110 protein-coding genes and 3 pseudogenes (1 of these 113 running past the window's edge) are annotated in these 113993 nt (G+C 61.9%); 69 read left to right on the top strand and 44 right to left on the bottom strand.

Annotation, left to right across the window (positions count from 1 at the left end; genetic code table 11):
* The 4 genes from fliI to H9642_RS05775 form a co-directional block, all read left to right on the top strand.
* A protein-coding gene (gene fliI, locus H9642_RS05790; RefSeq protein ID WP_251835480.1) for a flagellar protein export ATPase FliI crosses the window boundary here: on the top strand, positions 1-103 show its final stretch. 1229 nt of this gene lie to the left of the window's left edge; the window shows 103 of its 1332 coding nt (coding positions 1230-1332); its start codon lies beyond the left edge, outside the window; its stop codon occupies positions 101-103.
* Positions 100-525: a flagellar FliJ family protein gene (locus tag H9642_RS05785; protein WP_251835479.1), complete on the top strand. Its 426-nt coding sequence runs from the start codon at positions 100-102 to the stop codon at positions 523-525. The genes fliI and H9642_RS05785 overlap by 4 nt, the downstream gene beginning before the upstream one ends.
* A 156-nt stretch (positions 526-681) precedes the next feature.
* Positions 682-963 (top strand): flagellar biosynthesis anti-sigma factor FlgM, encoded by a 282-nt coding sequence (gene flgM, locus H9642_RS05780; protein ID WP_251835478.1) that lies wholly within the window; start codon positions 682-684, stop codon positions 961-963.
* Positions 960-1403, top strand: a complete 444-nt coding sequence (locus H9642_RS05775; protein WP_251835477.1) for a flagella synthesis protein FlgN — start codon at positions 960-962, stop codon at positions 1401-1403. The genes flgM and H9642_RS05775 overlap by 4 nt, the downstream gene beginning before the upstream one ends.
* Positions 1404-1656: 253 nt before the next feature.
* Here the strand turns inward: H9642_RS05775 and H9642_RS05770 are convergent, their stop codons facing one another.
* From H9642_RS05770 to H9642_RS05760, 3 genes are all read right to left on the bottom strand, one after another.
* Positions 1657-2430, bottom strand: coding sequence for a TSCPD domain-containing protein (locus H9642_RS05770; protein ID WP_251835476.1), 774 nt, complete (start codon positions 2428-2430; stop codon positions 1657-1659).
* Positions 2431-2484: 54 nt separating this feature from the next.
* On the bottom strand, positions 2485-4635 hold the full coding sequence (locus H9642_RS05765) for an adenosylcobalamin-dependent ribonucleoside-diphosphate reductase (RefSeq protein WP_251835475.1): 2151 nt from the start codon (positions 4633-4635) through the stop codon (positions 2485-2487).
* A 170-nt stretch (positions 4636-4805) separates the two neighbouring features.
* Positions 4806-5759 carry a zinc ABC transporter substrate-binding protein gene (locus H9642_RS05760; protein ID WP_251835815.1) on the bottom strand — a complete coding sequence of 318 codons (954 nt, stop codon included), beginning with the start codon at positions 5757-5759 and terminating at the stop codon, positions 4806-4808.
* Between the two features lie 70 nt (positions 5760-5829).
* Between H9642_RS05760 and zur the strand changes: the two genes are divergently transcribed.
* From zur to H9642_RS05720, 8 genes are all read left to right on the top strand, one after another.
* Positions 5830-6330 carry a zinc uptake transcriptional repressor Zur gene (zur, locus tag H9642_RS05755; protein WP_251835474.1) on the top strand — a complete coding sequence of 167 codons (501 nt, stop codon included), beginning with the start codon at positions 5830-5832 and terminating at the stop codon, positions 6328-6330.
* Entirely contained in the window at positions 6327-7106 is a 780-nt protein-coding gene (gene znuC, locus H9642_RS05750; RefSeq protein WP_251835473.1) for a zinc ABC transporter ATP-binding protein ZnuC, read from the top strand. The genes zur and znuC overlap by 4 nt, the downstream gene beginning before the upstream one ends.
* 5 nt (positions 7107-7111) lie before the next feature.
* Complete coding sequence (gene znuB, locus H9642_RS05745) at positions 7112-7894, top strand: zinc ABC transporter permease subunit ZnuB (protein WP_251835472.1); 783 nt, start codon at positions 7112-7114, stop codon at positions 7892-7894.
* 167 nt (positions 7895-8061) lie between these two features.
* Entirely contained in the window at positions 8062-8721 is a 660-nt protein-coding gene (locus H9642_RS05740; protein ID WP_251835471.1) for a YbbN family protein, read from the top strand.
* Between the two features lie 228 nt (positions 8722-8949).
* Complete coding sequence (locus H9642_RS05735) at positions 8950-9957, top strand: methionine ABC transporter ATP-binding protein (RefSeq protein ID WP_251835470.1); 1008 nt, start codon at positions 8950-8952, stop codon at positions 9955-9957.
* Positions 9957-10622, top strand: a complete 666-nt coding sequence (locus tag H9642_RS05730) for a methionine ABC transporter permease (protein ID WP_251835469.1) — start codon at positions 9957-9959, stop codon at positions 10620-10622. Before H9642_RS05735 ends, H9642_RS05730 begins: the two co-directional genes overlap by 1 nt.
* Positions 10623-10680: 58 nt before the next feature.
* A complete protein-coding gene (locus H9642_RS05725) occupies positions 10681-11454 on the top strand; it encodes a MetQ/NlpA family ABC transporter substrate-binding protein (protein ID WP_251835468.1) in 774 nt (257 codons plus the stop codon).
* A gap of 129 nt (positions 11455-11583) precedes the next feature.
* Positions 11584-12009 carry a VOC family protein gene (locus tag H9642_RS05720; protein WP_251835467.1) on the top strand — a complete coding sequence of 142 codons (426 nt, stop codon included), beginning with the start codon at positions 11584-11586 and terminating at the stop codon, positions 12007-12009.
* 23 nt (positions 12010-12032) lie between these two features.
* Here H9642_RS05720 and H9642_RS05715 read toward each other — a convergent pair whose 3' ends face one another.
* The 4 genes from H9642_RS05715 to coxB (H9642_RS05700) are packed head-to-tail and all read right to left on the bottom strand — an operon-like array spanning position 12033 to position 16607.
* Positions 12033-12851 (bottom strand): cytochrome c oxidase assembly protein, encoded by an 819-nt coding sequence (locus H9642_RS05715; RefSeq protein ID WP_251835466.1) that lies wholly within the window; start codon positions 12849-12851, stop codon positions 12033-12035.
* Positions 12842-13180 (bottom strand): hypothetical protein, encoded by a 339-nt coding sequence (locus H9642_RS05710; protein WP_251835465.1) that lies wholly within the window; start codon positions 13178-13180, stop codon positions 12842-12844. The genes H9642_RS05715 and H9642_RS05710 overlap by 10 nt, the downstream gene beginning before the upstream one ends.
* Positions 13177-15711: a cytochrome c oxidase subunit I gene (gene ctaD / locus H9642_RS05705; RefSeq protein ID WP_251835464.1), complete on the bottom strand. Its 2535-nt coding sequence runs from the start codon at positions 15709-15711 to the stop codon at positions 13177-13179. Before ctaD (H9642_RS05705) ends, H9642_RS05710 begins: the two co-directional genes overlap by 4 nt.
* Positions 15708-16607 (bottom strand): cytochrome c oxidase subunit II, encoded by a 900-nt coding sequence (coxB, locus tag H9642_RS05700; RefSeq protein ID WP_251835814.1) that lies wholly within the window; start codon positions 16605-16607, stop codon positions 15708-15710. The genes ctaD (H9642_RS05705) and coxB (H9642_RS05700) overlap by 4 nt, the downstream gene beginning before the upstream one ends.
* A gap of 123 nt (positions 16608-16730) precedes the next feature.
* Here coxB (H9642_RS05700) and H9642_RS05695 point away from each other — a divergent pair, with 123 nt between their 5' ends.
* Entirely contained in the window at positions 16731-17192 is a 462-nt protein-coding gene (locus H9642_RS05695; protein WP_251835463.1) for a DUF2231 domain-containing protein, read from the top strand.
* Between the two features lie 32 nt (positions 17193-17224).
* Here H9642_RS05695 and H9642_RS05690 read toward each other — a convergent pair whose 3' ends face one another.
* The 6 genes and pseudogenes from H9642_RS05690 to H9642_RS05665 form a co-directional block, all read right to left on the bottom strand.
* Positions 17225-17638 (bottom strand): CopD family protein, encoded by a 414-nt coding sequence (locus H9642_RS05690; RefSeq protein WP_251835462.1) that lies wholly within the window; start codon positions 17636-17638, stop codon positions 17225-17227.
* Positions 17639-17847: 209 nt separating this feature from the next.
* Entirely contained in the window at positions 17848-18483 is a 636-nt protein-coding gene (locus H9642_RS05685) for an SCO family protein (protein WP_251835461.1), read from the bottom strand.
* Entirely contained in the window at positions 18480-19379 is a 900-nt protein-coding gene (gene cyoE, locus H9642_RS05680; protein WP_251835460.1) for a heme o synthase, read from the bottom strand. The genes H9642_RS05685 and cyoE overlap by 4 nt, the downstream gene beginning before the upstream one ends.
* Before the next feature lie 230 nt (positions 19380-19609).
* Positions 19610-20587 (bottom strand): annotated as a pseudogene (locus tag H9642_RS05675) (COX15/CtaA family protein); the annotation flags it as partial.
* Between the two features lie 11 nt (positions 20588-20598).
* Positions 20599-21177 (bottom strand): PA_0111/PP_0108 family redox-active disulfide protein, encoded by a 579-nt coding sequence (locus H9642_RS05670; RefSeq protein WP_251835458.1) that lies wholly within the window; start codon positions 21175-21177, stop codon positions 20599-20601.
* Complete coding sequence (locus H9642_RS05665; protein WP_251835457.1) at positions 21152-21928, bottom strand: SURF1 family protein; 777 nt, start codon at positions 21926-21928, stop codon at positions 21152-21154. The genes H9642_RS05670 and H9642_RS05665 overlap by 26 nt, the downstream gene beginning before the upstream one ends.
* Before the next feature lie 22 nt (positions 21929-21950).
* On the opposite strand from H9642_RS05665, the gene H9642_RS05660 reads away from it, so the two are divergent.
* A complete protein-coding gene (locus tag H9642_RS05660) occupies positions 21951-22154 on the top strand; it encodes a twin transmembrane helix small protein (RefSeq protein WP_251835456.1) in 204 nt (67 codons plus the stop codon).
* Positions 22155-22192: 38 nt separating this feature from the next.
* Here H9642_RS05660 and H9642_RS05655 read toward each other — a convergent pair whose 3' ends face one another.
* The 5 genes from H9642_RS05655 to H9642_RS05635 all read right to left on the bottom strand — a co-directional run bounded on the left by H9642_RS05655 (position 22193) and on the right by H9642_RS05635 (position 27384).
* Positions 22193-23080, bottom strand: a complete 888-nt coding sequence (locus H9642_RS05655; protein ID WP_251835455.1) for a cytochrome c oxidase subunit 3 — start codon at positions 23078-23080, stop codon at positions 22193-22195.
* A 13-nt stretch (positions 23081-23093) separates the two neighbouring features.
* Entirely contained in the window at positions 23094-23642 is a 549-nt protein-coding gene (locus H9642_RS05650) for a cytochrome c oxidase assembly protein (protein WP_251835454.1), read from the bottom strand.
* A gap of 18 nt (positions 23643-23660) precedes the next feature.
* A complete protein-coding gene (gene ctaD, locus H9642_RS05645) occupies positions 23661-25250 on the bottom strand; it encodes a cytochrome c oxidase subunit I (protein ID WP_251835453.1) in 1590 nt (529 codons plus the stop codon).
* A 4-nt stretch (positions 25251-25254) separates the two neighbouring features.
* Complete coding sequence (gene coxB / locus H9642_RS05640; protein ID WP_251835452.1) at positions 25255-26379, bottom strand: cytochrome c oxidase subunit II; 1125 nt, start codon at positions 26377-26379, stop codon at positions 25255-25257.
* Positions 26380-26658: 279 nt separating this feature from the next.
* Entirely contained in the window at positions 26659-27384 is a 726-nt protein-coding gene (locus H9642_RS05635) for a carbonic anhydrase (protein ID WP_251835451.1), read from the bottom strand.
* Between the two features lie 191 nt (positions 27385-27575).
* Between H9642_RS05635 and H9642_RS05630 the strand changes: the two genes are divergently transcribed.
* Entirely contained in the window at positions 27576-28223 is a 648-nt protein-coding gene (locus tag H9642_RS05630; protein ID WP_251835450.1) for a hypothetical protein, read from the top strand.
* Between the two features lie 18 nt (positions 28224-28241).
* Here H9642_RS05630 and H9642_RS05625 read toward each other — a convergent pair whose 3' ends face one another.
* Positions 28242-29303, bottom strand: a complete 1062-nt coding sequence (locus tag H9642_RS05625) for a PA0069 family radical SAM protein (protein WP_251835449.1) — start codon at positions 29301-29303, stop codon at positions 28242-28244.
* Positions 29304-29531: 228 nt separating this feature from the next.
* Between H9642_RS05625 and H9642_RS05620 the strand changes: the two genes are divergently transcribed.
* On the top strand, positions 29532-29852 hold the full coding sequence (locus H9642_RS05620) for an ElaB/YgaM/YqjD family protein (protein ID WP_251835448.1): 321 nt from the start codon (positions 29532-29534) through the stop codon (positions 29850-29852).
* Between the two features lie 55 nt (positions 29853-29907).
* Here H9642_RS05620 and aroE read toward each other — a convergent pair whose 3' ends face one another.
* Entirely contained in the window at positions 29908-30723 is an 816-nt protein-coding gene (gene aroE, locus H9642_RS05615) for a shikimate dehydrogenase (RefSeq protein WP_251835447.1), read from the bottom strand.
* A gap of 58 nt (positions 30724-30781) precedes the next feature.
* Positions 30782-31696 carry an oxygen-dependent coproporphyrinogen oxidase gene (gene hemF / locus H9642_RS05610; protein WP_251835446.1) on the bottom strand — a complete coding sequence of 305 codons (915 nt, stop codon included), beginning with the start codon at positions 31694-31696 and terminating at the stop codon, positions 30782-30784.
* 147 nt (positions 31697-31843) lie between these two features.
* Here hemF and H9642_RS05605 point away from each other — a divergent pair, with 147 nt between their 5' ends.
* Positions 31844-32821, top strand: a complete 978-nt coding sequence (locus H9642_RS05605; RefSeq protein WP_251835445.1) for an NADPH:quinone reductase — start codon at positions 31844-31846, stop codon at positions 32819-32821.
* 54 nt (positions 32822-32875) lie between these two features.
* Here H9642_RS05605 and tsaC read toward each other — a convergent pair whose 3' ends face one another.
* From tsaC to H9642_RS05590, 3 genes are all read right to left on the bottom strand, one after another.
* Positions 32876-33433 (bottom strand): L-threonylcarbamoyladenylate synthase type 1 TsaC, encoded by a 558-nt coding sequence (gene tsaC / locus H9642_RS05600; RefSeq protein ID WP_251835444.1) that lies wholly within the window; start codon positions 33431-33433, stop codon positions 32876-32878.
* 90 nt (positions 33434-33523) lie between these two features.
* Positions 33524-34636 carry a DNA-processing protein DprA gene (dprA, locus tag H9642_RS05595; RefSeq protein ID WP_251835443.1) on the bottom strand — a complete coding sequence of 371 codons (1113 nt, stop codon included), beginning with the start codon at positions 34634-34636 and terminating at the stop codon, positions 33524-33526.
* A 135-nt stretch (positions 34637-34771) separates the two neighbouring features.
* Entirely contained in the window at positions 34772-35797 is a 1026-nt protein-coding gene (locus H9642_RS05590; protein ID WP_251835442.1) for a LysM peptidoglycan-binding domain-containing protein, read from the bottom strand.
* Between the two features lie 152 nt (positions 35798-35949).
* On the opposite strand from H9642_RS05590, the gene def reads away from it, so the two are divergent.
* The 5 genes from def to H9642_RS05565 all read left to right on the top strand — a co-directional run bounded on the left by def (position 35950) and on the right by H9642_RS05565 (position 40644).
* On the top strand, positions 35950-36456 hold the full coding sequence (gene def / locus H9642_RS05585; protein ID WP_251835441.1) for a peptide deformylase: 507 nt from the start codon (positions 35950-35952) through the stop codon (positions 36454-36456).
* A gap of 58 nt (positions 36457-36514) precedes the next feature.
* Positions 36515-37459, top strand: a complete 945-nt coding sequence (gene fmt / locus H9642_RS05580; RefSeq protein ID WP_251835440.1) for a methionyl-tRNA formyltransferase — start codon at positions 36515-36517, stop codon at positions 37457-37459.
* Positions 37456-38760: a 16S rRNA (cytosine(967)-C(5))-methyltransferase RsmB gene (gene rsmB / locus H9642_RS05575; protein WP_251835439.1), complete on the top strand. Its 1305-nt coding sequence runs from the start codon at positions 37456-37458 to the stop codon at positions 38758-38760. The genes fmt and rsmB overlap by 4 nt, the downstream gene beginning before the upstream one ends.
* Positions 38761-38796: 36 nt before the next feature.
* Positions 38797-40170, top strand: coding sequence for a Trk system potassium transporter TrkA (gene trkA, locus H9642_RS05570; protein WP_251835438.1), 1374 nt, complete (start codon positions 38797-38799; stop codon positions 40168-40170).
* A 156-nt stretch (positions 40171-40326) separates the two neighbouring features.
* A complete protein-coding gene (locus H9642_RS05565; protein WP_251835437.1) occupies positions 40327-40644 on the top strand; it encodes a tetratricopeptide repeat protein in 318 nt (105 codons plus the stop codon).
* Positions 40645-40760: 116 nt separating this feature from the next.
* Here the strand turns inward: H9642_RS05565 and H9642_RS05560 are convergent, their stop codons facing one another.
* The 4 genes from H9642_RS05560 to H9642_RS05545 form a co-directional block, all read right to left on the bottom strand.
* Positions 40761-41411, bottom strand: a complete 651-nt coding sequence (locus tag H9642_RS05560) for a 7-cyano-7-deazaguanine/7-aminomethyl-7-deazaguanine transporter (protein ID WP_251835436.1) — start codon at positions 41409-41411, stop codon at positions 40761-40763.
* Between the two features lie 164 nt (positions 41412-41575).
* Positions 41576-41845 carry a PilZ domain-containing protein gene (locus H9642_RS05555; protein WP_433962673.1) on the bottom strand — a complete coding sequence of 90 codons (270 nt, stop codon included), beginning with the start codon at positions 41843-41845 and terminating at the stop codon, positions 41576-41578.
* A complete protein-coding gene (locus tag H9642_RS05550; RefSeq protein ID WP_251835435.1) occupies positions 41836-42723 on the bottom strand; it encodes a lysophospholipid acyltransferase in 888 nt (295 codons plus the stop codon). Before H9642_RS05550 ends, H9642_RS05555 begins: the two co-directional genes overlap by 10 nt.
* Before the next feature lie 98 nt (positions 42724-42821).
* Entirely contained in the window at positions 42822-43406 is a 585-nt protein-coding gene (locus H9642_RS05545) for a DNA-3-methyladenine glycosylase I (RefSeq protein WP_251835434.1), read from the bottom strand.
* 135 nt (positions 43407-43541) lie between these two features.
* Between H9642_RS05545 and glyQ the strand changes: the two genes are divergently transcribed.
* The 6 genes from glyQ to gstA all read left to right on the top strand — a co-directional run bounded on the left by glyQ (position 43542) and on the right by gstA (position 50115).
* Complete coding sequence (gene glyQ, locus H9642_RS05540; RefSeq protein WP_251835433.1) at positions 43542-44489, top strand: glycine--tRNA ligase subunit alpha; 948 nt, start codon at positions 43542-43544, stop codon at positions 44487-44489.
* Complete coding sequence (gene glyS, locus H9642_RS05535) at positions 44486-46537, top strand: glycine--tRNA ligase subunit beta (protein ID WP_251835432.1); 2052 nt, start codon at positions 44486-44488, stop codon at positions 46535-46537. The genes glyQ and glyS overlap by 4 nt, the downstream gene beginning before the upstream one ends.
* Before the next feature lie 76 nt (positions 46538-46613).
* Positions 46614-47156: a D-glycero-beta-D-manno-heptose 1,7-bisphosphate 7-phosphatase gene (gene gmhB / locus H9642_RS05530; RefSeq protein WP_251835431.1), complete on the top strand. Its 543-nt coding sequence runs from the start codon at positions 46614-46616 to the stop codon at positions 47154-47156.
* Positions 47153-47902 carry a lysophospholipid acyltransferase family protein gene (locus H9642_RS05525; protein ID WP_251835430.1) on the top strand — a complete coding sequence of 250 codons (750 nt, stop codon included), beginning with the start codon at positions 47153-47155 and terminating at the stop codon, positions 47900-47902. The genes gmhB and H9642_RS05525 overlap by 4 nt, the downstream gene beginning before the upstream one ends.
* A 49-nt stretch (positions 47903-47951) precedes the next feature.
* On the top strand, positions 47952-49322 hold the full coding sequence (locus H9642_RS05520; RefSeq protein ID WP_251835429.1) for a diguanylate cyclase: 1371 nt from the start codon (positions 47952-47954) through the stop codon (positions 49320-49322).
* A 187-nt stretch (positions 49323-49509) separates the two neighbouring features.
* A complete protein-coding gene (gstA, locus tag H9642_RS05515) occupies positions 49510-50115 on the top strand; it encodes a glutathione transferase GstA (protein WP_251835428.1) in 606 nt (201 codons plus the stop codon).
* Between the two features lie 784 nt (positions 50116-50899).
* Here the strand turns inward: gstA and gyrB are convergent.
* Genes gyrB through dnaA form a run of 4 tightly spaced genes read right to left on the bottom strand, consistent with a single transcriptional unit; the run spans position 50900 to position 57048 of the window.
* Positions 50900-53320 carry a DNA topoisomerase (ATP-hydrolyzing) subunit B gene (gyrB, locus tag H9642_RS05510; RefSeq protein ID WP_251835427.1) on the bottom strand — a complete coding sequence of 807 codons (2421 nt, stop codon included), beginning with the start codon at positions 53318-53320 and terminating at the stop codon, positions 50900-50902.
* The gene (gene recF, locus H9642_RS05505) at positions 53317-54420 is read right to left on the bottom strand and encodes a DNA replication/repair protein RecF (RefSeq protein WP_251835426.1); all 1104 of its coding nucleotides are present in this window, start codon (positions 54418-54420) and stop codon (positions 53317-53319) included. Before recF ends, gyrB begins: the two co-directional genes overlap by 4 nt.
* Positions 54421-54429: 9 nt before the next feature.
* Entirely contained in the window at positions 54430-55533 is a 1104-nt protein-coding gene (gene dnaN / locus H9642_RS05500) for a DNA polymerase III subunit beta (protein ID WP_251835425.1), read from the bottom strand.
* A gap of 24 nt (positions 55534-55557) precedes the next feature.
* Positions 55558-57048 carry a chromosomal replication initiator protein DnaA gene (gene dnaA, locus H9642_RS05495; RefSeq protein WP_251835424.1) on the bottom strand — a complete coding sequence of 497 codons (1491 nt, stop codon included), beginning with the start codon at positions 57046-57048 and terminating at the stop codon, positions 55558-55560.
* Between the two features lie 511 nt (positions 57049-57559).
* Between dnaA and rpmH the strand changes: the two genes are divergently transcribed.
* The 30 genes and pseudogenes from rpmH (at position 57560) to H9642_RS05345 (ending at position 89264) form a co-directional block, all read left to right on the top strand.
* Complete coding sequence (gene rpmH / locus H9642_RS05490; RefSeq protein ID WP_251835423.1) at positions 57560-57694, top strand: 50S ribosomal protein L34; 135 nt, start codon at positions 57560-57562, stop codon at positions 57692-57694.
* 16 nt (positions 57695-57710) lie between these two features.
* Complete coding sequence (gene rnpA, locus H9642_RS05485) at positions 57711-58106, top strand: ribonuclease P protein component (protein WP_251835422.1); 396 nt, start codon at positions 57711-57713, stop codon at positions 58104-58106.
* Positions 58099-58344, top strand: coding sequence for a membrane protein insertion efficiency factor YidD (gene yidD / locus H9642_RS05480; RefSeq protein ID WP_251835421.1), 246 nt, complete (start codon positions 58099-58101; stop codon positions 58342-58344). Before rnpA ends, yidD begins: the two co-directional genes overlap by 8 nt.
* Before the next feature lie 2 nt (positions 58345-58346).
* Positions 58347-60023 carry a membrane protein insertase YidC gene (gene yidC, locus H9642_RS05475; RefSeq protein WP_251835420.1) on the top strand — a complete coding sequence of 559 codons (1677 nt, stop codon included), beginning with the start codon at positions 58347-58349 and terminating at the stop codon, positions 60021-60023.
* A gap of 75 nt (positions 60024-60098) precedes the next feature.
* On the top strand, positions 60099-61466 hold the full coding sequence (gene mnmE / locus H9642_RS05470; RefSeq protein WP_251835419.1) for a tRNA uridine-5-carboxymethylaminomethyl(34) synthesis GTPase MnmE: 1368 nt from the start codon (positions 60099-60101) through the stop codon (positions 61464-61466).
* Positions 61467-62013: 547 nt separating this feature from the next.
* The gene (gene mnmG, locus H9642_RS05465; protein WP_251835418.1) at positions 62014-63906 is read left to right on the top strand and encodes a tRNA uridine-5-carboxymethylaminomethyl(34) synthesis enzyme MnmG; all 1893 of its coding nucleotides are present in this window, start codon (positions 62014-62016) and stop codon (positions 63904-63906) included.
* Positions 63906-64553, top strand: a complete 648-nt coding sequence (rsmG, locus tag H9642_RS05460; protein WP_251835417.1) for a 16S rRNA (guanine(527)-N(7))-methyltransferase RsmG — start codon at positions 63906-63908, stop codon at positions 64551-64553. Before mnmG ends, rsmG begins: the two co-directional genes overlap by 1 nt.
* Before the next feature lie 17 nt (positions 64554-64570).
* Positions 64571-65350, top strand: a complete 780-nt coding sequence (locus tag H9642_RS05455; protein WP_251835416.1) for a ParA family protein — start codon at positions 64571-64573, stop codon at positions 65348-65350.
* Between the two features lie 9 nt (positions 65351-65359).
* Positions 65360-66229, top strand: coding sequence for a ParB/RepB/Spo0J family partition protein (locus H9642_RS05450; RefSeq protein WP_251835415.1), 870 nt, complete (start codon positions 65360-65362; stop codon positions 66227-66229).
* Positions 66230-66347: 118 nt separating this feature from the next.
* Positions 66348-66746: a F0F1 ATP synthase subunit I gene (locus H9642_RS05445; RefSeq protein ID WP_251835414.1), complete on the top strand. Its 399-nt coding sequence runs from the start codon at positions 66348-66350 to the stop codon at positions 66744-66746.
* A gap of 15 nt (positions 66747-66761) precedes the next feature.
* Positions 66762-67616 carry a F0F1 ATP synthase subunit A gene (gene atpB, locus H9642_RS05440; protein ID WP_251835413.1) on the top strand — a complete coding sequence of 285 codons (855 nt, stop codon included), beginning with the start codon at positions 66762-66764 and terminating at the stop codon, positions 67614-67616.
* Positions 67617-67672: 56 nt separating this feature from the next.
* The gene (gene atpE, locus H9642_RS05435) at positions 67673-67900 is read left to right on the top strand and encodes a F0F1 ATP synthase subunit C (protein WP_037024880.1); all 228 of its coding nucleotides are present in this window, start codon (positions 67673-67675) and stop codon (positions 67898-67900) included.
* 93 nt (positions 67901-67993) lie between these two features.
* Positions 67994-68464: a F0F1 ATP synthase subunit B gene (locus H9642_RS05430; RefSeq protein ID WP_251835412.1), complete on the top strand. Its 471-nt coding sequence runs from the start codon at positions 67994-67996 to the stop codon at positions 68462-68464.
* A gap of 12 nt (positions 68465-68476) precedes the next feature.
* Positions 68477-69013 (top strand): F0F1 ATP synthase subunit delta, encoded by a 537-nt coding sequence (locus H9642_RS05425; RefSeq protein WP_251835411.1) that lies wholly within the window; start codon positions 68477-68479, stop codon positions 69011-69013.
* A 15-nt stretch (positions 69014-69028) separates the two neighbouring features.
* Positions 69029-70573 carry a F0F1 ATP synthase subunit alpha gene (gene atpA / locus H9642_RS05420; RefSeq protein ID WP_251835410.1) on the top strand — a complete coding sequence of 515 codons (1545 nt, stop codon included), beginning with the start codon at positions 69029-69031 and terminating at the stop codon, positions 70571-70573.
* A gap of 50 nt (positions 70574-70623) precedes the next feature.
* Complete coding sequence (gene atpG / locus H9642_RS05415; RefSeq protein WP_251835409.1) at positions 70624-71490, top strand: F0F1 ATP synthase subunit gamma; 867 nt, start codon at positions 70624-70626, stop codon at positions 71488-71490.
* A 30-nt stretch (positions 71491-71520) separates the two neighbouring features.
* Positions 71521-72897, top strand: coding sequence for a F0F1 ATP synthase subunit beta (atpD, locus tag H9642_RS05410; RefSeq protein WP_251835408.1), 1377 nt, complete (start codon positions 71521-71523; stop codon positions 72895-72897).
* 74 nt (positions 72898-72971) lie between these two features.
* A complete protein-coding gene (locus H9642_RS05405; RefSeq protein WP_251835407.1) occupies positions 72972-73400 on the top strand; it encodes a F0F1 ATP synthase subunit epsilon in 429 nt (142 codons plus the stop codon).
* 143 nt (positions 73401-73543) lie between these two features.
* Complete coding sequence (gene glmU / locus H9642_RS05400; RefSeq protein ID WP_251835406.1) at positions 73544-74914, top strand: bifunctional UDP-N-acetylglucosamine diphosphorylase/glucosamine-1-phosphate N-acetyltransferase GlmU; 1371 nt, start codon at positions 73544-73546, stop codon at positions 74912-74914.
* A gap of 168 nt (positions 74915-75082) precedes the next feature.
* A complete protein-coding gene (locus H9642_RS05395) occupies positions 75083-75865 on the top strand; it encodes a DeoR/GlpR family DNA-binding transcription regulator (RefSeq protein ID WP_251835405.1) in 783 nt (260 codons plus the stop codon).
* Between the two features lie 11 nt (positions 75866-75876).
* Positions 75877-77712, top strand: a complete 1836-nt coding sequence (gene glmS / locus H9642_RS05390; RefSeq protein ID WP_251835404.1) for a glutamine--fructose-6-phosphate transaminase (isomerizing) — start codon at positions 75877-75879, stop codon at positions 77710-77712.
* A 191-nt stretch (positions 77713-77903) separates the two neighbouring features.
* Positions 77904-78899, top strand: a complete 996-nt coding sequence (gene ubiU / locus H9642_RS05385; RefSeq protein ID WP_251835403.1) for a ubiquinone anaerobic biosynthesis protein UbiU — start codon at positions 77904-77906, stop codon at positions 78897-78899.
* A gap of 13 nt (positions 78900-78912) precedes the next feature.
* Positions 78913-79803 (top strand): U32 family peptidase, encoded by an 891-nt coding sequence (locus H9642_RS05380; RefSeq protein ID WP_251835402.1) that lies wholly within the window; start codon positions 78913-78915, stop codon positions 79801-79803.
* Entirely contained in the window at positions 79797-80300 is a 504-nt protein-coding gene (ubiT, locus tag H9642_RS05375) for a ubiquinone anaerobic biosynthesis accessory factor UbiT (protein ID WP_251835401.1), read from the top strand. The genes H9642_RS05380 and ubiT overlap by 7 nt, the downstream gene beginning before the upstream one ends.
* A 314-nt stretch (positions 80301-80614) precedes the next feature.
* Positions 80615-82819: pseudogene (locus H9642_RS05370) on the top strand (ribonucleoside triphosphate reductase).
* Positions 82812-83507, top strand: coding sequence for an anaerobic ribonucleoside-triphosphate reductase activating protein (locus H9642_RS05365; protein ID WP_251835400.1), 696 nt, complete (start codon positions 82812-82814; stop codon positions 83505-83507). The pseudogene H9642_RS05370 and the gene H9642_RS05365 overlap by 8 nt, the downstream one beginning before the upstream one ends.
* Positions 83508-83576: 69 nt before the next feature.
* Complete coding sequence (gene cfaB, locus H9642_RS05360; RefSeq protein ID WP_251835399.1) at positions 83577-84761, top strand: C17 cyclopropane fatty acid synthase CfaB; 1185 nt, start codon at positions 83577-83579, stop codon at positions 84759-84761.
* Between the two features lie 223 nt (positions 84762-84984).
* Positions 84985-86814 carry an ATP-binding protein gene (locus H9642_RS05355; RefSeq protein WP_433962672.1) on the top strand — a complete coding sequence of 610 codons (1830 nt, stop codon included), beginning with the start codon at positions 84985-84987 and terminating at the stop codon, positions 86812-86814.
* Positions 86783-88135: a sigma-54-dependent transcriptional regulator gene (locus H9642_RS05350; protein WP_251835397.1), complete on the top strand. Its 1353-nt coding sequence runs from the start codon at positions 86783-86785 to the stop codon at positions 88133-88135. The genes H9642_RS05355 and H9642_RS05350 overlap by 32 nt, the downstream gene beginning before the upstream one ends.
* Before the next feature lie 169 nt (positions 88136-88304).
* Positions 88305-89264: a TAXI family TRAP transporter solute-binding subunit gene (locus H9642_RS05345; RefSeq protein ID WP_251835396.1), complete on the top strand. Its 960-nt coding sequence runs from the start codon at positions 88305-88307 to the stop codon at positions 89262-89264.
* Here H9642_RS05345 and H9642_RS05340 read toward each other — a convergent pair.
* Complete coding sequence (locus H9642_RS05340; protein WP_251835395.1) at positions 89254-89559, bottom strand: hypothetical protein; 306 nt, start codon at positions 89557-89559, stop codon at positions 89254-89256. The genes H9642_RS05345 and H9642_RS05340 overlap by 11 nt on opposite strands.
* 190 nt (positions 89560-89749) lie before the next feature.
* Between H9642_RS05340 and H9642_RS05335 the strand changes: the two genes are divergently transcribed.
* From H9642_RS05335 to H9642_RS05310, 6 genes are all read left to right on the top strand, one after another.
* The gene (locus H9642_RS05335; RefSeq protein WP_251835394.1) at positions 89750-90706 is read left to right on the top strand and encodes a TAXI family TRAP transporter solute-binding subunit; all 957 of its coding nucleotides are present in this window, start codon (positions 89750-89752) and stop codon (positions 90704-90706) included.
* 77 nt (positions 90707-90783) lie between these two features.
* A complete protein-coding gene (locus H9642_RS05330) occupies positions 90784-92808 on the top strand; it encodes a TRAP transporter permease (protein ID WP_251835393.1) in 2025 nt (674 codons plus the stop codon).
* Positions 92805-93194, top strand: a complete 390-nt coding sequence (locus H9642_RS05325; RefSeq protein ID WP_251835392.1) for a DUF1850 domain-containing protein — start codon at positions 92805-92807, stop codon at positions 93192-93194. Before H9642_RS05330 ends, H9642_RS05325 begins: the two co-directional genes overlap by 4 nt.
* A 48-nt stretch (positions 93195-93242) precedes the next feature.
* Positions 93243-93779, top strand: a complete 537-nt coding sequence (locus H9642_RS05320) for a DUF3617 domain-containing protein (RefSeq protein WP_251835391.1) — start codon at positions 93243-93245, stop codon at positions 93777-93779.
* Positions 93780-93848: 69 nt separating this feature from the next.
* Positions 93849-94814 (top strand): CobW family GTP-binding protein, encoded by a 966-nt coding sequence (locus H9642_RS05315; RefSeq protein WP_251835390.1) that lies wholly within the window; start codon positions 93849-93851, stop codon positions 94812-94814.
* Positions 94815-94866: 52 nt separating this feature from the next.
* A complete protein-coding gene (locus tag H9642_RS05310) occupies positions 94867-95742 on the top strand; it encodes an alpha/beta fold hydrolase (RefSeq protein WP_251835389.1) in 876 nt (291 codons plus the stop codon).
* A gap of 144 nt (positions 95743-95886) precedes the next feature.
* Here the strand turns inward: H9642_RS05310 and H9642_RS05305 are convergent, their stop codons facing one another.
* Positions 95887-96303, bottom strand: coding sequence for a DUF3301 domain-containing protein (locus tag H9642_RS05305; RefSeq protein WP_251835388.1), 417 nt, complete (start codon positions 96301-96303; stop codon positions 95887-95889).
* A gap of 155 nt (positions 96304-96458) precedes the next feature.
* Between H9642_RS05305 and pdxY the strand changes: the two genes are divergently transcribed.
* Entirely contained in the window at positions 96459-97325 is an 867-nt protein-coding gene (pdxY, locus tag H9642_RS05300) for a pyridoxal kinase PdxY (RefSeq protein WP_251835387.1), read from the top strand.
* A gap of 82 nt (positions 97326-97407) precedes the next feature.
* The gene (locus H9642_RS05295) at positions 97408-98193 is read left to right on the top strand and encodes an N-acetylmuramoyl-L-alanine amidase (protein WP_251835386.1); all 786 of its coding nucleotides are present in this window, start codon (positions 97408-97410) and stop codon (positions 98191-98193) included.
* 17 nt (positions 98194-98210) lie between these two features.
* Here H9642_RS05295 and H9642_RS05290 read toward each other — a convergent pair whose 3' ends face one another.
* Together H9642_RS05290 and algB are read right to left on the bottom strand one after the other, a co-directional pair.
* Positions 98211-99992 (bottom strand): ATP-binding protein, encoded by a 1782-nt coding sequence (locus H9642_RS05290; RefSeq protein ID WP_251835385.1) that lies wholly within the window; start codon positions 99990-99992, stop codon positions 98211-98213.
* 5 nt (positions 99993-99997) lie between these two features.
* A complete protein-coding gene (gene algB, locus H9642_RS05285) occupies positions 99998-101344 on the bottom strand; it encodes a sigma-54-dependent response regulator transcription factor AlgB (RefSeq protein ID WP_251835384.1) in 1347 nt (448 codons plus the stop codon).
* A gap of 345 nt (positions 101345-101689) precedes the next feature.
* Between algB and H9642_RS05280 the strand changes: the two genes are divergently transcribed.
* The 3 genes from H9642_RS05280 to H9642_RS05270 all read left to right on the top strand — a co-directional run bounded on the left by H9642_RS05280 (position 101690) and on the right by H9642_RS05270 (position 104114).
* Positions 101690-101956 carry a hypothetical protein gene (locus H9642_RS05280; protein WP_251835383.1) on the top strand — a complete coding sequence of 89 codons (267 nt, stop codon included), beginning with the start codon at positions 101690-101692 and terminating at the stop codon, positions 101954-101956.
* Positions 101957-102159: 203 nt separating this feature from the next.
* Positions 102160-102327: a DUF1328 domain-containing protein gene (locus H9642_RS05275; RefSeq protein WP_251835382.1), complete on the top strand. Its 168-nt coding sequence runs from the start codon at positions 102160-102162 to the stop codon at positions 102325-102327.
* A 557-nt stretch (positions 102328-102884) separates the two neighbouring features.
* Complete coding sequence (locus H9642_RS05270; RefSeq protein ID WP_251835381.1) at positions 102885-104114, top strand: nucleoside recognition domain-containing protein; 1230 nt, start codon at positions 102885-102887, stop codon at positions 104112-104114.
* Between the two features lie 51 nt (positions 104115-104165).
* On the opposite strand, the gene H9642_RS05265 is transcribed toward H9642_RS05270, so the two are convergent.
* The 8 genes and pseudogenes from H9642_RS05265 to H9642_RS05235 form a co-directional block, all read right to left on the bottom strand.
* On the bottom strand, positions 104166-105341 hold the full coding sequence (locus tag H9642_RS05265; RefSeq protein ID WP_433962680.1) for a methyl-accepting chemotaxis protein: 1176 nt from the start codon (positions 105339-105341) through the stop codon (positions 104166-104168).
* Between the two features lie 81 nt (positions 105342-105422).
* Positions 105423-105752: pseudogene (locus H9642_RS18420) on the bottom strand (PAS domain-containing protein); the annotation flags it as partial.
* Positions 105753-105880: 128 nt separating this feature from the next.
* A complete protein-coding gene (locus H9642_RS05260) occupies positions 105881-108145 on the bottom strand; it encodes a putative bifunctional diguanylate cyclase/phosphodiesterase (RefSeq protein WP_251835379.1) in 2265 nt (754 codons plus the stop codon).
* A gap of 266 nt (positions 108146-108411) precedes the next feature.
* Positions 108412-110151, bottom strand: coding sequence for a Na/Pi cotransporter family protein (locus tag H9642_RS05255; RefSeq protein WP_433962671.1), 1740 nt, complete (start codon positions 110149-110151; stop codon positions 108412-108414).
* 196 nt (positions 110152-110347) lie between these two features.
* Entirely contained in the window at positions 110348-111241 is an 894-nt protein-coding gene (locus H9642_RS05250; RefSeq protein ID WP_286010243.1) for an AEC family transporter, read from the bottom strand.
* Positions 111242-111363: 122 nt separating this feature from the next.
* The gene (locus H9642_RS05245) at positions 111364-113310 is read right to left on the bottom strand and encodes a DUF7844 domain-containing protein (protein ID WP_251835377.1); all 1947 of its coding nucleotides are present in this window, start codon (positions 113308-113310) and stop codon (positions 111364-111366) included.
* Between the two features lie 118 nt (positions 113311-113428).
* Positions 113429-113746 carry a DUF2388 domain-containing protein gene (locus H9642_RS05240; RefSeq protein WP_251835376.1) on the bottom strand — a complete coding sequence of 106 codons (318 nt, stop codon included), beginning with the start codon at positions 113744-113746 and terminating at the stop codon, positions 113429-113431.
* A gap of 160 nt (positions 113747-113906) precedes the next feature.
* A partial coding sequence (locus H9642_RS05235; protein ID WP_251835812.1) for a hypothetical protein occupies positions 113907-113993 on the bottom strand: 87 nt, incomplete at its 5' end.

The following is a 113993-nucleotide window of genomic DNA, read 5'->3' as shown; positions in this document are numbered from 1 at the left end:
GGCGCCGAACATCGAACGCTTTCTGCGTCAGGAAACCAGCCAGGAAGCCGACCTGGCCAGCAGCGTCGCGTCCTTGCAGCAGCTTCTGGGGAATCGCGGATGAAAGACTACCTCTCAACCCTGTCCAAGCTCTCGTCCCTGCGCCGCACACGGGTGAACGAACTGCTTGGCCGCGTGCAGTACCAGCGCAACCTGTGCCAGCGCTACCGCAATAACATCACCGGCCTGGGCAAGCTGTGCGAGTACCAGGTGCACGGCAACACCGCGCTGCAGCGTGACAATCAGCAGCAGTACAAAAGCACCCTCTACAAGATGCTCGACCTGCAACGTCGCGAACTGGAGGTTGCCGAGCAAAACCTTGCCCGCCTGCAGGGCGATCTAATGAAGGCCATGCGCAACGAGAAGGTGCTGGAGCAGTTCATCGACGGCAAGGTCGACGAATGGCAGCTGACCCTGACGCGCCAGGAGCAGAAAATTCAGGACGGCCTGGCGGCACAAGCCTGGTGGCGCAACGCCGGAATTTGACGCGCCAGCGCCAAGCGATCGTCATTCAGGCATCATCCCGGGGGCGATAAAACAGCCGTTCGACGGCTTTGTGACGTTTTGGGCAACATGGGGTTTAAGTTTTACCCTATACCTGTCGCCTTTATGGCGTAAGGCCCCCCGAGTTTGGAAACCATCATGGAAATCAGCCGCTCCCTCAAGCCCGCCGCAATCACCGGCATCGACGGCACCAGCGCTCAGCGCACGCAAGCTCCGTCGGCCGGCAAACGTGAGCGACACATCGCCGGCGCGCCACAACTGAGCCTGGAATCCCTGCAAGACAACCTGCGCGCGCTGCCCGAAGTTGACTTGGACAAGGTCGAGCAAATCAAGCAAGCCCTGCAGCGCGGCGAGATCTCCCTCGACCCCGAGGCGCTGGCAGCGAGCATGCGCGCTTATCACAACGGCAAAGATCAGTGAGTCAGAAAGATAAATTGCTGGCTGTGGTCGCGGCTGACATCGCCGCCGACCTGAAGACGTATGGCCAGCTGCAGAGCTTGCTGGATGAGCTTCACGAGCGCCTGCTGGAGCGCGATACCCTGGCCATCGAGCAGCTGAATCAGCGCATCGAGCCCTGCCTGAACGCCTTGGCTGAGTGCAGTGCACGCCGGGGCAAAGTATTGCGCGCCTTCGGCCTGACTGCCGACCCGGAAGGGATGCAGCGCCTGCTCGATGCCTATCCCGCCACTCAGGGTGAAACAGTACGCAGCCAATGGCAGCAACTGGGCCAGGCGGTACGCGATTGCCGCCAGCGCAACGAGCGCAACGGCCGCTTGCTGGCCATGCACAACGACATTCTCAACCAGCTGCTCAGCGGCACCGGCGACGGCACTGCGCTGTACGGCCAGCAGGACTACTAGGCACGCCTCAAACGTTTCTCCCAGACATTGCACCCTGTGTTGTAGGGGCGATTCATTCGCCTGGCACCGAGACTTCTGGCGCCTACAGGGTTGCTACGTACTACGCGGCTGAATGCCTTGAATCTGTCGCATCCGCTGCGTGGTCTAGAGGGCGTGTGTCAGGCGAATGAATTCGCCCCTTCCAGATGCGCACCGTGACTCGCTATGCAGGCACCGGCAGGCGTACTGCCGGCGCGCATACCTCACGCGTTTGCTAGCCGCACTTCGAATGCCCGCAGTTCAGGCAGGTGGCACAGCCGTCCATCTGCACCACCGCCTGGGTGTTGCACGTGCCGCACAACTGCGCGCCGGCCGGGAAGCCGTCGCCCGGTTCCAGCTTATTGGCGCCCTGGCTGGCTTCGTAGGCGGCGCGTTTTTCCGCCAGGTATAGGCGCTGGCTTTCGTCTAGCGCCTGGCCTTCGAGCATGCCGATGCTGATCAGGTGACGCTCCACCACACCGCCGATCTCGGCGACGATCGACGGCATGTACACGCCGCCCTTCTTCAGATAGCCGCCACGCGGGTCGAATACGGCCTTGAGCTCCTCAACCATGAAGGTGCAGTCACCACCCTTGCGGAACACCGCGGACATGATCCGGGTGAGTGCGACGATCCACTGGAAGTGATCCATGTTCTTCGAGTTGATGAAGATCTCGAACGGACGGCGCTGCTCGTAAGGCGTGCCGGCGTTGAGCACAATGTCGTTGACCGTTACGTACAGGGCATGCTCGAACAGCGGCGATTTGATTTTGTAAGTCACACCGATCAGCGTTTCCGGACGCTGCAGGGTTTCGTCCATTTCCACCACCTTGGGTGCGGCTGCCAGTGCGGGTGCAGGCGCGGCTGCAAGTACGGCTGCAGGCGCGGCCGCGACAGTGGCGACAGGCGCCACTGGGGCTGCCGGGGTGACAGGCGCTGGCGCGGGACGCTCCAGAGCCTCGTCGATGACCTTAAAGCCTTTGATGCGTTGTTCAATCTTGACAGTCATTGCAGGTGTTCTCCGGCCGGGTCGCTGACGGCGACCCGGCATCAATTCGGTGTCTTAGTACTTGCCGTAGTAGCCTTCTTTGAGGGCATCGAACAGGTTGGCGGCCGTGTTCACCTCCCCGTCGTATTCCACCTCTTCATTGCCGCGCAGTTCGACCACGCTGCCGTCTTCCAGCTCGAAGCGGTACAGGGTGTTCTGCAGATCGGCTTCCTTGACCAGCACGCCCTGGAACGCCGCCGGGTTGAAACGGAAGGTGGTGCAGCCCTTGAGCCCCTGACGCCAGGCGTAGCGGTAGATATCCTTGAACGCTTCGAAGGGGTAATCCGTCGGCACGTTGGCCGTCTTGGAGATCGACGAGTCGACCCACTTCTGCGCCGCAGCCTGGATATCCACGTGCTGAGTTGGGGTGATGTCATCGGCGCTGACGAAATAAGCCGGCAACTGTTTGGCCGGATCCTGGCTGTCCGGCTTGGCCTGGGCATTGACCAACGCGCGGTAGGCGAGCAGCTCGTAGCTGAACACCTCGACCTTTTCCTTGGCCTTGCGCCCGGGGCGAATCACGTTGCGCGAGTAATGATGGGCAAAGCTCGGCTCGATACCGTTGGAGGCGTTGTTGGCCAGGCTCAGGCTGATGGTGCCGGTGGGCGCGATGGAGCTGTGGTGAGTAAAGCGCGCGCCCTGTTCGGCCAGCGCCTCGATCAGCTCCGGCGCGTATTCGGCCAGGCGCTGCATGTAGCGCGAGTATTTGGCGTGCAGCACCCGACCGGGCACCTTGTCGCCGATTTTGTAGCCATCCTCGGCCATTTCCGGACGCTTGCGCAGCATCTCAGCGGTGACGTCGAACTCCTCGGCCAGCAAAGGTGCCGGACCCTTTTCACGGGATAGCTCCAGCGCCTCTTCCCAGCCAACCAGCGCCATTTCACGCGCCACTTCCTCAGTGAACACGCAGGCTTCGGGGCTACCGTAGCGCATCTTCAACAGCGTCAGGGTCGAGCCCAGGCCCAAAAAGCCCATGCCATGACGGCGCTTGTGGGTGATCTCGTGACGCTGCTGTTCCAGCGGCAGGCCGTTGATTTCCACCACGTTGTCCAGCATACGGGTGAAGATACGCACCACCTTGCGGTACTTATCCCAGTCGAAGCGGGCGTCGGCGCCGAACGGGTTCTGCACGAAACCGGTCAGGTTGATCGAGCCGAGCAGGCAGGAGCCGTAGGGCGGCAGGGGCTGCTCGCCACACGGATTGGTCGCGCGAATCGCCTCGCACCACCAGTTGTTGTTCAGTTGGTTGACCCGATCGATCAGGATGAAGCCCGGTTCGGCGAAGTCATAGGTGGACACCATGATCATGTCCCACAGATGGCGGGCGCGCAGGGTGCCGTAGATCCGGCAAGCCACCAGGCCGTCTTCGCGCACGATGTACTCGTCGTGCACCGGCCATTCGCGCCAGATCACCTGGGCCGGATCATTCAGATCCAGGTCGGCCTGTTCCTTCTGGTGGACCGGGAAGACCAGCGGCCAATCGCCGTCGTTTTCCACCGCCTGCATGAATTCGTCGGTGATCAGCAGGCTCAGGTTGAACTGGCGCAGCCGGCCGTCTTCACGCTTGGCACGGATGAATTCGCGCACGTCGGGATGACCGACGTCGAAGGTGCCCATCTGCGCGCCGCGCCGACCGCCCGCGGAGCTGACGGTAAAGCACATCTTGTCGAAGATATCCATGAACGACAGCGGCCCGCTGGTGTGCGCGCCGGCGCCGGACACGAACGAGCCGCGCGGACGCAGGGTGCTGAATTCATAACCGATGCCGCAACCGGCCTTGAGGGTCAGCCCGGCTTCGTGGACCTTGCCGAGAATATCGTCCATCGAGTCGCGAATGGTCGCCGAAACCGTGCAGTTGATGGTCGAGGTTGCCGGCTTGTACTCCAGCGCGCCGGCATTGGAAATGATCCGACCGGCGGGAATCGCGCCGTTGCGCAGGGCCCAGAGGAACTGCTCGTTCCAGTGTTCGCGCTGCGACTCGGGCTCGACTTCCGCCAAGGCGCGGGCGACCCGTTGCCAGGTGGCGTCAACGTCGGCGTCGATCGGCGTGCCGTCTTTGTCAGTCAGGCGGTACTTCTGCGCCCAGATGTCCTCGGAAGCCGGTTGCAAGGCAAGGCCCGTGGTCTGTTTGGTGTCTGCCGCGATCGGCCCGTCCGTCTTCGCCATGCTGCACATCCTCGTAACGAAGGGTGTAAAAAAAGGGCGCGATTGTACGCCAAATAAACCCGTTGGCGAATCTGGAAAGCCCCGACAAATCCCGTATGTTGTAGTGAAACTGGCAGAAAACCACAATTGCTAGTTAGCTAGAGCGCCGAATGCTTCACGCACAGCATCAATTAAAGGGTTTCCAGACAGCTGGCCAACTGCTCGCCAAGGTTACCTAGCAACCGTTCATAACCGTTGGCGTCCGGCTTCAGACCGTCACCCATGGCGTCCAGTTCGGCCAGGCGCACCGGCAGGCCGGCGGTCAAGGTTTCGGCCAGGCGCGGACGCTGCGGCGGCTCGTTGAACAAGCAGGCAGCACCGGCCTGCTGCAGACGCTCACGCATCGCCGCCACATGCCGGGCCCCCGGCTGGACCTCACCGAGGCTGAAGACACCGAGATGGCGCAGGCCGTAGGCGGACTCAAAATAATCATAGGCCTCGTGGAAGACGAAGTACGGCTTGCCGGCCAACGGTGCCAGGCGTGTAAGCAGGCGCTGGTCGAGCACATCGAGACGCTTCTGGAAGGCCCGCAGATTGGCCTGATAGTGTGCCGCGTTGGCAGGATCGACACTGGCCAGATCGCTCGCCATGCGTGCGGCGATCAGCCGCGCATTGGCCGGCAGCAGCCACAGGTGGGCATCCAGACTGCCGGGCCGATGGTCATGATCATGCTCGTGGTGCGGATCAGCAGAAGGGTGATGATCGCCATGATGCTCATCGTGACCGGCATGCGCGGCGTGCTCTTCCAGGGTCTCGCCGAAATGGCGCAACTGCAGGCCAGGCAAGGTCTGCACGGCCAGGCTCGGTGCACGACGGTTGTCGACCACGCGCGTCAGGAAGGTTTCCAGGTCCGGGCCGACCCAGTAAAACAACTGCGCCGTGTCAATGCGCCGCAGGTCGGAGGGGCGCAGCGCATAATGGTGCGCCGAGGCTCCAGCAGGCAGTAGCACGTCAGGCGTGCCGACGCCGTCCTGCACCGCTGCGGCAATCAGCTGCAGGGGTTTGATGCTGGTCAGCAACACCGATTCGGCACGCACGACTAGGGAGCACAGGCACAACAGCAGGCAAACGGACAGACGTAGCAGCACGACAGTAACACCAGAAGCAGGAAACGTAATAGAATAACGTCCTTCTTATTAAACGCACCATTTTTTTATGCTCAGACCACTCATTACCAAGACCCCCTTGGTCTGTCTGCCCCATGATCATTCGCACTGCGTCCGCAATGCCTTGGCGGAGGCCGAAGCCCTGTGCGCCCGTCAGGGGGTGCGCCTCACGCCGTTGCGTAAACGGGTGCTGGAGCTGGTCTGGCAGAGTCACCAGCCGCTTGGCGCCTATGACATTCTCGCCACGCTGAGCGAGGAAGACGGCCGCCGCGCCGCACCGCCGACTGTCTATCGAGCCTTGGATTTCCTGCTGGAAAACGGCCTGGTACACCGCATCGCGTCGCTTAACGCCTTCGTTGGCTGCAATCAGCCGGAGCTGGCTCACCAGGGCCAGTTTCTGATCTGCCGCGCCTGCAAGACCGCCATCGAGTTGGAGCAACAAACCATCAGCGACGTCATCGTCAGCGTCGCCGACAGCATCGGTTTCAGTGTCGAGGCGCAGACCGTGGAAGTGGTCGGCTTGTGCGCCGCCTGTCGGGAGGCCGCGTGAGCCACGACTTATTGCGTCTGAGCGGCGTCGGCGTGCGCTTTGCGGGCCAGGACGCCCTTGACGATGTGAGCTTGCGCGTGCGCGCCGGTGAGATCGTCACCCTGATTGGCCCCAACGGCGCCGGCAAGACTACCCTGGTGCGCGTGGTGCTCGGGCTGCTCAAGCCGGACCGCGGCGAAGTGTGGCGCACGCCGCGCCTGCGCATCGGCTACATGCCGCAGAAACTGCAGGTGGACGCCACATTGCCGCTCTCGGTGCTGCGGTTTCTGCGCCTGGTGCCGGGTGTGGACCGCGCCAAGGCGCAGGCGGCGCTGGCTGAGGTGGGCGCCAGCCAGGTCATCGACCATCCCCTGCAGAAGATCTCCGGCGGCGAGCTGCAGCGCGTGCTGCTGGCCCGCGCCCTGCTGCGCAAACCCGAACTGCTGGTGCTCGATGAGCCGGTGCAAGGCGTCGACGTTGCCGGCCAGGCCGAACTGTACCGGCTGATTGGCAAGCTGCGCGCGCGCCACGGCTGCGGCGTGCTGATGGTGTCCCACGATCTGCACCTGGTGATGAGCGCCACCGATCAGGTGGTGTGCCTGAACCGCCACGTGTGCTGCTCCGGGCATCCCGAGCAGGTCAGCGGCGACCCGGCCTTTGTCGAGCTGTTCGGCCAGAACGCCCGCAGCCTGGCGGTCTATCACCACCAGCACGACCACACCCATGACCTGAGTGGCGGCGTGGTGATCGGCAAACCCTACCAACCCCACGTCCACGGTCCGGACTGCAAGCATTGATCCCCATGCCCGATTTTCTTGTCAACGCATTGCTCGCCGGCCTGGCCCTGGCCCTGGTGGCCGGCCCGCTGGGTTCCTTCGTGGTCTGGCGGCGCATGGCCTATTTTGGCGACACCCTGTCCCACGGCGCGCTGCTCGGCGTGGCCCTGGGCCTGATCCTCAATATCAGCCCGGCGCTGGCGGTAACCGTCGGCTGCGTGCTGCTCGCCATCCTGCTGCTGGGCCTGCAACAGCGCCAGCCGCTGGCCTCGGACACGCTGCTCGGCATCCTTGCCCACAGCACGCTGTCGCTGGGGCTGGTGGCGATCAGTTTCATGGAGGTGCGCATCGACCTGATGGCCTACCTGTTCGGCGATCTGCTGGCGGTCGGCCCCACGGACCTGGCGTGGATTCTCGGCGGCAGTGCGCTGGTGCTGCTGTTGCTGATCCCGTTGTGGCGACCGCTGCTGGCGATCACCGTGCATGAAGAGCTGGCCCGTGTGGAGGGCCTGCCGGTAGCGGCGATCCGCCTCGCGCTGATGCTGCTGATCGCCGTGGTAATTGCCGTGGCGATGAAGATCGTCGGCGTGCTGTTGATCACATCGCTGTTGATCATTCCTGCCGCCGCCGCCCAACGGCACGCGTACACCCCCGAGCAGATGGCCTTGGGGGCCAGCGTGCTGGGCCTGCTGGCGGTGTGTGCCGGATTGGCGCTGTCCTGGTACCAGGACACGCCGGCCGGACCGTCCATCGTGGTCAGCGCCGCGGCGCTATTTCTGCTTAGCTTTGCTCTGCCCAAGCGCGCGTAACGGCGACGCAAGGGCTGCGGCGTGACACGGCATGTTGAGCGGTTGTCAGAGGTGTTCGTGTTGAGAATGTGTCACCCGTTGGACACAGAGGCGGCAAGGCCTGTTTTGGCCGCCCTGTCGTGCACCGGTTAGAATCGCTTCAGCTCGCTTTATTCGAGGCTTATCCCATGCGTTTATCCGCTTCCCGCTGCCTGATCACCCTGGCCATTGTCCTGCTTGTCGGCTGCCAGAGCGCGCCTGAGTACGACAGCCAAACCGTGCTGTTCCAGCAATACCTCTCAAACAACCAGCTGAGCCTGGCCGACCAGCAATTGGCCGAGGCCGGCGCTCAGGGGGTCAGTGCCGACAAGCTCGCGCCCTATGAGCGCCAGCTGGCGGATGCCTACCTGCGCCAAGGCCAGGAAGCCCTGCAGGCCGGCGACCTGAACACCGCCACCACGGCGCTGAGCCGGGCGCGCAGCCTGTTGCCCGAGGCTCCGGCGCTGACGGCCGGCTTGGGCGAAGCCTTGAGTGCCGACGGCCAGGCCGCCGTTGACGAGGCGTTGCAAGGGCGCAGCGTAGCCCTGCCGCTGCTGGATCGCGGCGATTACGCCGGCCTGCGCGCGCAGTTCGACGAGCTGGCCGCCGACGTGCTGGCCTGTGCGTGCACGGTAATCCTCGAGGCGCGGGGTTCCTGGCAGTCCAACAAGGCCGTCGACCTGCTGGGCGAAAGCCTGGAAAAGCACACCCCCGGCGTTGAGGTGGACGTGCAGGTCAGCCACAGCCCCTCGCGGGTGCCACGCCTGGTGCTCATTGCCGATCCTGATGCGGCGGCCAGCGTCGAGTAAGTGATGATGACCGCATGCGTCGCCTGGCCACGGCGCAGCGGAACGGCGTGCAGGTTTCCTTTTAAATACGTGATTTGGTTTTTGCCCAGCTCAGAACATCATCGGGTTTATCGCTAATTAGAAGCGTCTATAGCCAAGAGAACTAAAGATCACGAAGCAAACCGGCTAAACTGCGCCTCTTTTGCGCGGCGTTACGCTCATCATTCTGTACCCACAAGGTTCGCTTTCGTGATCGAGTTTCACCAAGTTCATAAAACCTACCGCGTCGAGGGCCGCGATATACCGGCCCTGCAACCCATCGACCTACGCGTCGAAGCGGGCCAGGTGTACGGCCTGATCGGCCATTCCGGCGCGGGTAAAAGTACCCTGTTGCGCCTGATCAACCGCCTGGAGGAACCCTCAGGTGGACGCATTCTGGTGCATGGCGTCGACGTCACCGCCCTGGAAGCCGATGGCTTGCGCCGTTTTCGTCGCCAGGTCGGCATGATCTTCCAGCATTTCAATCTGCTGGCCTCCAAGACCGTCGCCGACAACGTCGCCCTGCCGCTGCGCCTGGCCGGCGAGCTACCAGCGGCGGAAATCGACCGCAAGGTTGCCGCGCTGCTGCAGCGGGTCGGCCTGGAAGACCACGCCCGCAAGTACCCCGCGCAACTCTCCGGCGGCCAGAAGCAGCGTGTCGGCATCGCCCGCGCACTGGCCACCGACCCGAAGATTCTGCTGTGCGACGAGGCCACCAGCGCCCTCGATCCGCAAACCACCGCCCAGGTGCTGCAGCTGCTGAGCGAAATCAATCGCGAGCTGGGCCTGACCATCGTGCTGATCACCCATGAAATGGACGTGATTCGCCGTGTCTGTGACTGCGTGGCGGTCATGGATGGCGGGCAGATCGTCGAGCAGGGCGTGGTGGCCGATGTGTTCCTGCACCCACAACACCCCACGACCCGCCGCTTTGTGCTGGAAGACGAGCAGGTTGACGAAGGCGAGCAGCATGATGACTTCACTCATGTGCCCGGCCGCATTCTGCGCCTGACCTTCCAGGGCGAGGCCACCTATGCCCCCTTGCTGGGCCGCGTGGCGCGCGAAACGGGCGTGGATTACAGCATCCTGTCCGGGCGGATCGACCGCATCAAAGACACCCCCTATGGCCAGCTGACCCTGTCGTTGATCGGCGGGGATATCGAAGCGGCCCAGGCGCGCCTGCAGGCGGCCGACGTACACGTAGAGGTGCTGCGCTGATGGACGCGTTCTTCGTCAACATCGACTGGTACGAGATCTGGCTGGCCACCTGGGACACCCTGTTGATGCTGGGTGGCTCGCTGCTGTTCACCGTGCTGCTCGGCTTGCCGCTGGGCGTGCTGCTGTTCCTCTGCGGCCCGCGCCAACTGTTCGACAACCGTCCGCTGTACGCGCTGCTGTCGTTTGTGGTGAACGTGCTGCGCTCGCTGCCGTTCATCATTCTGCTGATCGTGATGATCCCGATCACCGTAGTGCTTACCGGCACCTCACTGGGCGTCGCCGGCGCCATTCCGCCGCTGGTGGTGGGCACCACGCCGTTTTTCGCGCGACTGGTGGAAACCGCACTGCGCGAGGTGGACCGCGGCATCATCGAGGCCACACAAGCGATGGGCGCGACCACCCGGCAGATCATCCTCAACGCCTTACTGCCTGAAGCGCGTCCGGGGATCATCGCCGCCACCACCGTCACCGCGATTACGTTGGTGTCCTACACGGCAATGGCCGGCGTGGTCGGTGCCGGCGGCTTGGGCGACCTGGCCATCCGTTTTGGCTACCAGCGCTTCCAGACCGATGTCATGGTGGTCACCGTGGTGCTGTTGCTGGTGCTGGTGCAGATCCTGCAAACCGTCGGCGACAAGCTGGTGGTGCATTTTTCCCGCAAGTGAACACCCTGCGGCGACCTCACCTGCGGAGCCGCTTCTCATCCCGCAAAGGAGTTGAACGATGAAAAAACTGCTAGTTGCCTTCGCCGCCTTCACGGCGTTTTCCACCCAGGCCGCCGAGACGCTGAACGTGGCGGCCACCGCCGTGCCCCACGCGGAAATTCTCGAATTCGTCAAACCGACCCTGGCCAAAGAGGGCGTGACCCTTAACGTCAAGGTGTTCACCGACTACGTGCAACCCAACGTGCAGGTCGCCGAGAAGCGTCTGGACGCCAACTTCTTCCAGCATCAGCCGTACCTGGACGAGTTCAACAAGACCCGCAAGACCACCTTGGTCAGCGTGGCCGGGGTGCACGTCGAGCCCTTCGGCGCCTACTCGCAGAAGGTCAATGACCTCGACGACCTGCCCAACGGCGCCAATGTGGTGATCCCCAACGATGCCACCAACGGCGGTCGCGCCCTGCTGCTGCTGCAGACCGCGGGCCTGATCACCCTCAAGCCGGAGGCAGGCATCACCGCCACGCCGCGCGACATCGCCGAAAACCCGAAGAAGCTGAAGATTCGCGAACTGGAAGCCGCCACCCTGCCGCGCGTGCTCGGCCAGGTCGACCTGGCGCTGATCAATACCAACTACGCACTGGAAGCTGGCCTGAACCCCGCCGAGGACGCCCTGATTATCGAGGGCAGCGAATCGCCCTACGTAAACATCCTGGTCAGCCGCGAAGACAACAAGGACAGCCCGGCCATGCAGAAACTGGCCAAGGCCCTGCACAGCGACGCGGTGAAGCAATTCATCGAAGAAAAGTACCAAGGCGCTGTGGTACCGGCATTCTGACGCCGCTTTGCCTCGCGCCCAACGAAGCCCGCCTTGTGCGGGCTTCGTTGTTTTTTTTGCCCGAGATAAAACGTGGGGCACGGGAATTGCCTACTCTGCTTGAAGCCAACGCAACGGAGGAAACCCCGCATGTCCCTGTCGCCCTTTCATCTGGCCATTCCTGTTCACGACCTGGCCGCAGCCCGGCATTTCTACGCTGAGGTGTTCGGCTGCACCGAAGGTCGCAGTAGCGCGCAGTGGGTGGATTTCGACTTCTTTGGCCATCAGTTGGTGATCCACCAGGCACCGAAAATGCCCCATCAGGAAGCCGCTCATACCAATGCGGTGGATGGCCACGACGTGCCAGTGCCGCATTTCGGCGTGGTGCTGGGGTGGGAAGAATGGGAACGCCTGGCCGAACGCCTCAGGGCGCACGAGGTGCGCTTTGTCATCGAACCCCACGTGCGCTTTCAGGGCCAAGTGGGCGAACAGGCCACGTTGTTTCTCCTCGACCCCTGCGGCAATGCGTTGGAGTTCAAAGCGTTCAAGGATATCGGTCAGCTGTTTGCCCACTGACCCGAATCCATAAGTCCGGCCCATCAGCGTCCTTGCCACCGTGTCTCACCCTGCGATTGCCTGGCCCGCGCAAGCCAGCGCCAGGCAATCCAGCCCGCCCCCATCAGATAGACCAGCCCACCGGGCACCCACATCAACAAGCCGGCCAGCTGCTGGTCGGCCAAATCCCCCGTGTCGCCGTACAGCGGGACACTGGCGAAGGTCAGCAAGGCACCCAGGAGGCCGGTGTGCATGAGGGTCAGCAGAATCGCCAACAGCGCCACGGGTGTCTTACGTGGCGGTATGCGCAGCACCGACCACCAGAACAGCCAGCCGCTGAACAGGAAGCAACCATGCTCGACGGCATGCCACCAGAGGTTGTCCAGCGCCAGCTGATAGAGCCGGGGCGTGTGCCAGATCCAGATCACCGCGCCGTGCACCAAGGCCAGGGCGGTGGGATGGCGACCGGCGCGCAGGATCCAGGTCCACAACGATTGGCCCAGCCGTCCGGTGAGGGCGCGCCACTGCGGCAGGGGCCGCGCCAGCGCCCAGAGCGGGGCGATAACCACGATAAACAGCATGTGCTGGGTCATGTGCCAGCTGGTACTGGTTTCCGCCCACTCATCCAGCGGACCGAAGATAGCCAGCACGGCGAGCAGCATGGCCAGGTGCATGCACAGCGCCTCACCGCGATGCGGCGCCACCCGGCGCACACCCAAGCCATAAAGCAACCAGGCGCTGCCCAGCAGTAGAGCGGTCAGCAGCAAAGGCAGGCGTTCAAACAAATGCGCATCGAATAATCCATGGGCGCGGACCGGGGATGCCAGCACCAGTAGCAGCCATGCAGCGTGCTTCACAGGCATGGCGGCAGGCTCAGCAGGGGCAGGCCGATGAACGCGGTGGCCAGCGCCGCCACCAGGTGCACCCCAGCGGACAAGCGCGCCACAAAACGCTGCGCCGCCGTGGCAGCGGCTAGGCGCCAGAAACGCCAGGCCAGGAGCAACAGCAGCGCCAGCGTCAGCGCGGTGAACAAGCCCAGTGCCGCATTCAGCCAGGTGGTCGCCCCCGCCTGAGGCGACGGCGGGGCCAGTTCACAGCCCAATCCCTGGGCGCCATACACGGCGACAAACCACAGACTCCAGATCACCAGGCCGAGCGGGATCTGCGCGGGGCTGAAGGCCGAGCGATTCATCCGCCCGTGCTCCAGCCGAGGGGAAACAACATCACGGCCAGGTAGCTGCTCCACACCACCGCCAGGTTGTACGTCCACAGTGGGCCAACCACCAGCGGCTCGTACGGCGACGCCGCGTTCACGTAGCCATAGGCGACGCGCCAAGCCTGCAGGCCGGTCAGCAGCGCCGCCAGCACGCAATGCATCAGGCTATACAACAGAATTACCAGCACCAGCGCATCGTGGGCCGTGGTGCGTGGCTGCAGGTCAGCGCTGAGCAGCGCACCGAGCACCAGAGCCGACTGCACCAGCGCCAGCCCACACAACACTGCCAGTTGGCCTTGCAGGCGACGATCATCGCCGCGACGCAGGCGCTTGAGCACGCGCCGCAGCCACAGCGTGCCGACACTCAGCAGCAGTGCGCTGCCCAGAAGCCAGCCGCCGCCTTGCCCCGCGCGCTCCGGCACCAACCAAGCCGGCGCCACGGTCCATAGGTAAAACCAGCCAAACAGCAAGGACAGGTACAGCGCGGCGTTGGCCAGCAGGGTCACGCCCATCCCCCACAACCCCGGCCCGTCGCAGGTGCGCCAATGCAGCGGCGGATCGCCGGGCTGCGTTTGCGTGTCCGGCGAAGCGGCGGGATGCGCGCCATTCATCCACGACCAGCGCAGCAGCACCAGCAGGGTGGCCAGGCTGATGCCCAGCGCCAGCCAATAGCTCTTGAGCAGCAGGCTCAGGCACAACCCGGCGAGCAGCAGCGCGGTGTTGAACGGCAGCCACGTATTACCTGGCAGGTGCGTAACCTCGCGTATCGTGCCGGTCAATGGATCGACACCGTAAGTCTCGCGCCGGCCATGGTCGATGACCGTCAGCCCATGCTCGCCACGGGCAATGCTGTCCGGCAGCTGCGGGTCGTCCCACAGCGGGTGGCGGCTGTGAACATCCGGCAGGCTGACGAAGTTGTACGGGCTGGGCGGCAGGCCGGTCGCCCACTCCAGGGTATCGGCGCGCCAGGGATTCTTCGGCGCGGCCAGGCCGAAGCGGTAATGCAGGAGGAGATCCAGCAAGATGGTCGCCACGCCCATGGCCATGACGAAGCTGCCGATCGACGACACCAGATTGGGCAGATCCCAGCCCAGGCCGCTGTCATAGGTGTACACCCGACGCGGCATGCCCATCAGCCCGGTCCAGTGCATGACCAGGAAGGTCAGGTTGAAGCCGATGAACACCAGCCAAAAGCCCCAGCGGCCGAGGCGCTCCGACGGCATGCGTCCGGAGAAATGCGGCAACCAGTAATACAGCCCGGCCATCAGCGGGAAGAACATGCCACCCACCAGCACGTAATGCATGTGCGCGACCACGAAATGGGTGTCATGCACCTGCCAGTTAAAAGGCACCAGGGCGAGCATCACCCCGGTCAGCCCGCCGGCCACGAAGACGATCAGAAACCCTACCAGCCAGAGCATCGGCACCCGGTACAACGGCTTGCCCAGCCACAACGTGGCAATCCAGGCGAACACCTGCACGCCGGTGGGGATCGCCACCAGCATGCTGGCCGCGGAGAAGAACGCCAGGGCCAGCTGTGGAATACCGACGGTGAACATGTGGTGCACCCACAACCCGAAGCTCAGGAAGCCGATCGTCAGCACACCGAGCACCACCCAGCGGTAGCCCACCAGCGGCCGCTGGCAGAACACTGGCAGCAAGGTGGAAACAATGCCGGCGCCGGGCAGGAAGATGATGTACACCTCGGGATGGCCGAACAGCCAGAACAGGTGCTGCCACAGCAACGGATCGCCGCCGCGCGCCACGTCAAAGAACGGCAGACCGGCGGCGCGCTCCAGCTCCAGCAGGATGCTGCCCAGGATCAGCGGCGGAAAGCCGAACACGATCATCAGCGCCATGACCAGGATGTACCAGGCGTAGATCGGCATCTGGTGCAGGGCCATGCCATTGGCGCGGGTGCGCAGGATCGACACCACCAGTTCGACGCCGGCGCTGACTGCGGAAATCTCCACGAAAGTGATGCCCAGCAGCCAGAAGTCCGAATTCATGCCCGGCGTATACACCGCGCTGGACAGCGGCGTGTACATGAACCAGCCGGCCTTGGGTGCCAGATCGAGGAACAGGCTGACGCACAGGATGATGCCGCCGAACAGGTAGCAGAAATACCCGAGCGCCGAGAGGCGAGGGAAGGCCAGGTCGCGGGCACCGAGCATTTTGGGAATCAAATAGACCGCCAGGCCTTCCATCATCGGCACGGCGAACAGGAACATCATCACCGTGCCGTGCATGGTGAATACCTGGTTGTAGACGTCCGGCTCCATCAGCACGTAGCCAGGCACGGCCAACTGAGCACGGATCAGCATGGCCAGCAGCCCGCCGAACAGAAAGAACACCGCGCCGGTAACCAGAAAGCGCAGCCCGATGGTGGTGTGGTTGACGACCGTCAGCGCCCGCCAACCGCGCGGACTGCCCCACACGGCATTGAACTGATCGTGCAACTGCGCCGGATCGGTGGCCGGCGCGCCGGTTTCGCGGCTCGGGTTCATGGCGCGAGGCTCTCCAGCCAGATGGCAATGGCATCCAGATCGGCATCGTCCACCACGTCATGGGACGGCATGGCATTGCCGGGTTTCAGCGTCTGGTGTTCGCGCAACCAGCGGCGTAACCCCTCGGCATCGTTGGCAATCACACCCGCGCCAAGCGTAGGCCGCGACGCGAGGTCGCTCAGGTCCGGGGCGCGCTGCCCCTGGGAAATGCCCGCCACGCGGTGACACAAGCCGCAGCGACTGGCAAACACCTCGCCGGCGGAGCCTGGCGCAGGTGCTGCAATCTCGCGCTCGGCTCGCGCTGCGATCCAGGCAGTAAAGGCGTCAGGCGCCTGAGCCTCGACATGCAGAATCATGTGCGCATGCTGGGTGCCGCAAAATTCCGTGCATTGCCCACGAAACACGCCGGCCTCATCCGCCTGCAGGCGCAGCACGTGGCGACGGCCGGGCATCATGTCCAGCTTGCCACCCAGCTTTGGCACCCAGAACGCATGGATCACATCGGCGCTACCCACCTCAATGTCCAAGGGACGGCCCACGGGTACGATCAGCTGATTGGCGGTGACCACGCCGCTGTCCGGGTAGCGCACTTCCCACCACCATTGATGGCCGGTCACCTCGATGCGCAGCGGTTGCTCGCCACCGATAACCGGCAGCGGCGGCAGCAGGCCGCGCCCGGCGGAGAGTCCATATACCAGCAACAGCACGACGCTGACTGTCGGCAGTAGCAAACCGCCGCCGATCAGCCAGCGCCGTTGCACGCGCCGCTCCCGCTCGGGACTGACGGTACGTGGCGCACGCAGCATGGCGTACAGCCACAAGGCGCTGACCAGCACCAACACCAGCAGTGCAAAACCACACATGACCCACCACACCAGCGCCACTTCGCGGGCCATGGGACCGGCCGGATCGAGGATCGACTGCACGCCCTGACAACCCGTCAGGCTGGGAACTGCCAGCGCCAGTGTGGTCCATTGCTGAACACGGCCAGCCGGACGTGCCAACCAGGGGAAACAGCGGTGCCCAACGTACGCGAGCCGATTACCAGTAATGCCGCCATCGGCCAGCACCCGCTGCATCCGATGCTGATTCACTTTCCGGTGGCCGCCTTGCTCGGCTTGGTGCCGGTGGACTTGGCGTTTTTGTGGACCGACGATGTGTTCTGGTGGCGCGCCGGCGTCTGGCTGGCGGGAGTCGGCGCGTTCGGCGGCTGGGTAGCCAGCCTGGCCGGATTGATCGATCTGCTCACCGTGGCGGAAATTCGCCGCAAGATCACCGCCTGGTGCCACGCCATCCTCGCCGTGATGATGCTGTCGCTGGCCTCGCTGAACTGGCTGCTGCGCTACGAGACCCTGGTGAGCGAGGCCGTGGCGCTGTGGGCTCTGTACCTGTCCGTGCTGACGGCCGGGCTGATTGGCCTGGCCGCCTTTCTCGGCGGGCGGCTGGTCTATGAACATGCGGTGGGCGTGCAGACCGAATAGCCCGCGCTCAATAGCCTGAGCGGTCCTCCGGCTCACAGGGGCTTGGCCAGGACCAGCCACAACGTCAGGCCGATCAATACCGTTGCCAGACTGCCCAACGCCGCGCACTCCGCCGCCACACGACGCTGCGGCTCGCGCTCGATGCGCAGCACCAACACGCCGCACAAGGCATGACAGAGCACCATGGCGGCGACCACGCTGAGCTTGAGAATCAGCCAGCCTGCCAGGGTGCCATCGCGTAGAAACAGGACCGTGCCTGAGCCAATGGCCAGCAGCGCCGCTGGCGTAGCAAAGAGCGTGAACACCCAGCGTGTCAGGTGGGCGTGATCACGATAGAACAGCGCATCGCTATGGCGGGTTCCGGCGGCAATCAGGGCCGGCAAGTAGAGCAGGGCGCCGCACCAGCACAGCAAGGCGGCAAGGTGCAGCAGTTTGAGCAAGGGCATCCTGGCTTCCCCACGAGGCCGTTTGGCGAACCGTTGTGGGGATTGTGACCGTGCCCGGGCTAGCCGGTTCGCTGCCCGTTCAGGAAGCGGGGGTGGGAGCGGGTTACAGAACCGCTGGCATGAGCACCGGTTTGTAGGATGGATCGCGCTTCATCAATCCCCCGGGTGGCGATCCACCGGGTGGCGGTCCACCCTACACAGGCCGGTTTTTATCCTTCGCCTGCCAGCAGCGTCGGCAACTGGGCGGCCAGCTTGGCATTGTTCAGTGGTCCGCGAATAAAACCGCGCTGGCGACCGTCCGGGCCGATAAGGGCCAAGTTACCGCTGTGATCCACGGTGTAATTCGGTTTGCTCTCGTCGCCGGGAATGAAAGGGATGCCCACGCTGTTGGACAATTTCTGGATATCCGCCAGCTCGCCGGTCAGACCACGAAATTCGGCATCAAAAAAGCCCAGGTACTCCTTGAGCTGCTGCGGCGTGTCACGGGCGGGGTCGACACTGACCAGCACCACCCGCAGGTTGCGCCGGATTTCCTCGGGCAACATACCCTTGAGCTGGCGCAACTCGGCCAGCGTTGTCGGGCAGATGTCCGGGCAAAAGGTGTAGCCGAAGAACAGCACGGTCCAAGCGCCTTGCAGCTGATCGACGGGCTGGACTGCGCCGTTCTGGTCGATTAATCGCACATCCGGCATCGGCCGGCCTTGTGGCAGCAAAACGATGCCGGCATCCAGCAACTGGGCGGGATTGACCTGGTCTTGGCGATTCAGCGCCTTGGAGACAGTCAGGCCGATCACCACGGCGATCAGCGCAACGAGGATAAAAACGGTGGTGTGGATTCGGGTCATACATTCAACTTCAGGTAGTGATCGAGCAAAAGCGCGATAAACAACAAAAACAGGTAGGCGATCGAGTACTTGAATGTATTGATCGCCGCGTGAGGTCGGCTGTCACGGTACAACGCCCAGGCCCAAAACAGGAAACGACCGCCGAGCAGCAGCGCGCTGACCAGGTACAACGGGCCGCTCATGTGAATGACAAACGGCAGCAGGCTGACTGCCAGCAGGATCAGCGTGTAGAGCAGGATATGCACTTTGGTGTACTGCTCGCCATGGGTTACCGGCAGCATGGGAATATCCGCCTTGGCGTACTCGGCCTTGCGGTGGATCGCCAGCGCCCAGAAGTGCGGCGGTGTCCAAGCGAAGATGATCAGCACCAGCAGCAGCGCCTCAGCGCTTATATGGCCGCTGACCGCCACCCAGCCAAGCAGCGGCGGCGCCGCACCGGCCAGCCCGCCGATGACGATGTTCTGTGGCGTGGCGCGCTTGAGAAAACCGGTGTAGAGCACCGCGTAACCAAGCAACGAAGCCAGCGTCAGCCAAGCGGTCAGCGGATTGGTGAAGACCAGTAGTAGCGCCTGGCCGAGCAGGGCGAGCAGCAGGGCAAAACCCAGCGCGGCACCCGGCGACACCCGGCCCGCGGTCACCGGCCGCTTGTGGGTGCGCGCCATCAGCGCATCGATACGCCGGTCGACGACATGATTGACCGCCGCCGCCGCACCGGCGCACAAGGCAATACCTAGGTTGCCGAACACCAGCACTGTCCAGGGCACTCCCGCCCGAGTAGCCAGAAACATGCCGACCAGCGAGGTAATCAGCATCAGCACCACAACCTTGGGCTTGGTCAGTTCCAGATAGTCACGCCACGTAGCGTTGAGGTGGGTTTGGCTCAAGACAGGGGTCATGACGATGCTCCTTTTGCTCAGGCTCAAGAGTTATCAGGCCGTTTAAAACCTACCTGCGTTGGCAATACGTCGTTAAAAACAGTCTCGGAATGCTCATTTAGAACACCTAAACTGCGCTTCTTCGGCTGTTTTCGCCTCGTCCTGCCTGCCTCGCCTACATTTTTCAACGGCCTGATATCCACAAGGGGTTTTCCCCAGGCGTCCAGCGGCCCAGTGCAGCGCTCGGCCAGCGGACTGCGTAGCCGTTCATTGATCAGCACCAGCACCAGCAAAAGCGCCGCGCCGCCGCCGTTATGCGCCACGGCCACCGCCAGCGGCAGGTGCAGCAATACGTTGGCCACGCCCAGGCCGAGCTGTATACCCAGCGCCAGCACCAGCAAGGCAGCCAACCTGCCGCGCCTATGACGCCACAACTGCCAAGCCAGCAGCAGCAACACCAGACTCAGGACCAGCGCGCCTAGACGGTGGCTCATGTGGATGGCTGTGCGGGCATCGCCGTACAGCAGGCCACCCAGGTAATTGGGGCCAATATGCTGGGTGAGGTTTAAACCGTTGGCAAAATCCATGTCGGGCCACCACACGCCCTGGCAGGTGGGAAAATCCGGGCAGGCCACCGCCGCATAGTTGGAGCTGACCCAACCACCCAGCGTGATCTGGCCGATAGCCAACAGCAAGGCCACTCCAGCCAGCCGGCGCAGGCGCCTCGGGATGGGTGACACCGCCGCCCCGTATCCGGACAGGCGAACGCTGAGCAGAAACAGGAGCGCCAAGGTGGCAAAGCCACCCAGCAGGTGCGCGGTGACCACTTGCGGCCAGAGTTGCAGGGTGACCGTCCACATGCCGAACAGAGCCTGGGTGATCACCACACCCAGCAACAGCAGCGGCAAGCCGAGCGGCTGTCCCACCTCGTTGCGCCGACGCAGGGCCTGGATGGCCAGCCCAAGAATCACCAATCCCAGGGCACCGGCGAAGTAGCGGTGGACCATTTCATTCCAGCCCTTGTGCACCTCCAGCGGCGCCTCGGGAAACCGCGCGGCGGCCAGCGCCTGGGCCTGCTCGCTCATCGGCACCCCGAGAAACCCGTAGCAGCCCGGCCAGTCGGGACAACCGAGGCCGGCATGGGTCAGGCGGGTGTAGGCGCCAAGCAGGACCACAACCCCTGCCAACGCAAAGGCGAACAGGCTTAGCCAATAACCGGGCTTGCGCATCCTGGGCTCCTTTAGCCGATCCGCGACAGTTTGAGCAGCAGGCGCAAGTCTTGAAGAATCGCCTTGCCTGGCGTGCTGCTGTCGTAACGCAGAACCAGGTTGCCGAGCGGGTCGACAATCCACAGTTGCGCCTCGTGTGTCGGAGTGACGCTGCGTGCGTAGCGCTGCAGATCCAAGCTATGAATCCCCAGTTGCGGGTATTCGCGTCGCAGCTGCGCTTCGTAATCGGCATCCAACGGCCCAGCGGTGGCCAGAGCATGGCTGGCGCGACTGGCCTCGCGGCCCAGGCCGATGTTCAGTTGGCGGGCCAGATAGACAAGTTGGCGACATTCGCCGCGGCAGCCATCGGGTGCGGTGACCAGCAGTTGCCACCCCACATCCGCCACACCCTCAATGCCCAGATCGGCGCGGCTCTGGCCATTGCCGATAAGCACACCGTGGTAGGTGCGCTCCTGCGGCACCCAGAAACGCCACTGATACATGGCCGTGGCCAGCACCATTGGCCCGATCACCATCACCAGCATCAGGACCAATGGCAGTCGCCCGCGACGTGCCGGTGGGGTTTCACTCATGTCGATGGCTGGCTGCATCGCGTACCTCTCGTGCCTGGTGGATTCCAAAGTAGATGAATAGGGCGCACAGGGCCGCCGCCAGAGCGAACCATTGCACCGCATAGCCCAGGTGTTTTTCAGGGCTCATGCTGACAATCGGCCAGTCGACCGCCAACGCGGCGGGCCCTGGTTCGAGGCGTAACTCAACAGACAGGCCGTCACGCCCCAGTTCTTGCCAGAAGGCGTCAAGCTCCACCCGATTGGTCAAGCGCGGCCAGGACGTTCCACGCTCGCCAGCCAGGACCAGTGGCTGACCCGGCGATACATAGACCCAGGCCAGCACGTCCAGCGCCCCGGAGGGGGTGACAAAACGTGGCGGTATGCGGCGATCCGGCCAAGGCAGCCAACCGCGATTGATCAGCACCCAGCGGCCGCTGGGCTGGTCGAGAAACGGTTGCAGTAGTTCGACACCTACTTGGCCTTGGTGCACACGGCTGTCGAGCAACAGGCTATGCGCGGCCTCGAAATGACCGTGCAAACGTATGCGCTGAAAGGCCGGCGGACTGGTCAGATCCAGCGCATCGAGCCGGATCGGTGGGGCCTGGCGGCGGGCCTCCTGACCGGCCAGCAGGACGCGCTTTTCTTCCGCCCGCACCAGTTGCCAGCAGCCCAGACCGACCAAGAGCGGGAGCATGCACAATACACACAGGCTTGGCAGCCAGCCGGGCTTGAAATGCTGTGTCAGCCGCCAGCCAGACGCACCGAGTGACTGGCTATACTGCAACTTCATACGTCTCCCCCGGAGTCCCGCAATGCTCAAGGCGGCGATCCTCCTGTTATTGCTGGCCATTCTGATCAGCCTGTTCAGCGCCCTGTTTTTCATGGTCAAGGACCAGGGCCACGGGCGTCGGATGATGTATGCGTTGTATGTCCGGGTCGGCCTGGCCGCACTCACCGTGTCGCTGATTGCCTGGGGGTTTTACTCTGGGCACTTACAGCCCCATGTCACCTGGTAAACCGCGGGCTTCAGGCGGGTGCTGGCCACGACGTCATGTCAGAGCACGTAGACAAAAATGAACAATGCAATCCACACCACGTCGACAAAGTGCCAATACCAGGTTGCTGCCTCGAAGCCGAAATGCTGCTCGGGTGTGAAGTGCCCGCGTAGCACCCGTACCAGCATGACAATCAGGATGATGGTGCCCAGGGTGACGTGGGCACCGTGAAAACCGGTGAGCATGAAGAAGGTAGCGCCATAGATGCCCGAGCCCAGGGTCAGCCCCAGCTCCTGATAGGCATGCACATATTCCTCGGCCTGCAGGATCAGGAAGGCAATACCGAGCAGCACGGTCAATGCGAGCCAGGCTTTCAGCAAGGTTCGGTTGTTGTTTTTCAACGCATGATGGGCAAAGGTCAGAGTGAAGCTGGAACTGACCAGCAGGATGGTGTTGACCAAGGGCAGCGACCAGGCGCTGATGACTTCGGTGGGCGGCGGGAACAGTTTGGAGTCGGGATTGGCCAGCAGGGGCCAGGAAAAGGTGAAGTCCGGCCAGAGCATGTTGCTCACGCCCTTGTCGCCAGCGCCGCCGAGCCAGGGGCCGGCCCAGTAGCGCACATAGAACAGCGCGCCGAAGAACGCGAGGAAGAACATCACCTCGGAAAAAATGAACCAGGTCATGCCCCAGCGGAATGAACGATCCATTTGCGCGCTATACAGCCCGCCCCGGCTTTCCCTGATGACATTGCCAAACCAGCCGAACAGCATGTAGGCCAGAAACAGCGTGCCGATGAAGAAGATCAGCGGACCGTTGGAACTCTCCCGCTGCGCGGACAAATCGTTGAACCAACTGCCCAGGCCATACACAGTCACCAACATGCCGAGACTGGCAATGATCGGCCATTTGCTTTGCGAAGGAACGAAATACGGCTCGTGAGTTGCCATCTCTTTATTCTCCTTAACCGTCATGGCGGGCCGCGACTGGTTGGCGAGCAGTGATATCGAACAGCGTGTAGCCGAGTGTCAGGTGATACACATCGCGGGGCAGGTCGCGATCGACGATGAAGCGCACAGGCATCTCGATACGCTCGCCGGGCTGCAACACTTGCTGGGTGAAGCAGAAACATTCGGTCTTGTGGAAATACGCCGCCGCTCGGGAAGGCGCTACGCTGGGCACCGCCTGGGCAGTCATCGGCTGGTCCGTGGTGTTGTGGGCGATAAAGAGAATTTCCTGGCTGGCGCCGGGATGGACGCGGATCTCTTCGGTCAGCGGCTGGAACTCCCAGGTCATGCCTGCAGCATTGGTGGCGAGGAACTGCACGCGCACCTCGCGTGACTCGTCAATGGACTGCGAGCCCTGGTAGGCGCCGGCGGTTTTGCCATTGATGCCAAAGGCCTTGCACATCACGTCATAGATGGGCACCAGAGCGAAACCGAAGGCGAACATCGCCACCGCCAGCAGCAGTAGACGGGTGACCAGACGGGGCGTACTGATGGCTCGGCTCATGATGTGACTCCCAGCGTGTCATTTCACTTCCGGTGGTGTCTGGAAGGTGTGGTAAGGCGCCGGCGACGGCACCGTCCACTCCAGCCCTTCGGCGCCATCCCAGGGTTTTGCCGCGGCGGGCTTGCCGCCGCGAATGCACTTGATGACGATGAACAGGAACAGCAACTGGGTGACGCCGAACATAAAGGCGCCCACCGACGACACCATATTGAAATTGGCGAACATCATGTTGTAGTCCGGAATCCGCCTGGGCATGCCGGCCAGGCCCACGAAATGCATCGGGAAGAACGCCAGGTTCATGCCGACGAAGCTCATCCAGAAATGCAGCTTCGCCAAGGTCTCGTCGTACATGTGCCCTGTCCATTTGGGCAGCCAGTAGTACGCCGAAGCGAAGATGCCGAAGATCGCGCCCGGCACCAGCACATAATGGAAGTGGGCCACCACGAAATAGGTATCGTGGTATTGGAAGTCCGCTGGCGCGATGGCCAGCATCAGCCCCGAGAAGCCACCGATGGTGAACAGGATGACGAAGGCCACCGCGAACAGCATGGGCGCCTCGAAGGTCAGCGACCCTTGCCACATGGTGCTCGCCCAATTGAATACCTTGACGCCGGTGGGCACGGCGATCAGCAGGGTGGCATACATGAAGAACAGCTCACCGGTCAGCGGAATGCCGACGGTAAACATGTGATGCGCCCAGACCAGGAACGACAGGAAGGCGATGGCGCCAGTGGCGTAGACCATGGAGGTGTAGCCGAACAGTGGCTTGCGGGAGAAAGCTGGGATGATTGAGCTGACCGCGCCGAAGGCCGGCAAGATCATGATGTACACCTCGGGGTGACCGAAAAACCAGAACACGTGCTGGAACAGCACCGGGTCGCCGCCGCCGGCTGCACTGAAGAAGCTGGTACTGAAGTGGATATCCATCAGCATCATGGTTACCACGCCCGCCAGCACCGGCATCACGCCGATCAGCAGGAAGGCCGTGATCAGCCAGGTCCATACGAAGAGGGGCATTTTCATCAACGTCATGCCCGGCGCGCGCAGGTTGAGCACGGTGGCGATCACGTTGATGGCGCCCATGATGGAGCTGAAGCCCATCAGGTGGATGGCGAAGATAAAGAAGGTCACGCTTTCCGGTGCATAGGTGGTGGACAGTGGTGCGTAGAAGGTCCAGCCGAAGTTCGGCCCACCACCTTCCATGAACAGCGTGCTGACCAGCAGCGTAAAGGCCGCCGGCAGCAACCAGAAACTGAAGTTGTTCATGCGCGGCAAAGCCATGTCCGGCGCGCCGATCATCAAGGGAATCATCCAGTTGGCCAGGCCGACGAAGGCCGGCATCACCGCGCCGAAGACCATTACCAGGCCGTGCATGGTGGTCATCTGATTGAAGAACTCCGGCTGCACGATCTGCAAGCCGGGTTGGAACAGTTCGGCGCGGATCACCATGGCAAAGGTGCCGCCGAGCAGGAAGGCGCCGAAGCTGAACCAGAGGTACATCGTGCCGATGTCCTTGTGATTGGTGGTCAGCAACCAGCGCATCAAGCCCTTGGCTGGGCCGTGGTGGAGGTCATGTCCGGCATGACCATGGTCGATCACTGCACTCATGTCCTTACTCCTGGGCCTGTTTGAGGGCGAGCACGTCCTGCGGCGTCAGCATGTCGCCGACGCTGTTACCCAGGGCGTTGCGTTCGTAGGTCACCACGGCGGCGATATCCACTTCCGACAGCTGCCTGCCGAAGGCCGCCATGGCCGTGCCGGGCTTGCCGTTGAAAACGATATTGAGGTGGGCTTCCATCGGGCCGGTGGTGATCGGCGAACCCTTGAGCGCCGGGAACATGGGCGGCAGACCTTCACCACCCGCCTGGTGGCAGGCCGAGCAATAGGTCTGATACACCGTGCCACCTCGCTCCACCAGCTCCTCACGCGTCCATTCCTTGCTGGTCAGCTCCTTGAGCTGGGCTGCTTCAGCCTTGCGCTCGCCCATCCACGTGGCGTAATCCTCAGGGCTTTTCGCTTCCACCACCACGGGCATGAAGCCATGGTCCTTGCCGCACAGTTCGGTGCACTGGCCGCGGTAGAAACCCGGCTCTTCGATGCGCGTCCAGGATTCGTTGACGAAGCCGGGAATGGCATCTTTTTTCACAGCCAGTGCCGGCACCCACCAGGAGTGGATCACATCGGCCGAGGTGATCAAAAAACGCACCTTGGCACCCACCGGCACCACCAGCGGATTGTCCACTTCCAGCAGATAGTGCTCGCCTTTAGGGGCCTGGTTGTTGATCTGCTCGCGCGGCGTGGTCATGTTGCTGAAATATTCAACATCCTGACCCAGGTACTTGTAGTGCCATTTCCATTGATAACCCGTGACCTGGATATCCACATCCGATTCGCTGGGGTCATAGATATGGATCAGCGTACGGGTGGCCGGCACCGCCATGGCGATAAGGATCAGCAGCGGAATCACTGTCCAGAGCACTTCGATTCGAGTGTTTTCATGGAAATTGGCCGGTTTCTGGCCCGTGGAGCGACGGTGAATGATCATCGACCAGATCATCACGGCGAAGACCAATACACCGATAACCACACAGATCCAGAAAATGGTCATGTGCAGATCGAATACCGAGCGGCTGACGTCGGTAACACCGGGTGACATGTTGACGTCCCATGCAGCCTGCGCCTGGCTGAATAGCGACCACAGCAGCAGACCCATCCCGAGTCGTGGATGTCGCAACATTGCGGGTTCCCCTATCGTTCTTGTTATCCCGCCGAAACACCGGGCTGCCAGGGAACGGCAATCGAGACTGCACGCTTCAACTGCCGAAACCGGCACGCGAGGCGCTGTCGGTTCCTATCAGGTAACGTCGTTCGTGTCGAAGTATAGACAGCGACCCGCACCTGGCAATTACGCCGGTGAAATGGCCGGAAACGCTGTGGGAGCGCCCAAGGACAGGGCGCCCAACGCGGCGGAGAACCCGCAAAAAAGAATCAGACCGCAGCGCGCGCCGCGAAAACGTCAGCTGCGGAAATAACGCTGACGCGGCGTGGCCATGGGGACGATGTCGCCATCCAGAGGCAGGAAGCGGCCCTGTTCGGAGTCATAGGCAATGATTTTGCTGCTTTCGATGTCGTACACCCAACCGTGGATGAACAGCTGCCCGCTGGCCAGCCGTGCCGCCACGGAAGGATGGGTGCGCAAGTGGTCGAGCTGGGCGACAACGTTTTCCTCGGTGAGGATTTCCAGGACATCGTGATGGCCGCAGCCGCAATTTTCCTCGACCACACGCAGGGCCACTTCCGAATGGCGCAGCCACGCCTGTACCGTGGGCATGCTGGCCAGCGCAACCGGGTCGAGCACCGCCTTCATCGCCCCGCAATCGGAATGGCCGCAGATAATGATGTGCTGAACGTGTAGCGCCAGCACCGCGTATTCGATGGCGGTGGATACGCCCCCCATCATCTGCCCGTACGCGGGAACTACGTTACCGACGTTGCGGCAGACGAACAGGTCGCCGGGAGAGCTTTGTGTAATCAGCTCTGGAACGATGCGTGAATCAGCGCACGTAATGAACATGGCCCGTGGGTTTTGGGCAGTAGCCAGACTTTTGAACAGTTCCTCTTGGGCAGGAAACACTTCATTACGAAAGCGTTTGAATCCATCGACGATACTGTGCAATGCCTCATCCGCACTCTCGCTGGCCGTCCGCACGTGAATGGGAATGGCCTTGTGCTTATACGGCATCGTGCTGCCTCCAGTGGTTTAGTCGAAAACGTTCAATGCATGACGACAGCAAGTAGCTCACTCAAGTCACATGGTTTTTTGGAAGAGCAATTTATGCCGGCTCGCCAACACCGGCAATCCCTTACCCGACCGAAACCACAGGAAAGTCGCATCGGCTAAGGTAAATAGTGCAATGCTCATCAGGAGTAGTCATGGACCTGTCCCCCATCCGCGAAACCATACGTGAAGCTCTGCAGGAGGAACACCGCAGCGGCTTGCTTGCAAATCTGCTTAGCACGCGTCTGGCAAGCTTGCACCCGGCCATACAGCTGCCGGATGGAAATACGCCCGATACGCTGCTGCACTTTATCAGCGCCTATATCGAACAAGTTCCCGAATTGATCGAGGCGGCCGCCGCGGTCGCCCGGGAAACCGGTTTGGAAGCCCACATCGAACCGCTGCTGCGGGTTGCCGTGCAATTCTTCAAGGCCCCCCTGCACGCTGAGGCCGGCCTTGCCGCCTTACTCGATGACGCCTATCTGGCCCAGCGCCTGATCGAGGAAGTCAACGATCGTTACCTCGCCCAATTGGGCCGTCCGCTGATCCCTTTGGACAACACCACGGCCAATCTTCTCGCCCACCAATTGATTGGCGAGCCGTTCGCAAACGCCCTGGATCAGGCTGTATTTGACAGCGTCGATGGCCTGCTTGATCCCTCACGTCTGAGCGCTGCCGAGCAGGTCGCCTGCCGTGATCACCTGGGGGACCAACAGTTGCAGGATGCTTGGCACCACTGGCCCTGCCTGAGTCGACAATTGGGTGTTGGCCTGCAGCTCGGCAGCGGAACGAGCGCCGGCTGATCGGAAGTCAGTTGCAGCTTAAAACAACGACATCTGGTCGCTGGGTGGCGCAAACCGGCTGCAATCCAGCCCAGGCGATGCGTCGCGTCCGTTTAGTCCAAGGCGCTTGCAGGCAATGCGGAAGCGGTGCGCCAGCAGCTCGGCAAAAGGTCCCTCGCCGCGCATGCGTACGCCAAAGCGGCTGTCATACGCGTGACCGCCGCGACATTGGCGAATCAGGCTCATCACATGTTCCGCTCGCTCGGGGAAATGCGTGGCCAGCCATTCCTCGAACAGCTCGGCAATCTCCAGCGGTAGGCGCAACAGGACATAGCCTGCGGTTTGCGCGCCGGCATCGCGCGCGGCCTGCAAGAGGCGCTCAAGCTCGGCATCGTTGATCATCGGAATCATCGGCGCGCACATCACATTGACGGGCACACCCTCGGCGCTCAACACCCGCAGACAACGCAGGCGCGCCGAGGGTGAGGCCGCCCGCGGCTCCATGATGCGCTTCAATTCGTCGTCCAGAGTGGTCAGGCTGATGGACACACTGACCAGGCGCTGTTCGGCCAACTCCGTAAGCAGGTCCAGGTCGCGCAGAATCAGCGAGCTTTTGGTAATGATATGCACCGGATGTCGATAACGAAGCAGGATTTCCAGTGCCCGGCGCGTCAGCCGCTGTTGGCGCTCGATCGGCTGGTAGGCGTCTGTGTTGACACCCAGGGCGATAGGCTGGGGTACATAGCCCGGCTTGCTCAGCTGTTCCTCAAGCACGTCCCCCAGGTTGCTCTTGGCGATCAGCCGGGTTTCGAAATCGATACCCGGCGAGAGGTCCCAATAGGCATGGCTGGGGCGCGCGAAACAGTAAATACAACCATGCTCGCAGCCGCGATAAGGATTCACCGAGCGGTCGAAGCCCACGTCGGGCGAGCGATTGCGGGTGACCACCGTCTTGGCGGTTTCACTGCGCACTTCAGTGGCGCGACTGTCCGGCACCTCTTGCATCCAGCCGTCATCAAAGGCCTCGGTACGTGTCGGCGCAAAGCGATTGACCGGGTTGCTGGCAGTGCCGCGACCCCGTGGCGGTGAGGAGAAGGTCATACAAACCCCATACACTGTTTTTTTATACAGTATATGGGTGATAACGCTCTTTGCGCCCATGCCGTTCGGCAGATCGATGCGGAAACGTCCTGCCGGGCGGTGAGCGCCCCCTGCAAGGCGCTGCATTGAGCCGAACGGCGCGGGTCAGAATAGTCCGGGAACCCCATCGCACCTCCCGGCGCGCCGAGAGTCCAACTCCCTGCACATTCAGCACTGGGAGGTTTTGTCATGGCCCGTTTCGGTTCACATGCGGCGCAAAGCCGCGAAGATGTTCTTGAGGAGATTCAGCGCCTGCAACAAGCCCTGGATGATCTTCGACACGACAGCCTGCACGGCACCCGCAAAGGTTTCGATACCTTACGTCGCCGTGCCGAATCCATGTGGCATGACCATCACCTGAACGAGCGCTACGGTGACCTGAGCAAAAATACGCGCGAAGCCAGTCGCCTGGCCCGCGAATGCGTCCGCGAGCATCCCGTCAGCAGCGCTGCGCTGGTGCTAGGTGTGTGTGTGGTGATCGGGTGCCTCTGGATGTACCGACGATCCTGAGATAACAACCGCAGGCTGCGCGGTGCGCAGCCTCCCGGAATCAGTAGCGCCGACGTCAGGCGCTCAGCTGGCGGCGCAGCTCGGCCATCACCGGTGCCGTTTCAGGGCGCACCCCACGCCAGACGAAGAACGCCTCGGCAGCCTGTTCGACCAGCATGCCGAGCCCATCGCGGGTCAGCGCGCCCTGTTCGGCCGCCCAGCGGTTGAACGTCGTCGGCATGGCGCCATACATCATGTCGTAACACAGCGTATGGCCAGAGCGAATCAAGGTCGCGCCAATCGGCGGGACGTCGCCGGCCAGGCTCGCCGAGGTACCGTTGATTATCAGATCCAGCGGCTCACCCTGCCAATCGAAGCCACAAGCGCTGACCGGGCCCAAATCGGCAAAGGCGTCGGCCAGTAGCGCGGCCTTGGCCGGGGTGCGGTTGGCAATCAGCAGCTGCGCCGGCTGTTCGGCCAGAAAAGGCTCGAGAATGCCCCGCACCGCACCACCGGCACCGAGAATCAGGATGCGTTTTCCGCGCAGCGAGAAGCCCTGGCTGTTCAGGTCCCGGACCAGCCCGGCGCCGTCGGTGTTGTCGCCCAACAACCCGCCGTCCGCAGTTTTTTTCAGGGTATTCACGGCCCCGGCACGTCGTGCCCGCTCGCTGAGGGTATCGGCGAGGCGATAGGCCTCTTCCTTGAACGGCACGGTGACATTGGCGCCGTGCCCTTGGCGAAAAAACGCACGAGCAAAACCGGCAAAATCATCCAGCGGCGCCGCCAGCGCCTCGTAACGCAGCTGCTCGCCCGTCTGTTCAGCAAACAGACGGTGGATCAGCGGCGACTTGCTGTGGCCAATGGGATTGCCGAATACGCCGTAGTGGTCCATGTAATTCCTCGGTTTTGGGGCGTGTCGGTGACGACCGGAGGTCGCTGACCCGGTTCACTCAGGCGTCCGCGAGCCAGTCGCGATCCTGTAGGAAATATTCCGTCAGACGCGCTTCTTCGCTGCCCGGCTCGGGCTTCCAGTCATAGCCCCAGCGCACCTGCGGCGGCAGGGACATCAGGATCGACTCGGTACGCCCGCCCGATTGCAGGCCGAACAGGGTGCCACGGTCCCAGACCAGGTTGAATTCCACATAGCGGCCGCGACGGAACGCCTGAAACTCACGCTGAGCCTCGGTAAACGGGGTGTTCTTGCGGCGCTCTACGATCGGCAGGTAAGCCGCCAGGTAGGCATCGCCGATGGCCCGCATGAAGGCGAAGCTGGTGTCGAAGTCCCATTCGTTGAAATCATCGAAGAACAGGCCACCAATGCCTCGCGGCTCACTGCGGTGCTTGATATAGAAGTAGCGATCACACCAGGCCTTGAAGCGCGGATAGACATCGGCGCCGAAGGGCGCGCAGGCATCGCGAGCCACTTGGTGCCAGTGCACGCAGTCTTCTTCATGGGCGTAGTAAGGCGTCAGGTCGAAGCCACCGCCAAACCACCAGACGGGCTCGGCGCCTTCTTTCTCGGCGCTGAACAGGCGCACGTTGGCGTGGGAGGTCGGCACGTGGGGGTTTTCCGGGTGGATGACCAGCGACACGCCCATGGCCTGGAATCCGCGCCCGGCCAGTTCCGGTCGATGAGCGCTGGCCGAAGGCGGCAGGTTATCGCCGTACACATGGGAGAAATTCACCCCACCTTTCTCGATCAGGGCACCCTCGCCAATCACCCGCGTGCGGCCACCGCCGCCGCCCGGGCGCTCCCAGGCATCTTCAACGAAACGGGCACGGCCGTCTTCGGCTTCCAGCGCGGCGCAGATGCGGTCTTGCAGATCAAGCAGATAGGCTTTGATGGCCTCGGTTTGGTCACTCATGAAAAATTACCTTGTAGCGCGTCCCGCCGAGGTCGGTGGGCGGAAAAGTGCTAAGCATACACCGGGCCCGGAGCCGCCGCAGTTGACGCCGCGTCGCCGGAGCGCTTGGATAGGCATCGTTCCCTCACTCATCTCACGGAGAGATTCATGGCCAAGCGCATCCAGTTCAGCACTCACGGTGGTCCCGAGGTGCTTGAGTATCGCGACTACACACCGGCCGAACCGGGCCCGCTTGAGGTACGCGTGCGTAACCACGCCATCGGCCTGAATTTTATCGACACCTATTTTCGCAGCGGGTTGTATGCACCGGCCTCGCTGCCGTCGAGCCTGGGCACCGAGGGCGCAGGCGAAGTCGAGGCAATAGGCCGCGACGTGACCGGTTTGCAGATCGGTGACCGCGTCGCCTATGCCACTGGCCCGCTGGGCGCATACGGCGAACTGCATGTGCTGCCCGCCGACAAACTGGTCAAGCTCCCCGACAATATTTCCTACGAACAAGCCGCCGCGGTGATGCTCAAGGGATTGACCGTGCAGTACCTGCTGCGCCAGACCCATGTCGTGCAGCCGGGCGAAACCCTTCTGTTTCACGCGGCCGCCGGTGGCGTGGGCTCGCTGGCCTGCCAGTGGGCCAAGGCCTTGGGCGCCAAGCTGATCGGTGTGGTGGGCTCGGCGGAAAAAGCCGAACGGGCCAAGGCGATGGGCGCCTGGGCGACCATCGACCGCAGCCACGAGGATATTCGCGCACGCGTGCTGGAGCTGACCAACGGCGCGAAATGCCCGGTGGTGTATGACTCGGTGGGCAAGGCCACCTGGGAAATTTCCCTGGACTGCGTGGCGCCGCGCGGCCTGCTGGTCAGCTTCGGCAATGCCTCAGGCGCGGTCACCGACGTGAACCTCGGCATCCTGGCGCAAAAAGGCTCGCTGTATGTCACCCGGCCGATCCTTGCCGGCTACGCCACGACGGCACAACGCCTGCAGGCCATGGCCGATGAGCTGTTCGCCATGATCTCCAGCGGCCAGGTGCAAGTGGACATCAGCCAGCGCTATGCGCTCAAGGACGCGGCTCAGGCGCAGACCGCGCTAGCCGCTGGCGAGACGGTGGGTTCGACGATTCTGTTGCCCTGAGCACAGCTGGCCCGTCGGCAGGATGGTGTTCCATCCACCGACGGGGCCCGGTGGTCAGGAAGGCCGGATTACTTTGCCCGTGGCCAAGTCGCGGATCAGGCTGGGGTTACGCCGTCCACCCAGACTCCCGCCCAGTACGCCGTCCAGGCGTCCGTGAAAATACTGCTCAACCCGCAAGCGTGAACGGGCCGAAGGGCGACCGGCCGGGTTGGCCGACGTTGACACCAGCGGACCGGTCAACGCACACAGCTCGGCAATCAACGGATGATCACTGACCCGCAACGCCACGCTGTCATGCTCGCCGGTGATCCACTCGCCAAGCCGGTTCTGGTGCGGCACCAGCCAGGTATTCGGTCCCGGCCAGCTGCTGGACAGGGGCTTTAGCCAGTCCGCTGGCAGGTCATGCAACAAAAAATCGAACTGCGCGACGCTGCCCGCCACCAGGATCAGGCCTTTGCGCATCGGGCGTGACTTCAAGCCCAGCAGACGCAACACCGCCGCCTCGCTCCACGGATCGCAGCCCAGCCCCCAGACCGCTTCGGTCGGATAGGCGATCACTCCGCCAGCTCGCACCACGCCTGCCATGTGCCGCACCCGCCAACTGCTGTTCATTGCAACCTTCACGTGTTTTGAGCCGCGCGCAGTGTACTGCAGGCGCAGGCTTTTCCGCGATGCGACATACCCCAGCGGTCAATCCTGTGTTTAACCCGCCCGACCGCTCCAGACTCCCGCTGCGCAAGCAACCCGGCCGCTTATTTCAAGGTCGGTGAGCGCCGCCAACACCTGCGGCAACGGCCAGCCGCTGGCATCGGCCAGGGCTTCGCTGCTGTACGGTGCGGCCAGTAACAGCTCCAGCAACGGATGCTCGGCGTTGGAGGCTCCCGTCGCGCTAGGTATAACGGGCGCTTCCGGCAATGGCGCCATGTTCTGCCAGCCGCGCAATTCCTGCAGAATATCCTCGACGCTTTCCACCAAGGTCGCGCCCTCGCGGATCAGTTGATGGCAACCGCGTGCGCCGGGATGATGGATGGAGCCGGGAATCGCATACACCTCGCGGCCCTGTTCGGCGGCCAGCCGGGCGGTGATCAGCGAGCCACTGGACGGACTGGCCTCGATGACCAGCACACCCAGCGACAAGCCGCTGATCAATCTGTTGCGCCGTGGGAAATTACCCGCCTGCGGTGGCGTATCCAGAGGAAACTCGGACACCAGCGCACTGCCCTCATCAACAATGCGCGCCGCCAACTGACGGTGCGTGGCGGGATACACACGTTGCAGGCCGGTGCCCAGCACCGCCACGGTGCGTCCGCCCACATCCAGGGCGGCCCGGTGGGCGGCGCCATCGATTCCCAGGGCCAGGCCGCTGGTAATCACCAAGCCACCGCCGGCCAGGCTGCGGGCAAACGCTTCGGCGGTATCCAGCCCGGGCCGCGAAGCGCGACGGCTGCCGACCACAGCGACCTGTGGTTGCTCCAGCAGTCCGACATTCCCGGCCACGAACAGCAACGGCGGCGCATCGTGCAGCTCGGCCAGTAGGGCGGGATAGCGGGGGTCGTCCCACATCAACAGGTGCTGGCCAGGTTGCTCCAACCAGGCTTGCGCGGCGCGTGCCCGCTCGCGGACCTCCGGGCTGCGCCGCGCATCGGCACACACCGCCGGCAATCCCAGCGACCGCCAGGCACTGGCCGGCGCACTGTACGCAGCACCGGCACTGGCGAACGCCTGCAACAAGCGCCGAAACCGGCGTGGACCCAGCTCGGGCAAGGCATGCAGACGCAAACGGGCTTCGAGTTCGGCGGGCGAGGGCAGCGACATGGCGATCGTCCTTGATCGTAAAGGGACGAGTCAGCATAGCCCGTGCGCACCCAACGGCCTTTTCCGCTTGAACATCATAAAAAATGCCGCTCCCGTACGGGCGAGCGGCATTCAGGTACAGCCGTCAGGCGAATGTCAGGGGTTGCGCACCTTGTCCATCACCGCCAACTGGCGCGTGGCAACCAGTACCAGGCCGTAGCTGAGCTTTTCGTAAGTGCGGAACACCATCAACAGGCCGGCGCGTTCGTCGGGAATTTTCACCCGCTCACCGGTGATGCGGTCGCGCACGGTTTCCCCGGTCTTGTACACCGCCAGCACGTTGCCTTCCACCAGGCCATCGCGCGCGCCCTTGTTGAGGGTCACCACATCGAACTGGCCGATCTGCGTCACGCCGCGCGGTACATCAAGAATAAGGCCGCGAATCTCGTTGGCCGGCTCACTGGGCATAAAGCTCGAATTGAGGGTGCGATGCTCGGTAGAGAACAGACGGTCGCCGAGACGAATCTCCTGAGTCGAACGGCTAAGCATTAAGGTGGTGATATCGCCTTCCTCGGCAATTCGCTCGCCGGTGCCGATGTCATCGGCGTTGATACCGAGGAACTCCTTGGTTTCCGGGTCAACGTACACCCGACCCTGGCGGAAGATGCCATAGACCGGCTCATCGTTGGGGAACGTGCCGCGTGCATAGACCCGGTCGTCCTTGCCGCTGATCACCCGCTCGGCATTACCAGCCACAACGTACGGTGTGGTCTCGAAGTCCTCGGCGCTGTCAACGATGCGGTTGGACAGCAGGAAGCTGTTGATCGCCCCCAGCGGGATCGCCGGAATCGCCTCGGCCATTGGCGTACTGCGCACGGTGGGCGACAGCTTGATGGTGCCGCGACTGGCGCCACGGTCCAGCATAAGGCGCGGCTGGCCGTCGATATAGACCAGACTCAGCACATCCCCCGGATAGATCAGGTGGGGGTTTTCCACCTGTGGGTTGACGTGCCAGATCTGCGGCCACTTCCAGGGTTTACTGAGAAACTTGGCGGAGATGTCCCACAGGGTGTCGCCCTTGACCACGGTATAACGCTCTGGATGATTCTCCTTGAGCGGTACGCCTGCGTAGGCCAAGCCGCCCGCAGTCAACAGCAACAGGGCGAGTAGTGATTTCCTCATGCGGCGAATCCCTTTATCATGTGTCTTCGCGCAAAAGCCCCTTCAGCACCCGGCAATCCCTTGAAAGCCGTGGGTTGAAGGCGTTTTGCAATGCTGGCTGGCATCTTAGCAGCGGCCTTTTTCTCAATTGCATACGTGCTTCACAAACGCTTATGGCCATTCTCAACATCCTCGAGTTTCCCGATCCGCGCCTGCGCACCATCGCCAAGCCGGTGGACGTGGTCGACGACGGCATTCGCCAGCTGGTCGACGATATGTTCGAGACCATGTACGACGCACCGGGCATCGGCCTGGCGGCGACCCAGGTGAATGTGCACAAGCGCGTGGTGGTGATGGACCTGTCCGAGGACAAGTCCGAACCGCGCGTATTCATCAACCCCGAGTTCGAAACCCTGACCGACGAGATGGATCAGTACCAGGAAGGTTGTTTGTCGGTACCCGGTTTCTACGAAAACGTCGACCGTCCGCAAAAGGTCAGGATCAAAGCCCTGGACCGTGACGGCCAGCCGTATGAGCTGATCGCCGAAGGACTGCTCGCCGTGTGCATCCAGCACGAGTGCGATCACCTCAACGGCAAGCTGTTTGTCGATTACCTGTCGCAGCTCAAGCGCGACCGGATCAAGAAGAAGCTGGAAAAACAGCACCGCCAGCAGGCTTGATCCACGCCTTCAAAGGCTTGCCACGGCAAGCCTTTTTCTTTTCAGCCGCTTTTTATCAGTGAGTCACGCCATGCGCATCGTCTTCGCCGGTACTCCGGAATTCGCCGCCCAGCATTTGCAGGCCCTGCTGAATACCGATCATCAGATCGTTGCGGTCTACACCCAGCCGGATCGCCCGGCCGGTCGCGGACAAAAACTGATGCCCAGCCCGGTCAAGCAACTTGCCGAGGCTCACGGCATTGCGGTCTATCAGCCACAGACCCTGCGCGACTCCGCCGCCCAGACGGAATTGGCGGCACTCAACGCTGACCTGATGGTGGTGGTCGCTTACGGCCTGATCCTGCCCCAGGCGGTGCTGGACCTGCCGCGCCTGGGCTGCATCAACAGCCACGCGTCATTGTTGCCGCGCTGGCGTGGCGCGGCGCCGATCCAGCGCGCCGTGGAAGCCGGCGATGCCGAGAGCGGCGTGACCGTGATGCAGATGGAAGCCGGCCTGGACACCGGGCCGATGCTACTCAAGGTCAGCACGCCGATTACCGCCGAAGACACCGGCGGCAGCCTGCATGACCGCCTGGCCGAGCTCGGCGCGCAGGCCATCGTGCGCGCCGTGGACGGCCTGCAGGCTGGCACCTTGCGCGGCGATATACAGGACGATGCCCTGGCCTGCTACGCCCACAAACTGAACAAGGACGAAGCCCGCCTCGACTGGCAGCGCCCGGCGGTGGAACTGGAGCGACAGATTCGCGCGCTGCATCCCTGGCCGATCTGCCACAGCACCCTCGGTGAGGTGACGCTTAAGGTGCACGGCGCACGCGTGGGCGAAGGGCAGGGCGCGCCCGGCGAAATTCTCGCCGCCAGCAAAGAAGGCCTGACCGTCGCCTGCGGGCAAGGCGCGCTGTTGCTTACTCGCCTGCAGCTGCCGGGTGGCAAGCCGTTGACCTTCAGTGATCTCTACAACAGCCGCCGCGAGCAGTTCGCCGTCGGCCAGGTGCTGGGCCAATGAACCCGCGCCTGGCCGCCGCCCGCGCCCTGGCCGCCGTGCTCAACGGCAAAGCTTCACTGGGCAGCAGCCTGCCGCCGTTGCTCGACAAGGTGGACGCCCGCGACCGCGCCCTGACCCAAGATCTCGCGTTTGGTACCGCTCGCTGGCAACCGCGCCTGGCCTTGCTGGCGGAAAAACTGCTGCAAAAGCCCTTCAAGGCGGCCGACCGCGACGTCGAAGCCCTGTTGCTGGTCGGCCTGTATCAGCTGTTCTACACGCGCATTCCGCCCCACGCGGCGATCGGCGAGACGGTCGGCTGCGTTGACCAGCTGAGAAAATCCTCACTCAAGGGGTTGCTCAACGCCGTGCTGCGCCGTGCCCAGCGCGAAGGCGAGGCGCTGTTCGCCGAACTGGAGCGCGACCCGGTGAGCCGCACCGCCCACCCGCGCTGGCTGCAAAGGCGCCTGAAGGCGGACTGGCCGGAACAGTGGGAAGCCATTTGCGCGGCCAACAATGCCCACCCGCCCTTGCTGCTACGCGTCAATCGCCGCCATGGCAGCCGCGACGCCTACTTGGCCGACCTGCAGGCCGCCGGCTTTCCCGGTGAAGCCTGCGCATTCAGCCGCGATGGCATTCGCTTACTGCAGCCCTGCGATGTCACCCTCTTGCCGGGTTTTGCCGAAGGGCGAGTCAGCGTGCAGGACGAAGCCGCCCAACTGGCCGCCGACCTGCTGGAGCTGGCCCCGGGGCAGCGCGTACTGGATGCCTGCGCCGCGCCAGGTGGCAAGACCTGCCACCTGCTGGAAGCCGAAGCCGGTCTGATGGAAGTGGTGGCGCTGGATCTGGAGCCGCAACGTCTGCTGCGCGTGCGGGAAAATCTAGAGCGCCTGAAACTGCAGGCCACGCTCATTGCCGCCGACGGTCGCGATACCGCCGCCTGGTGGGATGGCCGACCGTTCCAGCGCATTTTGCTGGATGCCCCTTGCTCGGCCACCGGCGTGATCCGCCGCCACCCGGATATCAAACTCACCCGCCAAGCCGACGACATCAGCGCCCTGGCGCAGCTGCAAGGCGAACTGCTCGATGCGCTGTGGCCGACCCTGGAGGTGGGCGGCGTGCTGCTGTATGCCACCTGCTCGGTGCTGCCGGAAGAAAACAGCGCTAACATCGCGGCCTTTCTGGCCCGTACGCCCGGAGCGCGCGAGCTGGCCATCGGCGGCCCGTTCGGCCTGAAGCAGCCTCACGGTCGCCAGCTGCTGCCACAGGAAGGCGGCCATGACGGGTTTTATTACGCCAAACTGATCAAGATCGCTGCGTGCTAGCGCAACGCCTGTGGGCAGACACGAGGGAGTGAACGGGTGAAGATCATCATTCTGGGTGCCGGTCAGGTGGGTGGTACGTTGGCCGAGCATTTAGCCAGCGAGGCCAACGACATCACCGTTGTCGACACGGATGGCGACCGTTTGCGCGACCTGGGCGACCGCCTGGATATTCGTACGATTCAGGGCCGCGGCTCGTTTCCCACCGTGTTGCGCCAGGCTGGCGCCGACGATGCCGACATGCTGGTCGCCGTCACCAACAGCGACGAAACCAACATGATCGCCTGCCAGGTGGCCTACAGCCTGTTCCATACCCCGACCAAAATCGCCCGGGTGCGCGAAGCCGCCTACCTGACCCGCGGCGGGCTGTTCAGCAATGAGGGGATTCCGGTCGATGTACTGATCAGCCCCGAACAGGTGGTGACCAACTATATCAAGCGCCTGATCGAGCACCCCGGCGCCTTGCAGGTGATCGATTTCGCCGAAGGCAAGGCTCAACTGGTAGCGATTCGCGCCTATTACGGCGGTCCGCTGGTGGGTCATCAGCTCAAGCAGATTCGCCAGCACATGCCCAACGTGGATACCCGAGTGGCGGCCATCTTCCGCCGCAACCGGGCCATCCTGCCCCGCGGCGATACGGTCATCGAAGCGGATGACGAGGTGTTTTTCATTGCCGCCAAGGCCAATATCCGCGCGGTGATGAGCGAGCTACGCCGCCTGGAGCACAGCTACAAGAAAGTGGTGATTGCCGGCGGCGGGCATATCGGTGAGCGCCTGGCCGAAGCGATCGAAAGCCGCTACCAGGTAAAGATCATCGAGATGAACCCGGCGCGCTGCCGTTACCTGTCCGAGGTGCTGGACAGCACCATCGTACTGCAAGGCAGCGCCTCGAATCGCGACCTGCTGATGGAAGAAAACATCAACGATGCGGATATCTTCCTGGCTCTGACCAATGATGACGAGGCCAACATCATGTCCTCGCTGCTGGCCAAGCGTCTGGGCGCGCGCAAGGTGATGACGTTGATCAACAACCCGGCCTACGTCGACCTGGTGCAGGGTGGTGAGATCGATATCGCCATCAGCCCGCAACTGGCTACCATCGGCACGCTACTTACCCACGTGCGCCGGGGCGATATCGTCAGCGTGCATTCGCTGCGTCGAGGCGCCGCCGAAGCCATCGAGGCCATCGCCCACGGCGACGCCAAATCGAGCAAGGTTATCGGCCGCAAGATCTGCGACATCGCCCTGCCGCCGGGCACAACCATCGGCGCGGTGATCCGTGACGAAGAAGTGTTGATCGCTCACGATGACACGGTGATCGAGTCCGGCGACCATGTGATCCTGTTCCTGGTCGACAAGCGCCACATCCGCGACGTGGAACGTCTATTTCAGGCCGGCCTGACGTTCTTTTAGGCCTCAGGTCGTCATTCCCGCGCAGAGAGAAACCACACCACGGCCAGCGCCTGGGCTCCGGCCGACGGTTTGTGCGTCCTGGTGAGGTGTTACGGCCATTTGTGCGCTGAAAACGGTAAGGTAGGCTTCCGCTGACCCTCGCCATAGGAGGCTGACATGCTTACGTCGCTGGAAAACATGCTTGCCAAGGGTATCGACAATTCACTGCTGCGCTTTGGGCTGGGCAAGGGTTATCTGGACGCGGGGGAAGCGGCGCGCGCTGCCGAGCATCTGCGCCGCTGCGTTGAGCTGGATCCGAAATATTCCGCCGCCTGGAAACTGCTCGGCAAGGCGCTGCAAGCCGCCGACGATCCGGCCGGAGCGCGCGCCGCCTGGCAACAGGGGCTGATCGCCGCGCAGGCCCACGGCGACAAGCAGGCGGAAAAGGAAATGACGGTATTTCTGAAAAAACTCGACAAGTCGGCGCAGGGATAGCTGCCGGCAACCAGCCGTAGGTAGATGTCTTTTTTTACATCCACCATGGCCCTGCTCGGTGGATCGCCACCCGGTGGATCGATGAAGCGCGATCCACCCTACAAAAGCCGAGCGCCTTACACCAGCGCCGCGCGCTTGGGCAGCAGACGCACGATGCTGTTGAGCAGCATGCCGTAAAGCGGCACGAACATCATCAGACTGATCGCCAGCTTGATGACGTAGTCCACCAAGGCGATTTCCACCCAGTTGGCGGCCATGAACGGGTTGCTGCTGTTCCAGAAAGCCACCGAGAAGAATGCGAAGGTGTCCAGCAGATTGCCAACGATCATCGCCGCCGTGGGGGCAATCCACCACTGGCGCTTTTTACGCAGCCGGTCAAACACCTGGATATCGAGGATCTGCCCCAGCACGTAGGCCACGAAACTGGCCAGGGAAATTCGCAACACGAAACTGTTGAACTCCAGCAGTGCGCCGGCCCCACGGAACACCGCTTCCTGGAACAACACCGAGACGACATAGGAAGCGACCAGAGCCGGCAGCATGACCCGTGCGATCACCTGGCGGGCCGGCCCTTTACCCAGCAGGCGCACGGTCAGGTCGGTGGCCAGGAAGATGAACGGGAAGCTGAACGCGCCCCAGGTGGTATGCCAGCCAAATAGGCTGATCGGCAGCTGTACCAGGTAGTTGCTGGCGATGATGATGAGGATATGAAAGGCAATGAGCGCGGCCAGCGTCGTGCGCTGCGCCGATGCGGTCAATAACGGCATCTGAGCATCCTTTTTAATGATGGGGGCGAGGGAACCCATGTGTGCGCCCAGGTGTGGCGCGGCCGCATTCTAGCGGTTTTCGTCAGGTGGTGGGAGGCATCCTGTCGTGGGCGGCCTTGTGGCCCAGGCGTGAAGGCTTTCGTTGCGAAAGAAATTGCGGGCAGCTAACGCACGAAGCGCAGGCCGACTCCACGGTCATCAGCCCAGCGGATTTCCATTTCCACCCGCGGCGCTTCGTTGGGCAGGCCTTGTATCTGACCAATCATGCGCGTACCCAGCGGCAAGCGCGTCAACTCGACCAGTTGGATGTACACCCCACCGTCGGAAAAATCGCGGGTTTGCCCACGCAACTCACCGAAGCTTTCGTGCCAGACACAGATCTGCCAATTGAGCGGAGTGCGCGGATGCCGCCGCCGATTGTCGGTCAGTACCAACGGGGTTCACCCTGCGGCCGCTGCTTGAAACGCTTCATGCTCCACATGTACTGGTCGGGATAGGCGCGCACATACTTTTCCACCATTGAGCTCAAGGCCGTCACTGCAGTTTGCGGGTCTTCGCTGTACATGGCCTCGGGGGCGGCTTCGAGGATCACCTTGAAGCCCGATCCGTCCTCCAGGCGTACGGCATGCAGAAAAACCCCCACCGCTTTGTGACCGGCGAGCATGCCGGGCACGAATTTACTGGTCAGGGCCTGGGTGGCGAAAAAGGGCGCGAACAAGCCACTGCTGCGGCTCGGCTCTGGATCGGCGGGTATACCCACCGCCCCGCCGCGCCGCACTTCCTTGATGACGCTGAGAATACCTTCCTTGGTGGACGGGGCCACGCGATTGCCCATCAGGGTCCGCTGCTTTTTCAGCAGCTCGTCAACCGCCTGCTGTTTGGGCGGCCGATAGAAGATGATCGGTTTGCACTGGGAGCAATAAAAGTGGTTGAGCACCTCCCAGTTGCCCAGGTGACTGGTGATGCCCACCACCCCCTTGCCGGAAGCCAGGGCCGCTTGCAGCACGTCCAGCCCTTCGACTTCACGCACCTTGGACAGGGTTTTGTCCACCGGCCAAATCCAGGCGCAGGCACTTTCGGTGAACGTCTTGCCGATGTTTTTCAGGGTCCGCCCCAGCAGTTGCTCACGGGCTGCGTCATCAAGCTCCGGAAAGCAGCGCGCCAGGTTGGTGCGCGCCACGTCGCGGGAGCGGTTCGGCACCTTCCACATCAACCAGCCCATGCCGGTGCCCGCAGCTTGCACGGCGCGCCACGGCAGCCGGGCAAACAGCTTGAGAAAGCCCACCACCAGGGCGCCTTTGAAGGTTTCCAACTCGCTACTCCCGATATTCACAAGGGCGGCATTGTAACCAGCGCAACGCCGTTTCATGTAGCCAGCGTACGCAAATCTGCTCTGCAGGCTTCCCTTTCTCAGGCCGGGCGACTGGTGGGTGACCGGTCGCGGGGAACGCTTAGCACGGCGAAACGATCGCAGTCGCGGGTGTGGTCCATGACCATGCCCGCCGCCTGCATGAAGGCGTAACAGATGGTGGGGCCGACAAAGCTGAAACCGGCCTTTTTCAGCGCGCGACTCATCGCCTCGGCCTCGGAGGTAATCGCCGGAACGTCTTCGCGTGCCGTGAACTGATTGATTTTTGGGCTCCCGCCGACAAACGACCAGAGAAAGCCCACCGGGTCCTCCAGGCGCAGCCAGGCCTGGGCATTCTGCCGCGCGGCACGCAGCTTGGCGCGGTTGCGGATGATGCCCGGATCCTGCATCAGCTGTTCGATCTCCTCATCACTCAGCTGCGCCAGCCTGGCCGGATCGAAACCGTGCAGGACACGCCGGTAGTGGGCGCGCTTTCTCAACACGGTGAGCCACGACAAGCCGGCCTGAAAGCCATCGAGCACCAGCATTTCGAACAGCACACCCGCGTCGTATACCGGCACGCCCCATTCTTCATCGTGATAACGGATATACAGCGGATCGTCCGTGCACCAAAAGCAGCGTGGCATAAGGCTTTCCCTCGATTCTAAGCATCCATGATTGGGGTATACTCCCGCGTTTTACACGTCGACGAAGCGCTGTCGAGCCGGCTTGGTTTGCTCGGTTACCGCGCGCTTTCCACGCATCAGCACAGGTGAAAATTCGTGAGCCAGACTACGCCCGCCGTGCGCACCTTCCAAGACCTGATCCTGGCCCTGCAGCAGTACTGGGCCGAGCAGGGTTGCGTGGTGTTGCAGCCCTACGACATGGAAGTGGGTGCCGGTACCTTCCACACAGCAACCTTCCTGCGCGCCATCGGCCCGGAAACCTGGAACGCTGCCTACGTGCAACCGTCCCGACGCCCCACCGACGGCCGTTATGGCGAGAACCCCAACCGCCTGCAGCACTACTACCAGTTCCAGGTGGTCTTGAAGCCCAACCCGGAGAATTTCCAGGAGTTGTACCTGGGTTCGCTGAAGGCCATCGGCATCGACCCGCTGGTGCATGATATCCGCTTCGTCGAGGACAACTGGGAATCGCCGACCCTGGGCGCCTGGGGCCTGGGTTGGGAAATCTGGCTGAACGGCATGGAAGTCACCCAGTTCACCTATTTCCAGCAAGTGGGTGGGATCGAGTGCTACCCCGTGACCGGCGAGATCACCTACGGCCTGGAACGTCTGGCCATGTACCTGCAGGGCGTCGACTCGGTGTACGACCTGGTCTGGACCGACGGCCCGTTCGGCACCGTGACCTACGGCGATGTGTTCCACCAGAACGAAGTGGAGCAATCCACCTACAACTTCGAGCACGCCAACGTCGAAAAGCTCTTCGAGCTGTTCGATTTCTACGAATCCGAAGCCCAGCGCCTGCTCGCCGTACAACTGCCGTTGCCGACCTACGAAATGGTCCTCAAGGCCTCGCACACCTTCAACCTGCTAGATGCGCGCCGTGCTATCTCGGTTACCGAGCGCCAGCGCTACATCCTGCGGGTGCGTGCTCTGGCCCGCGAGGTGGCGCAAAGCTACCTGCAGGCCCGTGCGCGCCTCGGCTTCCCCATGGCCACCCCCGAACTGCGTGATGAAGTGCTAGCCAAGCTGGAGGCTGCGGAATGAGTGCACAAGACTTTCTGGTTGAACTGGGCACCGAAGAGCTGCCTCCCAAGGCGCTGAAAAGCCTTGCCGAAGCCTTCCTCAGCGGCATCGAAAAAGGCCTGCAGGCCGCCGGCCTGGACTACACCAATGCCCGCTATTACGCCGCGCCACGTCGCCTGGCGGTGCTGGTCGAACAACTCGCCATTCAGCAGCCGGATCGCAGCGTTAACCTTGACGGCCCGCCGCTGCAGGCCGCGTTCAAGGATGGTCAGCCGACCCAGGCTGCGCTGGGCTTCGCTCGCAAGTGCGGCGTGGACATCGCTGACATCGATTGCAGCGGCGCCAAGCTGCGCTTCTCGCAGACCATTGCCGGCCAGCCGGCAGTGAGCCTGCTGCCGGGCATCGTCGAATCCTCGCTCAACGCCCTGCCGATTCCCAAGCGCATGCGCTGGGCGGCGCGCCGCGTTGAGTTTGTCCGCCCGACCCAGTGGCTGGTCATGCTGTACGGCGATGCCGTGGTCGATTGTGAAATCCTGGCTCAGAAAGCTGGCCGTACTTCGCGCGGCCACCGTTTCCACAGCCCTGAAGCCGTGCGGATTTCCTCACCGTCCACCTACGCCGAAGACCTGCGCAGCGCCTATGTGCTGGCCGACTTTGCCGAACGCCGCGAGTTGGTTGATCGCCGTGTGGCCGAGCTGGCCGCCGAACAGAACGGCCGCGCCATCGTGCCGCCGGCGCTGCTCGACGAAGTCACCGCGCTGGTCGAGTGGCCGGTGCCGCTGGTGTGCTCGTTCGAAGAACGCTTCCTGGCCGTGCCACAGGAAGCGCTGATCACCACCATGCAGGACAACCAGAAGTACTTCTGCCTGCTGGATGCCAACGGCAAATTGCTGCCGCGCTTCATCACCGTGGCCAACGTCGAGAGCAAGGACCCGGCACAGATCGTTTCCGGCAACGAGAAGGTCGTGCGTCCACGCCTGACCGACGCCGAGTTCTTCTTCAAGCAGGACCAGAGGCAGCCGCTGGAGCATTTCAACCAGCGCCTGGCCAACGTCGTGTTCCAGGCCCAGCTGGGCACCGTGCTGGAGAAAGCCCAGCGCGTATCACACCTGGCGGCGTTCATCGCCGATCGCATTGGCGGCGATACCACGCTGGCGGCCCGCGCCGGCCTGTTGAGCAAATGCGACCTGGCCACCGAGATGGTCGGTGAGTTCCCGGAAATGCAGGGCATCGCCGGTTATTACTACGCCCGCAACGATGGCGAGCCGCAGGACGTGGCCCTGGCGCTGAACGAGCAATACATGCCCCGCGGCGCAGGCGGTGAATTGCCCAGCACCCTGACCGGCGCCGCGGTGGCGGTGGCGGACAAGCTGGACACCCTGGTCGGCATCTTCGGCATTGGCATGCTGCCCACCGGCTCCAAGGACCCCTACGCCTTGCGTCGCGCGGCCCTCGGCGTGCTGCGCATCCTGATCGAGAAGCAGCTGGACCTGAACCTGGTGGAAGCGGTCGAGTTCGCCGTCAGCCAATACGGCGCCAAGGTCAAGGCGGACGGCCTGGCCAACCAGGTGCTGGACTTCATCTTCGACCGCCTGCGTGCGCGTTATGAAGACGAAGGCGTGGAGGTGTCCACGTACCTCGCCGTACGTGCCGTACATCCCCACTCGGCGCTGGACTTCGACCAGCGCGTGCAGGCCGTGCAAGCCTTCCGTCAACTGCCCGAAGCCGCTGCGCTGGCTGCCGCCAACAAGCGCGTCTCCAACTTGCTGGGCAAGCTGGAAGGCAAGCTGCCGGCAGGTGTCGAGGCCCGCTACTTCGACAATGCCAGCGAGTTCTCGCTCAACGCGGCCATCCAGCACGCCCAGCAGGACGTACAACCCTTGGCCTCCGCGCGCTTCTACCGCGAAGCGCTTGAGCGTCTGGCCGCGCTGCGCGATCCGGTGGACGCGTTCTTCGATGCGGTGCTGGTAAATGCCGAAGATGAGTCCGTGCGCGCCAACCGTTACGCCTTGCTGGCCCAGTTGCGCGGGCTGTTCCTGGGCGTGGCGGATATTTCCCTACTGGGTTAAAGCAGCGACAAGCTGCAAGCCACAAGCTGCACGCGAGCGGCTGTGGCTTGCAGCTTGAAACTTGAGGCTTGCCGCTATGAAACTGATCATTCTCGACCGCGACGGGGTCATCAACGAAGATTCCGACGCGTACGTCAAATCGGTGGCCGAGTGGATTCCGCTTCCCGGCGCCATCAAGGCCATTGCTCGCTTGTGCAGAGCCGGCTGGAGTGTGGCCGTGGCCACCAACCAGTCCGGGCTGGCACGCGGGTATTTCAGCCCAGCAACCCTTGAGGCCATGCATGCCGAATTGCAGCGGCTGGTTGCAGAGCAGGGCGGGCACATCGAGTTGATCGAGCACTGCCCACATGGTCCAGACGACGCCTGCGACTGCCGCAAACCGCTTGCCGGCATGTTCCGGCGCATCGCCGCCCATTATCAACTTGCTGACCTGTCCGGTGTGCCGGTGGTCGGCGACAGCCTGCGCGACCTGCAAGCCGGACTCACCCTGAACGCCGAACCTTACCTGGTCAAAACCGGAAAAGGGCTGCATACCCTGGAAAAACCCCTCCCGCCCGGCACGCAGGTTTTCACTGATCTGGCCGCCGTGGCCGATCATCTACTGGACGCTCGCCAATGACCCTTGTGCAACGCCTCAAGACTGTCCTGTTCTACCTGGTGCTGTCCGCCAGTGCCTTTCTCTGGGGAACCTTGAACCTGCTGGTGGCGCCTTTCTTGCCGTTCAGTGCCCGCTATCGTTTCGTCGTGCAGCGCTGGTGCCGCTTCGCCGTGTGGCTGGCCAAGGTCATGGTGGGTGTGCGCTACGAAGTCAGCGGTCTGGAAAACATCCCCCAGCGCCCCTGCGTAATTCTCGCCAAGCACCAGAGCACCTGGGAGACCTTTTTCCTGTCCGGCTTTTTCTCGCCCCTGAGCCAAGTGCTCAAGCGCGAGCTGATGTATGTACCCTTCTTTGGCTGGTCGCTGTGGTTGATGCGTCCCATCGCCATTGATCGCGAAAACCCCAAGGTGGCCCTCAAGCAGATCGCCAAGCAGGGCAAAGAGCGCCTGGAGCAGGGCGCCTGGGTGCTGATCTTCCCCGAGGGCACCCGTGTGCCGGTGGGCCAGATGGGTAAGTTTTCCCGAGGCGGCGCCGCGCTGGCCGTCAACTCGAACCTGCCGGTACTGCCGATCGCCCACAACGCCGGACACTGCTGGCCCAAAGAGGGTTGGGCAAAATACCCGGGCACCATCAGAGTGGAAATTGGTCCCTTGATGCATGCTGAAGACGAAGGTCCGCGGGCCATTACCGAACTCAATCAACGCGCCGAACGCTGGATCAGCGAGCGCATGGAAGCATTGGAAGGTCGCGCCGCGGTCCCGGGCTGATCTTATTCCCCTTGCCGGATGCGTCCGGCGCTAACTCGAATTTTCGTTTATGCCTACCTACGCCAGTCAGCAGTTCGCCCTTGAATGGCGATCTCTGCTTGATGAGTTTCCCAGCGACACACTCGATACCGTGCAACGGATTGCCGAAACTCACCGTACAGAAATGGCGCGGTTTTTCTATGCGCATATGCTGGACAACCCGACCTCATCGCCCTTTCTAACCCATGACCAGGTCAAGACCCGGCTTGCGGCTTCGATGGAGCGCTGGATCCTCACCGTGTTTTCCGCCCGCTCGGCCGAGGAAATCGATGCCGTCATCGACCTGCAAAAACAGGTCGGAGAAATTCACGCCCGTATCGAGGTTCCCGTCAGTCTGGTGTTGCGGGGTGCGCGGCAGTTGAAGGTCAGCCTGGCGCTGTTCATTGAGCAGTCTTCTCTTTCTGCTGAGCAGAGCCTGGCCTGCAGCCGACTATCCGCACGGCTGATCGACCTGGCCATGGAATTAATGAGCCTGGCTTATTCGCAATCCCATGACCGCAATTCGCGGGCTGAAGAAGCGTACCGGCTGTTTTCGGTCTCCCATAACCTGGGCGCCGAAAAGGAACGTCAGCGTGGCGCCTTGCTGGACTGGGAGAACCAGTTGATGTTCGCCTTGGCTACCGGCCAGGGCCACGACTCCCTGCCTTTAATAGCCACCTCGGAGTTCGGCCTGTGGTTTCGCCACAAAGCTTCCCATGCCTTTCAGGGTTCGCCGGAAAGTACCTCGATCCTGAGTTATATCGAAGCGATCGATGCTCAACTGCGCGACATGACGTATCTGGCCGACCAAGCAACCACGCTGGGCCTGCTGCGCAAGGTTCGCGAGCAAACCAAGTCCATCAAGTTTCTGCTCGACAGTCTCTTCGAGCAGGCCAACGACCTGGAAGCGGGCCGCGATGCCCTGACCCGGCTGCTCAACCGCAAGTTTTTGCCGGTGGTGATGAGCAAGGAAGTTCTTTACAGCCGACAGTCAGGTCATACCTTTGCGGTGCTGCTGCTGGATGTCGACTATTTCAAGCAGATCAACGACAACCACGGACACGATGTGGGCGACCAGGTACTGCAACACCTTGCCGGGTTGCTGACCAGCAATACCCGTGGCGGCGACTATGCCTTCCGCCACGGTGGCGAGGAATTTCTGGTGTTGCTGGTGGATATCAACCCCACCAAAGCCATGCAGGTTGCCGAAAACCTGCGTCACCGTATCGCTGCGGAACCCGCCAAGCTTTCCAATCAGCAAAGTCTCAACGTCACGGTGAGCATTGGTGTTGCGGTGCATGACGGGCACCCCGATTACCAACGCCTGCTGCGTCGCGCCGATGAAGCCCTGTATCTGGCCAAGAGCCAGGGTCGCAATCGCTGTGTGCTTAAGGAAAGCTGAGAGCAAGGCGCCTTCTCCAGCTGACCGGTGACAAACCCCCTGCAAGGTATACTGCGTTGGCCAACGGCCCTGTTAATCTTGGCCTTCGCGCGATCTACAATCCAGCAACGCGACTTTTCATTTCGGGCAGATGCTCAAGCAGGGCTGCCCGGAGTCGTCCCCATCCATCACTGTCATGGAGTTATCGATGAAACTTTTTTACACGCCTGGCGCCTGCTCCCTGTCCCCGCACATCGTCCTGCGCGAACTGGGTCTGGCCCATGAATTGGAAAAGGTCGACCTGCGCAGCCACACCACTGACTCTGGGGCCGATTATTACGCGATCAACCCCAAGGGCTACGTGCCGGCGCTGCAACTGGAAAATGGCCAGATCCTCACTGAAGGTCCGGCCATCGTCCAATACCTGGCTGATCTCAAGCCCGAGGCTGGTCTGTTGCCCGCCGCCGGTACTCTGGAACGCGCTCGCGTGCAGGAATGGCTGGGCTTCATCGGCACCGAACTGCACAAGAACTTTTCTCCGCTGTTTAACCCCACCACGTCCGATGACAGCAAGAACGCCGCACGGGCCAGCATTGCCAAGCGCTTGAGCTACGTTGAACAAGCGCTGTCTGGGCAAGCGTTTCTTGCTGGCGAACAGTTCAGCGTGGCCGACGCCTACTTGTTCGTAATCCTTGCCTGGTGCCAGCACATGCAAATCGATCTGGCGCCCTATCCGGCAGTCGTCGCCTTCCAGCAGCGCGTCGCAGTACGCCCCGCTGTGCAGCAAGCCTTGAAGGCAGAAGGCCTGGCGTAACGCTTGTGACCTAACTGCACAAGCCCCGCTCGAAGGCTTCGAGCGGGGCTTTTTTATGAGTGCTTTACCAGCCGATTGCCGCCCCGCATGAACGGCGCTATCCAGCCCGCGGATAGTCGCTTGCGAAGCACTATTTTTGCAGCAATAAAAAGGGGAGCCTTCTGGGCTCCCCTATCGGTGCTGCATATTTTTGTTCTACACGATGAACGCTTGTTATTTTTATCGTTCCCCGGGCATTTGCTTGCCAAATGTCGATTCCAACCGGAATCAAGAGCGAACGTATTGTTTTGATCACTGATGTCGCTGCGATCACCTAGGTGATTCAACCGGAACAGGTCTGCTTGGTAGACAGTTTTATTGTTCGAACCGGTTGCGGGACTGGCCCTGCGCCGTACATCAACTTCAAAAGAATCTGCTAGCTACGCCTCTGCCGTTTTGTTGTTATTTGATCAGAGTCGCTACGTTTTGTTGTTATTGAGGTTCTGCGTTTTTATTGTTGTTGTAATACTTATAAGGCACTTCCTGTGCCAAACTCTAAATACCCTTATAAATCAATTGGTTACCTAGATAGGCTTGTTTTTGCGGGGAGTCGCGATGCCAGGAGTGTTCCCTTCCCACCCGCTTTTTGCTCTGCCGGGATCCTGAGGTAACACGTCCTGGGGTAGCCTGCATGACGTCGATACATGAGCGCCCATTCACCACCCCGTTTCAAGCTAACAGCCTGGTCTAAAACGGAAAAACCCCGGCACCAGGCCGGGGGTTTTCAAGAACAAAGAAAACAGCGTTAGAAGTCCAAGTTGGATACCGCCAAGGCGTTGGTTTCGATGAACTCACGGCGCGGTTCGACGGCATCGCCCATCAGGGTGTTGAAAATCTGATCGGCAGCAATGGCGTCCTCGATAGTCACCTGCAGCATCCGTCGGGCGTTAGGGTCCATGGTGGTTTCCCAGAGTTGGTCCGGGTTCATTTCACCCAGCCCCTTGTAGCGCTGGATGCTGTGCCGCTTGGTGCTTTCCGTCATCAACCAGGCCAATGCTTCCTTGAAGGTGCTGACGGCCTTCTTGCGCTCGCCGCGCTGCACGTAGGAGCCGTCTTCGAGCAGGTTGTTGAGTTTTTCACCCAGGTCAGTAACGGACTTGTAGTCGTTGCTGGCAAAGAAGTCCCGGTTGAATGTAATGAAATTCGACAGGCCGTGGGCCTTGATTTCGATCTCGGGTAGCCAGAAGCCTCGCTCGCGGTCTTCACGCAGCTGCAGCTTGTAGGTTTCGCCTGATTTTTCCACCGCGCCCAAACGAGCTTGCAGACCGTCCAACCATTCCTGCATTTCGGCCTGGTTAGAGAACTTCTCCAGTCCTACGCGGGGCAGGTAAATGAAGTGCTCGGTGAGCTCCTGAGGATACAGGCGCGACAAACGAGCGAGAGTTTTCATTACCCCACGGTATTGCTGTACCAGGCTTTCCAGCGCTTCGCCGGACAATCCTGGGGCATTGTCATTGACGTGCAGGCTGGCGTCTTCAAGGGCCGACTGGGTCATGTACTCCTCCATGGCCTCGTCGTCCTTGATGTACTGCTCCTGCTTGCCCTTCTTCACCTTGTACAGCGGCGGTTGGGCAATATAGATGTAGCCGCGCTCGACTAACTCAGGCAGCTGACGGAAAAAGAAGGTGAGCAGCAGGGTACGGATGTGCGAGCCGTCAACGTCCGCGTCGGTCATGATGATGATGTTGTGGTAACGCAGCTTGTCGATGTTGTACTCATCTCGACCAATGCCGCAGCCCAGAGCGGTAATCAGCGTGCCGACTTCCTGGGATGAAATCATTCGGTCGAAGCGCGCCTTTTCCACGTTGAGGATCTTGCCTTTGAGCGGCAGGATGGCCTGGGTCTTACGGTTACGTCCCTGCTTGGCGGAGCCGCCAGCAGAGTCACCTTCCACCAGGTAGAGTTCGGAGAGGGCAGGGTCCTTCTCCTGGCAGTCAGCTAATTTGCCGGGCAGACCGGCAATGTCCAATGCCCCTTTGCGGCGGGTCATTTCCCGTGCCTTGCGGGCCGCCTCACGCGCCCGCGCCGCATCAATCATCTTGCCCACCACAGCTTTGGCTTCGTTGGGGTTTTCCAACAGGTAATCGGCAAATTGCCTGCCCATCTCCTGTTCAACCGCAGTCTTCACTTCGCTGGAGACCAGCTTTTCCTTGGTCTGGGAGCTGAACTTCGGGTCTGGAACCTTGACCGAAATGATCGCCGTCAGCCCCTCGCGGGCATCGTCGCCGGTGGTGGCTATCTTGTGCTTCTTGGCCAGGCCTTCAGCTTCGATGTAATTATTCAGGTTGCGCGTCAGGGCCGAGCGGAAACCGGCCAGGTGGGTACCACCGTCACGCTGGGGAATATTGTTGGTGAAGCAAAGAAGGTTTTCGTTGAAGCTGTCATTCCACTGCATAGCCACTTCAACCCCGACACCATCTTCTTCACGCTGAGTGCTGAAATGAAAGACTGGGTTGACGACCGTCTTGTTGGTATTCAGATAGTCGACGAAGGCTTTGAGGCCGCCCTCGTACTTGAACAACTCTTCTTTACCACTGCGTTCGTCACGCAGCACGATACCCACGCCGGAATTTAGGAATGACAATTCGCGCAGGCGTTTGGCCAAAATATCCCAGCTGAAATGGATATTGCGGAAGGTATCGTTGGAGGGTTTGAAGTGGATCTGCGTGCCGCTACCGTCGGTTTCCCCTACAGGGCTCAAGGGTGCCTGCGGCACACCATGGTGATAGGTCTGCTCCCAGACTTTACCCGCGCGGCGAATGGTCATGACCAGTTCTTCGGATAATGCGTTGACCACCGAAACACCCACCCCGTGCAACCCACCGGAGACTTTGTAACTGTTGTCGTCGAACTTACCACCGGCGTGCAGGACCGTCATGATCACTTGGGCAGCGGAGACGCCTTCTTCCTTGTGGATGTCCACGGGAATTCCACGCCCATTGTCGCGCACCGTGATGGACTCATCGGTGTGAATGGTGATGGAGATTTCGGAGCAGTGACCGGCCAGCGCTTCGTCGATTGAGTTGTCCACCACCTCAAATACCATGTGGTGCAAACCGGTGCCGTCATCGGTGTCACCGATGTACATACCGGGCCGTTTGCGCACCGCATCCAATCCTTTCAGTACTTTGATACTGGACGAATCGTACGAATTATTTTCGCTCATGCTTCACTCCGATGGTCTTGGGTGATTCGACCATGTTCCACGTGGAACATGGCTACCGGCGTATCCGTTCGCCAGCCATCCTTCAATAAATGGGGGTCGACACAGGTGATAAACACCTGGCATTGTAAATCTTCCAGCAAGCGGCATAACGCCTGCCGATGTTCTTCATCAAGCTCCGAAGGCAAGTCGTCCACCAGGTAAATACACCGGCCATGCTTGGCTTGATTGACCAGATGGCCTTGGGCAATGCGCAAAGCGCACACCACCAGTTTCTGCTGGCCTCGGGAAAGAATATCCGCAGCGTTGTGGCCTCCGATGCGCAACCGCAGGTCAGCACGTTGCGGACCGGCTTGCGTGTGCCCAACAGCTTGGTCGCGGGGTAGGGATGCCGACAGCACATCCAGAAGTTCGCGCTCCTTGTCCCAGCCCCTGTAATAGCTGAGTTGCAAACCTGGCAAGTCGAGCAGCTCCGTCAGGGTCTGCTCAAAGACGGGCTTAAGCGCCTGGAGGTATTCTCGTCGATAGCCATCAATTTCGGCGCTAGCCAAGCTTAATTCCCGGTCCCAGGCTGCTTGTTCAATGACGTCAAGTCTACCATGCCGGAGCCACGAATTCCGCTGCCTGAGCGCCTTCTGGACGCGCTGCCAGCCACCCAGAAAGCGAGGTTCCACGTGGAACACTCCCCAATCCAAAAATTGCCTGCGCACCTTGGGAGCGCCTTCCAGAAGGCGAAAACTGTCGGGATTGATCAATTGCAGAGGAAGCGTTTCAGCCAGCTGCGCCGCGCTTCGCGCATTTTCGCCGTCAATACGAATCTGGAACTCGCCATCACGGCCACGGGAAACACCCAGGTTACACAGCCCGCCTTGCGGCAGTTGCACTTGACCAAACACCGTGCATGCCGATTGCTCGTACTGAATCATCGGTTGCAAGCGCAAACTGCGAAATGAACGTGCCAGGCCAAGAAGGTACACTGCTTCCAGGACGCTGGTCTTACCGCTCCCATTGGCGCCGTAGAGGATATTGATGCGCGGTGAAGGAGACAGGGTCACCGGGTGCAGGTTACGCACCGCGGTGAGGGAGATGCGATTTAGGGACACGTTCGAGTGCTACAGGCGCATCGGCATGACAACGTAAGCGGAATCGTCGTTATCAGACTCTTGCAGCAAGGCGCTGCTATTCGCGTCGGCAAGAATCAGGCGCACTTGCTCAGTGCCCATAACCGACAACACATCAAGCAGATAGCTGACGTTGAAGCCAATTTCCAATTCAGCGCCGTTGTAGTCGACAGCCACTTCTTCTTCAGCCTCTTCCTGCTCCGGGTTGTTGGCCTGAATCTTCAATAGCCCAGACTCCAACTGCAGACGGATACCCCGGTATTTCTCATTGGAAAGAATCGCCGTGCGGCTGAACGCTTCACGCAGCAGTTGCCGATCACCCAGCACCAGCTTGTCTCCACCACGGGGCAGCACGCGCTCGTAATCGGGAAATTTGCCATCGACCAGCTTGGACGTGAAAGTAAACTCACCCGTGGTGGCGCGGATGTGATGCTGACCCAGACTGATCGCCACCTCGGCATCCTGCTCGGTGAGCAGACGTGCCAACTCGAGGATGCCCTTACGCGGCACGATCACCTGGTGACGATCGACCTGATCAATGACGGCTGGCTGCGAACACATCGCCAGACGGTGTCCATCGGTGGCGACGGCACGCAGATAGCCGGCATTTACTTCCAACAGCATGCCGTTGAGGTAATAGCGTACATCCTGTTGGGCCATGGCGAAGCTGGTACGCTCGATCAGGCGGCGCAACTTGCTTTGCGGCAAGCTGAAATTCAGCGAACCCTGGCTGTCTTCAACCGAGGGGAAATCGTTGGCCGGCAGGGTCGATAAGGTGAAACGGCTACGCCCGGCCTTGATGATCAGCTTCTGCTCATCCACCCGAATATCGATCAACGCATCGCCCGGCAGGCTTTTGCAGATATCCATCAGCTTACGCGCAGGGACCGTGATTTCGCCCGGCTCAGCCGCCTCTTCAAGCGCCACACGACCCACCAGTTCGACTTCAAGGTCAGTACCGGTCAGCGCCAATTGCTGACCTTGCACGACCAACAGAACGTTGGAGAGGACGGGCAGGGTCTGGCGACGTTCCACGACGCCGGCGACCAACTGCAGGGGTTTCAACAGGGCTTCGCGTTGAATGGTGAAATGCATGGTCGATCCCTTGCGTGGTGAATATCAGGTGGTGAGTGTACGCAGCAAGTTTTTATAATCTTCGCGAATGTCTGCGTCCGATTCTTTCAGTTCGGCAATTTTACGGCAGGCATGCAGCACGGTGGTGTGGTCCCTGCCGCCAAACGCGCTGCCGATCTCCGGCAGGCTGTGATTAGTGAGTTCCTTGGACAATGCCATGGCCACCTGGCGGGGGCGGGCGATGGAACGCGAGCGGCGCTTAGACAACATCTCGGTCAGCTTGAGCTTGTAGTACTCAGCCACGGTCCGTTGAATATTGTCGATGCTGACCAGCTTGTCTTGCAGGGCCAGCAGGTCTTTGAGCGACTCACGGATCAGCTCGATGCTGATCGGATGATTGGTAAAGTGCGAATGGGCGATCACCCGTTTGAGCGCACCCTCCAGCTCGCGCACGTTGGAGCGTATGCGCTGAGCGATAAAGAAAGCCGCCTCGTGGGACAACTCCACTTTGGTCTGTTCGGCCTTCTTCATCAGAATGGCCACCCGGGTTTCCAGCTCGGGCGGCTCGACCGCAACCGTCAGGCCCCAACCGAAGCGCGATTTGAGGCGCTCCTCAAGCCCCTCGATTTCCTTGGGGTAGCGATCGCTGGTGAGAATTACCTGCTGACCACCTTCGAGCAAGGCATTGAAGGTATGGAAGAATTCTTCCTGCGAACGTTCTTTCTTGGCAAAAAATTGGATGTCATCAATTAACAGCGCATCAACGGATCGGTAGAAGCGCTTGAACTCATTGATGGCATTGAGCTGCAGCGCCTTGACCATGTCAGCCACAAAACGCTCGGAATGCAGATAGACAATCTTGGCGTTGGGATTTTTCTTCAGCAGCTGATTGCCAACGGCATGCATCAGGTGAGTTTTGCCCAACCCGACACCGCCATATAGAAACAGCGGGTTATAGCCGTGCTTGGGGTTATCCGCCACCTGCCAGGCCGCCGCGCGGGCCAACTGGTTAGACTTGCCCTCGACGAAGTTCTCGAAGGTAAACGTACGATTCAGATAGCTGGTGTGCTTGAGCGCGCCCTCAACCTGCACAGTGCGTTCGTTGCGCATCGTCGCCGCAGGGGGGGCCACCGGGGCGCTGCCGCCCATGCTGTCGAAGCTGCTGCGAGAAGGAGCGGCACGCTGGGGTGCTGAGGTTGTTGGCGCAGCAGGAGCAGGAGCAGATACTGAAGGTAAAGGTGCCGGTGCCGCCGCCTTGGGTGCAGTGGGTGCTGGACGTGCCGCTGCGCTTCGGCGGCTGCCGATCAGCAATGCCAGCGCGGGTGCTAACCCATTGCCTCGCTCAGCGAGCAATTCCATGAGTCGCCCCAGGTACTTTTCATTGACCCAGTCGAGAACGAAGCGGTTAGGTGCATAGACGCGCAGCTCTTCGCTGTCGCCATCCACTTGCAGTGGACGGATCCAGGTATTGAATTGCTGGGCCGGCAGCTCATCGCGAAGCAGTTCGACACACTGCTGCCAAAGTTCCACAGACACGGTTTACCCCCAAACATCAATTAGGCGTAAAAGCCGCCAAAACAACCCGCATTGTAGCGAGCCGACCCTGGGTTATCCACAAGAAAGTCGGGCTACTCATCTGAACCAATCCTTGGCTGGTTGCTGCTCGAGCCAAATAACTCTGTTGATAACAACCGCTTAACCCCGCGCAAAAGCGGTGGAAAACCCGCGGGATAACTGATCTGTGCATATCTCATCATTCCATCCACTGTATTTCCCCAGGGAACCGACAGCTGTAGCACGGGTTTCCCACCGAATTACCCTTGCCGGCAGGCAGCCAATTAGAGCCGCTTGGCTGGGTTATCCACAGAAAGGGCTGGCACTATATACAACAGCTTCATCTATCTTCTTTTAACCTTCTTATCCTTTTATCTATTTCATCCATTCAATGTTGGTTGGAAATTGACCCACGGCCACGCCTTCTCTACAATCGCCGGTCTCTTAAACGGGGGCCACTCCCGGCCCGTAGTGACCACCAGGTAGATCCATCATGAAACGCACTTTCCAACCCAGCACTCTCAAGCGCGCTCGCGTGCATGGTTTCCGCGCCCGTATGGCCACCAAGAACGGTCGTGCCGTCCTGTCGCGTCGCCGCGCCAAGGGCCGCAAGCGCCTCGCAGTCTGATTGCCCGGCACGGAAGGTGAGCCGGAGCTTCAGTCGGGAAAAGCGCTTGCTGGTTCCCCGACAATTCAAGGCAGTATTCGACTCACCTACCGGCAAGGTACCCGGCAAGCACGTTCTGCTTCTGGCCCGCGCCAATGGCCTCGATCATCCTCGCTTGGGCATGGTCATCGGCAAGAAGAGCGTCAAGCTCTCCGTGGAGCGCAACCGGCTGAGGCGCCAGATCCGCGAAACCTTCCGCCATGCCCAGGATCATCTGGCTGGTTGGGATATCGTCGTGGTGGTCCGCAAGGGCCTCGGCGATCTGGACAATGACGAGCTCGCCGAGCAGTTCGTCAAACTCTGGAAACGTCTTGCACGCAACCGACCCGATCCGCAAGCCGATGCACAAGGGGCACGCAGCCAACATGCGTAAACTGGTCCTCGCACCGATCCAGTTCTATCGCTATGCCATCAGCCCACTGATGGCCAGTCACTGCCGTTTCTATCCCAGCTGCTCTTGCTACGCACTGGAAGCCATTGAACAACATGGCGTCCTGCGCGGTGGCTGGTTGAGCCTGCGTCGGCTCGGCCGCTGCCATCCCTGGAATTCCGGGGGGTATGACCCGGTTCCACCCGTTTCCTCTTCCCGCCCCTCTTCGATGGCCGAGTAATCATGGATATCAAACGTTCGATCCTGCTCGTCGCCCTGGCGGTTGTGGCCTACCTGTTGGTTCTACAGTGGAACCAGGATTATGGCCAGGCCGCTTTGCCGCCGACACAGCATTCCGTCGCCAGCACTCCTGCGTCCGATTTGCCGGACACCACGGCAGGCGCCGTCGGTAGTCAGGGCGACGTGCCGACCGCAACCCAGGCACAACCGGAACCGACGCTGAGTGCCAGCACGGCAACCAGCAATCAGCTTATTCGGGTCAAAACCGATGTGCTGGAGCTAGCCATTGATCCGCGTGGTGGCGATATCGTGCAGCTGACGCTGCCGGAATACCCGCGTCGTCAAGACCGACCCGATGTCCCCTTCCAATTGTTCGACAACGGCAACGAGCGGACTTACCTGGCGCAGAGCGGTCTGACCGGCGCCAACGGCCCGGATGCGCGCGCCAATGGTCGTCCGCTGTACAGTAGCGAGAAACGCAGCTATGTGCTTGGCCAAGATCAGCAGCAACTGATCGTCGACCTGCGCTTCAGCGAAGCGGGTATCAACTACATCAAGCGCTTCACCTTCAAGCCGGGCACCTACGACCTGGACGTGCGCTACCTGATCGACAACCAGAGCGACAAGCCCTGGACCGGCAACCTGTTTGCCCAGCTCAAGCGTGACGCCAGCAGCGACCCGTCGTCGACCACCGCCACTTCCGCCACCTATCTGGGCGGTGCGGTCTGGACCCAGGACGAGCCGTACAGAAAAGTCAAAATGGGCGACATGGACGACAAGCCACTGCGCCTGAACGTGCAGGGTGGTTGGGTCGCCTGGCTGCAGCACTATTTCGTCACCGCCTGGATTCCGGCGGCAGACAGCAACAACTTGGTGCAGAGCCGCAAGGACGGCCAGGGTAACTACATTCTCGGCTTTACCGGACCAGCACTGAACGTACCTGCCGGTGCCCAGGCCGAGACCGGTGCCACCCTGTATGCCGGCCCCAAGAGCCAGGACAAGCTGGCCGAACTGGCCCCTGGGCTGGAATTGACAGTCGATTACGGTTTCCTGTGGTTCCTCGCCCAGCCGATCTTCTGGCTGCTGGAACAGATCCATGAGCTGCTGGGCAACTGGGGCTGGTCGATCATCGTCCTGACCATCATCATCAAGCTGATCTTCTTCCCGTTGTCGGCTGCCAGCTACCGATCCATGGCACGCATGCGTGCCGTCTCGCCGAAAATGCAGGCGCTCAAGGAGCAGCATGGCGATGATCGCCAGAAGCTCTCCCAGGCGATGATGGAGCTGTACAAGAAAGAGAAGATCAACCCGCTGGGCGGCTGTCTGCCGATCCTGGTGCAGATGCCGGTGTTCCTGGCGTTGTACTGGGTGCTGCTGGAAAGCGTTGAAATGCGCCAGGCGCCGTGGATGTTCTGGATCACTGACCTGTCGATCAAGGATCCGTTCTTCATCCTGCCGATCATCATGGGCGCGACCATGTTCGTGCAGCAGATGCTCAACCCGACGCCGCCCGATCCCATGCAGGCCCGGGTGATGAAGCTGATGCCGATCGTCTTCACCTTCTTCTTCTTGTGGTTCCCTGCGGGCCTGGTGCTGTACTGGGTGGTTAACAACCTCCTGTCCATCGCCCAGCAGTGGTACATTACCCGGCAGATCGAGGCTGCGGCCAAGCAAGCCTGAGCCTAGCCGTTACACAAAACGCCCCTTGACTGGGGCGTTTTGCTATCTACTGTTTGCACTTCGGAGAGCACGTTCATGAACAGCCCACGCGACACCATCGCCGCTATCGCCACCGCCCAAGGCCGTGGTGGCGTCGGCATCGTGCGTGTCTCCGGTCCGGCGGCCCGAGTGATCGCCTTGCAACTGGGTGAGGGTGAGCCAAAGCCTCGCTATGCGCACTATGGCGCCTGGCATGACGCTCAAGGCGAGGTGCTCGATGAAGGACTGCTATTGTTCTTTCCCGGCCCGAACTCGTTCACAGGCGAAGATGTGCTGGAATTGCAGGGCCATGGCGGCCCGGTGGTCCTTGATCTTCTGCTGCAACGTTGCGTCGAGCTGGGTGCACGGCTGGCCCGCCCTGGCGAGTTCAGCGAGCGGGCATTCCTCAATGACAAGCTGGATCTGGCCCAGGCCGAAGCCATCGCCGACTTGATTGAGGCCAGTTCGGCCCAGGCCGCACGCAACGCGGTGCGCTCGCTACAAGGCGAGTTTTCCCGGCGCGTGCACGCGCTCACTGAACAACTGATCCAGTTGCGCATCTACGTCGAAGCCGCCATTGATTTTCCCGAGGAAGAGATCGACTTCCTCGCCGACGGTCATGTGCTGCAGCAACTGGAAGCCGTGCGCGATCGGTTATCCACAGTGTTGCGCGAAGCCGGGCAGGGCGCCTTGTTGCGCGATGGCATGACCGTGGTGATCGCCGGTCGGCCCAATGCCGGCAAGTCCAGCCTGCTCAATGCCCTGGCCGGACGCGAAGCGGCGATCGTCACCGACATCGCCGGCACCACCCGTGATGTGCTGCGCGAACATATCCACATTGATGGCATGCCGTTGCATGTGGTGGATACCGCAGGCCTGCGCGCTACCGAGGACCAGGTGGAGCGCATCGGCGTAGAGCGCGCCCTTAAAGCCATAGCCGAGGCCGACCGTGTCTTGCTGGTGGTCGATGCCAGCGCTCCCGAAGCCGATGATCCCTTCGCCCTTTGGCCTGAGTTTCTCGATATCCGACCGCAACCGGACAAGGTCACCCTGATCCGTAATAAGGCTGACCTCAGCGGTGAGACGGTTGAGCTGCACAGCAACGCCGATGGTCACGTGACCCTGAGCCTGTCGGCACGCAACGGCGCGGGACTGGACCTGTTGCGGGACCATCTGAAAGCCTGCATGGGCTTCGAGCAGACCGCGGAAAGCGGCTTCAGCGCCCGCCGCCGCCATCTGCAAGCGCTGCACCAGGCTGCTGCGCACCTCGACCATGGCCACGCTCAGCTGACACTGGCGGGCGCCGGTGAACTGCTCGCCGAGGACCTGCGACAGGCCCAGCAAGCACTCGGCGAGATTACTGGGGCGTTCACGTCCGATGACTTGCTGGGGCGGATTTTTTCCAGTTTCTGCATCGGCAAATGAACCGGTTTGCCAGACCCTCCGCTCACCTCTGAGTGATTACGCAGTACTCGCTGGATAGCCGCCTGAAAAAATGCACGGTGATGACTCCTCGTCTAGCGAGCCCACCTGAGCACCTACCCCGGAAAACAGATGTTTTTCAGCTAATGGGTCCGGCTGGAACCCTGTGGAAAACCGGGCCTGAACCCGGTCCGTAACCACGGGACAACCCAGGGCATAAACACCGCTGTGAACAACCCGCCGATTCATCCACAGCTTGCCTACCGGCTATGCCAAGCTTCCGCGCATCTTCGCCACACGCTTATCATTCGCTGTAACCCAGGCTGCACATGGCGTACAGCTCCTTATCCACAGAAAACGTCCCAACCATTAATAACATTAAAAATAATCTCTTTAAAAAGATTCTTATCTTTATCTATATCTAAGCCAACGCGGATAAACGGCAGGCTGAACGGCTGATCGTTTTTTGTCCAAGCGCTTCTTTCATAACGCTGGAGCGCCTATACTTCCCGGCTCTCCAGAATTCCCTGACACAGGCACGAGGTGCGTGGTGGACTTCCCTTCCCGTTTTGATGTGATCGTGATCGGCGGCGGCCATGCCGGCACCGAAGCTGCCTTGGCAGCTGCACGGATGGGTGTGAAGACCTTGTTGCTCAGCCACAACGTCGACACCCTGGGCCATATGAGCTGCAACCCGGCCATTGGCGGCATTGGCAAAAGCCACCTGGTAAGGGAAATCGATGCGCTGGGCGGTACCATGGCAACCGCCACCGATTTGAGCGGCATTCAATTTCGCGTGCTCAATGCCCGCAAGGGGCCGGCGGTGCGGGCCACTCGCGCGCAGACGGATCGTGCCCTGTACAAGGCGGCGATCCGTAGCGTGCTGGAAAACCAGCCCAACCTGTGGATATTTCAGCAATCTGCCGATGATCTGATCGTCGAACAGGACCAGGTGCGCGGTGTCGTCACCCAGATGGGCCTGCGTTTTCTGGCTGATAGCGTGGTGTTGACCACCGGAACTTTTCTCGGCGGACTTATCCACATTGGCCTGCAGAATTATTCCGGTGGCCGTGCGGGTGATCCACCGTCAATCGCACTGGCCAAACGCCTGCGCGAGTTGCCGCTACGTATTGGTCGCCTGAAGACCGGTACACCGCCGCGCCTGGACGGGCGAAGCATCGACTTCACCCAGATGACTGAGCAGGCCGGCGATACCCCGGTGCCGGTGATGTCGTTCCTGGGCAAGGCAGAGCAGCATCCGCAGCAGGTTAGCTGCTGGATCACCCATACCAACACGCGCACCCATGAAATCATCGCCAGCAACCTCGACCGCTCACCGATGTATTCGGGCGTGATCGAAGGTATCGGTCCGCGTTACTGTCCTTCCATCGAGGACAAGATCCATCGCTTCGCCGACAAGGACAGCCATCAGGTATTTCTTGAACCCGAAGGGTTGTCCACAAACGAGTACTATCCGAACGGAATATCCACATCGCTGCCGTTCGATGTACAACTCGACCTCGTGCGCTCCATTCGGGGCCTGGAAAACTGCCACATCGTGCGGCCTGGCTACGCCATCGAATACGATTACCTTGACCCACGTGATCTGAAATACAGCCTTGAAACCAAGGTGATCGGCGGGCTGTTCTTCGCCGGACAGATCAATGGCACCACGGGTTACGAAGAGGCCGGGATCCAGGGCTTGCTGGCCGGGGCCAATGCGGCGTTGCGTGCCCAGGACAAAGACGCCTGGTGCCCGCGCCGTGACGAAGCCTACCTGGGCGTGCTGATTGATGACCTGATTACTCTTGGCACCCAGGAGCCGTACCGCATGTTCACCTCGCGCGCCGAATACCGGTTGATACTGCGCGAAGATAACGCTGACCTGCGCTTGACCGAAAAAGGCCGCGAATTGGGCCTGGTGGACGATGCGCGCTGGGCTGTCTTCGAGGCCAAGCGCGAAGGCATAGCCCGCGAAGAGCAGCGCCTGAAAAGCACCTGGGTACGCCCCGGCACGCCGCAAGGCGATGCAGTGGCCGCGCGCTTCGGCACGCCGTTGACCCATGAGTACAACCTGCTCAACCTGTTGGCCCGGCCGGAAATCGATTACGCCGGCCTGATCGCCGTCACCGGTGGCGGCTGCGAGAATGCGCAGGTGGCTGAGCAGGTCGAAATACGGACCAAATATGCCGGTTATATCGATCGTCAGCAGGACGAAATTGCCCGTCTGCGAGCCAGCGAAAACACGCGCCTGCCGGCCGATATCGACTATGCAACGATTTCCGGCCTGTCCAAGGAAATTACCCACAAGCTGAGCCTGGCCCGGCCCGAAACCCTGGGACAAGCATCGCGCATCCCCGGCGTTACCCCGGCGGCCATTTCCCTGCTGTTGATCCACCTGAAAAAACGTGGCGCCGGCCAGAGCCTGGAGCAAACTGCTTGATGTCCCCCTTTTCCCTCCGCCATGCCGAAGAGTTGCAGCAGGGCGCTGCACAACTGGGCGTCACGCTCAGTGACCAGCAACAGGCGCTGCTGCTGGCCTACCTGGCCCTGCTGATCAAATGGAACAAGGCCTACAACCTCACGGCCGTGCGTAACCCTGATGAAATGGTGTCGCGCCACCTGCTTGACAGCCTATCGGTGGTGCCGCAGGTCGCCAAGGCGGGGGATAACTGGCTGGATGTCGGTTCTGGTGGTGGCATGCCCGGGGTGCCGCTGGCCGTACTGTTTCCCGAGCGACGTTTTACCTTGCTGGACTCCAACGGCAAGAAAACCCGCTTCCTGACTCAGGTGAAGCTGGAATTGGAACTGGCCAACCTGCAAGTTGTCCACAGCCGGGTCGAAGCATTCCAGCCAGCCCAGCCGTTTGAGGGCATCTGCTCGCGAGCCTTTAGCTCCCTGGAAGATTTTGCTAACTGGACACGCCACCTGGGGACCGCGGAAACCCGCTGGCTGGCCATGAAAGGCGTGCATCCGGATGATGAACTGCAGGCGCTGCCGACGGATTTTCGCCTCGAAAGCTGTGAAGTCCTCAAGGTTCCCGGTTGCCAAGGTCAGCGGCATCTGTTGATACTGCGCCGCACGATCTAAGGGAGAGCGCGACAGTCATGGCCAAGGTACTTGCCATTGCTAACCAGAAAGGCGGGGTGGGTAAAACCACCACTTGCATCAACCTCGCCACGTCGCTGGTGGCGACCAAGCGCAAGGTGTTGTTGATCGATCTTGATCCACAGGGTAATGCCACCAGTGGCAGCGGTGTGGATAAGTCCAGCCTGGAACTTTCAATCTATGACGTTCTGGTGGGGAGCAGTGAGCTTGAGCAAGCTCTGCAGTTTTCCGAGCACGGCGGTTATCCACTGCTGCCGGCCAACCGCGACTTGACCGCCGCGGAGGTTGAACTGCTCAAGGTGCCGAACAAGGAGCTGCGCTTGCGCGACGCACTGGCACCGGTGCGTGATCACTACGATTACATCCTCATCGATTGCCCGCCGACCTTGTCGATGCTCACCGTCAACGCCCTGGCGGCGGCCGATGGCGTGATTATTCCCATGCAATGCGAGTACTACGCCCTGGAAGGGCTGAGCGACCTGGTCAATTCCATTCAGCGCATTGCTGCCGCACTCAACCCGGGGCTGAAGATCGAAGGCCTCCTGCGCACCATGTATGACCCGCGCAACGGGCTGACCAATGATGTTTCCGAGCAGCTCAAGGCACACTTCGGCGATCGCCTCTACGATACGGTGATCCCGCGCAATGTGCGTCTGGCCGAAGCACCCAGTTACGGCATGCCGGCACTGGCATATGACAAGCAATCCCGAGGGGCGCTCGCCTACCTGGCGCTGGCGGGCGAACTGTCGCGCCGGCAGAGTCGCCCCGCAAACGCATAAGGACACTCCATGGCGATCAAGAAAAAAGGCCTCGGCCGCGGACTCGACGCCTTGCTCGGTGGCGGCGTGGCCGCCATGCAGGAGGAGGCTGCGCAGGTCGATCAGCGCGAGTTGCAATACCTGCCGCTGGACCTGATTCAGCGTGGTAAATACCAGCCGCGCCGTGACATGGATGCAACCGCCCTGGAAGAACTGGCCCAGTCGATCAAGGCCCAGGGTGTGATGCAGCCGATCGTGGTGCGTCCGATTGGCGAGGGTCGCTTTGAAATCATTGCGGGCGAGCGCCGTTGGCGCGCCAGTCAGCAGGCAGGTCTGGAGAGCATTCCGGCCATGGTTCGCGAGGTGCCCGACGAGGCAGCCATCGCCATGGCACTGATCGAGAACATCCAGCGTGAAGACCTCAACCCCATTGAAGAGGCTGTTGCGCTGCAGCGCTTGCAGCAAGAGTTCGAGCTGACCCAGCAGCAAGTCGCCGATGCGGTGGGCAAGTCGCGGGTCACCATCAGTAACCTGCTGCGCCTGATCGGCCTGCCCGAAGAAATCAAAACGTTACTGTCCCACGGTGATCTGGAGATGGGCCATGCCCGTGCCTTGCTCGGGTTGCCCGCCGAGCGACAAGTCGAAGGTGCGCGACATGTTGTCGCACGTGCTTTGACCGTTCGTCAGACTGAAGCCCTGGTGCGCCACTGGCTGAATCAACCCGACCACATTCCAGAGGCCGCCAAGCCCGATCCGGACATCAGTCGCCTGGAGCAACGGCTGGCAGAGCGTCTGGGCTCACCGGTACAGATCAAACATGGCAGCAAGGGCAAGGGACAGCTGGTGATCCGCTATAACTCGCTGGACGAGTTGCAAGGCGTCCTGGCGCATATTCGTTGATACAAATGCGCACATAAAGGGCGCCAAAAAGGCAATTAGGCGGTTGAGTGCCAAAGGGGAGCGCCCTATACTCGCCACCGCATTTTTTCGGTGGGCTACCGGAGGCGTTGGACATCCGGTGAACATCCGCAACAAGACACCACTGCATCGCTTACCGGTTTTTCGGGTATTGCGAGCCCAGGCGCTCGTAGCAGTGCTGATGGCCGCAACATGCGCGGGTGTGTTTGGTGGGGTGGCGGGGTATTCCGCGCTGTTAGGCGGTCTGATCGCCTTGGTGGCCAACCTGTATTTCGCGTATAAGGCCTTTCGTTTTTTTGGCGCGCGTTCGGCCCAGGCTATCGTCCAGTCATTCTGGGCGGGAGAAATGGGCAAACTGATTCTGACGGCAGCGCTGTTTGCGCTGGTGTTCGTAGCAGTTCACCCGCTGCAGCCGCTTGCCTTGTTTGCCGGCTACGTGCTGGTACTGGGCACCGGAGCGAGTGCGCTGCTGCTGATGAAAAGCAATCCGAAGCATTGAGCATTTGAGGCGTTTATGGCAAATACCCCGGCTGAGTATATCCAGCACCACCTGCAGAATCTGACCCTGGGTAAGTTGCCTGAGGGCTATGTTCGCGCAGACGGTTCTGTTGTTGATCAAGCGACCTGGACCATTGCCCAGACTGGCCTGGAAGCTCGCGACATGGGCTTCATGGCCGTGCACCTGGATACCCTGGGTTGGTCGTTGTTGATGGGCTTCATCTTCATTTTCCTGTTCCGCATGGTGGCCAAGAGCGCGACCAGTGGCGTGCCGGGCAAGCTGCAGAACCTGGTGGAAATGACCGTGGAGTTCGTCGAAGGCATCGTCCGCGACACGTTCCATGGCCGCAATGCGCTGATCGCCCCGCTGGCCTTGACGATTTTTGTCTGGGTGCTGCTGATGAACAGCCTGAAGTGGATTCCGGTCGATTACATCCCGGGTCTCGCGACGCTGATTGGCCTGCCGGCGTTCAAAATCGTGCCGACCACCGACCCGAACGGCACCTTCGGTCTGTCCCTGGGCGTGTTCCTGCTGATCATCTTCTACAGCATCAAGGTCAAGGGTGTCGGCGGTTTTACGAAGGAACTGACGCTCAGCCCGTTCAACCACTGGTCGCTGATCCCGTTCAACCTGTTTCTCGAAGTCCTCGGTCTGCTGACCAAGCCGCTCAGCCTGGCGCTGCGTCTGTTTGGCAACATGTACGCCGGCGAGGTGGTGTTCATCCTCATCGCGCTGCTGCCGTTCTACGTGCAGTGGACCCTGAACGTGCCTTGGGCGATCTTCCACATTCTGATCATCCCGTTGCAGGCCTTCATCTTCATGGTTCTGACGATTGTTTACCTCAGCTCGGCCCACGAAGAACACAACTAACAGTGTTTTAACGCTTTATCGCAAACCTTAACCCCCCTTAGCTTCAGGAGCTTTACATGGAACTCGTCTACATTGCCGCCGCTATCATGATCGGTCTGGGTGCTCTGGGCACCGGCATCGGCTTCGCCATTCTCGGCGGCAAGCTGCTGGAATCCACCGCTCGTCAACCGGAGCTGGCTCCCCAGCTGCAAACCAAGACCTTCCTGATGGCCGGCCTGCTCGACGCCGTGCCGATGATCGGTGTTGGTATCGCGATGTACCTCATCTTCGTTGTCGCCGGCTAAGCATTCACCGGCTTGAGATGGGGTTCGCCGGGCGAACCCCGTTGCCGTGGAAGTGACTCCCGCGTTGAACGAGATAGCACGAGGTAAACCGCTGTGAACATTAACTTGACGCTGTTCGGTCAAACGCTCGCCTTCGCTCTCTTCGTCTGGTTCTGCATGAAGTTCGTCTGGCCGCCGGTAACGGCCGCCATGAGTGCACGTCAGAAGAAGATCGCTGAAGGTCTGGATGCAGCCGGCCGTGCGCAGCAAGATCTGAAATTGGCTCAAGACAAGGTGTCCAACACCCTGCGTGAGACCAAGGAGCAAGCCGCCCAGATTCTCGAGCAGGCGAACAAGCACGCCAACTCGATCATCGAGGAAGCCAAGCAGCAAGCACGCGCCGAAGGCGAACGACTGGTTGCCGGCGCGCGCGCCGAAATCGAGCAGGAAGTGAATCGTGCCAAGGATCAACTGCGCAATCAGGTAGCGGCTCTTGCCGTCGCCGGTGCGGAGAAAATCCTGGAGTCCCAGGTGGACGCCAAGGCACACAACGATCTGGTCGAAAAACTGGCCTCCCAACTCTAAGCGAGGCGAGCGATGATCAATACCCAGACGCTTGCTCGGCCTTACGCCAAAGCTGCTTTCGAGTTCGCCAGTGCCGCCAAGCAGACTGATGCCTGGTCGGCGATGCTGAACCTGGCTGCCGTCGCCGTTGAAGTTCCTGAAGTCGCTGCGTTGCTGAACGACCCGCGCCTGACCAGCGAAAGCAAGGTTCAGGCCGTCGTGCGTCTGTTCGGCAACGACATTGACGACGCCTTTCGCAACTACGTGCTGACCTTGGGCGAAAACGATCGCCTGGCGGTTCTGCCGACCGTGCGCGAGCTGTACGAGGAACTCAAGGCGCAAGCCGAGAAAACGCTTGATGCGCAGGTCGAAACTGCCTTCGAGCTCAGCACCGAACAACTCCAAACTTTGGCTGCCGCCCTATCGAAGCGGCTAGATCGCACCGTCAACCTCCAGCAGGCCGTGAATCCTGCTCTGATCGGCGGCGTAGTGATTCGCGCCGGTGATGTGGTTGTCGACGGTTCGGTCCGCGGCAAACTGAGCCAGTTGGCCGAATCGTTGAAATCCTGATTTGAGGGTCATGGCATGCAGCAACTGAATCCTTCCGAGATTAGTGAAATCATCAAGCAGCGCATCGAGAAATCCGATGTGACTGCCCAAGCCCGTAATGAGGGCACCGTCGTCAGCGTATCTGACGGTATCGTGCGTATCTTCGGCCTGGCCGATGTGATGTACGGCGAAATGATCGAATTCCCCGGCGGCATCTACGGGATGGCACTGAACCTGGAGCAAGACTCCGTAGGTGCAGTGATCCTGGGTGGCTACCTGGGGCTGTCCGAAGGCATGAGCGCCAAGTGCACCGGCCGCATCCTGGAAGTCCCGGTTGGTCCGGAACTGCTGGGCCGCGTGGTCGACGCCCTGGGCAACCCGATCGATGGCAAAGGCCCGGTCAATGCCAAGCTGACCGACGCTGTGGAAAAAGTGGCACCGGGCGTGATCTGGCGTAAGTCGGTCGACCAGCCGGTACAAACGGGCTACAAGTCCGTTGACGCCATGATTCCGGTTGGCCGTGGCCAGCGCGAGCTGATCATCGGTGACCGTCAGATCGGTAAGACCGCTCTGGCCATCGACGCCATCATCAACCAGAAAGACAGCGGCATTAAGTGCGTCTATGTGGCCATCGGCCAGAAGCAGTCCACTATTGCCAACGTCGTGCGCAAGCTGGAAGAGCACGGTGCACTGGCCAACACCATCATCGTTGCCGCCTCCGCCTCCGAGTCCGCTGCACTGCAGTACCTGGCTCCCTACGCTGGCTGCACCATGGGCGAATACTTCCGTGACCGCGGTGAAGACGCGCTGATCGTGTATGACGATCTGTCCAAGCAGGCAGTGGCGTATCGCCAGATTTCCCTGCTGCTGCGTCGTCCGCCGGGACGTGAAGCCTACCCGGGCGACGTGTTCTATCTCCACAGCCGCCTGCTGGAGCGCGCTTCCCGCGTGTCCGAGGAATACGTAGAGCAGTTCACCAAGGGTGAAGTGAAGGGCAAGACCGGTTCTCTGACCGCCCTGCCGATCATCGAAACCCAGGCCGGTGACGTTTCCGCGTTCGTTCCGACCAACGTGATTTCCATCACCGACGGTCAGATCTTCCTGGAATCGGCCATGTTCAACGCTGGCCTGCGTCCGGCGGTCAACGCCGGTATCTCCGTATCCCGTGTAGGTGGTGCCGCGCAGACCAAGATCATCAAGAAGCTGTCCGGTGGTATCCGTACCGCCCTGGCTCAGTACCGTGAACTGGCGGCTTTCGCCCAGTTCGCCTCTGACCTGGACGAAGCCACTCGCAAGCAGCTCGAGCATGGTCAGCGCGTTACCGAGCTGATGAAGCAGAAGCAGTACGCGCCGATGTCCATCGCTGACATGGCAATCTCGCTGTACGCAGCTGAGCGTGGCTTCCTGACCGACGTTGAAGTGGCCAAAGTGGGTGCCTTCGAGCAAGCGCTGATTGCTTATTTCCACCGTGAAAAAGCCGATCTGGTAACCAAGATCAACGTCAAGGGCGACTTCAACGACGAAATCGACGCAGGCCTGAAGGCCGGCATCGAGTCGTTCAAAGCCACCCAGTCCTGGTAAGCCGCAGCGGGAGCCGCAAGGCTCCCGCCTGCTAACCCGATAGGTGTCAAATGGCAGGCGCAAAAGAGATTCGCAGCAAGATTGCGAGCATCAAAAGCACGCAGAAGATCACCAGCGCCATGGAAAAGGTGGCGGTCAGCAAGATGCGCAGGGCACAAATGCGCATGGCTGCAGGCCGTCCCTATGCGGAGCGGATCCGGCAGGTGATTGGCCATCTGGCCGTCGCCAACCCGGAATACCGTCACCCGTTCATGGTGGAGCGTCCGGTCAAGCGTGTCGGCTATATCGTCGTATCCTCCGACCGTGGTCTGTGCGGTGGCCTGAACACCAACCTGTTCAAGGCCCTGATCAAGAGCATGAAGGAGTGGCACGACCAGCAGGTCGAGGCCGACCTGTGCGTGATCGGCAACAAGGGTGCAAGCTTTTTCCGCAGCTACGGCGGCAACGTCGTCGCGGCAATCGGTAACATCGGCGAAACACCGTCGATCAATGATCTGATCGGCAGCGTCAAGGTCATGCTTGATGCCTTCCACGCCGGTCGCATCGATCGCCTGTACCTGGTGTCGAACAAGTTCATCAATACCATGACCCAGAAGCCGACACTCGACCAGCTGCTGCCCCTGGCAGCCGATGCGAACGCTGAGCCGGTGAAGAAAGGTCAGTGGGACTATCTCTACGAGCCCGACGCCCAGGTTCTCCTGGATGCGCTGCTGGTTCGTTTCATCGAGTCCCAGGTGTATCAGGCCGTGGTCGAGAACGGTGCAGCCGAACAGGCCGCGCGGATGATCGCCATGAAGAGTGCAACTGATAACGCCGGTGAGCTGATCAGCGATCTGCAACTTGTGTACAACAAGGCTCGTCAGGCGGCGATCACGCAGGAAATTTCGGAAATCGTCGGCGGCGCTGCCGCGGTTTAAGAACGGTTCAAATATTCTGAGGAACCAAACATGAGTAGCGGACGTATCGTTCAAATCATCGGCGCCGTTATCGACGTGGAATTTCCGCGCGATCAGGTACCGAACGTTTATGACGCGCTGAAAGTACAAGGCGCGGAAACCACCCTGGAAGTCCAGCAGCAGCTGGGCGACGGCATTGTCCGTACCATCGCCATGGGTTCCACCGAAGGCCTCAAGCGTGGCCTGGACGTGAACAACACTGGCGCCGCCATTGCTGTTCCGGTGGGTGCCGGCACGCTGGGCCGCATCATGAACGTCCTGGGTGAGCCCATCGACGAAGCCGGTCCGGTTGCCTGCGACGAGCAGTGGGGTATCCACCGCGCGGCGCCGACCTATGCCGAACAGGCTGGCGGCACTGACCTGCTGGAAACCGGTATCAAGGTCATCGACCTGGTCTGCCCCTTCGCCAAAGGCGGCAAGGTAGGCCTGTTCGGCGGCGCCGGTGTCGGCAAGACCGTGAACATGATGGAGCTGATCAACAACATCGCCAAGGCGCACAGCGGTCTGTCCGTGTTTGCCGGTGTGGGCGAGCGTACTCGTGAAGGTAACGACTTCTATCACGAGATGAAGGACTCCAACGTTCTCGACAAAGTGGCCATGGTGTACGGCCAGATGAACGAGCCGCCAGGAAACCGTCTGCGCGTGGCACTGACCGGCCTGACCATGGCCGAGAAGTTCCGTGAAGAAGGCAAGGACGTTCTGCTGTTCATCGACAACATCTACCGCTACACCCTCGCCGGTACCGAAGTGTCCGCGCTGCTGGGTCGTATGCCGTCTGCGGTGGGCTACCAGCCGACCCTGGCCGAAGAGATGGGTGTTCTGCAAGAGCGCATCACCTCCACCAAGACCGGTTCGATCACCTCGATCCAGGCCGTATACGTACCTGCGGACGACTTGACCGACCCGAGCCCGGCGACCACCTTCGCCCACTTGGACGCCACTGTCGTTCTGTCCCGTGACATCGCTTCCCTGGGTATCTACCCGGCCGTTGACCCGCTGGACTCCACCAGCCGCTCGCTGGACCCGCTGATCGTCGGTCAGGAGCACTACGACGTCACCCGCGGTGTGCAGTACGTTCTGCAGCGCTACAAGGAGCTGAAGGACATTATTGCCATCCTGGGTATGGACGAGCTGTCCGAGCAGGACAAGCAACTGGTGGCCCGCGCGCGTAAGATCCAGCGCTTCCTGTCCCAGCCGTTCCACGTGGCCGAAGTGTTCACTGGCGCCCCGGGCAAGTACGTGCCGCTCAAGGAAACCATCCGTGGCTTCCAGGGCATCCTCAATGGCGATTACGACGACCTGCCGGAACAAGCGTTCTACATGGTCGGCACCATCGACGAAGCCATCGAGAAAGCCAAGAAACTGTAATGGGTCGCGCCTGGCAAAAGGCGCATATCCAGGGCGGGGTTTACCCCGCCTGACCTGACTACTGAGGCATTTGTATGGCTATGACAGTCCATTGCGACATCGTCAGTGCGGAAGAAGAGCTCTTCTCCGGGTTGGTGGAAATGGTCATCGCCCATGGTCATCTTGGTGACCTGGGTATCCTGCCGAATCACGCGCCGCTGCTCAGTGACCTCAAGCCGGGTCCGGTGCGGGTGATCAAGCAGGGTGGCGACGAGGAAATCTTCTACATTTCCGGCGGCTTCATCGAAGTGCAGCCGAACATGGTGAAGATCCTCGCTGACACGGCTACCCGCGCCAAGGATCTGGACGAAGCCGCTGCTCAGGCCGCCGTCAAGGCAGCCGAGAAGGCCTTGAACGAGAAGGGAGCGGAGTTCGACTACGGTTCCGCCGCCGCTCGTCTGGCCGAAGCCGCAGCCCAGCTGCGCACCGTGCAGGCACTGCGCAAGAAGTACGGCCGGGGCTGATCCGACCGCTTCATGGCGAATGAGTAAAAGGGTAGCTTGGGCTACCCTTTTTCTTTTTCAGAAACAGCAAAGGCTTCGCCGGCGGGATGCCAGCAGGCGAGGCAACGCCGGGATTGCCGGCTTACGACTTTCAGGATCTCTCCATGTCCCTCGATATCGTCATTCTCGCCGCCGGCCAGGGCACCCGCATGCGTTCCGCCTTGCCCAAGGTGCTGCACCCACTGGCCGGCAACTCCATGCTCGGCCATGTCATCGACACCGCCCGCAGCCTCAATCCACAGGGCATTCATGTGGTGATCGGCCATGGCGCCGAGTTGGTGCGTGAGCGTTTGGCCGCAGACGACCTGAATTTCGTGGTGCAGGAACAGCAACTGGGCACTGGCCATGCGGTGGCCCAGGCCCTTCCTGTGCTCAAGGCCGAACGGGTGCTGATCCTGTACGGCGACGTGCCGTTGATCGAGGCCGACACCCTGCAGCGTCTGCTGGCCTTGGTCTCCAGTCGCCAGCTGGGGCTGCTCACCGTGAACCTGGCCGATCCTACCGGTTATGGACGCATCATCCGTGACTCCAGCGGCGCGGTAAGCGCCATCGTCGAGCACAAGGACGCCAACGAGGCGCAGCGGGCGATTCGCGAGGGCAATACTGGCATTCTCGCCGTGCCGGGTCAGTGCCTGGGCGACTGGCTGGGCCGCCTGTCCAACAGCAATGCCCAGGGCGAGTACTACCTCACCGACGTGATCGCCATGGCGGTGGCCGATGGCCTGACCGTGGCCACCGAACAGGCGCAAGACGAGATGGAAGTGCTCGGCGCCAACGACCGCATCCAGCTCGCCCAGTTGGAACGCCACTATCAGTACCGCGCGGCGCGCAAGCTGATGGCCCAGGGCGTTACCCTGCGAGATCCGGCGCGCTTCGACCTGCGCGGCGAGGTTACGGTTGGCCGCGATGTGCTGATCGACGTCAACGTGTTGCTCGAAGGCCGCGTGACGATCGAGGACAATGTCGAGATCGGCCCGAATTGCGTGATCAAAAACAGCATCCTGCGCGCCGGTGCGATCATCAAGGCCAACTCGCACCTGGAAGGCGCCGAGGTGGGCGAAGGCGCTGACTGTGGTCCGTTTGCCCGCCTGCGCCCCGGCGCGGTGTTGGGCAAGAAAGCCCACGTCGGCAATTTCGTCGAACTGAAAAACGCCGTGCTGGGCGAGGGTGCCAAGGCCGGACACCTGAGCTACCTGGGCGATGCCCAGATCGGCGCGCGCACCAACATCGGTGCCGGCACCATCACCTGCAACTATGACGGCGCCAACAAGTTCAAGACCATCATGGGCGAGGACGTGTTTATCGGTTCCAACAGCTCGCTGGTCGCACCGCTGAACCTGGGGGATCGTTCCACCACCGGTGCCGGCTCGACCATTACCCAGGATGTGCCCGCGGATGCCTTGGCAGTTGGGCGCGGCAAGCAGCGCAACATCGACGGCTGGAAGCGCCCGGAAAAGATCAAAAATAACCAGTAAATGGCTGGCAGCGGCGCAACCCCCGTTCTTGAGCGGAGCGGGGTGATGCTCAGCTTGCCAAGGCACACTGACCGCTGGATTTTTTTGAGTATTTTTTATCCAGATCTGCTTGACGCAAACGCTTCATTAGGTTTTGATTCGCGCCTTTAACTTTCGAATCGAAACCTGATGCTTGGCAAACGCAACACTCCGCAACGTCGACATGCGATCCTCGCCCTGCTGGCCGAAGCGGGTGAGGTGAGTGTCGATGCCCTGGCCAAGCGTTTCGTCACCTCGGAAGTCACCATCCGCAAGGATCTTGCAGCCCTGGAAAAAAACGGTTTGCTGCTGCGCCGCTATGGCGGCGCGGTCTCCATGCCCCAGGAACTGATTGCCGACGATGCGCCGCAGCCGATCTCACCGTGGAAGCAGGCCATCGCCCGCGCCGCAGTAGGCTGCATTCGCGAACATGCGCGCATCATCATCGACAGCGGCAGCACCACGGCAGCGATGATTCCCCAGCTTGGCCGCAAGCCAGGCCTGGTGGTGATGACCAACTCGCTGCACGTCGCCAACGCACTGTGCGAGCTGGAGCAGGAGCCGGTGCTGCTGATGACGGGGGGCACCTGGGACCCGCACTCCGAGTCCTTCCAGGGCCAAGTGGCCGAGCAGGTGTTACGCAGCTACGATTTCGACCAGTTGTTCATCGGCGCCGCCGGCATCGACCTGGAGCGTGGCACCACCACCTTCAATGAGCTGCTGGGCCTGTCGCGGGTGATGGCCGAGGTGGCCCGTGAAGTCATCGTGTTGGTGGAAAGCGACAAGTTCGGCCGGCGTATTCCCAACCTGGAACTGCCTTGGTCCCACATCCATACCCTGATTACCGACGCGCGCCTCGATGACGAGGCACGCGCCAGCATCCAGGCCCGCGGCGTGAAGCTCATCTGTGCCGCCGCGGCCGACAACCCCTAGGAGAAACGCCCATGTGTGGCATTGTTGGCGCCGTCGCCGAACGTAACATCACCGCCATCCTGATTGAAGGACTCAAGCGCCTGGAATACCGGGGCTATGACAGCGCCGGTATCGCCGTGATCGACAACGACGGGCAACTGTCACGCCTACGCCGCTCCGGCAAGGTCGCCGAACTGGATCAGGCGCAGACGCTTGAACCGCTGAGCGGTCGTCTGGGCATCGCCCATACCCGTTGGGCCACCCACGGCGCGCCTTGCGAGCGCAATGCCCACCCGCATTTCTCCAGCCATGAATTGGCGGTGGTGCACAACGGCATCATCGAGAACCACCAGGCCTTGCGTGAACAACTCAAAGACCTCGGCTACCTGTTCACCTCGGACACCGACACCGAAGTCATCGTCCACCTGCTTCACCACAAACTGCACGAGCTGGGCGACCTGGCCACCGCGCTCAAGGCGGCGGTTCAGGAGCTGCACGGTGCCTATGGCCTGGCGGTGATCAGCGCCAGCCAGCCGGACCGCTTGCTCGCAGCGCGTAGCGGCAGCCCACTGGTCATCGGCCTGGGCCTGGGCGAGAACTTTCTCGCCTCCGACCCGCTGGCTCTGCGCCAGGTCACCGATCGTTTTGTCTACCTGGAAGAAGGCGACATCGCCGAAATCCGCCGCGAGAGCGTACGCATCTGGGACCTCAACGGCCAGGACGTACAGCGTGAAACCGTGCAACATCAGGACGGCGCGGAAGCCGCTGACAAGGGCGAATACCGCCACTTCATGCTTAAGGAAATCCACGAGCAGCCCAAGGTGGTGCAGCGCACCCTGGAAGGTCGCCTGGGCGATGCTCAGGTGCTGGTGGAAGCCTTTGGCCCGCAGGCCGCCGAGCTGTTCGCCAAGGTGCGCAACGTGCAAATCATCGCCTGCGGTACCAGTTACCACGCCGGCATGGTCGCCCGTTACTGGCTCGAAGGCCTGACCGGCATTCCCTGCCAGGTGGAAGTGGCCAGCGAGTTCCGTTATCGCAAGGTGGCGGTGCAACCGGACAGCCTGTTCGTGACCATCTCCCAGTCCGGCGAAACCGCCGACACCCTGGCCGCGCTGCGCAACGCCAAGGGCGCCGGTTACCTGGCCAGCCTGGCGATCTGCAACGTCGCCACCAGCTCGCTGGTGCGCGAGTCCGACCTGACTCTGCTGACCAACGCCGGGCCGGAAATCGGCGTAGCCTCGACCAAGGCCTTTACCACCCAGCTGGTGGGTCTGCTGCTGCTGACCTTGGCCCTGGGCCAGGTACACAAGCGTCTGGCACCGGGTCTGGAAGCCGAACTGGTCGAAGAGCTGCGCCGCCTGCCCAGCCGCTTGGGCGAGGTGCTGAGCATGGAAAAGGCGGTGGAGAAAGTCGCCGAGCTGTTCGCCGAAAAACACCACACCCTGTTCCTTGGTCGAGGCGTCCAGTATCCGGTGGCCATGGAAGGGGCGCTCAAGCTCAAGGAAATCTCCTACATCCATGCCGAAGCCTACCCGGCCGGTGAGCTCAAGCACGGCCCGCTGGCTCTGGTGGACAGCGACATGCCGGTGGTCACCGTGGCGCCCAACGACGAGCTGCTGGAGAAGCTCAAGTCCAACCTGCAGGAAGTCCGCGCCCGGGGTGGCCAGTTGATCGTCTTCGCCGCCGAACAAGCTGGCCTGGAAGATGGCGAAGGTACCCATGTAGTGAGCATGCCGCACTGCCATGAAGTGCTGGCGCCGATCTACTACACCCTGCCACTGCAGCTGCTGTCCTATTACGTTGCCGTATTGCGCGGAACCGACGTCGACCAGCCGCGCAACTTGGCCAAGTCGGTAACGGTGGAATAACGACCCCGCCCCAGCCAGAAGAAGAAAAATAAAAACGCCGCCTTCCGATTCGGGAACGCGGCGTTTTTTATGGGTGTCGCTCGGCCTGATAGCGGACCTTCCTTACGACTCTTCCTTTGATTGACTGCCATCAAGGCACGCCCCACCGAACTGCCTAGAGTGCGGAGGGTAATTTGCCATGAGGTGTCGACATGCAACTGGTTTGTCCGGCGGGCAGTCTGCCTGCTCTCAAGGCCGCCGTGCGGCAAGGCGCCGACGCGGTTTACGTCGGTTTTCGCGATGACACCAACGCCCGCCATTTTTCCGGCCTGAACATGGACGCCAAGCAACTGGACAACGGGCTGCAGCTGATTCGCAAGGAAGGCCGCAAACTCTATGTGGCGGTGAACACCTATGCCCAGCCAGATGGGTGGCAGCGTTGGCAGAGCGCCGTGGATCGCGCCGCTGACTTGGGTGTGGATGCGCTGATCTGCGCCGACCCCGGCGTGCTGGCATATGCCAGCAAACACCACCCCAGCCTCAACCTGCACCTGTCGGTGCAAGGCTCGGCGACCAACCCGGCGGCGCTAGATCTGTATCAACAGCGTTACAACATTCGTCGCGCCGTGCTGCCGCGCGTGCTGTCGCTGGCTCAGGTACGCGCCCTGGCCGGCAAAACCACAGTGCCGCTGGAAGTGTTCGCCTTCGGCAGCCTGTGCATTATGGCCGAAGGCCGTTGCCACCTGTCTTCGTACATCACTGGCGAGTCGCCCAACCTGTGCGGCGTCTGCTCGCCGGCCAAGGCGGTGCGCTGGGAGCAGAAACCCGAAGGCCTGACCTCGCGCCTCAACGATGTGCTGATCGACCAGTATCAGGACGGCGAGGCCGCCGGTTACCCGACCCTGTGCAAGGGGCGTTTCATGGTCAATGGCCAGCGCTTCCATGCCCTGGAAGAACCCACCAGCCTTAACACCCTGGATCTGATCCCGCAACTGGTCGAGACCGGCATTGCCGCGGTGAAGATCGAAGGTCGCCAGCGCAGCCCGGCGTATGTCGAGCAGGTTACCCACGTGTGGCGCGAAGCGCTCGACGCCTATCAGCGTGCGCCCAAGAATTTCAGCGTGCAGTCGAGTTGGCGCGCCGCGCTGGGCGGGCTGTCCGAAGGCAGCCAGACCACCCTGGGTGCCTACCACCGTGCCTGGCAGTGAGGAGACCATGACCATGAAACTCAGCCTTGGCCCGGTCCTGTTCTACTGGACCCGCGAGAAACTGCTGAACTTTTACGCCGAGATGGCCGAACAGCCGCTGGACATCATTTACCTGGGCGAAACCGTATGCTCCAAGCGCCGCGCCTTGTCGCTCGATGACTGGCTGGGACTGGCCCGTGATCTGCGCGGGATGACCGATGCCGAGCTGGTGATTTCCGGCCTGACCCTGGTCGAGGCCGCTTCAGAGCTTTCCAGCTTGCGCCGACTGTGTGACAACGGCGAGCTGCTGGTGGAAGCCAACGACATGGGCGCGGTGCAGTTCATGCGCGAACGCAGCCGACCCTTCGTGGCCGGCCCCGCACTCAATATCTACAACGGTCACGCCCTGGCTGAGCTGATCGACTGCGGCCTGCAGCGCTGGGTACCCCCAGTGGAGTGCGCCGGCGCGCTGATCAAGGACAGCCTGGAGCAGCTCGATGCTCTGGGCATCCAGCGCCCCGAAGTGGAACTATTCGCCTATGGCCATTTGCCGCTGGCCTACTCGGCGCGCTGTTTTACCGCCCGGGCCGAGAACCGCCCCAAGGATGACTGCCAGTTCGTCTGCCTGAACTACCCGGAAGGCATTCCGCTGCTCAGCCAGGAAAACGAAGCGGTTTTCACCCTCAACGGCATCCAGACGATGTCAGCCAAGGTCAGCAACCTGCTCGCCGATTATCCACAGCTGATTGCCGCTGGCGGCGACATCCTGCGCCTCAGCCCGCGCGCCGAGGGCATGGACGAAGTGATCCGCACATTCGACGACGTCCGCCGGGGTGCACTGCCACCGTTATTGGTGGACGGCTGTAACGGGTACTGGCACGGCCAGCCAGGCATGCTGCGCGCCGAGGAGGCGGGTTTATGCTGAACACCCAACGTATTGCTCAACTGACTTTGCGGGTGGGTGAGCCGCTGTTGCCGTTGAGTCGGCACGTCCCGTTCGGCATCCAGAAAAGGGTGCTGGAAAAGACGGTGGAGCGGCTGTTTGCCGAGCCGCTGGCCGACGGAGCTTTCGACCTGCTCGATGGGCGCTGGCTGCGGCTGGAGGTCAGCGACCTGGGCCTGGCCTGGTGCCTGACGCGCACCCCGGGCGGCCTCAAGCTGCTGCGTGACGCCAAGGCCGATGTGACCATTCGGGGTAACTGGAAGGAGTTCCTGCTGCTGGCAAGCCGCCAGGAGGACCCGGATACGCTGTTCTTCCGCCGGCGTCTGGTGATCGAGGGCGACACCGACCTGGGCCTGGGCATCAAGAACCTGATCGACAGCCTCGACCCCGATGAGCTACCGCCGCGCCTGTGGCAGTTGATTCGCGCCCTCGGCGCAGCGGCCAAGGCTGATGCATCGCCGGTTGCCGCCCAAACCTGACCTCCGGTCATCACTCGCACCACGCGGGCCGTGCCGGCATGTTCGACACGGCCCGCAGCGTTTTTCTCCAATGAACAAACGCGCCTACAGCGATGTTGCGGGCAGTCCGTTCTTAGGCCGCATCCGCTATCGAGTGCACCTGGGGCTTCACGCCCTGTCGCCGTTTTGCCACGCGGTAATGGCTCCTCACTTACAAATACGGCCTATTGATTATTGACCATGGTCAATGGAGAGGATGCACCTTGTCCGTATCGTTCACAGTATCTTGTGTTTTTTAATATAAAAAACACCATATATTGTGATTGGAGTCACGCATGCCCGGCCTGTCATCCGCCCTGTATCCCACCCACTTGCGCAAACGCGATGGCAGCCTGGTGCCGTTCGATCCGAACAAAATCTATGCGGCGATTGCCGCCGCCGGGCAGGCCTGCGGCGAGTTCTCCGACGCCGAGGCCAGCGCCCTGACCGAGGCGGTGCTGCCGCGTTTGCAGCAGGTGCCCGACCTGGAGGTGGAGCAGATCCAGGACTGTGTCGAGCGGGTGCTGATGGAGAGCGGCTACTACGCCACTGCGCGCATCTATATCGTTTATCGCGAACGTCACGGTCGGCGTCGTCGCGATCAGAAGGCCATCGTCGATGTCGCCGCCTCGATGAACGAATACCTGTCTCGCGAGGATTGGCGCGTGCGGGCCAACGCCAACCAGGGCTATTCTCTCGGCGGGTTGATCCTTAACGTGTCCGGCAAGGTCACCGCCAACTACTGGCTGGACGAGGTATACAGCCCGGAAATCGGTGCGGCGCATCGCGAGGGTGATCTGCATATCCATGACCTCGATATGCTGGCCGGCTATTGCGCCGGCTGGTCGCTGCGCAGCTTGCTCAATGAAGGCTTCAACGGCATCCCCGGGCGCGTCGAGGCCGGCCCGCCGAAACACCTGTCCAGCGCGCTCGGGCAGATGGTCAACTTTCTCGGCACCCTGCAGAACGAGTGGGCCGGCGCCCAGGCCTTTAGTTCCTTCGATACTTACCTGGCGCCCTACGTGCGCAAGGACCAGCTGAGTTATCCACAGGTGCGACAGGCCATTCAGGAGTTTATATACAACCTCAACGTGCCGTCGCGCTGGGGCACCCAGACGCCGTTCACCAACCTGACCTTCGACTGGGTCTGCCCGGAAGATCTGTGCGAGCAGATTCCCTACATCGGCGGCGAGGAAATGCCCTTCGCCTATGGCGAGCTGCAGGCCGAGATGGAGCTGATCAACCGCGCCTACATCGAGGTGATGATGGCCGGCGATGGCTTGGGCCGGGTGTTCACCTTTCCGATCCCGACCTACAACATCACCCACGACTTTCCGTGGGACAGCGACAACGCCGAGCGGCTGTTCGAGATGACCGCACGCTATGGCCTGCCGTATTTCCAGAACTTCCTCAACTCGGACATGCAGCCCAACCAGGTGCGCTCCATGTGCTGTCGCCTGCAACTGGATGTACGCGAACTGCTCAAGCGTGGTGGCGGACTGTTCGGCTCGGCCGAGCAGACCGGCTCGCTGGGCGTGGTGACGATTAACTGCGCGCGCCTTGGTTATCGCCATCAAGGCGACAAGACCGGCCTTTACCGGCGCCTGGACGCCTTGCTGGAGCTGGCGCGGCAGAGCCTGGAAGTGAAGCGCAAGGTGATCCAGCAGCACATGGATAACGGCCTGTACCCCTACACCAAGCGTTACTTAGGCACCTTGCGCAACCATTTCTCCACCATTGGCGTGAACGGCCTGCACGAAATGCTGCGCAACTTCACCCACGACCGCGAGGGCATGCATACCACGGCTGGGCGGGCCTTTGCCCTGGAGTTGCTCGACCATGTGCGCGCCGCGCTGGTGCGCTTTCAGGAAGACACCGGCCATCTCTTTAACCTCGAAGCCACACCAGCGGAAGGCACCACCTACCGCTTTGCCAAGGAAGACCGTAAACGTTTCCCCGCCATTCTGCAGGCCGGCTCAGCGGAGGCGCCGTACTACACCAATTCTTCGCAACTGCCAGTGGGCTTTACCGACGACCCGTTCGAGGCGCTGATGCTGCAGGACGAGCTGCAGACCAAGTACACCGGTGGCACCGTGCTGCACCTGTACATGGCTGAGCGGATCTCCTCAGCGCAAGCCTGCAAGAATCTGGTGCGCAACGCCCTGAGCCGCTTCCGCCTGCCATACCTGACGGTCACGCCGACCTTCTCGATCTGCCCGGTGCACGGCTACTTGGCTGGCGAACACGAGTTCTGCCCGGCGTGCGACGAGGAGCTGCTGCGAAAACAACAGGCCTGCTGCGCCTGATTACCTGACCCTCTACAAAAGGAGCTTCAACCGATGAACACCATTCAACTGCCGCAAGAGCAACGTCAACGCTGTGAAGTCTGGACCCGGGTGATGGGTTATCACCGCCCGGTAACCGCCTTCAATCCCGGCAAGCAGTCCGAACACCGCGAGCGCCAGCACTTCACCGAAGCAGCGGCCGGGCGGCATGAGTAATGCACTCAGGGTCGGGGGGCTGGTTCCCCTGACCACCCTGGATTTCCCCGACCAACTGGCCTGCGTGCTGTTCTGCCAGGGCTGTGGCTGGCGCTGCCGCTATTGCCATAACCCGCAGCTGATTCCGGCGCGCGGCGAGCAGGAAAAATCCTGGGACGACATCCTGGCGTTCCTCCGCCAGCGTGTCGGCTTGCTGGACGCAGTGGTATTCAGCGGCGGCGAGCCGACCTTGCAGGCGGCCTTGCCGGAGGCCATCACCGAAGTGCGCGCTCTGGGCTTCAAGGTTGGTTTGCACAGCGCCGGGATCAAGCCGAAGCGCTTCGCAAGGGTGCTGTCGCTGGTCGATTGGGTGGGCTTTGACATCAAAGCCGTGCCTGAGCACAGCACGGCGATCACTGGTGTGGAGGGCAGCGGCGCCGCCAACTGGCGCAGCCTGGGGTTGCTGCTGCGCAGCAGTGTGGCCCATGAGGTGCGCACCACGGTGCACTGGCAACTGTTCGATGCCGAGCGGCTATTGGACTTGGCACAGCGCCTGCGCGCCCAAGGGGTCGAGCGATTTGTCGTGCAGTGCTCGCGCAGCATGCGCATGCTTGACGAGCATCTTGGGGATTCGTGCCCGCCCCATGACCACATGCGCCTCTGGCAGCGCCTGGAACAACTCTTCCCGCATTTCATCCTGCGCGGCTAGATAAGCCCGAAAGACCCAGATCAGTGGTCTACGCTTGCTCAGCACACACCCTTTATGAGGAGTTTGAGCATGCAAGCGCATCTTCCTCCCGTTTTGCACGAGCTCCGGCTGCCGTTGCGGCTGCGACTCTGGGATGGCCAAGAACTGGATTTGGGCCCCAATCCACGCGTCACCCTGGACGTGCATGATCCCACTTTGCTGACGCAGCTGGGCAGGCCAAGCCTGGATGCCCTGGGCAGCGCCTATGTCGAGGGGCGTTTCGACCTGCAGGGCCCGCTGTCGGAAGTGATCCGCATCGGCGATGCCTTGAGCCGCGCGCTGGGCGCTGAGAATGAAACGGCACCGGGCGAGCGTGAGGAGCACGACAAGGCCACCGACGCCGCGGCCATTGCCTACCACTACGACCTGTCCAATGACTTTTACGCGCTGTGGCTTGACCCGCAGATGGTCTATTCCTGCGCTTATTTCCCCACCGGCACGGAAACCCTCGAACAGGCGCAATTGGCCAAGCTGCGTCACCTGTGCCTGAAACTGCGGCTTAAACCTGGTGAGCGTCTGCTGGACGTCGGCTGTGGTTGGGGTGGGCTCGCGCGCTACGCGGCCCGCGAGTTTGGTGTCGAGGTGTACGGCATCACCCTCAGCAAGGAACAGCTTAGCCTGGCCCGTCAACGGGTCGAGGCCGAGGGACTGAGTGACCGCGTGCAATTGGAGCTGCTCGATTACCGCGACTTGCCCGCCGATGGCCGTTTCGACAAGGTGGTCAGCGTGGGCATGTTCGAGCATGTCGGCCATGCCAACCTGGGCTTGTATTTCCGCACGCTGTTCAATGCCGTGAAACCTGGTGGTTTGGTGCTCAACCATGGCATTACCGCGTGCACCACCGATGGCCGACCGGTGGGGCGCGGCGCTGGCGAATTCATAGGCCGCTACGTGTTCCCCCACGGTGAATTGCCGCACCTGGCCACGGCCATCGCACGGATGAGCGAAGAGGGCCTGGAGGTTGTGGATGTGGAAAGCCTGCGTCTGCATTACGCCCGCACGCTGCGCTTCTGGAGCGACAACCTCGAGGCTCATCTAGAGCAGGCTGCCACCTTGGTGGCGGAAAAAAGCCTGCGCATCTGGCGGCTGTACCTAGCGGGCTGCGCTTATGGTTTCGAGAATAACTGGATCAACCTGCACCAGATCCTGGCCGTGCGTCCGCGCGCAGACGGTTCCCATGATCTGCCCTGGAGTCGCGCTGACCTTTACGGCTAGGGTGTTGCGTTCGTAAGCCGAGTGGCGGTTTGTCGGTAGAGTGTAGATTCCACCATGACCCCGCTCGGTGGATCGATGAGGCGCGATCCAGCCTACGTTTCGGCTGGTATCGCGCAACCCAAATGCCAAACAACGTGGGTGGTATCGCCGCGTTCCACGCCACATCAGGTGTCGATACCGACACACCCATGGCACTTGCTCCCTGGCCCCCAGGCTGGCATACATGCAGACCTTTTCTGGGTTGAGCCGTCCCGTGTCTGTATTTCGTCATCCCGTCTTCCTCCGCATATTGCTGATTGTTCTCGGACTGCTGATCAGCGTCTGGCTGGCCGGGCGGCTGGGCGAACAGCGTGCCTGGCAAGAGCGCAGCATTGAGGGGCAGGGGCAACTGCAGCTGTATCAACAAACCCTGCATACCCTGGTCGAGCGGTTTCGTTCGGTGCCGGCCTTACTGGCCCTGGACAAGGATGTTCGTAGCCTGCTGCGCTCGCCCGAGGATCAGCACCTGCGGCAAAGCCTGAACGAACGCCTGGCGCGTCTGAACCAGGCGGCGGGTTCCAGCGTGCTGTACCTGATCGACCGGCATGGCGACACCCTGGCGGCCAGCAACTGGGATGAGGCAAGCAGCTTCGTCGGCCATAACTACGCGTTTCGCCCCTACTTTCAGGATGCGTTGCAGGACGTCTGGGGGCGTTATTTCGCTGTGGGCGTGACCACCGGCGTGCCCGGGTATTTCCTCTCCCATGCCATTGAACAGGATGGTGTGGTGACCGGTGTGCTGGTGGTCAAACTCGAGCTCGAGGACCTGCAGCGCGATTGGCTCGGCCAACCTGGCACCTTTCTGGTCACGGCCGATGATCAGGTCGTCATTCTCAGCAACCGACCGGCCTGGCGCTTTCGCCACCTCGAGCCTCTTGCGGCCGAACAGCGCGTGCAGCTGATCGATGCACGTAAATATGCCGAGCAGACCCTGCAAGCGATGATCAGCGAGCCGCTACGCCGCATCGACACCTTCAGCGAAGTGCGCCGGGTTGCGGGGCCGGAAGGGTTGCGCGACTACTTCTGGCAGCGGCTGGGGCCGAACCAGGAAGGCTGGACGTTGCATCTGCTCCAGGAGCCGAATGTGGTGATGGGCAAGGTGCAGGGCTATCGGTTGTCAGCGGCGGGCCTCTGGATGACCCTGGCGTTTCTGGTCCTGTTCCTGATTCAGCGGCGTAGGAATCAACATTTGCTGCAGAGCCGGCGCACCGAGCTTGAGCGCCTGGTTGTCGAGCGTACTGCTGAGCTGCGCAAGGCGCAGGACGAGCTGGTGCAAGCGGCAAAACTGGCTGCCCTGGGGCAGATGTCAGCGGCCTTGGCCCATGAGCTCAACCAGCCGTTGACCGCCATGCGCATGCAACTGGGGAGCCTGCGCCTGTTGCAACGCAGCGGGAGGGAGGAACAGGTTCAGGAGGTGCTGACGCACTTCGACAGTCTGTTGCAGCGCATGGCCGGGTTGACCAGCCATCTGAAAGTATTCGCCCGGGAAAGCCCCGGCGGCTTGCGCGAGCGACTCAGCCTGGCCCATGTGCTCGACCAGGCGCTGCAGTTGCTGGCGCCTCGCCTGCGCACCGCACAAGTGCTTGTGGATAACCAGGTGGACGTCGAGGCCTGGGTACTGGGCGACGCCATTCGTCTCGAACAGGTATTGGTAAACCTGCTCGACAACGCGCTGGATGCCACCGCTCATCAACCGCACCCTGAGTTGCGTATCCGCAGTCGGCGCACGGGTGAAATCTGGCAGCTCAGCGTCAGCGACAATGGCGGTGGCATTGCCGCCGAGCATCTGCAGCGCCTGTTCGATCCGTTTTTTACCACCAAGCCGGTGGGCGAAGGGCTGGGCCTGGGCCTGGCAATTTCCTACGGCATCGTGCGCGATCTGGGCGGCAGCCTGGGAGCGGCGACCAGCGATGACGGAGCGGTCTTCACGTTGACCTTACCGGCAGCCGATACTGAACATCATTCATCCCAGAGGGGGCACCGTGACGGATCAAGTCATCTTCATCGACGATGAGACGGCGATTCGCCAGGCGGTCCGGCAATGGCTGGAACTGTCCGGCCTGCTGGTGCATTGCTGTGCCAGTGTCAGCGAGGCCTTGCCGCTGATTGGTCGCAATTTTCCCGGCGTGCTGGTCAGCGATGTGCGCATGCCTGGCTGCGATGGCTTGCAACTGTTGGAGCGGTTGCTGCACATCGATCGCGATTTGCCGCTGATCCTGGTCACCGGGCACGGCGATGTGAACATGGCGGTGCAGGCCCTGCAGCAGGGGGCCTACGATTTCATCGAAAAACCTTTCAGCCCAGAGCGCTTGCTGGACAGCGTGCGGCGCGCCCTGGACAAGCGTCGCCTGGTAATGGAAAACCGCCGGTTGCGTGAACAGGTGGCCCGCAAGGGAATGATCGAAGGCCAGTTGCTGGGCGTGTCGCGAGGCATGGAACAGCTTCGCCAGCAGGTATTGGAGCTGGCGCCCACCCAGGTCAATGTGCTGATACGCGGCGAAACCGGTAGCGGCAAAGAGCTGGTGGCGCGCAGCCTGCACGATTTCAGCCCACGGGCTGCCAAACCCTTTGTCGCCCTGAACTGCGCGGCGATTCCGGAGAACATCTTTGAGAGCGAACTGTTCGGGCATGAAAGCGGTGCGTTTACCGGAGCGCAGGCCAAGCGTATCGGGCGCATCGAGCATGCCGACGGCAGCAGCCTGTTTCTCGACGAAATCGAGAGCATGCCGCTGGCGCAGCAGGTCAAGCTGCTGCGGGTGATTCAGGAGAAGAGCCTGGAGCGCCTGGGCTCCAACCGCAGCATTCAGGTCGATCTGCGGGTCATCAGTGCGGCCAAGCCGGACCTGCAGGCCGAGGTGCGTGAAGGGCGCTTTCGTGAGGATTTGCTGTACCGCCTGAATGTCGCCGAGCTGCACATTCCACCGCTGCGCGAACGGCGTGAGGATATTCCCCTTCTGTTCGAGCATTTCGCCCGTCTGGCCGCTGAACGCCATGGTCGGGAAAGTCCCGCCTTACTGCCGACGGAAATGGCCCGGCTGCTGGCCCACGACTGGCCGGGTAATGTGCGCGAGTTGGTGAATGCCGCGGAACGCCATGTACTCGGCCTGACCATGCCGTCGGGCACGCCGGTGGTGGCCGAGCAGTCGCTGGCGGGCCAGATGGAGGCGTTCGAGGCCCATTGTCTGCACCTGGCGCTGCAGCGTTGCCAGGGCAGCATCAGCGAGGTCATGGCGCTGCTGCAACTGCCGCGCCGTACCCTAAATGAAAAAATGCAGCGCCACGGCCTGCAGCGCAGTGATTACCTGCCGGCGGGCGGGGCGATCGAGGAGCCTTAGGCTGTCGCCGCTCTGGCAAGCGGCTCAGGCTCGGAATATACGACTTTAGAAGGTCCCGTTTTGAGTTGTTGCGTGGTAAGTTTCGTCAGCTTGCTGCGTCGAATTACCAAGCTGGTTTTCGACGGACAGGCATAGATTCGCTTCCAATAAGAACAAACAGGAGCAACCCATGCGCGTGAACCCACGACGTTTCGGTCTTTTCGCGGCGGCCGCCGCTTTTGCAGCCAGTACCTCCGTCCTGGCCGCCCCCACGTTTATCAATGTCCTCACCGGCGGCACCAGCGGGGTGTATTACCCGATAGGCGTGGCCATTTCCCAGCTGTACAGCACCGGCATGAGCGACGCCAAGGTATCCGTACAAGCCACCAAGGCCTCGGTGGAAAACCTCAATCTGCTGCAGGCCGGGCGCGGTGAGCTGGCGTTTGCACTGGGCGATTCGGTGGATGACGCCTGGAACGGCGTAGAAGACGCGGGCTTCAAGGCACCGCTCAAGCGTCTGCGGGCGGTTGCCGCCACCTACCCGAACTACATCCAGATCGTGGCCAGCCAGGAATCCGGCATCAAGACCTTGGCCGACCTCAAGGGCAAGCGCATTTCGGTCGGCGCGCCGAAGTCGGGCACCGAACTGAATGCGCGGGCGATCTTTAAGGCCGCCGGGCTCAGTTATGAAGACATGGGCCGTGTCGAATTCATGCCTTTTGCCGAATCAGTGGAACTGATCAAGAACCGCCAGCTGGATGCCACTCTGCAGTCCGCAGGTCTGGGCATGGCGGCGATTCGTGACCTGTCATCGATGATGAAGCTGAATTTCGTGCCCATCCCCGAAGACGTGGTGAAGAAGATCGGCAGCAGCGCCTACCTGTCCAAACCCATTCCGGTTGGCACCTATGAAGGTCAGGATGTTGAAGTGCCCACGGCGGCGGTGATCAATATTCTGGTGACCCATGACCGCGTCGATGACGAAGTGGCCTACCAGATGACCAAGCTGATTTACGACAATCTGCCGCGCCTGGTCAGTGCCCACTCGGCGGCCAAGGACATCCGGCTGGAAGAGGCCACCCAGAGTCTGCCGATTCCGCTGCATCCTGGTGCGGAGCGCTTCTACCGCGAGCAGGGGCTTATGCAATAACCGACACGCTAGCCAAGCTTTGAAGTGCTGAAATGCCGTCGCCCCTGAAAGGGCGGCGGCATTCCTTTTTTGCGTATATCGCTTTGGTATCGGATAGGTACCGCGCTTGCCAGGCATTGATCAGCGGAAACCTGCCGATACCTACCCGCGCATAGGCGGTTTCTTGCTTATCGGCAGTGGCCAGCTTCGGTAAAACGCGAGATTCGATCCGCAGATTTAGTTGATGAGTCTGCCGTAACCCGCGCATCGCTTGGGTTTCAGGTGAAGCCTTGACCAGCTGGCGACAGCGTGGCATGACTCCTGCTATTGCTTGCTTTCAGTCGCTTCGCGACCCAGATAAGAACAAGAGGCGGGGCCATGACGGTCATCCGGTCTGTAACCCCCCACACATTGGCTGCCTGTCTATGACGTGTTCGTCTCTTGTGTCTGTGAATAAGTTGAGCTGTGGCTTCGACCATGGCCATAACAATAAAACGGAGCATTTCATGCGCATGAAAAAACGTTTCGGCCTGCTGGCCGCTGCGGTTGCCCTTACGGCGAGTTCCGCGGCATTCGCCGCACCGACCTTCCTCAACGTTCTGACCGGCGGCACCAGCGGTGTGTACTACCCCATCGGCGTAGCCCTGTCCCAACTGTTCAGCAATGGTATCGACGGCGCCAAAACGTCGGTGCAAGCTACCAAGGCTTCAGTGGAAAACCTCAATCTGCTGCAGGCCGGTCGCGGTGAACTGGCGTTCTCCATCGGCGATTCGGTGGACGACGCCTGGAACGGCGTGGAAGACGCCGGTTTCAAGGCGCCGCTGACCCGGCTGCGCGCCATCGCGGCCATCTACCCGAACTACATCCAGATCGTCGCCAGCCAGGAATCGGGCATCAAGACCCTCGAAGACCTCAAGGGCAAGCGCATCTCCGTCGGCGCGCCGCGCTCGGGCACCGAACTGAACGCCCGGGCGATCTTCAAGGCCGCTGGCTTGAGCTACGCCGACATGGGCCGCGTCGAGTACATGCCCTATGCCGAATCCGTCGAGCTGATCAAGAACCGCCAGTTGGATGCCACGCTGCAGTCCTCGGGCCTTGGCATGGCGGCCATTCGCGACCTGGCAGCGATGATGCCGATCAATTTCGTGGAAATCCCCAAGGAAGTGACCGATAAAATCGGCAGCCCGGTGTACCAGTCCAAGCCGATTCCGGCCGGCACCTATGACGGTCAGGACGCGGACGTGATGACTGCCGCGATCACCAACATGCTGATCACCCATGAGAACGTCTCCGACGAGGTCGCCTATCAGATGACCAAGCTGATGTTCGACAACCTGCCGCGCCTGGCCAGCTCGCACTCGGCAGCCAGGGACATCAGGCTGGAAACCGCCACCCAGGGACTGCCCATTCCGTTGCACCCCGGTGCGGAACGCTTCTATAAAGAAGCCGGCGTCCTCAAGTAAGCGCCTCGCCGATGCCTTGAAAGCACGCCGTCGATGTATCGGCGGCTTGTGTATTGCGCAATCAGGAGTTTTTCCCCATGAGTGAAGAAAACGCCTTACACGCCAGCCCGGCGCAGTGGCCAAAAACGCTCTTCTATGTGGCGCTGCTGTTCTCCACCTACCAGATCATTACCGCAGCATTCCATCCCGTTTCCAGCCAGGTGCTGCGCGCGGGACACGTCGGCTTTCTGCTGCTGATGGTGTTCCTCTGCTATCCGGCCAAGGGTCAAAGCCGGCCTTGGCAGCCGCTGGCCTGGCTGCTTGGCCTGGCCGGTATGGCCACGGCCTTTTACCAATGGTATTTCGAGGCGGATCTGGTGCAGCGCTCGGGTGATCTGAGCGATTGGGACATGATCATCGGCATTGGCCTGATGCTGCTGGTGTTCGAGGCCGGGCGAAGGGTCATGGGCACGGCCTTGCCGTTGATCTGTGCCTTGTTCCTCGGTTATGGCCTGTTGGGTGAATACCTGCCGGGTGATCTGGCCCACCGTGGCTACGGCTTCGACCAGATCATCAACCAACTGTCGTTCGGCACCGAAGGCTTCTACGGCACGCCGACCTATGTCTCGGCTACCTACATCTTCCTGTTCATCCTGTTCGGCGCCTTCCTGGAGCAGGCCGGGATGATCAAGTTATTCACTGACTTCGCCATGGGCATGTTCGGCCACAAGACCGGCGGTCCAGCCAAGGTCTCGGTGGTGTCTTCGGCGCTGATGGGCACCATTACCGGCTCGGGCGTGGCCAACGTGGTGACCACCGGCCAGTTCACCATTCCGCTGATGAAGCGTTTTGGCTACAAGCCGGCGTTTGCCGGGGCGGTGGAAGCCACCGCCAGCATGGGCGGACAGATCATGCCGCCGGTGATGGGCGCAGTCGCGTTCATCATGGCCGAAACCATCAACGTGCCTTATGTCGAAGTGGCCAAGGCAGCGCTGATCCCGGCGATGCTGTACTTCTTCGCGGTGTTCTGGATTGTTCACCTGGAAGCACGCAGTCAAGGACTCAAAGGGTTGTCCAAGGAGGAATGCCCGAGCGCCTGGGCTTCGGTCAAGGAGCGCTGGTACCTGCTGGTGCCGTTGTTCGTGCTGGTCTACCTGCTGTTCTCCGGGCGGACACCGATGTTCTCGGGCACGGTCGGCCTGGCGCTGACCGCGATCGTCATCCTCGGTTCGGCGATCATCCTCAAGGCGTCCAGCTTTTGGCTGCGCGCGGCATTCTGGGTGGCCCTCGGCTTGCTGTGCACCGGGTTCTTCCAGCTCGGCATCGGCGTCATCTTCGGGGTGATTGGTGTGCTGGTGGCTATCTGCTGGTTCATCAAGGGCGGACGCGACACGCTGCGCATCTGTGTGTACGCCTTGGTCGATGGTGCACGCCACTCGATCCCGGTGGGCATCGCCTGCACCCTGGTCGGGGTGATCATCGGCGTTGTCTCGCTGACCGGCATCGCCAGCACCTTTGCCGGCTACATCCTGGCCATCGGCGAGAACAACCTGTTTCTCTCCCTGGTGTTGACCATGATCACCTGCCTGATCCTCGGCATGGGCATCCCGACCATTCCCAACTACATCATCACCAGTGCCATTGCCGCACCGGCGCTGGAGCAGTTGGGCGTGCCGCTGATCGTGTCGCACATGTTCGTCTTCTACTTCGGCCTGATGGCTGACCTGACGCCGCCGGTGGCGTTGGCCTGCTTCGCCGCTGCGCCAATTGCCAAGGAAAACGGCTTTAAGATCAGCCTATGGGCGGTGCGCATCGCCGCGTGCGGCTTCGTGGTGCCGTTCATGGCGGTTTACGATCCGGCGTTGATGATGCAGGGCGACAGCTGGATGGCCACCTTATACATGCTGGTCAAGACGGTATTCGCCGTGTGCCTGTGGGGCATGGCGGTCACAGGTTTCCTGAATATGCGGATGACCCCGTGGGAACGCCTGCTGGCCTTCGCCGCCGGGGCGTCGCTGGTGTTGGCCATGCCGATCAGCGACGAACTGGGCTTTGCCCTTGGCGCGCTGCTGGTGGCTCAACATGTCTGGCGCGCACGTCGCGCTCAGTTGGCGGTGGCGTGATCGCAGTCTGTCTGGGCCTGGCCGGGGTGGTGTGGGCACAGCTGCCCACCCCGGCCTTTACCCTGGCCTGGGATCACACCATCGAGAAGATTCGCTGGGAGGAAGACTACCGTGTGACGCCGGACGGGCTGGTGCTCGGTGAAGCGCGGGTCAAGGGCAGCGGCGCCGGGATGGAGATTCCCGACGGCGCCACCCTGCGTGACGGCAGCTGGCATTACCGCACCACGCTGCCGCCCCTGCCGTTGCTGCGTCTCGGGCGCACGCCCGAGGCCGGCGACTACCAGCTGTGCATCGACCGGCAGTGCCGACCGATGAGCGACTGGCTCGGCCCGCCGCTGCTGGACACGCCTGCAGTGGAACTATGGAGCTGTTCTCCCGACGGGTGATCGCTGCATCAACTAGGCTTGCGGCTTTGCTTGCAACGGAAAGCCGCCATGCCACTCTCGCTTCGCTTGGGCCTCGCGGCCTTCTTGATCATCCCCTCGCTGCCCGCCTGGGCTATGGATATCCTGCCCGGCCTGTGGGAAATCACCCCGCGCGGTGTGCACTTGGGTGGGCAGACCCTGCCGGATCTGGGCGCTGTGCTGGCTCAGTTGGAAAACCTGCCTCCCGAACAGCGACAAAAAATGCTCGACACTTTGAGTCAGCGCGGCGTGCAGTTGGCCGGGCGCGGTGTGCATGTCTGCCTGAGCGAAGAACAGGTGCGTCGCCGGGATTTACCGATGTACGACGCACAGAACGGTTGCACACAGACGTACACCGAGCGCAGCGAGCAGCTGTGGACATTCAGCTTCCAATGCCCCGACGCCGCAGGACAGGGCGAGACGCGCTTGCTCAGCGAGCGGGAATTCATCACCACGCTGGACAGCCAATTCAAGGCAGGCGCCATGCTGCCCGACAGTGGACGCCTGGAAACCCATGCACGCTGGTTAAGCAGCGACTGCGGCACGCGGAAACCCTCGATGCGCTGATCGGCGAGGTTATCCACAGGTTCTATTTTGCGGCTGGCGCCGCTGCTGAGAAAGCAGCACCATGGCGCCATGCTGAACAATATCCCTACCCATCTGATTGCCGGCCCGCTGGGGGCGGGCAAGACTAGTCTTCTGCGCCAATTACTGGCGCAGAAGCCGGCTGAAGAGCGCTGGGCGCTGCTGATCAATGAATTCGGCGCCATTGGCCTGGATGCCGCCTTGCTGGACACCGGCGCCGACGGCGTGAGTATTGCCGAAGTGGCTGGCGGCTGCCTGTGCTGCGTCAACGGTGCGCCGTTCCAGATCGGCCTGGCTCGTCTGTTGCGTCGCAGCAAACCGACGCGGCTGTTCATCGAACCCTCAGGGCTTGGCCATCCGGCCGAGCTGCGCCGTCAACTGAGCGCTGCACCCTGGCGGGGGGTGCTGGCCCTGCAGCCGGATGTGCTGGTGCTCGACGCCGCAGCTCTGGTCGCCGGACACGAGCTGCTGGACAGTCAGCGTGAGGCCTTGGCGAACGCCGGGTTGTTGCTGCTCAACAAGGCCGAGACGCTGGATCAGGCCAGTCGCCGGCAGCTGGCGCAGCGCTGGCCGGGCAAGACGCTGTACTGGACCGAACAAGGATTTTTGCCGTTGGACGCCCTGCCACAGATCCCTGTGATTCTGGATGGGCCTGTGGATAACCTGCCCGATGCGTCTGCGCGCCCGCTTGGCAGCCTGTGGAATACCCCTGACACACCCATCTGCCAGAGCCAGGCCGGACCCGAAGGTTGGAGCATCGGCTGGCGCTGGCATCCCAGTCAGCGCTTTGACACGCAGCGGGTCAGCGATTGGCTCGGTGACCTGGGCTGGCGCCGCGCCAAGCTGGTGTTACGTGCCAGCGACGGCTGGTCTGCGGCCAACGCGCTGGACGGCGCGCCACTGCAGTGGCAGCCCAGCGCCTGGCGGCGGGACTCGCGTATCGAACTGATTTTCACCCACGCCCAGGATACTGCCGCCTTGCAGAACGCTCTTCATGCGTGCCGGCTCGCCGACTGAATACCACCGTGGGTAGAATGCCCGTCCCTTTGGTCAGTCCTGTTGTCTGTCTATGAACCTGCACGCCTGGTCCCACCCTTGTTCCGCCGGTTTCACCCTGCGTGGCTGGCACAGCACGCCGTCCGGCAAGCCGTTGCTGCACTTTATGCACGGCAACGGTTTTTGCGGCCGCGCCTATGAGCCCATGCTTAGCCACCTGGCCGAACACTTCGACCTCTGGCTGTGCGATGCCCAAGGGCATGGCGACAGCGACCACGGCGGCGATTTTCAGGGCTGGAACCGCAACGCGGAACTGGCTGTGGAAGCTTTCGAGGCCGGCCGCGAGCGCTTTGGGGATGTGCCGCGCTTCGCGTTGGGGCACAGCTTCGGCGGGGTGCTGAGCAGTCTGATCCTGGCACGCCGACCGGACCTGTTCCAGCGCGCCGTGCTGCTCGACCCGGTGCTGTTCACGCCGGGCATGATCGCCCTGAAAACGGTGGCCAGCGCCCTCGGCCTGTACCACAACAACGAAAAAGCCAAGCGCGCTCGCGCCCGGCGCAACCATTGGGTCGATCGCGACGAAGCCCAAGCACGGCTGCGCGGTCGCGGCATTTTCAAGAATTGGGACGAAGCGGCCCTGCGCGCCTATGCGCAACATGCCCTCAAGCCCACCGAAGGCGGCGGGGTACAGCTTAAATGCCATCCGCACCGCGAGGCGGAGGTTTTCGGCAGTTGTCCACAGGGCCTGTGGCGATCGCTGCGCCGGGTGCAGACGCCCAGCGTGGTGATCTATGGCCGCGACAGCTATCCCTTCGTGGTGAAGTCGGCGCAACGCTGGCTGCGGGTCAACCCGCGCGTGCAGGCCCAGGCAGTGGACGGCGGGCACTGCTTTATGCAGGAACGCCCGCAAGCGACGGCGGAGCAGGTCACGGGCTTGTTGCTGGGTTAGTACGCTGCTGGGATTCTGTCCACGGTGCTGTGCCCGAACAGCTTCGGCCCGAGGTCGGGCCTGCGACAGGTTGGGGACCGGGCACGGATCCAGTGTGGAAGTGGCGACCTCGCCGCGAAGGCGCGGCCTGTATCAAGGCTCTCGTTATTCGCCTGACTGGCGGCGTTTCCACGTATCCAAGTGAATGACCTGGCCGCTCCTGGCCGGTGGCACCTGATCAATCGTCGTGTCTGCGGGCGGCGGCGTAGGGCAGGGATGGGGATCAAGCTGGATGCCGCCCGGATGCACGCCGAACATGACGATAGTGCCGCGATGGCGTTGTTCGCCGGTCACGGTGAACTCGAAGCCATAAATACGCCCCAGGCGCTTGCGTCCGCGCGCATCCGCCACCAGGCCGATCTTGCGCAGGGCAACGTTGTCGTCGAGCAATTGCACCTGTTCGCGCTCACAGTGACGCTTGACCAGCAACAGGGCGCGTTCGCGAATGCCATGGCCATGCCAGAGCCAGGTCGCGAAGGCGCTTACTACCATCAGCATGAACAGGTTGCCAAGGGTCAGCATTGAAGCTCCGGTACAAGGGCGGAAGGGCAGCTTACCGCACCTTGCCGTGCGGCTCGACGGGCGCCGGCCCCGGCCTGAGAAAATGCCGCCGCCGGGTCTGCCTGAGGAGAATATTTTGCGCGATACTGCGCGCCTTTGCTCCACAGGAATTCGTAATGAAACGCACCCCCCATCTGCTGGCCATCCAATCCCATGTCGTGTTTGGCCATGCCGGCAACAGCGCGGCGGTTTTTCCCATGGCGCGCCTGGGGGTCAATGTCTGGCCGCTGAACACGGTGCAATTCTCTAACCACACCCAGTACGGGCAATGGACGGGTGAGGTGTTGGCACCGCAGCAGATTCCCGCGCTGGTCGACGGCATCGAGGCCATTGGCGAGCTGGGCCATTGCGATGCGGTGCTCTCAGGTTATTTGGGCAGCGCCGCCCAGGGTCGGGCGATTCTCGAGGTGGTGCGGCGCATCAAAGCCATCAATCCGCGAGCACTGTACCTGTGCGATCCGGTGATGGGCCATCCGCAAAAAGGCTGCATCGTCGCTCCGGAAGTCAGCGATTTCCTGCTCAACGAGGCGCTGGCCGTGGCTGACGTGCTGTGTCCCAACCAGCTGGAACTGGACAGCTTCGTCGGGCGCCGCCCGGATTCGCTGGCCGATTGCGTTGCAATGGCACGTACCCTGTTGGCGCGTGGACCGCAGGCAGTTGTGGTCAAGCACCTCGATTACCCGGGCAAGTCCGCCGAGGATTTCGAGATGCTGCTGGTCACCGCTGAACAGGCCTGGCACCTGCGCCGCCCGTTGCTGGCGTTTCCGCGCCAGCCTGTGGGCGTCGGCGATCTGACCTCCGGCCTGTTCCTGGCGCGCCTGCTGCTGGGCGACGGCCTGCTGCACGCCTTTGAGTTCAGCGCGGCGGCGGTGCATGAAGTGCTGCTGGAAACCCAGGCCTGCGGCAGTTACGAGCTGCAACTGGTGCGTGCCCAGGATCGCCTGGCGCAGCCGCGGGTGCGCTTTACTGCTGAGCCTGTGTAAGCACAGCGGGCACCCGCCCGTCGTGATGGGGTCCCAGTCTATGCTCTTGAATCGCTCGTTCAGCATGGAGTCCTGTCGCTGTATGAAACAGAGTGCCCTGGTTCTGCTCCTGATGCTGCTCGCCGGTTGCACCGGCCTGCGCATCGATGACAGCCATACCGCGCGCGGGCAAAGCAGCCGGGTGCAGTACATCGTGCTGCATTACACCTCATCTGACCTGCCGCGCTCACTGCAGCTGCTGACCCAGACCGAGGTCAGCAGCCATTACCTGCTCGGTGCGCGACCGGCGACGGTCTATCGTCTGGTGGACGAAAACCGCCGTGCCTGGCACGCCGGCGACAGTGCTTGGCAGGGTCGCACCTGGCTGAACGCCAGCAGCCTGGGCATCGAATTGGTGAACCAAGGCTACGAGGAAGACGCCGATGGTACCCGGCGCTGGTATCCCTATCCCGAGGAACAGATCGAGGTGCTGATTACCTTGCTCAAGGATCTGATGGCGCGCCATGACTTGCCGCCGGGCAGCATCGTTGGCCACAGCGATATCGCCCCGCAGCGCAAGGTCGACCCCGGCCCGCTGTTTCCCTGGCGACGGCTCGCCGAGGCTGGCTTGATTCCCTGGCCTGATAGCGCACGCGTTACCCACTACCAGACGCTGTTCGAACAGGGGTTGCCTGAGGTGGCGTGGTTCCAGCAGCAACTGGCGGAAGAGGGTTACCAGGTGCCGCTGCACGGTGAACTCGACGACGCGACCCGCAAGGTGCTTCGGGCGTTCCAGATGAAATATCGCCCGACGCGTTACGACGGCGATCCGGATGCCGAAACTGCCGCGTTGTTGCTGGCCTTGCGCCCGATGGTGGGCGCGGAATAAGACGCGCCTGGCGCCCGTTACGATAACGGCAGCACCAGGAAAAACACCGCGCCCTGGCCGGGGCGCGAGTGCACACCGAGTCGGCCGCCGTGCATGCGGACGATTTCCTTGCACAGCGCCAGGCCCAGGCCGACGCTGCCCTGGCGGTGTCCGATCTGCACGAAAGGCTCGAAAATACGTTCCTGCTGGCTGTAGGGAATCCCTTCGCCGCTGTCTTCGATGCTGATGATCAATTGCTTGCCATGCTGGCGCGCCTGCAGGCGAATGTGTTCGCCGCTGGGAGTGTGACGTAGGGCATTGTCGATCAGGTTGTCCAGCACCCGGTCGATCTGCAGGCGGTCGAGTTGCAACCAGGGTAGCGGGGGATGCAGGTCCAACTGCAGCGTGATATTGCGCTCGTCGGCCTGGCTGGCGAAGCGCTGGTAGGCATTTTCCAACAGCTCGCCGGGGTCGCTGAGGGCCAGTTGGGGTTGCTGCTGGCCGCTCTGGTAACGGGAGAAGTTCAATAGGTCGTTGATCAGCTGCAACATGCGGCGCATCTCTTCATTGATGGTACGCAGCAGCTCGCTCTCGCGGCTGTCCGGGGCAACGTGCAAGCGTTCGTGCAGCAGCCCGAACGCCATGTGGATGCCAGTCAGCGGGGTGCGCAGCTCGTGTGAGGCGCGCAGCACAAACTCGTTGCGCACCCGCTCGAAGGCGCGCTGCTCAGTGACATCGCGCAATACCAGCACCGCACCGATGGTACGACCATCGGCATGGCTGACCGCCGACAGTCGCCAGCTGAGCAGGCGCAACTCGCCCTCGGCCTGGATTGCCAGGTCCTCTTGCAGGCCTTCCACGGGCTGATTGTCGAGGACCCGCTGAACCGCCTCGTCCAGCATCGGGGCGTTTAGCACATCACCGGGTGCGCGTCCGAGCAGGCTGGGACTCCAGGCCAGCTGCCGCTGGGCCACCGGGTTGGCGTGTTCCAGCAAGCCTTGGCGGTCGATGACCAACAGGCCATCGTCGATGCTGTCGAGCAGGGCCTGCAGGCGCAGCTGCCCGCCGAGCAGGGCCTCGACGTTGTTTTCCTTGGACTGGCGCAGCGCTTCGCCCATCAAGCCGAAGCGGCTGATCAGGGCGGACAGCTCGGCAGTCGGCGAGTGCGGCAGGTCCAGGTTGAAGTCGCCCTGGCCGATCTGGTCGGCGGCCTGGGCGAGGCGTTCGATCACGCCGCTGAAACGCCGGGCGAACCCATGGGCGGTGAGAAAACCGATCAGCAGCACGCCGCAGCCGACCAGACCGAGCAGGCTGGCAATCAGCACGGCGCGCTCGCGGTTATCCTGTTCGGTCTCGGCCAGCGAGGTAATGGCATGCTCTTGCAGTTCGATGATCGGGTTGCGCACGTTCAGGTAGGCGGTGTTAAGCGTTTGGCGGGCGAAAATCTGCTCCGGATCGGCACGCAAGAGCGAATAATATTCCTGCAGATAGTCGTCATGGGCCTGGGCAATGGTGTTGACCAACTGGCGGTCGTAGCGCGTGCGGACCAGCGCATTTGCCTGCTGCAGTTGCCGAGCGAAGTCCTGGCGCAGCGTCGCGACATTGGCCAGCTCTTGTGGGGTGCCGAAATTCAAGGTCATCTGGCTGCCGATGGCCTTGCGCATTTCCTGGGTAATGGTCAGCAGGCTGTAGTGGTAATGGGTGGACTGGCGTTGTTCGCGTGCCATCTGCAGCACGCTGAACACGCCGATGCCCAGGCCGATGAGGGCCACCACCATGACTGCCGAGATGCCGATGAGCAATTGGCTGCGTAACTTCATGGGTGTTACAAGCCGTATTGTTTGCGTTTGCGATACAGCGTCGAGGCATCGATACCCAGGGTGCGCGCCGCCTGATCGAGGGTCTCGCTGCTGGCGATCAGCGCGGCGATATGGGCTTTTTCCAAGGCTTCCAGGCTGAGGGTTTCGCCGACGCGTGGCGCGCCACTGCCGGGCTGACTGGTCAGGCCAAGGTGGCTGACCTCGACGTATTCCTGTGTGCAGATGATGCTGGCGCGCTCGATCACGTTGCGCAGTTCTCGCACGTTGCCCGGCCAGGCATATTCGCTGAGCAGCCGGCGGGCCTCGGCGCTGAGTGCGCGTGCGGGGCGGCCGTAGCTTTTCACGAACTGCATCAGGAAGCGCTCGGCCAGGGGCAAGACATCTTCGGGGCGTTCGCGCAGCGGCGGAATGGTCAGGGTAATCACATTCAGGCGATACAGCAGGTCTTCGCGAAAGCGACCGGCGCGCACCATGGTGTCCAGGCTGTGGTTGGTGGCGGCCAGAATGCGGACATCGGCGCGTCGGGTCACCGGATCGCCGACCCGCTCGTATTCCTTGTCTTGAATGAAGCGCAGCAGTTTGGATTGCAGGGGCAGTGGGAAGTCGCCGATTTCATCCAGAAACAGGGTGCCGCCATCGGCCTGGCTGACGCGGCCGAGGGTACTTTCCACTGCTCCGGTGTAGGCGCCCCGTGTGTGCCCGAACAGCTCGCTTTCCATGAGCTCGGCAGACAGCGACGGGCAGTTGATGGTGACGCAGGGCCGACTGGCACGGCCGCTCCAGGCATGAATGCTGCGCGCCAGCTCGCCCTTGCCGGTGCCGGACTCGCCGAGCAGGAGGATATTCGCGTCGGTGTCGGCCACCTGTCGCGCGGTTTCCAACACGGCCATCATCGCCGGGCTGTTGGAGTCCAGGCCAGGGCTGCGTTGGGCCATTTCATCTTCAAGGGCTTCCAGACGCGCCGCCAGCTGGCGCACTTCCAGCTGCTTGGTCGCGGCCAGGCGCAACTGTTCCGGGCTGCAGGGCTTGACCAGGTAATCCGCCGCGCCCAGACGAATGGCATCCACTGCCGTGTCCACCGCCGAATGCGCGGTAATGATCACTACGCGCATCCAGGGCGCCAGCAGGCGCATCTGCTGCAACACAGTGAGGCCATTGTCATCGCCCAGCCGCAAGTCGAGAAAGCACAAGTCGAAGACCTGGCGTTGCAGCAGGGTTTCGGCTTGTGCCGCGCTGTTGGCGGTAGACACCCGGTAACCATCGTCTTCCAGGCAATAACGGAACGTGCGCAGAATGGCAGCTTCGTCGTCGACCAGGAGGATTCGTCCGCTGATGAGGGGCGTGTGTTCCATGGAATTCTCCACTATCGCCGGTTAGGCGCGTCGAACAGGCAACTGCATGAACAGTCTGGTCGATCCTTTGGCTACTTGCCGATTTGCCGATTGGCAACAGGCCAGACAAGTCTGATCGTTTTCTGACCCTTAAGTTTTCTCTTCTAGCAGTTTAGTGCCGTGCAATGTGCATGGTGGCGCGTGGCCAATCATGCAGTTTGCCGTGTCGCTTGCCCGTCTGTGCCCGGCAAGTATTTGATTTGGTTGAAGTTAACTAACCCGCTCCGGCTGGCATGGCCGCTGCAACAGATGCACTATGGATGCGCCTTACATCGGCTTCGGCCTGTTGCATTGGGAGGAAAGGATATGAACAAGCCTTGGCAATCGAGCCTGTTAGGAAGTGGATTATTCGTGTTGGCTGCGCTGCTTGTGTCGCCTGTGAATTCGCCCAGTTTTGTGGAAAGACCGCAAAGCGCCGTAAAGACCGAGCCGACGCAACCACGGCTTCAGACGCTGGTCAAAACCGATATGCCGGTCATCACGCCGCAGCGTGTTGAGCCTCTCTTAGATGACCAACAGCCTGGCGAGCAACCGTGGCATAAGCTGCCGAGGCGTGCGAGCTGGGTGTTCTAAAGGAGGGTTATGACTGTATTGAGTGTGCTATTCGTACTTTTACTGCTGGTAGCAATGCTGTGTTTCGCGTGGGTCGTTGGTCCCTTGTTCCTTGAATGGGGTCGTCGGCGCACCACGTTAAGCTCGGCCCGTCGCCAGCAACTGTCGGTCAACTCCCGAGAAGAGACTGGCAAAGCGCGCTAACTCACGAAGAGGAAATGCTTATGTTGAGCTGGGCCATTACCTTCCTGATCATTGCCATCATTGCCGGTGTGCTCGGCTTTGGCGGGATTGCCGGAACCGCAACGGGCATCGCCAAGATCCTGTTCATCATTTTCCTAATCTTGTTTGTGGCGTCCTTTCTGTTCGGTCGCTTTCGCGGACCGCGCTGATGCTGGAGGCATGTGCCACCTGCCGCATGTATTCATGTGAAGCGCACGGCCAATTTAGCCAGGTGCTTCCCATTAGCTCGCCAGTGCCAGCTCTATTTTCACTGGGCTGGCGGGTGCCATTACCCGCGGCGCTGGTCGCCGCACCATAGGGTGAAGCACCGCGCAGTTCGCGGATATCGGTAAGCTCTGCGGCGCTGTACTCCAGGCCGGCGATGGATGCCGTGTGTGCCAGGGTGTTCCAGAACGAGGTGATGGTGGTTTCTGAACGCCCGCCGGTGCTGGTGGAAAACGCTGGCCAATTTGCCCCAACCCAATCAGCGGCCCTCTGTACCGGCACGTGCTTGAGCGTGACCTCCACGCCAGGCACATGCCATGCTCCCTCGGCCGCTCCCTCCGTCACTACAGCAGTTGTATTGTTCATTTCGCATTTCCTCGGGTGGGCCTGTTCGACGGTGCCTATGGCATAGAAGAGTGGCTGCGCGGTAGCGGCGCTGCGCTTATGCTCTTCAGCGGCTTGATAAGATGCCCGCCGAGTGGCGCTGCTGACGGAGTTCCAAATGCTCAACGGCCTGTGGCTGAGTTTTTTCCTGATAGCGGCGCTGGCGGCGCTGGCCCGCTGGTTGCTCGGCGGCGACCCGGCGGTATTTGCCGCCCTGGTGCAAAGCCTATTCGACATGGCCCGACTGTCGGTCGAGGTGATGGTCCTGCTGTTCGGCACCCTGACCCTCTGGCTGGGTTTTTTGCGCATCGCCGAGAAGGCCGGGCTGGTCGATTGGCTGGGGCGCATGCTCGGCCCGCTGTTTTCCAGGCTGATGCCCGAAGTACCGCGCGGCCATCCAGCCTTGGGCTTTATCACCCTTAATTTCGCCGCCAATGGCCTGGGTTTGGACAACGCCGCCACGCCCATCGGCCTCAAGGCAATGCGCGCCCTGCAGGACCTTAACCCCAGCGCCACCACCGCGAGCAATGCGCAGATCCTGTTTCTGGTGCTCAACGCGTCGTCGCTGACCCTACTGCCGGTGTCGATCTTCATGTACCGCGTGCAGCAAGGCGCTCCAGACCCGACGCTGGTCTTCCTGCCGATTCTGCTCGCCACCAGCGCCTCGACGCTGGTGGGTCTACTGTCGGTGGCGCTGATGCAGCGTCTGCGCCTCTGGGACCCGGTAGTGCTCGCTTATCTCTTGCCCGGCGCACTGCTGCTCGGCGGCTTCATGGCGCTGCTGGCGACCTTGAGCTCCGTGGCGCTGGCTACGCTGTCCTCGTTGCTGGGCAACCTGACGCTGTTCGGCTTGATCGTAATGTTTTTGTTGATGGGCGCGGTAAAGCGCGTACCGGTGTACGAAAGTTTCGTTGAGGGGGCCAAGGAAGGCTTCGAGGTGGCGAAGAATCTGCTGCCGTATCTGGTGGCCATGCTCTGTGCCGTGGGGGTGTTGCGGGCCTCGGGTGCGCTGGAGTTCGGGCTCGACGGCATCCGCTGGCTGGTCGAGTGGGGCGGCTGGGACAACCGTTTCGTTGATGCGTTGCCCACCGCGCTGGTCAAGCCGTTCTCTGGCAGTGCGGCGCGGGCGATGCTGATCGAAACCATGCAGACCCACGGTGTCGACAGTTTCCCGGCGTTGGTAGCAGCTGTCATGCAAGGCAGCACCGAGACGACCTTCTATGTACTGGCGGTGTACTTCGGCGCGGTCGGCATCCAGCGCGCCCGCCATGCGGTCGGCTGCGCGTTGCTTGCCGACCTGGCTGGAGTGGTTGCGGCGATTGGTGTGTGCTACTGGTTCTTTGGCTAACAGGCAGTTGTCTTGGCTGGCCAGATAGGCCTGACACTCACGCCTCCCGGGTCAAGAGAAGCGTTTTTGCCAGAACTGCCGGGCCAGCAAACGCAGCTGACCGGCCTGGCGACTGACTTCGCTGGCCGCCTGGTGGCTGTCATTGCCGTGCTGCACGCTTTGGCCGGTGGCCTGACGAATCACCTCGATGGCCTGCTGGATCGCGGCGCTGGCGCTGCTTTGCTGGTCCACGGCGCTGGCGATCTGCGCGCTCATGTCGCTGATGGCGCTGACCCTGGCGTGCACACCGCGCAGGGCCTGGGTGGCCTGTGCGGCCTGGGCTTCACTGTGCAGGGCCTGTTCGCGGCTGTCATGCATGGTCTGCACCGCAGCGTTGATCTCCCCCTGCAGGGCACCCAGCATTTGCTGGATCTGTGCGGTGGAATCCTGGGTGCGCACCGCCAGGTTGCGCACTTCGTCGGCGACCACGGCAAAACCGCGCCCGGCGTCGCCGGCCCGCGCGGCCTCGATGGCGGCGTTGAGTGCCAACAGGTTGGTCTGTCCGGCGATGCCTTCGATCACCTCGATCACCGCAGTAATCTGACTGCCGCGTGCCTGGAGCCGTTGCACGGCCTCGGTGGCGCGCTGTACCTCCTGGGCGAGCCGCTCGATGCTGCGTCCGGTGGCGGCGACCTGCCGCTCGCCAGCCCGTGCCGCATCATCGCCCTGCTCGGCCGCCTCGGCGCTGTGCAGGGCATTGTTGGCCACTTCGAAAATGCTGACGCTCATCTGCTCAATGGCACTGGCGACCTGCTGGGTTTCCTGTTGCTGCTGGCGGGTGCCCAAGGCATTGCGCTCTACGGCCGCCTGCAGGCGGGCGGCATGTTCGGCCAACTGACGAGCTGCTTCGCCCATGCGCCCGACGATGGCGCTGGCTTCCATGGCCTGCATGCGCAAGGCGAAGGCAATGGCGCCGAATTCGTCGCGCCGCCCGCTGTAGATCCATTGACCCACCGGGTTGATGGCGATTTTGCGCACCTGGGCCAGCAGCTGCCGCCAGGGTGTCAGGCTGTGCCAAAGCCCTGCAGCGCACAGGGCCAGGGCCAACCCTGCGCACAGCAGCGCGGCCAGCGGATCGAAGCCGAAGGCCAAGCTGGCGCAGCCGAAGCCGACGGCCACGGCGCCGGCACACAGGCCGAGCAGGCGGCCGAACAGGCTCACCCGTGGCCGCCGCAAGACGCGTGGCATGCGTTGGCCAAACAGCTGGGGATAGAGCTGCTCGGCAGCGGCCACCCAGTGCTCGGTCGGTTTGGTGCGTACCGACTGGTACTCGATGATCCGGCCATTTTCGATGATCGGTGTGACGTAGGCGCTGACCCAGTAATGGTCGCCGTTCTTGCAGCGGTTCTTGACCACGCCCATCCAGGAGCGGCCGCTTTGCAGGTTTTTCCACAGCTGTGCATAGGCCACCGGGGGCATATCGGGATGGCGCACGATGTTGTGCGACTGGCCGAGCAATTCCGCTTCGGAAAACCCGCTGGTTTCCACCAATTCAGGGTTCACATAGGTGATGAGTCCCTTGAGATCGGTGGTGGAGAGTATGTTGATGTCGTGAGGCAGGTCGAGGGCACGACCGCTGACGGGCAGGTTGATTTTCATGGCTGGGCACATCGCGGGCATAGCTGCGTCCGCCCGACTCTGCGGCGACCTGTGCTAACGCATGAAAGATCACCCAGCGGTGGTGCGGTTCGAATAACGTCCATATGCATCCTCCTTGAAACAACCCGTCATGACAGTTCACGGCGGGATAAAGCCTGGTTGACCGGGACTGCGGGCGTGGCATGCCCTGCCAACAGGCCGCACGAATCCAGCGCATTGAAAAGCTGTTGCATGTCCTGCGACGAGCAGGGCCGGGCAAACCAGAAGCCCTGGGCATGCTGGCAGCCTTCATCCAGCAGGAATTGCCGGTGTTGTTCGGTTTCCACACCCTCAGCGATCACCTGCAGGCCCAGGCTCTTGCCCAGGCCGATGATGGCGCGGCAAATGGCGCTCTGCTCGCGGTCCTGCGGCAGACCCATGACGAAGCTCTTGTCCACCTTGAGAATGTGCAGAGGAAAGCGCTGTAGGTAGCCCAGCGAGCAATAGCCCGTGCCGAAATCGTCCAGAGCCAGGCGCACCCCCAGGCGTGCCAATGCGCGCAGGTTGTGGTGCAACTCCGGGCTGTCCTCCATAAGCAGGCCTTCAGTAATTTCCAGCACGAGAAACTGCGCCTCCAGGCCGCTGGCCTGGAGAATAGCGGCGACCCGCGCGGCGAATCCCGCCTGGCGCAATTGGCGGCTGGAGAGGTTGACTGAGCAAGACAGGTGCGACTGCCCCGTCTGTTGCCAGGCGCGAACCTGCCGGCAGGCCTGTTCCAGCACCCAGTCGCCGACCGGCAGGATGTCGCCGGTCTCTTCCAGCGCCGGAATGAACTCCTGGGGGCTCACGGGCTGGTCATTCAAGCGCCAGCGCAGCAAGGCTTCTACGCCGTATACCGTGCTCTGTTCACCATCGAGCTGATAAATCGGCTGGTAATGAACGACAAATTCATTGCGGGCCAGGGCCTGGGCCAAGGCACTTTGCAGCTCCAGCCGGTGCTGCGCGGCGCTGTGCATATCATGGGTGTAGCGCGCGTATTGCGACTTGCCGGCGGCCTTGGCGCTGTACAGGGCGATGTCGGCGGCCTGCAGCGTTTCGCCGGGTTGTGCCTGGCCGTCCAGCGCGGCGATACCGATGCTGGCGGTGAACACCAGCTCATGGTTATGCACATACACTGGTCGCTGCAGGGCGTCGAGCATGCGCTGGGCCAGGTGTTCGGCACTATCCTGGCAATCCAGCTCATCAAGCAACACGACGAATTCATCGCCCCCGAAGCGGGTCAGATGGTCGCCGGGACGCAGGCACTGTTTCAGGCGCTGGGCCATTTCCACCAAGACCAGGTCACCCACCGCGTGGCCCAGGCTGTCATTGATCAGTTTGAAGCGATCCAGGTCGATGAACAGCAGCGCGGCTTCGCTGGCGAATTTGCGTTGCCGTTGCAGCGCACGGTGCAGCAACTCATCGAGTCGCGTGCGATTGGCCAGGCCGGTCAGCGGATCGTGGCGGGCCGCCCGGCGCAGCTCGGCTTCGGCCTGCTTGCGTTCGCTGATGTCGGTTTGCGAACCGGTCAGGCGCACGTCCCCCTGGCTGTCGCGTTCGGCCACGCCACGCACCAGCACCCAGATGTAGGTGCCGTCAGGGCGGCGCATGCGGTATTCGAGATACAGCCAGGGAGTCTCGCCGCGCAGGTGCGTGTCGATGGCTTGGCGCAGCGCCGGTAAATCATCGGGATGCACGCGCTGGAACCAGTGCTGGCCACGTTCGCCCAGGCTGTCGCGAGACAAGCCGAGCATGCTGGCCCAGCGTTCCGAGACATACAGACGATCGGTAGCGACATCCCAGTCCCAGATGCCGTCATTGCTGCCGCGCAAGGCCCGGGCGAAACGCGCCTCACTGTCTTCCAGGGCGCGGCGGCGGGCGGCCGAGTAGGCCTCGACCGCCAGCGACATGTCGAAGAACACCACCTTGAGCAGGCTGGCGTACAACTCGCGGTTCTCATCGGCGGGAAACAGGTTGGCCAGCATGGCGTCGAGGTGCAGCCGATAAGCGCCCAAATACCATTTCAGCTCCAGACCGACACGCTCATGCACCATGCCCACGCGCAGACGGTCATGCACGTACTGGTAATCGTAGGGGCCGTTGAGCAGTTGCTGGTAATAGGTGATCTGGCTGCGTTTGAGCCGATCCAGGGTGGCCGGTTCGCTGAGGATGCGTGCCAGCGGGTCGAAGCCGCGCAGGTAGTCGTACAAGTCATCGACGAATTCGACATGCGCCGATTCCAGCCTGGCGGCATGGCGATTCAGGCGACGCCCGTCGGCAGGGCTCCAGTCGAGGTAGCGGCACCGAGCATGAATTTCTTCCCGATCCAGACCGATACTCTGGAACAGCGGTTTCAATTCGGGCTCGGGGCTCATGGGTGTCACTCCTCGACTGCTGAGCCACCCAAAAACGACTACGCGGGCCGTGCGGACGTCGCCTTTCGGCGTCCCGCTGCAGCCTTGCCAGTGTTTTTCAGCGTGTTCGCGTTAGCCACAGGCTGTGGTCAGCGACATTAGTGGCGTTGAGCTATTAGCGTAATCGCTGCCAAACGCCGAGCCTTGATCTGCATCAATAAGCCGGCCCGCTGAGGCATACAGCGGGCGGGCCGTTAGGTTGCGACGGGATTATTGCTAAGGCCGCGTCATCGACCATCCGGGTGCGCGGTGGGCGGCAAGGCTGTCGCGCTGTCGTTGGCCGGGGTGAGGTGGACCTCGGCCGTGCCGTGCCGGTCTGGCGTGCCCTCGAAGCTGTCCGAGACAGACAGCGCACCGGTCTCCTCCTGCTCCAGAATCGCATAGGCGCTGGCGCAGAAGATCGAGTTGAGACGCTTCATATCGGCGATCAGCTCTAGGTGTACGGCACTGCTTTCGAGGCTCTGCACTACTTTGTTGCCAAGCCGGGTGACGTGAGCGTGGGTCAGGCGCCGCTCGCGAATGCGGAAACGGCGCTTTTCACGCAGCAACTGACGGGCGTTGGCGCGATCGCCGGTAAGGAAAACCGACAGGCCCAGGCGCAGGTTGGCCTGCAGTTGGGCATGCAATTCGGTCAACTCCTCCAGCCCCGAGTCGGAAAAGGAGTGCAGGCGGGCTTTTTTGTGGCTCTGCAGTTTGCTGAGCATGTGTTCCACCAGGTCGCCGGCATGCTCCAGGTTGACGGTCAACTCGATGATCTCGGCCCAGCGTCGGGCTTCCTGTTCGGCCAGGTCTTCGCGCGGCATCTGCGCCAGGTAGAGTTTTACGGCGCTGTGCAAGGCATCGACGTCGTCGTCCAGACTGCGGATCGTTTTGCCAGCCTCCTGGTCATCGTTGTGCAACACCGCCTTGAAGTGCTCGAGCATCTGTTCAACCAGATCGCCGATGCGCAAGGTTTCGCGCGCCGCATTGGCCAGCGCCAGGCTGGGCGTTTCCAGGGCGGCACGGTCCAGGTGGCGCGGCCGCGCCACGCCGCCGGTATCGGGCCGTTCGGGCAGCAGCCAAGTGCACAGCCTGGCCATGGCATGCACGGTGGGCAGCATGAGCAGGCAGCGCAGCGTGTTGTATAGCAGGTGGAAGCCGATCACCAGGCTGGCGTTGTCCAGCGGCAGGCTGGTGATCCAATCCACCAGCACGTCGAGCACCGGCATGATCAGCAGCAGGCCGATGATCTTGTATAACAGGCTGCCCAAGGCAACCCGGCGGCCGGCGGCGGATTGCAGGCTGCTGTTGAGCAGCGCCAGCACACCGCTGCCGATGTTGGCGCCGATCACCAGGCCGATGGCCACGGGCAGGCTGACCAGGTCGGCGCTGGCCAGGGTTGCGGTAATCAGCACGGCGGCCAGGCTGGAATAGCTGAGCAGGGCGAACACCGCGCCGACCAGCGCATCCAGCAGCAGGTCGCCGGTGAGTTCGGCGAACAGCACTTTGATGCCGTTGGATTCGGTGATCGGTTGGGCGGCGGCGACGATCAGCTGCAACGCGAGCAGGATCAAGCCGACGCCGATCTGTACGCGGCCGAACTGGCCCAGGCGGGTCTGCTTGCGTGACAGGAACAGGATCACGCCGAGGAAGATCAGCAGCGGCGACAACCACGACAGCTCGAGGGTCAGCACCCGTGCCATCAGCGCCGTGCCGACATCCGCGCCGAGCATGATGGCCAATGCCGGCGCCAGCGCCATCAGCCCTTCGGCGACAAAGGAAGTGGCCAGCAAAGCCGTGGCATTGCTGCTTTGTACCAGCGCGGTCACCGCGATGCCGGCGGTGAAGGCCAGGGGCAAATTACGGGTGCTGTGGCTGAGCGCAGTGCGCAGTTGTGAGCCGTACACGCGCATGATGCCGGTACGTACGATGTGCGTGCCCCAGATCAGCAGAGCGACGGCGGAAAGCAGATTAAGCAGAGTGAGCATCGGAGCAGAACTCCCGGACAGCCTGGGATGGAACCAAAAAGGGGGTGTTATGGGGTGGACTCGCTGCCGCGGCGTGTGTTCGTTGCACCACCGGGAAAATGCCGGACCAGGCTCGTCAGGCGGGTGGTGCGAACATGATGTTACAAACAGATGACAGCTTAAGCCAGTGGCTGCCCGTTGCAGTTCAGCGTCCGGTTTAGACGCCGAGAACCACCAGTAGAAGGGGTAGGCTGGCGGCTGCCAGCAGGGTCTGCAGGGTGATGATGCCGGCCATCAGCTGGCTGTCGCCGCCCAGTTGGCGGGTCAGCACATAGGACGTCGGCGCGGTGGGCAGCGCAAAGAACACGATCAGCAGGCTGGTTTCCATGACAGGCAGGTCCAACCCGCGCGCTACGCCCCAGGCCAGCAGGGGCATGACCAACAGGCGCAGGACGCTATTCCAGCCCAGGCTCGGCACTTCGCCGCGCAATTCCTTCGGTTGCAGAGCCGCGCCCACGCAGAGCAGGCCCAGCGGCAGACTGGCGGCGGCGAGCAGGCCGAGCAGTCGATCGCTGCCGCCGGGCAGGCCAAGGCCACTGAGGTTGATCAGCACGCCGGCCAGGCAGGCGAGGATCAAGGGGTTCTTGATGATGGGTAGCAGCAAGGTGCGCAGACTCAGGCCGCGCTCGGCGGTCAGCGCCCACACTGACATGATGTTTACCGTCGGCACCATCAACGCCAGCATCAGGGCAGCCAACCCCAAACCTTCGGCTCCAAACAGACTGCCTATCATGGCGAGGCCCAGATACGTGTTGAAGCGCAGCACGCCCTGGCTGATAGCGCCGAAACGCGCCGCCGTCCAGCCGAACAGGCGGCGGGCCAGCAGCAGCGCCAGCCAGGCCAGCCCCAGACCTAGCAATACCGCGACGGCCAGGCGTGGCAGCGCGGGATTGTCCAGCGGCGCAGTCGCCAGGCTGTTGAACAACAGGGCGGGAAACAGCACGAAATAATTGATGCGCTCGGCGCCTGGCCAGAACGTGTCGCTGGGAAATTGGGCGCGGCGCATGGCCTGGCCAGCAAGAATAAGTGCAAACAGCGGCCATAGGGCCATTAACAATTCCAGCACGCGGTCACCTGATCAGCCAAATCATAAGCGGGCAAAGCGCTCTATCTTGGCGGTCACAGCGAAGCGGCGCAAGGCTGTGACGGTGCGCCTAGAAAAGAATGGAAAAACTAGGGTAGCTGCAGCCCGCCTGCGGCCCGGTGCAGGCTGCGCAGGTGTTCGGCCAGCTGCGCCAGGTTGGCTTCGTTGGACTCAAGTTCCTGGCGGCGTTCGGGACTCAGCAGCAGGCGCAGGTCTTGATCGAGCTCGACACTTAATTGGTTGAGTACCTGCTGGCGTTGCCGGGTGCGCTCCTCGAGTTGTTGCCATTCGGCCTGCTGCGGCAACCCGTAACCACTTTCCAGCAGTTCTGCCGGGCGGCTGAGAAAACCGCTGTTGGCGAGCATCTGCTCAAGCGCCTTGCCGGCCTTGTCGAGGGTTGCATCCGTGGCCCGCTGGCGGCTCAAGTAGCGCTGTTTGAGTTCGTCTTGGGCCAGCAGTAGTTGCTGGCGTTGCGCGGCCTGTTCGAGTAATAACAGCGCGGCGCTGGCTTGCAGGTCGGCGCGGGCCAGCCAGGGACGGCGCGCCTCGGCCGGCAGGCTCAGCCAATCCTCGACCCGCGTCTGCTCGATGGGCAGGCGCTGGCGCAGGATGGCGAACATGGCCTGATAACGCTCGCGGAACGAATCGAAGCGATAGCCCAGGCGCAGCGCTTGTTGCGGGTCGGCCAGCGGCCCGAGGTCGGCCAGTCCGCGTGCCACCAGCGAATCGAGCAGGGCGCTGGGCATGATGCTGTCCAGGCTGGTCAATTCGCTACGGCCGGTGCCGCTGCGCAGCAGATTGAGGGTTTCCACGGCGCAGTTGTTGGACAGGAAGTAGTAATCACCGTCGTAACTCCAGTGCAGTTCGACGGCGCGCAGCAACAGGTCCTGCTCTTCGCTGCGGCTCAGGCGCAGGGGAATCGAGGACAGGCTGCGCAGTTCCAGTTTGGTGTACTCATCGACCACCTGCCCCAACGGCAGGATGAACAGCCGCGAGGGGTAGGCGCCGGTCAGGCCGTCCCAGCTCGACAGCTGGATATCGCCGACGAAGGCTCGGTAGGACAGCACCAGGTGGTGGTCCAGATCCAGCCGGCACTGCTCGCTGCGCGGGCGTCCCGGTGCGCAGATCACCAGACGCAGCATGCTGTGGCCCCAGCGGCTGACCCAGTTGTCGTTGGCATCCGCGAACAGGTAATCGATGGCGTAGACCTGCTCGGGGTCGATCCAGCCCAAGGGTTCGCGGTCGTAATTGCTGCCAGCGTTCAGGTAAGGGAAGCGTTGCGGACAGGGATCGCTGTGTGCTGGCGCCCAACCGAAGTGCTCGCTCCAGTAACGGTGCAGCGAGGGTCGACGACAGGCGTAGCTGGGATCGAGAAGAAAATACTCCAGGTTCACCGCGACGAATTCGCGAGGGTTAGCCAGCTCATAGGCATCGGGACTGCGGTCCACCTGGCCGTTGGTGATTTCCCGTTCCCCGCGTTGGCCGATGGCCTGATACCAACCGGCCAGATCCAGTAGGCGCGGGTCATCGGATAGGGTGAAACGCCGTTCGGTCTGACCGCGACACTGCTCGGGCAGGCCGACCGGCCCCAGGCTGCCGGCCAGACTGCGGCAGCGGCGTTGCGCCAACCAGGCCTCGGTCGACCACACACGGGCACGGTCATACAGGTGGGTGAGTTCGTGCAGGACAGTGGCCAGCAATTCGCGGCGTACCGTGCCATGGGGACGGGCCGTGCGGGTTTGTGCGGCGGAGCCGTCGCTCAACGTCGGCAATAAGCGGGCATTGAGAGTCAATTGAGAGTGGCTGGTCAGCCGTCCGTAGACGGTTTCGGGCAATTCACCCCAGCGTATCTCGACGTGTCGATCCAGACGCTCGATGAAATGGGGCGGCAGCGCGCGCAGCGCTTCGTCGAGCAGGGTCTGACTGGCCTGACGCTGTTGGGTGTCGAGCGAGGTGGCGTCAAGCCGAAGTTGTAAGTGGGCCTGGGCACCGCTTGCCAGGCAGAGCAGGAGCGCCCAGAGCAGAAAACGACTCATTGGGTTTCTCCGCAGCGGTACATACAGAATAGCGATCACACGACCGTGCCTGCGCATCGGCTCGATAAGAAGGGGTGACAGCGTTCGCGCCGCGGACACGGCGCGAAAACCGGGAGCGTTAGAGCGCGAGGATCGCCTCGGCCAGCTGCAGGTCGCTGGCGTTCAGCTGCGGTGCCTGGGTGCGGATGTGCTGCAGGGCTGCATGCAGACGAGCACCACGAATTTCACCCTGGCTGGCGACAAAGCTGGCGGCATCGTCACGGGCGGCCAGTACGATCTTGTCGTCTTTGAGCGACGAGCTGAGGTCGGAAATGCCGTCAGTGGTTGAGATCAGGGCGCGACCAATCATATCGGTGGTGCCCACAAAGCTGGTGGCGCTGGCCATGGAGGACAGGCTGAGCAGGGCGGCTAGGCCAAACAGTCGAATCGCAGTCATGAAAAACCTCGGATCATGGGTTGAGACTGCGAGTGTAACGAGGTTTGCCGGGCTGCACTATGCGTGATGGCAATGTGCTAGATATGTGTGAGGCTAGGGACACCAGGCGAAACAGCCCACCGCCATGCTGGGTTGCCAGCGCAGCGGTGGGCCAGAGCGTTTAGTCGACCGCCTTGACCATGTCTTCAATGACTTTCTTGGCGTCGCCAAAAACCATCATGGTCTTGTCCATGTAGAACAGTTCGTT

The sequence above is a fragment of the Serpens gallinarum genome, from assembly GCF_014836765.1.
Taxonomy (GTDB): domain Bacteria; phylum Pseudomonadota; class Gammaproteobacteria; order Pseudomonadales; family Pseudomonadaceae; genus Serpens; species Serpens gallinarum.
The sequence above is the reverse complement of the archived record's forward strand: the minus strand, read 5'-3'. Positions and strand labels throughout refer to the sequence as shown.

Coding starts and splice junctions, on each gene's coding strand:
- H9642_RS05450 (WP_251835415.1), top strand. CDS start 65,360: ATGGCGATCAAGAAAAAAGGCCTCGGCCGCGGACTCGACGCCTTGCTC.
- H9642_RS05690 (WP_251835462.1), bottom strand. CDS start 17,638: ATGCCCTTGCTCAAACTGCTGCACCTTGCCGCCTTGCTGTGCTGGTGC.
- H9642_RS05335 (WP_251835394.1), top strand. CDS start 89,750: ATGCGCATGAAAAAACGTTTCGGCCTGCTGGCCGCTGCGGTTGCCCTT.
- coxB (WP_251835452.1), bottom strand. CDS start 26,379: ATGTTGCGACATCCACGACTCGGGATGGGTCTGCTGCTGTGGTCGCTA.
- atpA (WP_251835410.1), top strand. CDS start 69,029: ATGCAGCAACTGAATCCTTCCGAGATTAGTGAAATCATCAAGCAGCGC.
- cfaB (WP_251835399.1), top strand. CDS start 83,577: ATGCAAGCGCATCTTCCTCCCGTTTTGCACGAGCTCCGGCTGCCGTTG.
- H9642_RS05280 (WP_251835383.1), top strand. CDS start 101,690: ATGAACAAGCCTTGGCAATCGAGCCTGTTAGGAAGTGGATTATTCGTG.
- mnmE (WP_251835419.1), top strand. CDS start 60,099: ATGAACAGCCCACGCGACACCATCGCCGCTATCGCCACCGCCCAAGGC.
- dprA (WP_251835443.1), bottom strand. CDS start 34,636: ATGTCGCTGCCCTCGCCCGCCGAACTCGAAGCCCGTTTGCGTCTGCAT.
- znuB (WP_251835472.1), top strand. CDS start 7,112: ATGCCCGATTTTCTTGTCAACGCATTGCTCGCCGGCCTGGCCCTGGCC.
- glmS (WP_251835404.1), top strand. CDS start 75,877: ATGTGTGGCATTGTTGGCGCCGTCGCCGAACGTAACATCACCGCCATC.
- H9642_RS05330 (WP_251835393.1), top strand. CDS start 90,784: ATGAGTGAAGAAAACGCCTTACACGCCAGCCCGGCGCAGTGGCCAAAA.
- H9642_RS05405 (WP_251835407.1), top strand. CDS start 72,972: ATGGCTATGACAGTCCATTGCGACATCGTCAGTGCGGAAGAAGAGCTC.
- flgM (WP_251835478.1), top strand. CDS start 682: ATGGAAATCAGCCGCTCCCTCAAGCCCGCCGCAATCACCGGCATCGAC.
- aroE (WP_251835447.1), bottom strand. CDS start 30,723: ATGGACCACTACGGCGTATTCGGCAATCCCATTGGCCACAGCAAGTCG.
- H9642_RS05605 (WP_251835445.1), top strand. CDS start 31,844: ATGGCCAAGCGCATCCAGTTCAGCACTCACGGTGGTCCCGAGGTGCTT.
- H9642_RS05310 (WP_251835389.1), top strand. CDS start 94,867: ATGAACCTGCACGCCTGGTCCCACCCTTGTTCCGCCGGTTTCACCCTG.
- H9642_RS05715 (WP_251835466.1), bottom strand. CDS start 12,851: ATGCCTGTGAAGCACGCTGCATGGCTGCTACTGGTGCTGGCATCCCCG.
- rsmB (WP_251835439.1), top strand. CDS start 37,456: ATGAACCCGCGCCTGGCCGCCGCCCGCGCCCTGGCCGCCGTGCTCAAC.
- glyS (WP_251835432.1), top strand. CDS start 44,486: ATGAGTGCACAAGACTTTCTGGTTGAACTGGGCACCGAAGAGCTGCCT.
- H9642_RS05720 (WP_251835467.1), top strand. CDS start 11,584: ATGTCCCTGTCGCCCTTTCATCTGGCCATTCCTGTTCACGACCTGGCC.
- H9642_RS05265 (WP_433962680.1), bottom strand. CDS start 105,341: ATGCCACGCGTCTTGCGGCGGCCACGGGTGAGCCTGTTCGGCCGCCTG.
- H9642_RS05725 (WP_251835468.1), top strand. CDS start 10,681: ATGAAAAAACTGCTAGTTGCCTTCGCCGCCTTCACGGCGTTTTCCACC.
- ctaD (WP_251835464.1), bottom strand. CDS start 15,711: ATGAACCCGAGCCGCGAAACCGGCGCGCCGGCCACCGATCCGGCGCAG.
- H9642_RS05525 (WP_251835430.1), top strand. CDS start 47,153: ATGACCCTTGTGCAACGCCTCAAGACTGTCCTGTTCTACCTGGTGCTG.
- atpG (WP_251835409.1), top strand. CDS start 70,624: ATGGCAGGCGCAAAAGAGATTCGCAGCAAGATTGCGAGCATCAAAAGC.
- H9642_RS05740 (WP_251835471.1), top strand. CDS start 8,062: ATGCGTTTATCCGCTTCCCGCTGCCTGATCACCCTGGCCATTGTCCTG.
- yidC (WP_251835420.1), top strand. CDS start 58,347: ATGGATATCAAACGTTCGATCCTGCTCGTCGCCCTGGCGGTTGTGGCC.
- H9642_RS05365 (WP_251835400.1), top strand. CDS start 82,812: ATGAGTAATGCACTCAGGGTCGGGGGGCTGGTTCCCCTGACCACCCTG.
- H9642_RS05255 (WP_433962671.1), bottom strand. CDS start 110,151: ATGCTCACTCTGCTTAATCTGCTTTCCGCCGTCGCTCTGCTGATCTGG.
- rsmG (WP_251835417.1), top strand. CDS start 63,906: ATGTCCCCCTTTTCCCTCCGCCATGCCGAAGAGTTGCAGCAGGGCGCT.
- H9642_RS05295 (WP_251835386.1), top strand. CDS start 97,408: ATGAAACAGAGTGCCCTGGTTCTGCTCCTGATGCTGCTCGCCGGTTGC.
- atpE (WP_037024880.1), top strand. CDS start 67,673: ATGGAACTCGTCTACATTGCCGCCGCTATCATGATCGGTCTGGGTGCT.
- dnaN (WP_251835425.1), bottom strand. CDS start 55,533: ATGCATTTCACCATTCAACGCGAAGCCCTGTTGAAACCCCTGCAGTTG.
- H9642_RS05270 (WP_251835381.1), top strand. CDS start 102,885: ATGCTCAACGGCCTGTGGCTGAGTTTTTTCCTGATAGCGGCGCTGGCG.
- H9642_RS05785 (WP_251835479.1), top strand. CDS start 100: ATGAAAGACTACCTCTCAACCCTGTCCAAGCTCTCGTCCCTGCGCCGC.
- hemF (WP_251835446.1), bottom strand. CDS start 31,696: ATGAGTGACCAAACCGAGGCCATCAAAGCCTATCTGCTTGATCTGCAA.
- atpD (WP_251835408.1), top strand. CDS start 71,521: ATGAGTAGCGGACGTATCGTTCAAATCATCGGCGCCGTTATCGACGTG.
- tsaC (WP_251835444.1), bottom strand. CDS start 33,433: ATGAACAGCAGTTGGCGGGTGCGGCACATGGCAGGCGTGGTGCGAGCT.
- H9642_RS05765 (WP_251835475.1), bottom strand. CDS start 4,635: ATGGCGAAGACGGACGGGCCGATCGCGGCAGACACCAAACAGACCACG.
- H9642_RS05290 (WP_251835385.1), bottom strand. CDS start 99,992: ATGAAGTTACGCAGCCAATTGCTCATCGGCATCTCGGCAGTCATGGTG.
- H9642_RS05625 (WP_251835449.1), bottom strand. CDS start 29,303: ATGACCTTCTCCTCACCGCCACGGGGTCGCGGCACTGCCAGCAACCCG.
- H9642_RS05250 (WP_286010243.1), bottom strand. CDS start 111,241: ATGGCCCTATGGCCGCTGTTTGCACTTATTCTTGCTGGCCAGGCCATG.
- H9642_RS05710 (WP_251835465.1), bottom strand. CDS start 13,180: ATGAATCGCTCGGCCTTCAGCCCCGCGCAGATCCCGCTCGGCCTGGTG.
- coxB (WP_251835814.1), bottom strand. CDS start 16,607: ATGGCCCGCGAAGTGGCGCTGGTGTGGTGGGTCATGTGTGGTTTTGCA.
- H9642_RS05320 (WP_251835391.1), top strand. CDS start 93,243: ATGCCACTCTCGCTTCGCTTGGGCCTCGCGGCCTTCTTGATCATCCCC.
- H9642_RS05545 (WP_251835434.1), bottom strand. CDS start 43,406: ATGCCACGCTGCTTTTGGTGCACGGACGATCCGCTGTATATCCGTTAT.
- H9642_RS05275 (WP_251835382.1), top strand. CDS start 102,160: ATGTTGAGCTGGGCCATTACCTTCCTGATCATTGCCATCATTGCCGGT.
- def (WP_251835441.1), top strand. CDS start 35,950: ATGGCCATTCTCAACATCCTCGAGTTTCCCGATCCGCGCCTGCGCACC.
- H9642_RS05590 (WP_251835442.1), bottom strand. CDS start 35,797: ATGAGGAAATCACTACTCGCCCTGTTGCTGTTGACTGCGGGCGGCTTG.
- gyrB (WP_251835427.1), bottom strand. CDS start 53,320: ATGAGCGAAAATAATTCGTACGATTCGTCCAGTATCAAAGTACTGAAA.
- H9642_RS05355 (WP_433962672.1), top strand. CDS start 84,985: ATGCAGACCTTTTCTGGGTTGAGCCGTCCCGTGTCTGTATTTCGTCAT.
- H9642_RS05455 (WP_251835416.1), top strand. CDS start 64,571: ATGGCCAAGGTACTTGCCATTGCTAACCAGAAAGGCGGGGTGGGTAAA.
- H9642_RS05730 (WP_251835469.1), top strand. CDS start 9,957: ATGGACGCGTTCTTCGTCAACATCGACTGGTACGAGATCTGGCTGGCC.
- H9642_RS05240 (WP_251835376.1), bottom strand. CDS start 113,746: ATGACTGCGATTCGACTGTTTGGCCTAGCCGCCCTGCTCAGCCTGTCC.
- ctaD (WP_251835453.1), bottom strand. CDS start 25,250: ATGAGTGCAGTGATCGACCATGGTCATGCCGGACATGACCTCCACCAC.
- H9642_RS05660 (WP_251835456.1), top strand. CDS start 21,951: ATGCTCAAGGCGGCGATCCTCCTGTTATTGCTGGCCATTCTGATCAGC.
- gmhB (WP_251835431.1), top strand. CDS start 46,614: ATGAAACTGATCATTCTCGACCGCGACGGGGTCATCAACGAAGATTCC.
- H9642_RS05395 (WP_251835405.1), top strand. CDS start 75,083: ATGCTTGGCAAACGCAACACTCCGCAACGTCGACATGCGATCCTCGCC.
- H9642_RS05685 (WP_251835461.1), bottom strand. CDS start 18,483: ATGACCCGAATCCACACCACCGTTTTTATCCTCGTTGCGCTGATCGCC.
- H9642_RS05635 (WP_251835451.1), bottom strand. CDS start 27,384: ATGCCGTATAAGCACAAGGCCATTCCCATTCACGTGCGGACGGCCAGC.
- H9642_RS05245 (WP_251835377.1), bottom strand. CDS start 113,310: ATGAGTCGTTTTCTGCTCTGGGCGCTCCTGCTCTGCCTGGCAAGCGGT.
- H9642_RS05305 (WP_251835388.1), bottom strand. CDS start 96,303: ATGCTGACCCTTGGCAACCTGTTCATGCTGATGGTAGTAAGCGCCTTC.
- H9642_RS05560 (WP_251835436.1), bottom strand. CDS start 41,411: ATGCCGTTATTGACCGCATCGGCGCAGCGCACGACGCTGGCCGCGCTC.
- ubiU (WP_251835403.1), top strand. CDS start 77,904: ATGCAACTGGTTTGTCCGGCGGGCAGTCTGCCTGCTCTCAAGGCCGCC.
- H9642_RS05260 (WP_251835379.1), bottom strand. CDS start 108,145: ATGAGCCCCGAGCCCGAATTGAAACCGCTGTTCCAGAGTATCGGTCTG.
- algB (WP_251835384.1), bottom strand. CDS start 101,344: ATGGAACACACGCCCCTCATCAGCGGACGAATCCTCCTGGTCGACGAC.
- H9642_RS05565 (WP_251835437.1), top strand. CDS start 40,327: ATGCTTACGTCGCTGGAAAACATGCTTGCCAAGGGTATCGACAATTCA.
- gstA (WP_251835428.1), top strand. CDS start 49,510: ATGAAACTTTTTTACACGCCTGGCGCCTGCTCCCTGTCCCCGCACATC.
- glmU (WP_251835406.1), top strand. CDS start 73,544: ATGTCCCTCGATATCGTCATTCTCGCCGCCGGCCAGGGCACCCGCATG.
- H9642_RS05520 (WP_251835429.1), top strand. CDS start 47,952: ATGCCTACCTACGCCAGTCAGCAGTTCGCCCTTGAATGGCGATCTCTG.
- H9642_RS05380 (WP_251835402.1), top strand. CDS start 78,913: ATGAAACTCAGCCTTGGCCCGGTCCTGTTCTACTGGACCCGCGAGAAA.
- H9642_RS05345 (WP_251835396.1), top strand. CDS start 88,305: ATGCGCGTGAACCCACGACGTTTCGGTCTTTTCGCGGCGGCCGCCGCT.
- cyoE (WP_251835460.1), bottom strand. CDS start 19,379: ATGACCCCTGTCTTGAGCCAAACCCACCTCAACGCTACGTGGCGTGAC.
- H9642_RS05425 (WP_251835411.1), top strand. CDS start 68,477: ATGATCAATACCCAGACGCTTGCTCGGCCTTACGCCAAAGCTGCTTTC.
- H9642_RS05670 (WP_251835458.1), bottom strand. CDS start 21,177: ATGCAGCCAGCCATCGACATGAGTGAAACCCCACCGGCACGTCGCGGG.
- yidD (WP_251835421.1), top strand. CDS start 58,099: ATGCGTAAACTGGTCCTCGCACCGATCCAGTTCTATCGCTATGCCATC.
- ubiT (WP_251835401.1), top strand. CDS start 79,797: ATGCTGAACACCCAACGTATTGCTCAACTGACTTTGCGGGTGGGTGAG.
- rpmH (WP_251835423.1), top strand. CDS start 57,560: ATGAAACGCACTTTCCAACCCAGCACTCTCAAGCGCGCTCGCGTGCAT.
- H9642_RS05620 (WP_251835448.1), top strand. CDS start 29,532: ATGGCCCGTTTCGGTTCACATGCGGCGCAAAGCCGCGAAGATGTTCTT.
- H9642_RS05770 (WP_251835476.1), bottom strand. CDS start 2,430: ATGACTGTCAAGATTGAACAACGCATCAAAGGCTTTAAGGTCATCGAC.
- H9642_RS05655 (WP_251835455.1), bottom strand. CDS start 23,080: ATGGCAACTCACGAGCCGTATTTCGTTCCTTCGCAAAGCAAATGGCCG.
- H9642_RS05630 (WP_251835450.1), top strand. CDS start 27,576: ATGGACCTGTCCCCCATCCGCGAAACCATACGTGAAGCTCTGCAGGAG.
- pdxY (WP_251835387.1), top strand. CDS start 96,459: ATGAAACGCACCCCCCATCTGCTGGCCATCCAATCCCATGTCGTGTTT.
- H9642_RS05650 (WP_251835454.1), bottom strand. CDS start 23,642: ATGAGCCGAGCCATCAGTACGCCCCGTCTGGTCACCCGTCTACTGCTG.
- H9642_RS05665 (WP_251835457.1), bottom strand. CDS start 21,928: ATGAAGTTGCAGTATAGCCAGTCACTCGGTGCGTCTGGCTGGCGGCTG.
- atpB (WP_251835413.1), top strand. CDS start 66,762: ATGGCAAATACCCCGGCTGAGTATATCCAGCACCACCTGCAGAATCTG.
- H9642_RS05315 (WP_251835390.1), top strand. CDS start 93,849: ATGCTGAACAATATCCCTACCCATCTGATTGCCGGCCCGCTGGGGGCG.
- zur (WP_251835474.1), top strand. CDS start 5,830: ATGCTCAGACCACTCATTACCAAGACCCCCTTGGTCTGTCTGCCCCAT.
- H9642_RS05340 (WP_251835395.1), bottom strand. CDS start 89,559: ATGCCACGCTGTCGCCAGCTGGTCAAGGCTTCACCTGAAACCCAAGCG.